The following is an 81692-nucleotide window of genomic DNA, read 5'->3' as shown; positions in this document are numbered from 1 at the left end:
ATCTACACAACAAGCTCGAGGCTTAAGGGCGGGTGCGGCTTGCGGTCCTCCCCCGATGATCAGTCGGGGACTATCGCCTCTTTGGAGACGGGAGTCGACATACAAGGGCGGGTGCAACCCGCGGCTCTCGTACAACGCTATGCGGGGTTCACCCGCCTTACCAGAGCCCTCTGTAGGGGCGACTTCAGTCGCCCGTTTTCGAGGCACTCACTCGATAAAACTGACCTGCCCATCGTGCAGCCGCTGAACGCGTGCCAGCGATTCGACGCGGTGACCCAGCCTCTCCAGATCGCGGCGACCGTTCTGAAAGGATTTCTCGATCACGATTCCCACGCCGGCGATGCTTGCGCCTGCCTGATTGATGATCGAGATCAGGCCTTTTGCCGCTTCGCCGTTGGCTAGGAAATCGTCGATGATCAATACGCGGTCACTGGAAGACAGGTGTTTGGTCGACACGACAATCGTGTTCTCCACCTGTTTGGTGAACGAATACACCGACGCCGTCAGCAGGTCTTCGGTTAGGGTTAGCGACTGGTGCTTGCGTGCGAAGATCACCGGCACGTCCAGCTCTAAACCTGCCATCACCGCCGGCGCGATGCCCGAGGCCTCGAGGGTGACGATCTTGGTGATGCCCTCTGTGCGGAAGCGTTCGGCGAATTCGTGGCCAAGCTCGCGCATCAAGGCGGGATCGATCTGGTGATTGAGAAAGGCGTCGACCTTCAACACCTTGTCCGATAGCACAACGCCTTGCTCACGAATGCGTTGCTTCAATAATTCCACTTCGAAAAACCCTCTACGTCAGCGAGGGCGCATTCTGCGTCATTCAGGCTTCGGGAAAAAGTCCAGCGAGACGAAGGCCGACGATCGTCTCGCACAGAGGGGCGCGTGGGCGACGGTATCCTTCGGCGAGAAGGTGGGCGCTGGCAAATACGACGGAAACAAAAAAGGCCCTGTGATCACAGGGCCTTTTTCGATACAGATCAGTGCTTAGATGACCTGAACCTGATCAGCTTGCAGACCTTTCTGGCCTTTGACGACCAGGAAAGAAACCTGCTGACCTTCGGCCAGGCTCTTGAAGCCGGTGCTTTCGATCGAACGGTAGTGAACGAATACATCAGGACCTTCGGTCGGCGTGATGAAGCCGAAGCCTTTCTCATCGTTGAACCACTTAACGGTACCGGTTTGACGTGTAGACATGGTGTATCTCCCTGGAGATTTGATGCGCACTCTAGACCATCCAGAGTGCAAGTAACTGAGTGCAGAAGTGGTACGAACCGGGGGAGATGAACGACGAATCAAGCATCACGTCTGGCATCGCGAAACAAAAGCAAGCAGTGCACGCACCATACGCGCTTTTGCCGCGTCCTGCTGTTTTAATTTGGCTTCTCCTGCCTGGGCTGCTCGACGGTAGACGATCAATGCCTGCCTCGCCGGCCATTCGTTTGGCGAACGAAACCTCCGCTTGCCGCTGTCAGTCCAGAAGATAAGCGTTCAGCGCACCCCTTCTGCAATCTGTAAGCGAGGTTTCCATGTCCATGACCGTCGGTGATTTTCTGGTTGAACGTCTTTATGCATGGGGCGTACGCCGCATCTACGGCTATCCGGGGGATGGCATCAACGGTGTATTCGGGGCGCTGAATCGAGCGGATGGCAAGATTCGTTTCATCCAGGCGCGGCACGAGGAAATGGCGGCGTTCATGGCCGCGGCCGATGCGAAATTCACGGGCGGGCTCGGGGTCTGCATCGCAACGTCCGGCCCCGGCGCCTCTCATCTGCTAACCGGTTTGTACGACGCCCGCATGGACCACATGCCGGTGCTTGCCATCGCCGGCCAGCAAGCGCGCACGGCATTGGGTGGGCACTATCAACAGGAGCTCGACCTGGTGTCCATGTTCAAGGACGTGGCAGGCGCGTTCGTGCAGCAGGCTGCTGCACCGTCCCAGGTCCGCCATCTTGTGGACCGCGCGATCCGCACCGCGTTGGGCGAGCGCCGCGTCACCGCGTTGATCCTGCCCAACGACATCCAGGAACTGGAGTACCAGGACCCACCCAGCAAGCACGGCACCGTGCACTCGGGCGTTGGCTACCAGCGGCCCAAAGTCGTGCCATACGAAGACGATTTGCACCGCGCCGCGGAGGTGCTCAATGCCGGTAAGAAGGTGGCAATTCTGGTGGGCGCCGGTGCGCTGGGTGCATCCGATCAGGTTCTGCAGATCGCCGAAACGTTAGGTGCTGGCGTGGCGAAGGCGTTGCTGGGCAAAGCCGTATTACCCGACGCGTTGCCATGGGTGACTGGATCGATCGGCCTGTTGGGTACGGAGCCCAGTTCCAAGATGATGCAAGAGTGCGACACGCTGCTGATGATCGGCTCCGGCTTCCCCTATGCGGAGTTTTTGCCGGCTGCCGGGCAAGCGCGTGGCGTGCAGATCGACATTCAGCCCGACATGCTCAGCCTGCGTTACCCCATGGAAGTGAATCTTCAGGGCGATGCCGCCGATACACTCAAGGCGCTGATCCCGCTGCTGGAAGACAAAACGGACACGGCATGGCGCGACCGCATCGAGGGGTGGCGGGTCGCGTGGGATGACGTCATCGAAAAACGTGCGATGGTCGAAGCCAATCCGATCAATCCACAGCGTGTCGCCTACGAGCTTTCGCCCCGCCTGCCGGATCGCGCAATTGTGACCAGCGACTCTGGCTCCTGTGCCAATTGGTATGCGCGCGACGTGAAACTGCGTAGCGGCATGATGGGGTCGTTGTCGGGCGGGCTGGCATCGATGGGGGCGGCAGTGCCCTATGCAATCGCGGCCAAGTTCGCGCACCCCGACCGGCCGGTGATTGCAATGGTGGGCGACGGCGCGATGCAGATGAGCAACATGGCCGAACTCATCACCGTCGCTAAGTATTGGCAAACGTGGGACAACCCGAAGTGGATCTGTGCGGTGTTCAATAACCAGGATCTCAACCAGGTGACTTGGGAACAGCGTGTGATGGAGGGCGACCCCAAGTTCGAGGCATCGCAGGATATCCCGGACGTGCCCTACGCGCGTTTTGCCGAGTCCATAGGCCTGCGCGGCATATTGGTAGAGCGTGATGCGTCCGTTGCGGCGGCCTGGGATGAAGCGATGAGCTCCGATCGCCCAGTGGTGATCGAATTCAAGACCGATCCGAACGTGCCGCCGCTGCCGCCACACCTTACGCTGGACCAGGTCAAGCAATTCGCATCGACGTTGTTGCAGGGTGATCCCAACCAGGGCGGCATCCTGAAAGAAACCGCGAAACAGGTGCTGAGCTCGGTGTTGCCGAAGTCGAAGAAATAGGAAGGACCGTAGGAGCCAGCTTGCTGGCGATCGCTGTTAGATCGCTTGATCGCCAGCAAGCTGGCTCCTACAGGCCGTACCGTTGGCATGGCCCGGAGGCGGTGCATATCCGCAACGAGGTGAACGGTGGATTACGCGACCGCGTCGCTAATCCACCCTACGGCTGTAATCATTACCTGTAGGAGCCCATTCATGGGCGATCCGATCTAACCAACGACGCTGCTCTGTCCGAGCAAATGCGATCGCCCATAAATGGGCTCCTACAGGTATTCACGTCCTATCCGACGATCACTCCGCCTTGATGATCTTTTGGATCGTACCGGTATCGTTGTTCAGCAATACGTAGTCGGTACCGATCTTCACCCAATGCTGCTTTTCGTTTTCCGGCTTGGACAGGTTGTGCTTCTGCAGATCCTTGATCGCGTAATCGTCGCGCCAGTATTTGTGTGGCGCAGGCGCACCGACTTTCAGGTCGCCGATGTGCATTGGGTCCCGGGCAACCGCGTCATCGCTTTGGTTCGGCGCCTGCTTGAGTACCTGTTCCTGATACTCCTCGCGCGAGGGCTCCTGCTGCTTGTCTTTCGCATCTTGTGCGTGAACGGTTCCGGCGATGACGAGTGCGCCCAGTAGAGCGGTAAGCGGTTTGATGGTCTTCATGTTGCCTCCTTGGAGAGTGATGTACATGAGACCGGTGCGCGGGCATGGAATATCCGTTGGTGATGTGGTGGGCACGCATTCGCGACTCTTGGCCGCACCTACAGCGCGTGCCTTTTAGAGAGACGCGCCCTTTAGGCGGCGCAGGATGTCTTTCGGAATATCGTGCCTGTCCGGCGTTTGCGCCGGGTGCCCCGCACCAGGTTCTACGCCTTGTTCGGCCAGCCACGCCAGCACGTCTTCCCTTAAGCGAGTCGTTTGGAAACGCGACCAAGCGGTTTGCGCCGCTGGAAATTGTTCCAGCTCGTAATCGAAGGTACGCAATGGCTTGCGGCCGCTGAGCGCCAGCGTCAGTAGCGGGTGTGCATGGGGCTCACGCAATTCCTGAAGAAAGGCTTCGCGCAGCGCAATGCGATCTTCGAGGTTGAGGCGGGGAATAGCGACGTAGCGATCCGGTCGACTTTCCAAGGCCTCCTGTTCTTCGAACGGGAGACTTTCCGCACGAAACGCCCGGATCTCGCCTGTTTCCAGATCCAGAATGCGGTCTAGCCGATCCTGGGCATCAAACGCTTCGGCAAGGCGGTCGAGATCAATGGTTAATAGCGTCATGACGATCGTCCCCCGTAGCTGTACCGGTAAGGTGATAACGCATCGATCGAGATCGAGCAATCGGCACGTACCTGTTTCAGACCGTGTCAGGCTCTGGAAATGCGGTTTAGCGCTAGGCGGTACGATTTTTCATATGGCAAAAGAAAGCCCCGCGATGGACGGGGCTTCGCTCAGCGATAAGATCTAGCGATCCATGACGCTTTGACGCAGGAACCATGCACGACGCTCAGCCTGGTCGATCCACTCTTCCAGCATGCTGGTGGTGGCGAGGTCGTTGTTATCGCTGGTCAGCGTATGGGTGGTACGCATGAACGCGGCGAATGCCTCGTTATCGGCCTGTAGCTCCTTCAGCATTTGATGCGCTGAAAGATCCTCGACCTCGCTGCTGGCGATGCGCTTTTGCGCGACCATCTGCTCCAGCGAGCGGATGGTAGGCTCGCCGATCTTACGGGCGCGTTCGGCGATGTCGTCGGTAATCTCGAAGATTTGATCCGCTTGCTGTTCGAGCAGCAGGTGGTAATCCCGAAAATGCGGACCGGCGACGTGCCAGTGGTAATTTTTGGTCTTCACGTACAGCGCAAAAGCATCCGAGAGCAGCACGGACAACGCTTTGCCGATTTCCGCGTGATTGCTAATGCCCGCGTCTTTCCCAGCCCTTGCCTGATTTGCAACGTTCTGTACGCTCTTGAGTTCTTGCTTGGCATTTGCGATTGCCATTTCAGCCTCCTTCACGTGATAGAAAAAAACAGCGTGTTTTCATGACGCCTATGATTGGGACAAGGGCCCAGCGCCGATAGCTCATAGTTTTTGTACATCGCGGCGATGGACGGCTACCGCCGTTGGCGGTAATAAGCTCGCTGTTCATCTCTTTCCCCGCCCCACGTTTTCACCTGGAACTTCTTGTGCGCTATGTCCGCTCTATCCTGATCCGTATCGGTCGCGCCTTGCTTCCTTTGCTGGGTTTGCCCGCGTGGATGCGATACACCATGGCGATTGCTGTCGTGTTGGCCGGGGCGTTCGCGCGCCAGGCCTTGCCGCTACTCGGCCTGCCGTACCTGCTATTTATCCCGGCGCTTATGGCCATCGGCTTTTTCCTTGGGTTGGGCCCCGGGCTATGGTCGACCGTATTGGCGGCGGGAGCCGCCGTGTTTCTCTTCATTCGCCCGGAAAACGGCGGTGTCGTAACGACGGACCAGTGGTTGGCGGCGTTGCTGTTCGTGCTCGTCAATGCCGCGATCGTGGGGACTTGCTTCGCCTTGCGGGTGATCTATACCCGGCTCCAAGAGGTGGCGCACGAGCGCGAGCAGCAAGCCGAAGTCCGAACGCGCGAACGCGACCTCATCTGGGAAGCGGCGCCGGACTTGTTGTGTACCGCCTCGCACGACGGCTACTTGATAAGCATCAACGACGCCTGGATGAACACGCTGGGCTGGAGCGAGCGCGAGTTGAAGGAAACGCCGTATCTCGGGTTCGTCCATCCCGATGATGCCCAGCGCACCGGCGATGCGCTACGCACGCTAATCGACGGACATACGTTGATGGGATTCGAAAACCGCTACCGATGCCGCAATGGCGAGTACTGCTGGCTGTCCTGGAACGCGGTACTGCGCGGTGAGTTGATCTACTGCAACGTGCGTGACGTCAGCGAAACCAAGCGCCAGGCCGAGGCGCTGGCGTTGGCGGAGGGTCAGCTCCGGCAAAGTCAGAAGATGGAGGCCGTCGGGCAACTTACCGGCGGCCTTGCCCATGATTTCAATAACCTGCTGACCAGCATCACGGGCAGCCTGGATCTGATGAAAATCCGCATGGAGCAGGGGCGCTACGCGGACCTGCCGCGGTATTTCGATACCGCCCAAGGCGCAACCCGCCGCGCCGCTGCGTTGACACACCGCTTGCTGGCGTTTTCGCGCCGGCAGACGCTCGATCCGTCGATGACCGACGCCAACCATCTCATTACGGGGATGCTCGAGCTCATCGAGCGTAGCGTCGGGCCTGCGGTGGAGACGGAAACGCATCTGGACCTGATGCTATGGACCACGCTTTGTGATCCCAACCAGCTCGAGAATGCCTTGCTCAACCTGTGCCTGAACGCCCGCGACGCGATGCCTCATGGCGGCCAGCTCACGATCGAGACGCAAAACCTACGGTTGGAGGGGGACGTGGCGGCTTCGGCGAACCTTTCCGCCAATGACTACGTGTGCATCTCCGTGCGGGATAACGGCGTTGGTATGACGCCTGACGTCGTCAGTCGCGCGTTCGATCCGTTCTACACGACCAAACCCATCGGCCTTGGCACGGGGTTAGGGCTTTCCATGATCTACGGGTTCGCGCGGCAATCGGGTGGCCACGCCCGTATCGAATCGACGCCGGGAAGCGGGACCTGCGTGCGGCTCTATCTGCCGCGTTACCTGGGACCGCCCGCATCGGCCAGGCCGGCGTTGGCCGCGGCGCCGTCGGTCTCCGCGAAGCATGCACGTACCGTTCTGATCGTGGATGACGAAAGCAGCATTCGCGACCTGGTGAGCGAGGTGCTTGAAGAGCAGGGCTACACCGTTCTCGAGGCGCATGACGGGGAAAGCGGGCTGCGCCTACTGCGGTCGGACATGCATATCGATTTGCTCATCTCGGATGTCGGTTTGACCGGCGGCATGAACGGTCGCCAGATGGCAGACGCAGGGCGTCAATTCCGACCTGATTTGAAGGTGCTCTTCATCACGGGATACGCCGAGGCATCCGCAATCGGCGGCAACAGCCTTGCCCCTGGGATGCAGGTGCTGACGAAGCCTTTCGCCATGGAAACGCTGTGCACGAGGATCGATGTGATTTTGGGGTAGGGCTGCAAGGGCGGTATTGATTTTGGTGTCGCTGGTGCGCCGTGCCGGCGCATTGGCGGTTAAAACCGCCCCTACAGAAGCAGTGGTGAGTTCGCTAGAGGCTGCCGGTACGTGGTTCCTGTAGGAGCGGCCGGGCGGCGATCCGCGGGGCGGCCATCCGCCTTGGCCGCGAAAGCGGTATCAGCCTCGGTATTGTTGGTGCGCCGGGCCGGCGCATTCGCGGCTAAAGCCGCCCCTACAAAAGCAGTGCTGAGTCAGTTAGAGGTTGCCGGTATGCGGCTCCTGTATGGGCGGCCTTGGCCGCGAAAGCGGTAGCAGGGCGGCACCGTTGGTGCGCCTGCCGACGATCACCTCAACCCTTCTTCAACATTGCCCGCATTGCCGCCAGGGCGTCGTTGCCGCGGGCGGCTTTTTGTTCGACGGGGGCGTCTTCGACGTTTTCCCACTCGAGGTCTTCCTGTGGGAGCTCGTCGAGGAAGCGGCTAGGCATGCATTCGATGATCTCACCGTACTGCTTGCGCTTACTGGCGTAGGTCATTGCCAGGTTCTGGCGGGCGCGGGTGATGCCGACATACGCGAGGCGACGTTCTTCCTCGATGGTGTCTGCTTCGATGCTGGAACGGTGAGGCAGGATCTCTTCCTCGACGCCCATGATGAATACGTACGGGAACTCCAGCCCCTTCGAGGCATGCAGCGTCATCATCTGCACGCCTTCGGCGCCTTCTTCTTCCTCCTGCTGGCGTTCGAGCATGTCGCGCAGGACGAGTTTGGCGATGGCCTGTTCGATGGTCATGTCGCCGTCTTCGTCGCGCTCCAGCGTGTTTTTCAGCGCGTCGATGAGGAACCAGACGTTGCTCATGCGGAAGTCACCCGCCTTTTCGCTGGCGACGTTACTGCGCACCCAGGTCTCGTAGTCGATATCCATGACCATGCTGCGTAGTGCCGAGATCGGGTCATCGCCCGCACATTGCATACGCAGCTTGTCCATATAGCTTTTGAAGCGTGATAACCGCTCGGTGTAGCGGGCGTCCATGTGTTCGCCCAGGCCGATTTCATCGCTCGCCGCGTACATGCTGAGCTTGCGCTCGGTGGCGTAGTTGCCGAGCTTTTCCAGTGTGGTCGAGCCGATCTCACGCCGGGGGACGTTGATGACGCGCAAAAAGGCGTTGTCATCGTCCGGGTTAACCAGGAGGCGGAAGTAGGACATGATGTCCTTCACTTCCTGACGCCCGAAAAAGCTCGTGCCGCCGGACAGACGATAGGGCACCTGGTGGTGCTGGAGCTTGAGCTCCATCAGCTTCGCCTGGTGATTCCCTCGGTAGAGAATCGCGAATTCGCTATAGGGCCGACCGGTGCGCAAGTGCAGGGTCAGGATTTCCGTCGCGATACGCTCGCATTCGGCGTCTTCGTTCTTGCAGCGGATGACACGAATCGGATCGCCGACACCCATTTCGCTCCACAGCTGTTTTTCGAACACGTGTGGATTGTTGGCGATGAGGATGTTGGCGCATTTGAGGATACGGCTGGTGGAGCGGTAATTCTGCTCCAGCATCACCAGCTTCAGGGAGGGGAAGTCCTCCTTGAGCTGCATCAGGTTTTCCGGTCGCGCGCCGCGCCAGGCATAGATCGACTGGTCGTCATCGCCCACCACGGTGAATTGCGCGCGTTCCTTCACGAGGAGCTTCACGAGCAAATACTGACTGGCGTTGGTGTCCTGATACTCGTCCACCAGCATGTAGCGGATCCGGTTACGCCACTTCTCAAGCACTTCGGGATGGTTCTGAAACAGCTTCACCGGTTGCAGGATTAGGTCGTCGAAGTCCACCGCGTTGTAGGCTTTGAGCGTGCGCTGATAGTGCATGTAGACGATCGCCGCCATCTGCTCCTTGGGCCCACGGGCATTGGCCAGGGCCTCTTCGGGCAGGATCAGATCGTTCTTCCAGTTGCCGATGTAGCCCTTGATCTCATCGGCGCCATCGTCCCCCGCGTATTCCTTCTGCATGATGTCGGTGAGCAGCGCCTTGATGTCGCCCTCGTCAAAAATGGAGAAGCCGGGTTTGTAGCCCAGGTGCGCGTATTCGCGGCGGATGATGTTCAGGCCCAGGTTGTGGAATGTCGAGACGGTCAGCCCCTTACCCTCGCCGGGGCGCAGAAGGGTGCTGACGCGCTCTTTCATCTCGCGGGCAGCCTTGTTGGTGAAGGTCACGGCGCAGATGTATTGCGCGCGGATGCCGCATTGCTGGATGAGGTAGGCGATTTTGCGGGTGATCACGCTGGTCTTGCCGGAACCGGCGCCAGCGAGAACGAGCAGGGGGCCGCTTACGTAATTGACGGCTTCCTGCTGGCGGGGATTGAGTCGCGACATGCTTGGCGTGCTGAAGAGGGCTGGCGGGCGCGACAGTCTACCAGTCCAACGCGCGCCCGACTCGCGGGAGCGATCGACTGCGGCGATGCATTCGAGAATGGCGAGATGACGGCGATGTGCCAGTCTTGGTTATTTGATGGAATACGGTACGCTTCGCTCGTCAGCTAAGAGAAGCAGATCTCGAAAACTATCTAAAAAAGCTCGAGTTGGTTGCGCTACGTCGTATTGGATGTGGCATCTCAACTCAAGGGCTGGAGGTCGAGATCATTTGTAGGCGCTGTATAGCCGATTTGAATGGGGAGTCGCGTGCCAGGAAAGTCAACGCGTCTGATTCTGCAATGTGAGGCCAATGGGTGGGCTGCGCTGCTGCGCGAGCATTTGCCCGGTGATGGTCGTTTCGAACTCGTGGAATCCAGTGACTGGGAGAGCAGTCAGGAGCAGTGCGCCCGGCGCGGCGCCCATTGCTTGTTGATTCAGCCTCATCTATTGCCATCCGAGCCTGGACTATCCGTCCCGGTGGTGTATCTGCTCGAGGCTTCGCCCGAACAGCCGGTGTCAGATGGAAACGACTGGTTGGCGCGTGACCAGCTGTCCCCTGATGGCCTGCAACGCTGCTTGCGCTATGTGGACGAGCGCCGTCATCAACGGCTTTTGCTGGAAGGGCTGGCGGTACAGGATCCGCTCACGGGCATTGCCAATCGCTACGGTTTTCTTGGCGTGCTCAAGGCGCGCCTCGAAGAAGAGGCCGAAGGCTTGGTGCTTGGGCATCTGGATCTTGATAATTTCCGCCACGTAAATGATTCGCTTGGTTATCAGCATGGCGACCAACTGATCAACCAGGTTGCCGTGCGGGTGAAGGAGCTGCTCGATCCGGGCGATACGCTCGCGCGGCTAGGCAGCGACGAGTTCGCCCTGTTGCTGGACACCCAGGAAGACCCGGCGCGCGCAGGCCGTATGGCCACCCGCATCGTCGACGCCCTAGCGGAGCCATTTCGCGTTGACGGCGAAAGCCTGCTGCTCGGTTGCAGCCTGGGCTTGGCGCGCGCGGAACACGATATCGAAGCTGACCCGCTCATGTGGCATGCGCACATCGCCATGCGCCGGGCCAAAACCCAGTCGGGCTGCACCTTTCATATCTACGATGAATGGCTGAACCGCAGCGAGCGCAATCTGGCGGATCTCGAAACCGAACTGCGGCGCGCGCTACGTCGTGACGAACTCGAACTGCATTACCAGCCGCGGCTGTGCATGCAGACGGGCCAGGTGGTTGGTCTTGAAGCGCTGGTGCGCTGGCGGCATGCCGAGCGTGGGTTGCTCGGGCCGAATGAGTTCATCCCGCTAGCTGAAGACACCGGTTTGATCATCCCGCTGGGGTATTGGGTCATCGATCGAGCATTGCGCGACTTGCGTTGGCTTCTGGATCGAGACGTCGCGCCGTTGCATATGGCGATCAATCTGTCGTTCCGGCAATTCCAGGACAGCAAGCTGCTGCCTACGCTTGGCCGCTTAATCGATGAGCGTGGCATCGACCCCCGCTGGATCGAGTTCGAACTCACCGAAACCGCCGTCATGCGCCGCACCGAACAGGTGATCAAGACCATGAAGGCATTGCGCGGCTTGGGCGTTCGGTTCTCGCTGGACGATTTCGGTACGGGCTACTCGTCATTTGTTCACCTAAGTGCGCTACCGATTGCGTTGCTGAAGGTTGACCGCAGCTTCGTGGGAGGAATGGCGTCCCATCCCGAAAACCGCCGCTTGGTTCGAGCGATGATCAATCTGGCTCACAATCTTGATCTGACCGTCGTTGCCGAAGGCGTGGAAACCCGCGATGAGTTAGCGCTGCTGCGTCAATTTGGTTGCGATCAGGCGCAGGGCTACCTCATCAGCAAGCCATTGCCGCTGGCTGAGCTGGCGCGCTTTTTGGTATTTGGCGCACGCCGCGGCAATCTCCTTGCGGATGAATCAGCGGGCGGCTAGGCGCGCAGATATCCTAGCTCACTGCTGCGGGCTCGGTATCGAGTCCGCAACGGTAACCTGCTCATTTCAAAGTGTTTCTATCGCACAGTCTTCTTACGACAAAGTAGGCTTTCCTAGCCGTTCGTTCGCGCTAAACGACCGCCTGGCGGTTGGAGATCGGCTCCTTTATCCCGTGGCCGATATCAGGCACCAGAGGCTGACGAGAGAGCAGCCGCCTTCGTGCCGGTAGCGAAAGCTGCCCCTGGAAAAACGTTAAAGGATTGCCATGACGCGTTCACGTATATCCCTGCAGCTTGCCGCAGTGCTCGCGCTCGTACTGTTGCTCCTCATCAGTGCCAGTACCCTGTTTGCCTTGCATTCCCTCGGGAAAGCCTCGATCAGCACGCGCGAGGAGCACCTCCACAGTGAAGCTCGGCTCATCGTCGAGCAACTTTCGATCTTCCACGGTGAACTGCGGGCTAACACCCAGAAGCTCGCTTCGCTGTTCGAGAACCGGTTTACCGAAGGGCTGCGCGTCAGCGCTAATGAGACGGTAAATGTCGCTGGAACCGATACGCCGACGCTGTATCTGGGCAGCTACACGGTTCTTAACAACGATTTCGCGTTGGTCGACGAATTCCGTGAGTTGACCGGCGGCACCGCGACCGTCTTCGTGCGCAGTGGTGACGATTTCACCCGCATTACGACGTCGCTGACGAAACAGGACGGTTCCCGCGCCATCGGTACTCAGCTCGATCGTGCTCATCCGGCCTATGCGCTGCTTCTCAAGGGCGAGGCGTATGTCGGACGCGCAGTGCTGTTCGGTCGTAACTATATGACCCAGTACACGCCGGTACGCGACGCGGCAGGCAAAGTGATCGCTGTGCTCTACGTCGGATTCGACTATACCGATGCACAAAATCAGCAGTTCGCAAAGCTTGGCAGCTTCCGTATTGGCAGTGGCGGCACTATTGCGATCCTCGACGAAAAAAACCAGTGGTTGATCCCTCAAGCGGGTGTGAGCCTGGACGCACAGTCGACCAATACGTTGGTCGAGGGCGCCCGCGCTAATCCCTCCGATATACAGTACTCCGTCGGCGGCAAGGATTTCGTCGGTGCTGCGGCAACCTTCAGCGAAGGCCCCTGGACTGTGTTTGCGAGCCTGCCGATGGACGAAGTCAACGAGCTGACCCGCTCCGTTGGTTGGCAGCTGGTGGGCGGCAATCTGCTCGCTATGCTGATTGCGGTCGGTGCCGTTGGTTGGTACCTGCGCCGTCGCCTGCGTCCGCTGGGGTTGCTGGTCGCGCAAGCACAAGCCCTCGGCGCGGGTAACTTGCATGCCCGCTCTGCAATCACCAGTCGCGACGAGGTAGGTGATCTGGCAACGAGCTTCAACCAGATGGGCGAAGCGCTGATGACGATGGTGGAGCGTATCCGCGATGCCTCGAGTCAGGTCAGCGAGCGGTCCCGTGAATTGGCCGCCCTTTCGGGTGATGCGCTGGCCGGTATCGAGCAGCAGGCAGGTGAGCTGACGAGCATGGCGGGTGCAGTGGAGCAGTTCAGCGCGACGTCGCAGAACATCGCTGAGAACATGCGCACTACGCAGAGCCTGGCGAGCCAGAACGCCGAGAAGGCACAGGACGGTCAGGAATCCATGAGTGAGGCCTCGTCGGCACTGCAACAGATCGCCGAATCGCTGGCAGCGACCAATGACATGCTGGGCACACTCGGTCAGCGCTCTCAGCAGATCGGGGGCATCGTCGGGGTGATTACCTCGATTGCCGAACAGACTAACTTGCTGGCGCTGAACGCTGCGATCGAAGCTGCGCGAGCAGGCGAACAGGGACGTGGGTTTGCAGTGGTCGCAGACGAAGTGCGTAGCCTGGCTGCGCGCACACGTGAAGCAACAACAGAAATTTCCGAAATGATCGGTACCATTCAGAGCGAGACGGGCACCGCCATCGACACCATGCGCCGTGGCAACCAGATGATGGAAGAGGGGCTTCAGCTCAACGCGCAAGTCGCTGAAGCACTTTCGCAGATCACGCGCCAGACGATGGAAGCTGGCGAGCAGTTCACCGCCATCACGCAGGCTGCACATGAGCAGAGCACGACGTCGACGGTATTGAGCGGCAACTTGCAGGGCGTGGATTCCAGCAACCGCCAGCAGCGCGGGCGTTTCGTGGATCTGGACCGCACGGCCAACGAGCTGGAGAAACTGGCGAGCAATTTGATTGATGAGGTGAAACGCTTCCGATAAGAGGGCTGCGGCGTCGCCTGTCCTCGGCACCTCTCGTCTTAGAAAAGGGTACTGCGCGTCAGTACCCTTTTTTTGTACTAAGTTTTTACGGTGTGCCTGCTTTGTGCCGCTCCGTCCCTCAGTGGTTGACGCTGGCAGGTGTCACGTATAAAAGACCCTCGCCGCGTTCTAGAAGCGCTGCTTCCCCCCCACGACAATGAATAAGGAATACCAGGATGAAATGCCTATCTCTCGCGTGGACGCTTTCTGCGGGTCTCGCGCTCAGCACGATTGGCGGCGTTGCCCAGGCCCAAGAGAAGTACGTGACAATCGGAACAGGTGGCCAGACCGGGGTCTACTACGTGGCGGGGCAGTCGATTTGCCGTTTCGTCAATCGCGACAGCGCAAAATCCGGTATCCGTTGCAACGCGCCTGCTAGCGGTGGTGGTGTAGCGAACGTGAATGGTCTGCGTTCGGGCGAATTCAACTTCGGCATCATGCAGTCCGATCACCAGTTCAAAGCGATGAAGGGTTTGCCTCCTTTTGAGCAACAGGGTGCGATGGATGATTTGAGAGCCGTAATGTCGCTGCAAAGCGAAGTGTTCACGGTGCTTGCCCGTCGTGATGCAGGCATCAACGGCTTGGACGACCTCAAAGGCAAGCGTGTGAACATCGGCAACCCGGGCTCGGGTCAGCGCGATACGTTCGACGAGGTCATGCGTCTGCAGGGCTGGGATAAGTCGGTCTTCAAACTGGCCTCGGAACTCAAGCCCGCCGAGCAGGCCAGTGCCTTGAGCGACAACAATATCGACGCCATGAGCTACTTCGTCGGTCATCCCAATGGCGCCATCCAGGAAGCCACGACCACGGTCGATGCGGTTCTGGTGCCTATTACGGGGCCTCAAATCGACAAGCTTCTGAGCGAGAAGAGCTACTACACCAAGGCGGAAATTCCTGGCGGGCTCTACAAGGGCAACGACAAGCCCACGCAATCCATCGGCGGCAAGGCCGTTCTTTCGGTAAGCGCCAAGACCGATCCGGACGTCGTGTATCAGGTCGTTAAGTCCGTGTTCGAAAATCTGGATCGCTTCCGCAAACTTCATCCTTCTTTTGCGGACCTGAAAGAAGAAGACATGATCAAGGTTGGTCTTACCGCGCCGTTGCATGAAGGCGCTGCGCGCTACTACAAAGAGCGTGGCTGGCTGAAGTAGTCGTAATCAGGTATCGCTCTCCAAACCCGTGCACCGAAAGGGCACGGGTTTTGTCGTCATTCGACGGTTGAACATCAGGCACTCTCATGACCGATAAAACCTTGTCTTCCGAAGAGCTGGTGGCTCAGGAAGTCGGCGCGCGGAACCCGCTTGGGTTCATGGCGAGCTTGATCGCAGGCCTTGCATTGGCCTGGTCGTTATTTCAGGTGTGGATAGCCTCGCCTCTGCCCTTCATGATCGGTGTCGGTGTGTTCAACGACACCGAAGCCCGGTCTATTCACCTGGCCTTCGCATTGCTGCTGGCCTTTCTTGCCTATCCGGCTTTTAAGCGATCGCCCCGTGATCGGGTGCCGGCCGTAGACATCGTCCTGGCCTTGGTCGCGGCTGCCACCGCTGCGTATCTCTTCATTTTTTACGAGCAGTTGGCGCAACGTCCTGGCAATTTGACAACGATGGACCTGGTGACGGCCTGTATCGGGTTGCCGCTGTTGCTTGAGGCCACACGGAGGGCGCTTGGCCCGGCCCTCGCTGTGATTGCGCTCATCTTTCTGATCTACAGCCTGGCGGGGCCGTGGATGCCGGCAATGCTGGCCCACCGTGGCGTGAGCCTGCATGCCTTGGCCAATCACCAATGGATCACGACCGAAGGCGTATTCGGCATCGCGCTGGGCGTTTCCACGAGCTTCGTGTTCCTGTTCGTGTTGTTCGGTGCGCTGTTGGAGCGCGCGGGTGCGGGGCATTACTTCATCCAGTTGGCCTTCAGCCTGCTTGGCCATCTGCGTGGCGGCCCCGCGAAGGCGGCTGTGGTGGCTTCGGGGCTGACCGGCTTGATCTCGGGATCGTCGATCGCCAACGTCGTGACCACCGGCACCTTCACGATTCCGATGATGAAGCGTACCGGCTTCAGTTCGGAGAAGGCAGGCGCCGTGGAAGTCGCGTCTTCGGTGAACGGCCAAATCATGCCGCCCGTCATGGGTGCGGCGGCGTTCCTGATGGTCGAGTACATCGGGATGCCTTATACCGAAGTGGTCAAGCATGCCTTTCTACCGGCGCTGATCTCCTACATCGCGCTGTTCTACATCGTCCACCTCGAGTCGCTGAAGCTCGGCTTGAAGGCATTGCCCCGAAATGGCGTCGCTCACCCCTGGCTGCGTCGACTACTGGGTCTTGCCTTCGGTGCAACGTTGATCAGCGGACTGTCCCTAGCGGTCTACTACGGGTTGGGATGGCTCAAGCCAGCCCTGGGCGATAGCGCTTCGTGGGTGATCGGCGGGTTGCTGCTGGTCGCGTACGTATTGCTGTTGAAAATCGCAGCGTCCAATCCACCGCTGGCGCCGGAAGATCCCGATACGCCCCTCGAACGCTTGCCGGATACGCGGAGGGTGCTGCTTTCTGGCCTGCACTTTCTGTTGCCCGTGGTCGTGCTGGTCTGGTGCCTGATGGTCGAGCGGCTTTCCCCTGGGCTCTCAGCCTTTTGGGGCTCGATGATCCTAGTCTTCATTCTGCTCACGCAACGTCCTCTGCTGAACATGCTGCGCGGGAGCGAAAACCACACCCACGGTACGTTTCGCGACGGTTTGATCGACTTGCGCGAGGGCCTCATCGCGGGCGCACGCAACATGATCGGTATCGGGATCGCTACAGCGGCGGCAGGCATCATCGTGGGTGCGGTGTCGCAAACCGGTGTCGGGCTGGTATTGGCGGATGTCGTGGAATTGCTGTCGATGGGCAATCTGCTGCTGATGTTGTTGCTGACTGCCGTGCTGAGCCTGATCCTGGGAATGGGCCTGCCGACGACAGCGAACTACATCGTTGTGTCCAGCCTGCTTGCGCCGGTCATCGTTTCGCTCGGTCAACAGAACGGACTAATCGTGCCGCTCATTGCCGTGCACCTGTTTGTCTTCTACTTCGGCATCATGGCTGACGTCACGCCACCCGTTGGGCTGGCCTCGTTCGCCGCGGCGGCTGTATCGAAAGGCGATCCGATCCGTACCGGCATCACGGCGTTCTACTACAGCCTGCGCACGGCGGCGCTACCGTTCCTGTTCATCTTCAACACGGACTTGCTGCTGATCGATGTCGACTTCTGGCATGGCGTGCTGATTTTCATTATTTCCACGATCGCGATGCTGTTGTTCGCGGCAGGAACGCAGGGCTATTTCCTGACCAGAAGCCGCTGGTACGAAAGCGTGCTTCTGCTGCTGATCGCCTTCACGTTGTTCCGCCCCGGTTTCTGGATGGACATGGCGGTCGATCCGTACCGTGATATTCCACCGGCGCAGATGGCCCAGGCACTGGAGAATCTCGACGAGAACAGCGAGTTACGGCTGCGGGTCAGCGGCGAGGATGCGGTCGGCGATATGAAGACGTTCAGCGTCCTGCTACCTGTTCCAGAAAAAGGAACGGGACAAGAGCGTCTGGAAGCATTGGGACTGACCCTCTACGAGCAAGAGGGGAAAACATTGATCGACGTTGTAGGCTTCGGTAGCCCGGCGGAAGCCGCAGGCTTGGCTTTCGACCAGGAGATCGTCGCCGCGCGAGCGCCTACGGAACGGGCGCCGAAGGAGATCATGTGGTTCCCAGGACTCATCCTGTTGGCGCTGGTGGTTTGGATGCAGCGGCGTCGGTCCGTCTCCAAGGCTTAACAGCCTGCATGGATGCCGTTCGGTTTACGCGGCGGTGATGCCGTCGCGTAAACCTTCTCGTGCGCAGCGCTGAATAAGCGCCCGTCCACGACCCCGCCTAACCTTGTACGCCTCGATATTGCAGCGCTTCTGCCAGGTGAGGACGCTCGATCGAGGGGGCCCCTTCCAGGTCCGCCAACGTCCGGGCGACTTTCATGATCCGGTGCGCCGAGCGGAGCGAGAGGCCGAGCCGCTCGCAGGCGGTTTCGAGCCAGCGTCGGTCTGCGTCCTGGAGTGCGCAATGTTGGTGCAGCTTCGCAGGGTCGAGAAACGCATTTGCACAGCCTTGGCGGCTTTCCTGTCGCTCCTGCGCAGCGGCTACGACTGCGGCGGCTTCTGCGGTCGTCATGCCTTCATTGGAGGGGCGCTGCAGGATAGTGCCTTCACGGGCCACGGTGAGGTGCAGATCGATTCGATCCAGCAACGGGCCGGACAGCTTGCTGCGGTAGCGTTGAATTTGATCGGGCGTGCATCGACAGCGGTTCGCGCTGTCACCCAAATAGCCACAGGGGCAGGGGTTCATCGCCGCGACCAACTGGAAGCGCGCCGGAAACCTGACTTTGTCCCGCGCCCGGGCGATTACGATCTCACCACTTTCTAACGGCTCACGAAGCACCTCGAGCACGCGCCGGTCAAATTCGGGAAGCTCATCCAGAAACAAAATGCCCTGGTGGGCCAGGGTGATTTCACCAGGACGCGGCCGGCTTCCGCCACCTACCAGCGCTGGGCCGGAAGCGCTGTGGTGTGGATGGCGAAAAGGGCGTTGCGGCCACGCTTGCAGCGGCGCGTGACTGGCTACGGAAGAAATGGCTGCGACTTCCATCGCTTCCGTTTCATTCAGCGGAGGCAGCAGGCCAGGCAGGCGACTGGCTAACAATGTCTTGCCCGTTCCTGGCGGACCGCTCAACAGTACGTTATGCCGACCCGCAGCGGCCACCAACAGTGCACGTTTGGCGGCTAGCTGTCCGTGCACATCAATGAGGTCGGGATACGGGCGGCATTGCCGCAAGAGGCCTTTGGCTTCGTAAGGCGCCAGCGGAGTATGGCCATTGAAATGTGCGGCCAGTTCCAGCAGGTGACTGGCGGCGAATACCTTCAAACCGCTGGCAAGGCTCGCTTCTTCGGCATTCTCCAAGGGAACGATCAGCGCGCGCCCGGCGTCGCGTGCCGCCAGCGCTGCCGGCAGTACGCCTTGCACGGAGCGTATTGCTCCAGAAAGTGCCAACTCGCCCAGACACTCGACATCTTTGAGCGCATCGATCGGCACCTGCCCGCTGGCCGCTAATAGGCCCAGCGCAATCGCTATATCGAAGCGGCCGCCGTCTTTCGGTAGATCTGCGGGTGCAAGATTGAGGGTGATACGTCGAGTTGGAAATTCGAAGCCCGAGCTGAGAATGGCACTGCGAACGCGGTCCTTGCTTTCCTTGACGGCGGTCTCTGGCAATCCGACAAGGGTTAGGGAAGGTAGGCCGTTTGCGAGGTGCGCCTCGACCATGACCGCAGGGGCGTCGACGCCGATCTGGGCGCGACTATAGATGATGGCTAACGACATGGGATCACTCCTTGATCACGCACGTCCCGCGAGTCATTCGCGGGTTGGGGTTGGCTCCAAGGGGGTTTGGGCTTCGAGTTCGGCGAGTTTGCGCTCAAGCATCTCGAGCCTCATTCGGGTGCGTTCAAGCACCAGCATCTGACTGTCGAATTCCTCACGGCTGACCAGGTCCAGCCGGTTGAATGCGCTCTGCAACAGCGCTTTCACTTGTGACTCCACCTCAGCGCGTGGCAGGCCGGGTGCGTCGCTTAACAAGCGCGATACCTGCGCATTGACCGTTTCGAACAGGGATTTGGGAGCTAGCATGAAGGCGTCCGTAAGAAGGGAATGCGCCGCATCTTAGCATGGCCAGGATATACGACCCTTCTAGGCCAGGGTTAGCGCTCCACTGCTGCGCCGTATCGTGAACATGCGCACTCCTGATGCGGTGATGCTCGGTTTTAGTGCTTAGGTGTCGAGCGTAATGCTCTCTATTGGTGCAAATGCTGCTGGCAATTGCCCTTGCCATTGCGCAAAAGCAGGGCGCTGCCTTGATAAACCGGCGCTTTGTGACATATGGCAAGGTTTCTGCTTTAGCCCTGTAGGGAATGGCGCTGGCATGAGCAGCGTCGAGCAAATCAAAGGCGCGTTTCTGCGGTCGTCCGCACCGCCGTTGTGCGGCTCGAACGTTACAAAGCCAGACACTGCGCTTAGACTGGTCCCGGGTTCGTATCCTGGGCGAGTCCACCTTCACGGGAGATCGTTATGAAACTAGTCACTGCCATCATCAAGCCGTTCAAGCTCGACGATGTTCGCGAGTCACTGTCTGAAATTGGGGTTCAAGGCATCACTGTCACTGAAGTCAAAGGCTTTGGGCGGCAGAAGGGTCACACCGAGCTTTATCGCGGTGCGGAATATGTCGTGGATTTCCTGCCCAAGGTGAAAATCGACGTAGCCATCGCCGATGACCAACTGGATCGCGTTATCGAGGCGATCACCAAAGCGGCCAACACCGGCAAGATCGGTGACGGCAAAATCTTCGTAGTCAGCTTGGAACAGGCGATCCGTATTCGTACCGGCGAAACCGGTACAGACGCGATCTAACCCTTTTCTACTCTCGCCCAGGAGCAACATTCATGACTCTGCGAAAAATCGCGGGGCTAGGAGCCCTTTTGTCTCTGTTTGTCCCAAGCCTTGCGCTGGCACAGGAAGAGGCGACCCTCAATAGCGGTGACACCGCGTGGATGATGATATCCACTGCACTGGTGTTGTTCATGACCATTCCCGGTCTTGCGCTGTTTTACGGCGGCATGGTGCGTTCGAAGAACATCCTGTCCGTGCTCATGCAGTGCTTCGCGATTACCGGCCTGATCAGCATCCTGTGGATGGTATACGGCTATAGCCTCACCTTCGATACGACAGGTATGGAAGCAGGCGTCATCAACTTCAATTCCTTCGTTGGTGGACTGTCCAACGCCTTCCTGGCGAACGTCGGTAAGGACAGCCTGATTGGCGCGTTCCCCGAGAGCGTGTTCGTCACCTTCCAGATGACCTTCGCGATCATCACGCCGGCCCTCATCGTCGGTGCGTTCGCCGAGCGCATGAAGTTCTCTGCGATGCTGATCTTCAGCGGTATCTGGTTCACCATCGTCTATGCACCGATCGCACACATGGTATGGAGCGGCGACGGCGCGCTGATGTGGGATTGGGGCGTGTTGGACTTCGCCGGTGGCACCGTGGTGCACATCAACGCAGGTATCGCAGGCCTGGTCGCGTGCATCGTGTTGGGCAAGCGTAAAGGCTACCCGACTACGCCCATGGCGCCACACAACTTGGGTTACACCCTGGTGGGCGCGGCGATGCTCTGGGTCGGCTGGTTCGGTTTCAACGCCGGTTCTGCAGCAGCAGCCGACGACACCGCTGGTATGGCCATGCTGGTCACGCAGATTGCGACCGCCGCTGCCGCTTTGGCGTGGATGTTTGCCGAGTGGGTTGCCCACGGTAAGCCAAGCGCCCTGGGTATCGCATCCGGTGTGGTTGCAGGCCTCGTAGCGATCACGCCAGCCGCTGGAACCGTCGGCCCTGTCGGCGCTCTGGTGATCGGTCTTGCTTCTGGCGTCATCTGCTTCTTCTGCGCGACCTCGCTCAAGCGCAAGCTGGGATACGACGATTCGCTGGACGTCTTCGGCGTGCACGCAGTCGGCGGTATCGTTGGCGCCATCCTGACCGGTGCTTTTGCTGCACCCGCGCTGGGCGGTTTCGGTGAAGTCGAGAACATCGCGCTGCAACTGTGGATCCAGACCGAAAGCGTGCTGTTCACCATCGTCTACACCGCAGTTGTGACGTACATCATTCTCAAGGTGATCGATGTCGTCATGGGCCTGCGTGTCACCGAAGAAGAAGAGTCGGTAGGCCTCGATCTGGCGCTGCACAACGAGCGCGGTTACAACCTCTAAACATGAGTGCGGGCACGGTGTGTTTGGCTAAGCCAGGCATGCCTGCCTGGGTAACGCCCGCAAGGGGCGTGTAAGACCGACATCTTGTTTCAACGTGCGACCCTTATCCGGCTCGCATCTCCAGCGCCTCGATCCCGTCGAGGCGCTTTTGTTTATGCCCATTGCCCACCCGCTCGAATCCCCTGCTCGGACGAAGCGCAATTCGTCGACTTTTCTCGCCCAGGTCCGACCCCGAACGGAACGCTCGATGCGCACCGGTGGTCGTTTTTGACACGGCTTGAATTCGCGGCAAAGCCCACTAGAATGCGCTCGCCGAGGCAACAATTAGTCCACCCGAATCGCTGACGGGATAGAAGAACGCCATGTGGCAGCAGACCCGAATCCAATTGGCCGCACGTGCCCGAGGTTTCCATCTCATCACGGATGAGCTGCTCGGCTACCTGCCGGAACTGTCCCGATACCAGGTCGGTCTGTTGCATCTCTGGCTGCAGCACACGTCGGCATCACTGACCATCAACGAAAACGCCGACCCTTCCGTGCGGCGGGATTTCGCCCGCTTCTTCGACCGGCTTGTGCCGCAAGGGGAGCCGGGCTACGAACATGACTACGAAGGGCCGGACGATTTGCCCGCGCATTTCAAATCCAGCCTATTGGGTTGCAGCCTGGTATTGCCGATCGCTGAGGGGCGTCTGGCGCTAGGAACCTGGCAAGGGATCTATCTCGGGGAACACCGGGATCACGGGGGCAGCCGGACGGTATTGGCTACCTTGCAAGGTGAAGTCGATTGAGTACGCCAACGATCACACGTTGGTTTTGAACTACAACACCAGCTGCATGGCAAGAGATGTAAGGGGAAGAGCATGAGCGAAGAAGAACTCGAACAGGACGATCTGGAGTCTGAAGAAGAGGACGATGAGGGGCTGGCTGCCGATGCTGCGGACGATAGCGATGACGACAGCGAGCAAACGCCGGCCAAGAACGGCAAGAAAGCCAAGGCCGCTGCAGAACCTGAAGAGCTACCTTCGGTAGAAGCCAAGCAGCGTGAGCGCGACGCGTTGTCCAAGGCGATGGAAGAGTTTCTCTCGCGTGGTGGTCGTGTTCAGGAGATCGAAGACAACGTCGTCGCCGATCCGCCGAAGAAGCCTGAAGGCAAGTACGGCAGCCGCCCCATCTGACGTCGCGGTCAGGCCCAACGCTTCAGGGCGTTGGGCAGGTCGGCAAGGCTACCGATGACCGCGTCGGGCGGTGGGCCACTACCCCAAGCATTGCCAGCTGGGTTGAACCAGACCGTTCCCATGCCGGCAGCCTGGGCCCCGGCAACGTCGTCTACCGGATTGTCGCCGACGTGGACTGCGTTTTCCGGGCGAACGTTGGCGCGGCGCAGTAGCTCCTGGAACGGGTGCGGGTCCGGTTTGCCGATGCCGACATCCTCCGCACAGAGCGCAAATTCGAAATAATCTGCCAGACCCAAGCGGCGCACATCGGCGTTGCCGTTGGTAAGCACTGCAAGACGAAAGCGATTCGCCAATTGCTCCAGCGCTGGCTGGGCTTCGGGATACAGTTCGATGTTGTGTCGCGCGGCTAGAAACACCTCGAACGCTGCTTCGGCAAGGGTGCTCGCATCGTGGGCCGAATAGCCCGCCTCAATCAGCGCGGTATACAACACGCGACGTCTGAGTTCGCTGATGCGGTGTTTCAAGGCGGGATCGGCTGCCACCAAGCGGCTGCGAATTTCTGCAAGATGCTCTACCGGAAGTGTGGCCAGCCGTGGTGTTTCCCGCGCCAGCCAAGCCCGCAGCGCCGCTTCGGCGTTGAGAATGACCGGCGCGATGTCCCACAGCGTGTCGTCCAGATCGAACGTAATCAATTCCAGCGTCATTCTTCAGCGGTATCCGATGAGGTGGCGCGCCGGCGCGCGCGAGGGTGGGCGGCGTCGTACACCTTGGCCAGATGCTGGAAATCCAGATGGGTATAGATTTGCGTGGTCGAGATATCAGCATGGCCTAACAGTTCTTGCACACCGCGCAGGTCCTGGGAGGACTCCAGCATATGGCTGGCGAAGCTGTGACGAAGCATGTGGGGATGCAGGTGCCGACCCATTTCCCGAACGCCGGCCTGCCGAAGCCGGAGCTGCACCGCGCGAGCGCCGAGTCGCGTGCCGCGTTCGCTGACGAAGAGCGCCGAATCCTTCGCAACGGGCTGCCGCAACGGGAGCCACTGCACGATGGCTTCGCGGGCCTTTGTTCCGACAGGGACGACCCGGACGCGCATGCCCTTGCCGGTTACCCGCAGCAACCCTTCGCCTAGATCCAGGTCGTCCGTATTCGTGCTCACCAGCTCCGACAGCCGCAGCCCTGACGAGTAGAACAATTCCATGATGGCGTGATCACGCCGGGCCAGAAAATCGTCTTCTACGCCACCATCAAGCAACTGCGTCGCCAGGTCGACATCGAGCGTCTTGGGCAAACGCTTTTCGCCACGAGGGGGACGCAGACCGGTCGTGGGGTCCTGGTCGCAGTGCCGATGGCGAACGAGGTGACGGTAGAGGCCGCGCGCCGCGGAGAGGAGCCGGCCGATGCTTTTTCCTGACAACCCCTGGTGATGAAGCCTGGCCAGCAACTGCCGCAAATCTGCGCTGCGAAGGTCTTGCCAGCGGCTTATGGCCTGGGTTTCACACAGTGCACGGAGCTTTTCCAGGTCCCGCGCATACGCATTCAGCGTATGCGGCGAGCACTGCTGTTCGTGGCGCAGATGATCGAGGTAGCTATCGATATCCGCTTGCACGAGGCGTCTCCTGTTGATTGCGCTCAGCGTACCGAGCGAAGGGGCGTCGAAAAACCGGGTAGGACCCGCAGTAGCACTTCGGCAATGTAATTCAGGAACAGCGTCCCAACGGTGCTTTTGTAATGCTGCGGATCGCTGCTGCCCACCGCGATAAGCCCATGCTGTTTGAGCGTGACGAGCGCCGTCGATCCCACTTGCTTGCCCTGCTCGCCGAACAGGAATTCCAGCTCATGCGGGCGCAGCGCGCCGCAGATCGGCTTGCTGCTGGCGAGCAAGTTGCCAATGGCTTGCTGGGCTTCGGTCTGGGCAACCGAGCGGCCCACCGACGTTGGCGATTCGCTGTAGAGGATGAAGCTGACGAAGGGCACCTTGAACTCGTGGCGAAGGTTGTCCTCGACGGCGCTGACGACTTCCTCGATCGAGCCGGCATCGAGCAGATCGAGCACCAGTCGACGGGTTTTCTCGAACAGACGGTCGTTGTCACGTGCCACGTCCATCAGTTCCGTGAGCCGATGGCGCATTTCGATATTACGCTCGCGCAGCAGCTTGACCTGGCGTTCGACCAACGAAACCGAGGTACCGCGTTGGTGCGGGATGCGCAGTTCCGGGATCAACTCGTCCTGATCGACGAAGAATTCCGGATGCTGGCGCAGGTACTCGGCCACAGTGGCGGCATCCAGCGCAGTTGGGATCGATGTATCGGTCATAAGCGGATTTGCCCTTCGAACACGCGGGCGGCAGGGCCCGTCATCATGACGGGAGTGCCAGGGCCGGCCCATTCAATGGTGAGGCGCCCGCCGTTGAGTTCCAGCTGGACGGGAGAATCCATCCAGCCGTGCGAAATTGCCGTCACGGCCGCGGCGCACGCACCGGTACCACAGGCTTGTGTTTCCCCAGCGCCGCGTTCCCAAACGCGCAGCCGACCCTGGCGACGATCGAGCACTTGCAGAAAGCCGACGTTCACGCGCTGTGGGAAGCGTGGGTGGTGCTCGACTTTTGGCCCGAGCGTCCGAACGGGGGCATGTTCGGCATCGTCGACACGAATGACCGCATGGGGATTGCCCATCGACAACGCCGATAATTTCACCGCCTGGCCTTCGACATCGATTTCGTAAAGTGGCGCTTGTTCAGCCGCGTTGAACGGAATCTCTTCGGGTGTGAAGCGTGGCGGCCCCATATCGACCGTTATCTGCCCGTCATTGCGTACATTGAGCTCGATGATGCCGCCTTTGGTTTCCACGCGAATGACGCGCTTGGCGGTAAGACGCTTATCCAGCACGAAGCGTGCGAAGCAGCGCGCACCATTGCCGCACTGCTCCACTTCCGAGCCGTCGGCATTGAAGATGCGGTAGCGGAAATCCACGTCGGGATTGCTGGGCGCTTCGACGATCAGGAGCTGGTCGAAGCCGATGCCTGTGTTGCGATCGCCCCACTGCCGTGCATGTTTAGCCTGGATGTGCGCGTGCTGGCTAACAAGGTCGATGACCATGAAGTCGTTGCCCAGCCCGTGCATTTTGGTAAAGCGCAATAGCATGGTTTGACCTCAGGCCGGCAACAGGCTCTCGCCTGCGTACAATTCCTCGGCCGTTTCACGGCGGCGAATTTCGAAAGCTTGCTCGCCGTCCACCATGACTTCTGCAGCCCGTCCCCGGGTGTTGTAGTTCGAACTCATGACGAAACCGTAAGCGCCAGCCGAACGGATGGCAAGCACGTCGCCTTCTTCCAGGGTCAGCTCGCGATCCTTGGCCAGGAAGTCACCGGTTTCGCAAATCGGGCCGACGAGGTCGTAGCGCTGGCCTTCGCCCAAGCGTGGCGAAACGGGCACGACATCCATCCAAGCCTGGTAAAGGGCCGGGCGGATAAGGTCGTTCATGGCAGCATCGACGATGGCGAAATGCTTGTGCTCGGTGTGCTTGATGTATTCGACCCCGGTCAGCAGAACGCCGGCGTTCGCGACGAGATAGCGGCCCGGCTCGAACATCACGGTCAAGCCGCGTCCTTCGATGCGCGCCCGGACGGCTTGGATGTATTCGGCCGCGGAAGGGGGCGTTTCGTCGCGATAACGAACGCCTAGACCGCCGCCCAGATCCAAATGGCGAATCACGATGCCGCGCGCAGCAAGGCGATCGATGAGATTCAGCAGGCGATCGAGCGCGTCAAGGAACGGTGGCAGCGAGGTCAACTGCGAGCCGATGTGGCAGTCGACGCCAAGCACCTCGATGTTCGCCAGGCTCGACGCGTGCGCGTAGACGCTTTCGGCGTTGGCGATATCGATGCCGAACTTGTTCTCTTTCAGTCCGGTGGAAATGTACGGGTGGGTGCCTGCGTCTACGTCCGGGTTCACGCGCAGCGAGATGGGCGCCTTGACGCCCATTTCCTCGGCCACCAGTTGCAGCCGTTCGAGCTCGGCTGTGGACTCGACATTGAAGCAGTGCACACCGGCTTCGAGCGCGCGGCGCATCTCGTCGCGCGATTTGCCAACGCCGGAGAACACCACTTTCGCGGGATCGCCGCCTGCCGCGATGACACGCTCTAGCTCCCCGGCCGACACGATGTCGAAGCCGGCACCCAGCCTTGCGAGCACATTGAGCACGCCGATGTTCGAGTTGGCTTTGACTGCATAGCAGATCAGGTGGGGCACGCCCTGCAAGGCATCGGCATAGCTCGCATACTGTGCTTCGATGTGCTGGCGTGAGTAGACGTAGGTCGGGGTCCCGAAACGATCGGCGATTGCAGACAAGGCCACGCCTTCCGCGAACAGCGTACCGTCGCGGTAGTTGAAAGCTTCCATGACGCGCTCCTTGTTACAGTTCGAACCGGTCTTTGCTGTTACCGGCCTTTTCATCGTCTGGCAGGTACAATGGGCCCTTCTGGCCGCAGCCGGCGAGGGCGCCACAAAGGACGACGAGGGCAAGGAAAGGAAGCAGCACGCGCTTCATGGGGGAATCCTTTGTCGAAAGCAATAATGCCCGGAGTATACCGAGCGCCTAACGCCTTGCCTATTGACGGGCGGCCCATGCGCCGTATGCCGGCCCATCGAGTGTGCACGCGTAGACAGCCGGCACTGGTCCGTTTAGCAGCATGCCAAGGGCCGATGCCCGAGCGTTCGCCAGCAATCCTGGCGGCCTAATTTCATACGTTATGGAGAATGCCATGAGCCTTACCGAAGCACGCTTTCATGCTCTGATCGACGAGACCCAGAGCGCCGTAGAGGATGCCTTCGATGACAGTGATCTCGATGTGGACCTGGAAAATTCCGATGGCGTGCTGACGATCCGCTTTGAAAACCGTAGCCAACTCATCCTTAGTCGGCAGCCCGCGTTGCGGCAGCTTTGGGTGGCGGCACGCTCCGGTGGTTTTCATTTCGACTATGACGAGGCCGCCGGACTGTGGATATGCCAGGGCGCGGACGAGCCGCTTGGCGCGTTGCTCAATCGGGCGACACTCGAGCAGGGCGGTGCGGACCTGGAATTCCCTGGCGTTTAATCAGGGCGCAGGGTCGATTGGCCGCAGATCGTTTCTAATTGTGGGCGCGGGCCATGCCCGCGAGAGTGCCGGGCATTGGACGGGCAAACGTCATCGCGGGCATGGCCCGCTCCCACATAGGTTCACTTGGGAAGAGGTGTTTTGCGGTGAACGGTGGAAGCCCTGCGGGGCATTGCCCTGTTCCTGCCAGCGGTCATCCGGCCTTGCGAATTCAATGTGCTGTGTTACGGTCCAGGTATCGGCCTCGAGCCAATCACCACTCTGTAAAACGCATTGACCTCGCTTCCTGCGGACGTCCTTTGACCCGGCACCCCTGTTTGCCAGGGTGTGGGCTCCGTCGGGCGAGGTCTCGCTTTTTCTTCGCCAAGGAGCGTGTTCTCGCCATGACTACCGCACCCGCCATCACCGTGACCCATCAGGATCTAGAACGTCTGGAGCATCTGCTCGATAGCCTGGATGACTTTGGCCCTGCCGCCGAGGCGCTCGACGACGAGTTGGCGCGTGCACGAATCGTCCCGCGTGAAGAGATCTCGTCCCAGGTCGTGACGATGAATTCCCGTGTGCATTGCCGTGAGGAGGGCACCGGCAAGGACTATCACCTCACCCTGGTTTATCCGCAGGATGCTCGGCAGGAAGGCAACGTGTCGGTCCTGGCCCCGATGGGGAGTGCGCTCCTCGGTCTATCGGTCGGTCAACACATCGATTGGCCGACGCCCAATGGCAAGCAACTCAAGCTCACCCTGTTGGATATCGAATATCAGCCGGAAGCCGATGCGGCGCGCGCCGGCTGAGTCGATTCGTGGGCGCAGGGATGCGCTCAATCCTCTTCGGGTAATTCGGGCAGCGCCCGCAGCGCCGCTTCGTAACGTTCGACATCGAAACCACGATCTCCCGCCAGCATGTCGCGTATCTCCCAAGCCAAGACGAGTGCCATCAGGCGAATGATCTCCTCGCGCTCGTACCCCACCAGCGTCAGCTTGTTATAGACGGCTTGCGTCGCTGCCGGCTCGCCACTTTCGAGCTGGTTTTCGATCGCCCGTACCAACTGTTCTTCCGCAAAGGCTTCATCATCGTTTTCATGCATGCTTGTCTCTCCTATGAGCAAACAGTCTGCCACGCCGGTCTGAAACTTGTTGAGACATTACGGCGATAGCGCCGCGAACGGACTGGAAGACGCGAACGCATGATCACTTATTACGCCTTGCATGACGGCCTATTGGAATCCCACGAAGCCGAGAGCCTTTCTGTCATACCCGATGGGGTGCTATGGATCGACCTGTTGCGCCCGAGCGTCGAGGAAGAGCGCTTCGTCGAGTCCGCGCTTGGGGTGAATATTCCTACCCGGGAAGAGATGGGCGAGATCGAGGATTCCTCCCGTTTCTACGAAGACAACGGCACGCTGTACCTAACCCCTACGGTCATCAGCGGTATCAGCAGTGGCAAGCCGGCGAGCGAGGAGGTGTTCTTCGTCATCGGGCAGGATCGCCTGGTGACGGTGCGTTACGCAGAAATGACCGCCATGCGGGGGCTTCTGGCGAAGGCTGCCCGGCAGCCAGAGCGGCATCGCACGGCCGATGCGATCTTCGCGTCGCTCGTCGATGCGTTCGTCGACCGCATCGCCGATACGCTCGAGGACATGCAAAACCAGCTGACTCGGCTCTCTGCGCGAATTTTCAACGAGCCAGGCGGTGAGGAGGAAAAGGCAGACTTGCAACGGGTGATCAAGCACCTGGGGCGACACAATGCGCTCTTGTCGATGTTCAGTGAGAGCATGCTGACCTTTGGGCGGCTGATCAGCTTTACCCGACTAGGCAAGAAAAGCTGGCTGGCGGAGCCAGCGCGCGCGGGCATCAAGGCGGTGGAGCGCGACCTGCGCGTGTTGACCGGGTATCAGGCGCGTATGTCGAACGAGATATCGTTTTTGCTCGACGTCACGCTTGGGCTCATCAACATCGAGCAGAACAGCATCATCAAGGTGTTTTCGATTGCGGCCGTCATCTTCCTGCCACCAACACTGGTCGGCACCGTGTACGGCATGAACTTCAAGGACATGCCCGAGCTGGATTGGGTGTACGGATACCCACTGGCGCTTGGGCTGATGGTGCTGTCTGCGGCGCTATCCATGGCGCTGTTCAGATTTAAAGGTTGGCTCTGAAAAAGAAGCCGTTACCTGGGCGTGCTTCTCATCGTAGTCACCAGCCCTGCGCGCGGTGCGGTGCTGATTTACTCCGCCGCCGCTATCAATGCATCTCCCGTGAGTCGGAACGTGGTCCATTCATCCTGCGGTTTCGCGCCCACTGCACGGTAAAAGTCGATCGCCGGGGTATTCCAGTCGAGCACCGACCACTCCATCCGTCCGCAGCCTTTGCTTACCGCGATACGCGCAAGGTATTTGAGTAGCGCCTTGCCAAAGCCCTTCCCTCGCGTAGCCGGACTGACGTAAAGGTCCTCCAAATACAGGCCGTTGCAGCCGAGCCAGGTGGAATAGTTGAAGAAATACACCGCAAACCCGACCGGCTGGCCGTCGTCTTCGGCAATCAGCGCATAGGCGGTGCTTTCCGGCGCGAACAGACTGCGGCGTATGCCTTCGGCATCCGTCTTTACTTCATGCTCGGCCTTTTCATAGATAGCAAGTTCCGTGATGAAGCGCAGGATGAGGGTGGCATCCTCATGGGTCGCAGGTCTGATTTTGAATGACATCGAATAGCTTCTTGAAGCGGGTTGGAAAGGCGGGATCGAGGCGTAAATGCGAGCCGGCCCCATTATCGGAAGGCCGGCTTTCTCGCGAGAGATCAGCGGTTGGCGATCAACGCACGGCCGCGCGCGACGGCTGCACGAACCTGATTCGGTGCGGTACCGCCAATATGGTCGCGAGCATTGACCGAGCCTTCGAGGGTCAGCACGGCGAAGACATCCTGCTCGATCTGGTCGCTGAACTGGCGCAGTTCGTCCAGGCTCATTTCGGCAAGGTCCTTGCCTGAGTCCACGCCGTATTTCACCGCGTGCCCGACGATTTCGTGGCAATCGCGGAAGGGCAAACCCTTGCGTACGAGGTAGTCGGCGAGGTCCGTGGCCGTCGAAAAGCCGCGCAACGCTGCTTCCCGCATGATGGCCTGCTTGGGCTTGATCGCCGGCACCATGTCGGCGAAGGCGCGTAGGGAATCGCGCAAGGTATCGGCTGCATCGAACAGCGGTTCCTTGTCTTCCTGGTTGTCCTTGTTGTACGCCAGCGGCTGGCCCTTCATCAGCGTCAAAAGCCCAGTGAGCGCGCCGAATACACGACCGGATTTGCCACGAACCAACTCGGGAACGTCCGGGTTTTTCTTTTGCGGCATGATCGAACTCCCCGTGCAGAAACGGTCGGGCAGGTCGATGAATTGAAATTGCGCGCTGGTCCAGAGCACCAACTCCTCGGAAAACCGCGACAGGTGCATCATGGCGACCGACGCAGCGGCGCAGAATTCGATCGCGAAGTCGCGGTCGGACACGCTATCCAATGAATTGCCGCCGATGGCCTCGAAACCCAGTAGGCGGCAGGTGATTTCTCGGTCGATCGGGTAGGTAGTGCCTGCCAGCGCTGCGGAGCCGAGCGGCATGCGATTGGTGCGCTTACGGCAATCCACCAGGCGCTCATGGTCGCGTGAAAGCATCTCGAACCAAGCCAGCAAGTGGTGGCCAAATGTCACGGGTTGTGCGGTCTGCAGGTGCGTAAATCCGGGCATGATCGTGTCGGCGTGTGCGTCGGCAAGACCGAGCAAGCCCTCTTGCAGGCGAGTGATCTCTGCCAGGATGACGTCGATTTCGTCGCGCAGCCACAGTCGAATGTCCGTCGCGACCTGGTCATTACGGCTGCGTCCTGTGTGCAACTTCTTGCCCGTAACGCCGATGCGATCGGTGAGGCGCGCCTCGATGTTCATGTGCACGTCTTCTAGATCGACCCGCCAATCGAATTGGCCTGCTTCGATCTCGGACTGAATGTCACGCAGGCCTTCATGGATGGCGTCGCGCTCCTGCGCGGTCAGAACACCGACGTCGGCCAGCATGCTGGCGTGCGCCATCGAGCCCATGATGTCGTGGCGATACAGGCGCTTGTCGAAATCGACCGAGGCGGTGAAACGGGCGACGAAGGCGTCGACGGGCTCGCTGAAGCGGCCTCCCCAGGACTGATTGGTCTTGTCGGTGCTCATGAAAGACGGCTCTTGCTGTGTCAGACGAAAAGAGCGAAATGATAGCAGACCCCGGATAGGCAAGCCGTGGTACCGAAGGCTGGATAAGGATGGCAGCTGTCATGCAGCTCGTCGGAAACTGAAACGAGCGCCAAGTCGGCTATCGGCATGGAGGTCGGCGCGCTACCAATGCAACGGATACGGTGAGGCGGCGCATTGCGGTGGGTCGACGAGGTTGCCGGGACGTCGCGAAAGCAGATGCGTATGTGCGGATACAACGCCCGAAACAATCTCATCGGTAACCCGGGATGGTTTTCCGCGAGGCGTTGGTGATAATGCCGGACAGCCTGTTTTCAGGCCATGTTCCAACCACCGAGGGTCATCCCGCACATGTGGTACAACGGTTTTCTCGATCTGTCCGTATGGCAGTTGATTGGCGTCACGTTAGTGATGACGCATATCACCATCGTCAGCGTGACGGTCTATCTGCATCGGTATTCGGCGCATCGTTCGCTCGATCTACACCCTGCGCTCAAGCATTTCTTTCGCTTCTGGTTATGGCTGACGACCGCGATGAACACGCGGGAGTGGACGGCCATTCACCGTAAGCACCATGCCAAATGCGAAACCGAAGACGATCCCCACAGCCCTGTCATCAAAGGGCTCACAACGGTTGTGCGCAAAGGCGCCGAACTGTACAAGGCCGAGGCCAAGAACGAGGACACACTGCGTATCTACGGCAAGAACTGCCCGGATGACTGGATCGAGCGGAAGGTCTATAGCCGCTGGCCAAATGTAGGCATCGTGCTCATGCTGGCCATCGACGTGGCATTGTTCGGTGCGCTTGGCCTGACGGTGTGGGCAGTGCAGATGGTCTGGATTCCCTTCTGGGCTGCCGGCGTGGTGAACGGTCTTGGCCATGCCATTGGCTACCGTAACTTTGAGTGCCGGGATGCGGCGACCAATTTGGTTCCCTGGGGCATCATCATCGGTGGCGAAGAGCTGCACAACAATCACCACACCTATCCGAATTCGGCGAAGCTCTCCGTGCGTAAGTGGGAGTTCGACATCGGCTGGGCGTGGATACGCCTGTTCTGCTTGCTTCGTCTGGCCAAGGTTCAACGCGTAGCGCCCATCGCACACCGCATCCAGGGCAAGGCGCAGCTTGATATGGATACGGCCATGGCCATCCTGAACAATCGGTTCCAAATCATGGCGCAGTACCGGAAATTGGTCATCGCCCCACAGGTGAAGCAGGAGCTCTCCCTGGCGGATAAGTCGGCGCAGCATCTGTTCCGTCGGGCGAAGCTCCTGCTGTCGCGGGAAACGAGCTTGCTACAGGATAAGCACCATACCCATTTGCAGGCGATGCTCGACCACAGTCAGGCCCTGAAAACCGTCTACGAAAAGCGTCTCGCGTTGCAGGCCATCTGGGCGAAGACCAGCAGCAATGGGCATGAGATGCTGGCCGCAATCAAAGAATGGATACAGGAAGCCGAGGCGAGCGGTATCAAAGCGCTTACGGAGTTCGCGGATCAATTGAAGACGTATTCGCTGCGTCCGGCCCAGCCCGTGCCTGCCGTATGAAATGAGGCGCAGGTCACACTTATAAAGTGATGTTGACCGCTTATTAAAAAAAAACCGCGATTGCGGTTTTTTTTTATGTATTCGCTGTCAGAGCACCATTCGATCAGTCGTAGAGAGTCGCACCATGGAAGATGCACCCGGTCATTCTACTGAGCTTGAGCAGTTGACCCTCGCGCTGTTGCACAGCCGAGGAGAAGTCGAGCGACTGCGTGAGCGCGAACAGATGTTCAGTAGCCTCCTCGGTAGCGTCAATGCTGTGCTTTGGGCGTTCGACTGGAGCGCGCAGAACTACCTCTATGTCAGCCCTGCGTACGAGCGCGTTTTCGGACGCTCGGCGGCGCTATTGCTCGCCGACTTCGGCGAATGGCGTAACAGCATCTACCCGGATGACCTGGAGTACGCGGAGCAAAGCCTTGCAGAGGTGCTGGTAAAGGACGCCATGGAAGGGCGTGAATACCGCATCATTCGTGGCGATGGGCAGGTTCGTTGGCTGAGTGACAAATGTTTCGTCAGTCGCCGCGAACAAGACGATCATGTCGTTATCGTCGGGATCGCCGAAGACATTACCGAGAAGAAACAGCTCGAAGGCGAACTGCATCGCCTAGCGACGACCGATGTGCTGACTCAAAGCAGCAACCGCCGTCACTTCTTCGATTGCGCCCTGCGTGAATTCGAGTTAGCTAAAGAGTTCGGTAGCCCGCTGGCATTCCTGTTACTAGATATCGATGACTTCAAGAAGATTAACGACCGCCATGGCCACCAGATGGGTGATCAGGTACTGCAGCGTATCGCTCAGGCAGGCGCGAACGTACTCCGCCGAGGTGATCTCTTCGGGCGTATCGGCGGCGAGGAATTCGCAGCACTGCTGCCAGGGTGCACTCCTGATCTGGCGCTGCAGATCGCGGAGCGACTTCAACGAGAAGTGCAGCGCTTGCACTTCTCGTCCGAAGCGGGAAGCTTCGGCGTCACGCTCAGCCAGGGTCTTACCAGTCTGAGGGCGGTGGATACGTCGCTAGATGCGATGTTTGGTCGCGCCGATGCCGCGATGTATCGCGCCAAGCGAATGGGCAAGAACCAGATCATGCTCGCGGAGGACGACAGCTTAGGCGAAGGATGACGCCAGCTGTCCCCATAAGTTCATCAAGGCTTCTTTTTTTCTCCAGAAATGGCATTCTTGGGCCGCTGCAGGTCCGACACGGTTGTCGAGACCTGCGAAAGTTGATAATAAGCGCAGCGTCGACGGTTGAGATGCGGTCGAGCGTGACAGGATTGAAGTGGGTGCTGCCTTACTGCTGCCTACCGAATTGAATGGTCTACGCTGTCTCACGAAGTCGTTATGTTGCGCAACAGCCCAATGTTTACCTGGCAATAGCCGGTGCCATTAACGCTGCAAAAACACACCACTGGAGACAACAAGAAATGCTCAAGACAAAACTGGGATTTGCCATCTCGGCTGCGACGCTGGGGATGGCCTTGAGCCAGACCGCTTCTGCCGATTTCATCGGGGACAGCAAGGCCACCGTTGGACTGCGTAATTTCTACTTCAACAACGACAACCGTAGCGGTGATGCCGATCCGTCTTACTCGGAAGAGTGGGCGCAGGGCTTCATGTTCGACTACAAATCCGGCTTCACCGAAGGCACCGTCGGTTTCGGTATTGATGCGTTGGCTCTAGTAGGCCTGCGTTTGGATAGCGGTGCAGGTCGCCACAATGGCACCACCGTCAGCCCGGATGAAGATGGTTCTGCCCGTCATGAGTGGAGCCGCCTGGGTGCGAACGCTAAGGTTCGTTTCTCCAAGACCACTGCAACCTACGGTAGTGCGCTGATGCCGAAGCTGCCGATCCTCGTAGCTAACGATGGTCGTCTGTTGCCGCAAACATTCGAAGGCGGAATGATCACGTCGAACGAGATCGACGGTCTTACCCTGACTGGTGGTCGCCTTGAGCATGCGGTAGGCCGTGCCTCTACCAACCGCAGCGGTCTCTCCGTGAATGGTGGTGCTGAGGATAGCAACGAATTCTGGTTCGCCGGCGGTGATTGGAAAGCGACCAAGGATCTGACTGCGCAGTACTACTTCGCCAAGCTGGACGAGTACTACAAGCAGCACTTCGTGGGGCTGACCCATGTGCTGCCGCTCGGTGATAAGCAATCGTTCAAGACCGACCTTCGCTATTTCAAAACCGACTCGACCGGTGCCAATAGCAACGGTACTGCGGGCCACCGTTTCGCCGGCTATACGAAAAACAATAGCGGTGAAATCGACAACAACACCTGGAGTGCTGCATTCACGTACAGCTTGGCTGGGCATGCCTTCACTCTGGGTCACCAGCGTGTTTCGGACGACAGCGGCTTCGCACAGCTGAACCAAGGCAGCACCGGAGAAGGCAACGGCGGGGCGAGCGTCTACCTGCTGACTGACCGTCAGATCACCGCGTTCACCCGTGCCGGTGAAAACACTACGTTCGGTCAATACGTCTATGACTTCTCGTCGCTGGGCGTGCCTGGTCTGAAAACCACACTCGCATACCTCAAAGGTGTTGATGGCCGCGCAACTAACGGCAACCGTGGCGATGAGTGGGAGCGTGACTTCGCTGTCGAGTACGTTATCCAGAACGGTGCTGCGAAGGGTCTCGGCTTCGCCTGGCGTAACGCTTCGCTGCGTTCCGATGTCGAAGGTCAGCGCGACATCGACCAGAACCGTGTGATCGTCAGCTACACGCTGTCCCTGCTGTAATCGTTACACCGTAATAAAAAACCCGCCCAGCGAATGCTGCGGCGGGTTTTTCGTTTAGAGCAACTCGCTACGGGCACGGTTGCTGCTGCGTGATGCAATGAATGTTTCCGCCGCCCAACAGGATTTCCCGTCCCGGCACCAGCACGATTTCGTGTTCGGGAAATATCCGTCGCAATATCGCCTCCGCTTCATAGTCCTTCGGATCGCCAAATGAAGGAGCGATTACGCCACCGTTGACGATCAAAAAATTCACATAAGAGCCGGCCAGTCGAACGGACGGGTCGCGTGGCTGTGATCCGACGGCTTTGTCGACGCCCGCGCATTCATTCTCACTGGCGTACAGCGGCCCGGGTATCGGAACCGTGTGAACCGTCAATGATCGACCCTTGGCGTCTTTGACGGCGGACAACGCCTTCTTCGCCGCTTGGCAGCGCGAATAGTTGGGATCCTGTGGATCATCCGTCCAGGCCAGCAGAACTTCGCCTGGGCGTACGAAACAGCAGAAGTTGTCCACATGCCCGTCGGTTTCGTCGTTATAAAGACCAAACGGTAGCCAGATCACCCGATCGATCGCCAGGTGATCGGCCAATACCTGTTCGATTTCCTCGCGGGACAGGTGTGGGTTCCTGTTGCGATTCAGTAGGCATTCTTCCGTCGTGATCAGCGTACCTTCGCCGTCTACATGGATTGAACCGCCTTCAAGAACAAATCCCTCCGTGCGATAGCCTTTGCACCCTTCGATCTCGAGAATCTTGCGGGCGACTTGGTCGTCCCGCTGCCAAGGAAAGTAGAGGCCGCCGTCAAGACCACCCCAGGCATTGAAGGCCCAATCCACGCCGCGCACTTCTCCGTTCGCATGGGTCACGAAGGTGGGGCCGGTGTCCCGTACCCAGGCGTCGTCAGTGCTCATTTCGATAACACGAATGGCGTCATGGTCGAGCTGTGCACGGGCATTCTCGAACTGCGCAGCGCTTGCACAGACGGTCACGGGTTCGAAGCGTGCGATCGCTTTCGCCACCACCGTAAATGCCGCTTGCGCCGGTTTGCCGCCCAAACGCCAATTGTCGGGCCGCTCCGGCCAGACCATCCACGTCTGCCTGTGCGGTTCCCATTCCGCCGGCATGCGGAATCCGTCACCGCGTGGGGTGCTCATTAAAGTCATGTCGGTCTCGCTCATTTCGGCGCGCTGGCTCATGACTCGAGTGAGCCATCCAGGGTCTTGATCGGTGCATAGAGGTTCGGGCGGCGATCGCGAAACACGCCCCAGGCCGAACGGATGTGCTCCAGTTGGTCTAGGTCGAACTGATGCACGAGCACGGTTTCTTCAGTTTCGTTGGCTTCCTCGACCTTGGCACCAAATTGATCGGCAATGAACGACGAGCCATAGAACGTGATGTCGTACCCATCCTGCTCTTCGGTACCGACGCGATTGCTGGCAATCAATGGCATCAGGTTCGCGCCCGCATGGCCTTGTTGCACGCGCTGCCAGTGATCGCGCGAGGTGATGTTGGGATCATGAGGTTCGCTGCCGATCGCGGTCGGGTAGAACAGCAATTCCGCCCCCATCAACGCCATGCTGCGTGCTGTCTCAGGGAACCACTGGTCCCAGCAAATCGCGACTCCGATTTTGGCGTAGCGCGTTTGCCAGACCTTGAAGCCCGTATCACCCGGGTTGAAGTAGTACTTCTCGTGATAGCCGGGGCCATCCGGAATGTGGCTCTTGCGGTAGATCCCGAGATTGCGCCCATCGGCATCGATGATGGCGATGCTGTTGAAACGCGCCCGTCCACGCAGCTCGAAGAAACTGATGGGAAGCACGACTTGCAACTCAGCCGCGATTTTCTGGAAGTGCTGAATTGCTGGGTTTTCCTCGATCGAGGTCGCTAGTTGCAGGTATTCGGGATTGGGCTTCTGGCAGAAATAGGGCGTTTCAAACAGTTCCTGGATCAAGATGACTTGCGCGCCCTTTGCCGCTGCCTCGCGAACGAGCTTTTCAGCATTGGCGATATTCGCCGATCGGTCCCAGGAACAGGCCATCTGAGTGGCGGCGACGGTGACGATGCGAGTCATGGCATGAACCTCTTGAACGTTGGAAATAAGCTAGGACGTATCGATTGGACCACCCCGTTCTAGGGAGTCTCGACAAGCGCGACGGATGTCATCTTATAGGCGATTATTATCTGTATTTAAAGGTTAAAAACCTCAGGCATGAAGTATATGAAGCTTATTGAATCGATAAAAATCGATATCCCATTCGGGTCACCGAGCGAATAGCGTTGGTCATGTGATGCATAACTTGCCGTTGATTACTTTCGTCATACGGACGAAGGAGCAACAAATCTGTAGTGCGTAATGGCGTGAGATGCGCTGTCAGCAGCGCAGCCCTATCATCGGAATACTATTAAACCTTCCAGACCAAGCCGACGGGCTTATAACTGTCTTCATACCGAAGGTGACTCATGCCACGATTCGCTGCCAACCTCAGCCTGATGTTTGCCGATGCGCCTTTCCTTGATCGATTCGATCGCGCTGCCCGAGCGGGCTTCAAGGGCGTCGAGTACCTGTTTCCCTACGGGGAGTCGGCAGCTGATCTGGCGCAACGTTTAGAGCAGCACGATTTGATACAGGTGCTATTCAACCTCCCGCCCGGTAATTTTGGTGCAGGAGAGCGCGGTTTGGCGGCGCTCCCTGGGCGCGAATCCGAATTCCGGGAAGGGCTCGAGCGGGCGTTGGAATATGCGCAGGTGCTCCGCTGCGCAAACCTGCACGCGATGGCGGGCATCGTTGCCGATGAGGGTAGCAAGCCGGCTATGCGCGACTGCTACCTGAGGAATCTGCAGTACGCGGCGCGTCGGATGGCGCCGCTTGGTATGACGCTGCTGATCGAACCGATCAACACCCGCAGCATGCCGGGCTATTTCCTTAATCATCAGGCCCAGGCACATGACATCGTGGCTGAGCTGGCCGAGCCGAACCTACGGGTTCAGCTCGATTTCTTTCATGCTCAGATCATGGACGGTAACCTCGCCGCGGGGTTTCGCCGTTACCAGTCGAGTGTGGGGCATGTGCAGATCGCCGGGGTGCCGGATCGCCATGAGCCTGATGAGGGCGAGGTGGACTACGCCTATCTGTTTCGCATGCTCGACGAAAGCGGTTACGACGGCTGGGTCGGCTGTGAATATGTACCGCGGGGGCGGACCGAAGACGGACTCGGGTGGTATGAACCCTGGAAGTAAAGTATGCGCGTGCGCGGACCTTGGGTCTCAGTCGGTGCCTTCGCGACGACGCAGATAAGGCGGCAGATAAAGGCCGAGGTAGGCATCGAACACACGCATGCCCTCTTGGGCCAGGCGAGGTGTGATCACACCATGTTGCTGGACCGAGCGGGCATAGACGCGATCGCCTAGCTCCATCGCTAGGGCGAACACATCGATGTCGTCCGGTAACACTGGCAGATAGAAATAGCGTTCGAACAACGCCTGCATTGATCGGCCAAGCTCGAGATCATGCAGGCTGTCAGCCTGATTGAGCTCTGTCAGCCCGTGCTGCGTCAGGATCAATTGGCGTGCGGCCGCGTCGCTCGCGTAAACGGCCAGCATCCGCAGCTCCAGGGTCCGTGATAGATCCCGCCACGTCGTAATGCTTGCCTCATCGATCGGCGCATGAAGCGCGTCGCGGAACGCGGCGTGGATGTCTGCTGCCAACGCCTCTAAGAGTGCCGGCACGCTTGCGTAGAAGTGGTAGACCGAGGACGGTGGGATGTCCGCCCGCTCCGCTACCGAATAGATGGACAACCCGTCTATGCCTTGTTCGCCTAGCAGCGAACGTGCTGCCCCAAGAATCGTGGCGATGCGGGTCAGGCTGCTGGCGCGGGGTTTGCGGTTGCTCGGTGGTCGTGGCATGCAAGGGTTATTGGGGAGTAGGCGGGCGGTGAGCATAACGAAAACGCACTGCGGGGTGGCAGGGGCAGGAGCGTTGTTGCTCGCGAACAGTGTTTGTCGGGTAAGCTCATCGCGGGCATGGCCCGCTCCCACAAGGGCGCGGTGGATCATCCGGTGTGGGAGCGGGCCGTGCCCGCGATGCAGTCCCTGCCGATCCTCGAATAGCTTGCAGCGAGCTTGGAATTGAGGCGTATGCAGGGATGTAAGGTGAATTAGCGGCGCCACCGCGTAATCCACCGTGGCCTGCTGCGGCATTCGATCAAACCGTATGCAGGTACCAGTTGTATTCCAGGTCCGAAATGGAGTGCTCGAACTCAGCCAGTTCGCTTTCCTTACACGCGACGAAAATGTCGATGTATTCGGGACTGATGTAGCGGTTGATGACTTCGCTATCGTCGAGCTGGCGTAATGCGTCGCGCAAGTTGTTCGGCAGGCTGGGTTCCATCTGCTCGTACGCGTTACCAACCACGGGCGCGCCCGGTTCGACTTCATTGGTCAGGCCATGGTGAATACCAGCCAGGATGGCCGCCATCATCAGATACGGGTTCGCATCAGCGCCCGCTACGCGTTGTTCCAAGCGAACGGCTTCAGCAGCGCCGGTCGGTACGCGCAAAGCGACTGTGCGGTTGTCGAGTCCCCAACTTGGTGCATTCGGGACGTAGAACTGTGCGCCGAACCGCCGATAGGAGTTCACGTTCGGGCAGAGAAAGGCCATCGAAGCCGGCATGGTCTCGAGCACACCGCCGACCGCGTGGCGCAACGCGGCGTTCTGCTCGGGATCATCACTGGCGAAAATGTTCTTGCCGGTCGTTTTGTCCAGCAACGAAATATGCACATGCAAGCCGTTGCCCGCCTGCCCAGGGTAGGGCTTGGCCATGAAGGTGGTGTCCATCTCATGGTCATACGCGATGTTCTTGATCAGGCGCTTGAGCAACACGGCATGGTCGCAGGCTTTGATCGCGTCTTCGGTGTAGTGGAGGTTCACCTCGAACTGTGCGGGCGCGCTTTCCTTGACGATGGCGTCTGCGGGTAGACCCTGCACTTTCGCGCCTTCGAGCATGTCTTGCAGGCAGTCGGCATATTCGTCGAGGTCATCGATCAGATAGACCTGGGTGGAGTGCGGACGTTTGCCCGAAATCGGTGAACGTGGCGGCTGCGGGCGGCCGTTCACGTTTTCCTGATCGATCAGGTAGAACTCGAGTTCGAACGCGGCGCAGATCGTCAGGCCCAGCTCATCGAACTTCTCGACGACACCCCGCAGCACTTCCCGAGGGTCGGCGAAGAACGGCTGGCCATCAAGTTCGTGCATGGTCATCAGCAACTGCGCAGTTGGGCGCTTTTGCCAGGGTTCGGCGCTCAGCGTGCCGGGGATGGGGTAGCAAATTCGGTCGGCGTCACCGATATCCAGGCCGAGGCCTGTGCTTTCGACGGTGGAGCCATTGATGTCGAGGGCAAAGAGTGAAGCGGGGAGGTTGATGCCTTTTTCGTAGACCTTGGTGAGACTGGCACGCTCGATACGCTTGCCACGAACCACCCCATTCATATCTGCAATGAGGAGGTCTACGAACTGCACCTCGGGATGTTCCTCAAGGAACGCGTTCGCTTCTTCCAGCTGAACGGCACGCGGGGGTACCGACATGATGCAACACCTGTGTTGTTAAAAATTTCAATCATTCGAGTCACTGGTTATGGAGTCAATCCGAAACCCCAATGGCTGTCAATAGCAGGTCCGACTGCCCCAAAAAGGACCCTCGATGGCCGTTTTTGGAGCGACGGATACCGAGCATTCTCCGGAGTCAGGCCGCCAATTACGCGGCGCTGACGGTCGAGCTCACGACCGATTCATGCGCGTGTTGTAGAAAAAAATGAACGAGGCTAAGCTCGATTCAGTTCCACAACAGCACAGATCGGTGCCTCATGTCTCGCCCGCCCATCGTTGGCGTGACCGCTTGCAGCAAGCAACTCGGTCCGCACCCGTTTCACATTGCCGGCGACAAATATGTCCGGGCAGTCTCCCTCGGTGCCGGCGGAATGCCGCTGATCATACCCGCTTTAGGTGAGCTGCTGGACATTCCGGCTTTGCTCGAGAGCCTGGACGGCCTGCTGTTCACCGGCTCGCCTTCCAACGTGCAGCCCTACCTCTATCAAGGCCCAGAAAGCGCGCCCGGCACGTTGCACGATCCCCAGCGAGACGACACGACATTGCCGCTATTGCAGCAGGCGGTCGCTGCCGGCATACCCGTACTCGGCGTTTGCCGCGGCTTTCAGGAAATGAATGTGGCGTTCGGGGGCTCTTTGTATCAAAAGGTTCATGAAGTCGGGTGTTTCATGGATCACCGCGAGCCGGAAGACGAGCCGCTTGCTGTGCAGTACGCGCCGCGCCATGCGCTGCATGTGGAGCCTGGTGGCGTGTTCGAGTCCCTTGGACTTCCTGCGACGTTCCAGGTGAACTCGATCCATTCCCAGGGCATTCAGACCTTGGCCCAGGGGCTGCGGATCGAAGGCGTCGCGCCCGATGGGTTGATCGAGGCGGTATCTATCGAAGGGGCTTCGTCTTTCGCACTTGGCGTGCAGTGGCACCCTGAATGGGAAGTACGTTCAAATCCGCAGTACCTTGCGATCTTCCAAGCCTTCGGTGAGGCGTGCAGAGAGCGGGCAAGGTCGCGCTGAGCCGGCGCCGAGCGCCGGTACCCGGAGTCCTTCGTATATCTGCCGCCCGGCACGGGCCGGTATGTCTCGCGAGCTCCAGAAACTAGAGGTCTTTATGACTACCACGCTGGACCAGCTCACGAGTTGGCTGAAAGAACACAAGATCACTGAAGTGGAATGCCTGATCAGCGACTTGACCGGCATCGCCCGCGGCAAGATTTCCCCGACCAACAAATTCCTCGATGAAAAAGGCATGCGTCTGCCTGAGAGCGTGCTCTTGCAGACCGTCACCGGGGATTACGTCGAGGACGACATCTACTACGACCTGCTGGACCCGGCCGATATCGACATGTTTTGCCGGCCAGACGCGAGCGCAATTTTCCTTGTGCCCTGGGCGATCGAGCCGACCGCCATGGTCATCCACGACACCTTCGACAAGATGGGCAACCCCATCGAGTTGTCGCCGCGCAACATCCTCAAGAAAGTCTTGAAGATGTACGCCGACCACGGCTGGCGGCCTATCGTCGCGCCGGAAATGGAGTTCTATCTCACCAAGCGCTGTGAGGATCCGGATCTACCGCTGCAGGTGCCGCTGGGCCGCTCGGGTCGCCCGGAAACGGGGCGCCAGTCGTTTTCCATCGACGCAGCGAACGAGTTCGATCCGCTGTTCGAGGACATGTACGACTGGTGCGAAATGCAGGAGCTGGACCTCGATACCCTCATTCATGAGGAAGGCCCGGCGCAGATGGAGATTAACTTCCGGCATGGCGACGCGCTGCATCTGGCGGATCAGATCACCGTGTTCAAACGCACCATGCGCGAGGCCGCGCTCAAGCACAACGTCGCGGCGACCTTCATGGCAAAGCCGATCACCGACGAGCCGGGCAGTGCGATGCACCTGCACCAGAGCGTCGTCGACATCGACACCGGCAAGAACATCTTCTCCAACGAAGACGGCTCCATGAGCGAGCTGTTCTTGCACCATGTCGGCGGCTTGCAGAAATTCATTCCGGAAGTCCTGCCGCTGTTCGCGCCCAACGTGAATTCATTCCGCCGGTTCCTGCCCGACACCTCGGCGCCGGTGAACGTGGAGTGGGGTGAAGAAAACCGCACCGTTGGGCTACGTGTACCGGATGCCGCGCCGCAAAATCGCCGCGTCGAGAATCGCCTGGCGGGTGCGGATGCGAATCCCTACCTGGCCATCGCCGCCAGCCTGCTCTGTGGCTACATCGGCATGGTCGAGGGCATTCGCCCAAGCGCGCAGGTAAGAGGGCGCGGTTACGAGCGCCGCAACCTGCGCTTGCCGTTGACGATTCAGGCCGCGTTGGAGCGTCTCGAAAACTGCAAGGCGATCGAGAAGTACCTCGGCGAGAAATTCATTCGCGGATACGTTGCGGTGAAGCGTGCGGAGCACGAGAACTACAACCGGGTGATCAGTTCCTGGGAGCGCGAGTTCCTGCTGTTCTCCGTGTAAAACCATGGGCGGTGCATGGCCGCCCATGCCTTTTCAGGCGCCCCTCGAGGGGGCGATTTTCGCCTGACGAAACAGGAAGCCAGACATGAACAACCAGACTCTCGAGTGGCAAGCGCTCAACCGCGAACATCACCTGCCACCCTTCACCGACTACAAGCAGCTCAATGCCAAAGGCGCCCGCATCATCACGCGCGCTGAGGGCGTGTATCTGTGGGACAGCGAAGGCAACAAGATCCTCGACGGGATGGCTGGGCTGTGGTGCGTGAATGTCGGCTACGGTCGCAAGGAGCTCGCCGATGCGGCCTATCGGCAAATGCAGGAATTGCCGTACTACAACCTGTTCTTCCAGACGGCGCATCCGCCCGCGATCGAACTGGCGAAGGCGATCGCCGAGGTCGCGCCGGAGGGCATGAATCATGTCTTCTTCACGGGCTCGGGTTCGGAGGCGAATGACACCGTACTGCGCATGGTGCGCCATTATTGGGCAGTCAAAGGCAAGCCGCAGAAGAAAACCGTGATTGGGCGCTGGAATGGCTATCACGGTTCCACCGTAGCGGGCGTGAGTCTGGGTGGCATGAAGGCGCTCCATGAGCAGGGCGATTTGCCGATTCCGGGCATCGAACACATCCCGCAGCCCTATTGGTATGGCGAGGGCGGCGACATGGCGCCTGATGAATTCGGCGTCTGGGCCGCGGAGCAGCTGGAAAAGAAAATCCTCGAGGTCGGCGAAGACAAGGTCGCGGCCTTCATTGCCGAACCCATTCAGGGGGCGGGCGGTGTGATCGTCCCGCCGGAGACCTATTGGCCCAAGATTCGCGAGGTCCTGGCGCGCTACGACATTCTGTTCATCGCCGACGAGGTCATCTGCGGCTTCGGCCGTACGGGTGAATGGTTCGGCAGCCAGCATTACGGTAACGCGCCGGACCTCATGCCCATCGCCAAGGGCCTGACCTCTGGCTACATCCCCATGGGCGGCGTCATCGTACGGGACGAAATCGTTGCTACGCTGAACGAAGGCGGCGAGTTCTACCACGGCTTCACGTATTCCGGGCATCCGGTGGCGGCAGCGGTGGCGCTCGAGAACATTCGCATCCTGAAGCAGGAAGGCATCGTCCAGCGGGTGAAAAACGAAGCGGCACCGTATTTGCAAAAACGTTGGCAAGAGCTTGCCGATCACCCGCTGGTGGGCGAAGCGCGCGGTGTCGGCATGGTCGGTGCACTCGAACTGGTCAAGGATAAGCGGACGCGGGCGCGTTTCGAGGGCGGAATCGGCATGCTCTGCCGTGAACACTGCTTCCAGAATGGCCTGATTATGCGCGCCGTCGGCGACACCATGATCATCTCGCCACCGCTGGTAATCAGCACCACGGAGATCGACGAATTGATCGACAAGGCGCGGCGTTGCCTCGATCTCACCGCGAAAGCTGTGCGCTCCTGACAACGACGCTCATTGCGGTCGTGATAAATGGCGAACGCCGATGTTGAAAATGGGCGTTCGACCTTCCAGACTTTGCGCTGTCCCGATAAGAAGGGAAACGGAACGCGTGGCGGTCACCGCCGGACCAATGAGAATCACAGGAGCTGTACGCATGAAGATTTTCGGTAAGACTTTGCTTGCCATGGCCCTGACAAGTGCCATCGGTGGCGTCGCACAAGCACAGGAAAAAGTGCTGCACGTCTACAACTGGTCGGATTACATCGCCGAGGACACCCTGGCGAATTTCCAGAAAGAGAGCGGCATCAAAGTGGTCTATGACGTCTTCGACAGTAACGAGACGCTGGAGGCCAAGCTCCTGTCCGGTAATTCCGGCTACGACATCGTCGTACCGTCCAACCCCTTCCTGGCGAAGCAGATCAAGGCTGGCGTGTTCCAGAAGCTGGACAAGTCCAAGCTGCCGAACTGGAAGAATCTCGATCCCGCACTGCTCAAAGCGCTGGATTCCAGCGACCCGGGTAACCAGTATTCCATCCCGTACATGTGGGGCACGATCGGCATCGGCTACAACGTCGAGAAGGTCAAGGCTGCGCTGGGTACCGATGCCCCCGTCGACAGCTGGGATCTGGTCTTCAAGCCGGAGAACATGGAAAAGCTGAAGTCGTGCGGCGTCTCGTTCCTCGACTCGCCAACTGAAATCCTGCCCGCCGCGCTGCATTACTTAGGCTTGCCGCCCGACAGCGGCAACGCGGATGACATCAAGAAGGCCGAAGAGCTGTTCATGTCGATTCGTCCGGATGTCGCCTACTTCCATTCCTCGAAGTACATCTCGGACCTGGCCAACGGGAATACTTGCGTAGCCATTGGCTATTCCGGCGACATCTACCAGGCCAAGTCGCGCGCTGAAGAAGCGAAGAATGGCGTCGAAGTCGCGTACAACATTCCGAAGGAGGGCGCCGGTGCGTTCTTCGACATGTTGGCGGTGCCTGCCGATGCCAAGAACGTCGAGGCTGCCCATGCGTTCCTCAATTATTTGATGGAGCCGCAGGTCATGGCGGAGATCACCAACTACGTGCAATTCCCGAACGGGAACAAGGCCGCGACGCCGTTGGTGGACGACGCGATCCGTAACGATCCGGGTGTCTACCCATCGGACGAGGTCATGGAGAAGATCTACACCTTCCCGGACCTGGATCCGAAGACCCAGCGTACGATGACCCGCAGCTGGACCCGCATCAAGTCTGGCAAGTAAGCGACCTCCCCGGGCAAGGAGCCCGGGATTTCGACATGAGGGGCGGTGTGCACTCATGTCGAAAGCTCACGTTCAACAAGAAGGAGATTAACGAGTGCGATCGTCTACCCGTCACACCCTGATGGCCGCCGCAATCGGTCTGGCGTTCACTGGTGCGGTTCACGCTGAAGGCGTGGTGCATATCTACAACTGGACGGACTACATCGGCGAGAACACCCTGGAGGATTTCCAGAACGCCACCGACATCAAACCTATCTACGACGTCTTCGATTCCAACGAGACGCTCGAAGGAAAGCTGCTGGCGGGTCGTTCGGGCTATGACGTCGTAGTACCGTCCAATAATTTCCTGTCTAAGCAGATCAAAGCAGGCGCGTTCCAGAAACTCGACCGCTCGCAATTGCCCAATTGGAAGAACCTGGACCCGGCATTGCTCAAGCAATTGGAGCGAAACGATCCGGGTAACCAGTACGCCGTGCCGTACCTGTGGGGAACCAACGGTATCGGTTACAACGTCGAGAAGGTGAAGGAAGTGTTGGGCGTCGACACCATCGACTCGTGGGCGGTGTTGTTCGAGCCGGAAAACATGAAGAAGCTGACCAAGTGCGGCGTCTCGTTCATGGATTCGCCAGACGAAGTCATTCCCGCCGCGCTCCGTTATCTGGGGCTCGACCCGAACAGCACCAACCCCGACGACTTCAAGAAAGCTGAAGAAAAGCTGATGGCGGTGCGGCCTTACGTGACCTATTTTCACTCGTCCAAGTACGTCTCGGATTTGGCCAACGGCAACATTTGCGTGGCCTTCGGTTACTCCGGCGATGTATTTCAAGCGGCCGACCGTGCCGAAGAGGCCGGAAAGGGCGTCGAAATCGCTTATGCCATCCCGAAGGAGGGCGCGAACCTCTGGTTTGACATGCTCGCGATCCCGGCCGATGCCAAGAACTCGAAAGAGGCGCATGCCTTTATCGATTACTTGTTGCAGCCCGAGGTCATTGCCGAGGTCAGCGACTATGTCGGCTACGCCAATCCGAACCCGGCATCCGACGAGTATTTGGATCCGGAGGTGCGTGAGGACACGTCCATCTACCCGCCGCAAGCCGTACTCGACAATTTGTATGTACAGGCGGAGTTGCCGCCCAACATCCAGCGGATCGCCACTCGTAGCTGGACCAAGATCAAGTCCGGCAAGTAAACACTTTAAAAGGGCCTGCCATGCAGGCCCTATTCAGGAGAGTCCCCGCCTATGGCAGTCGCTACCAGCGCCTTCAAGAAGGCCGTCGAAGGCAGCCAGCAACCCAAGGAAACATTGGTCAGGATCGACCGGGTAACCAAGAAGTTCGATGAAACGGTGGCGGTGGACGATGTCTCGCTGAGCATCAACAAAGGCGAAATCTTCGCGCTGCTTGGCGGCTCGGGTTCCGGTAAGTCCACCCTGCTGCGCATGCTGGCCGGGTTCGAGCGGCCCACCGAAGGCCGTATCTTCCTCGACGGGCAGGACATCACCCACATGCCGCCCTACGAGCGGCCGATCAACATGATGTTCCAGTCCTACGCGCTGTTCCCGCACATGACGGTGGAGCAGAACATCGCGTTCGGTCTCAAGCAGGACAAGATGGCGAAGGCCGAGCTCGACGAGCGCGTGAACGAGATGCTCAAGCTCGTGCACATGGCGCAATATGCCAAGCGCAAGCCGCATCAGCTTTCCGGCGGTCAGCGTCAGCGGGTGGCGCTGGCACGGTCGCTGGCCAAACGGCCGAAGCTGCTGCTGCTCGACGAACCCATGGGTGCACTGGACAAGAAACTGCGCTCGCAGATGCAGCTCGAGCTGGTTGAGATCATCGAACGGGTCGGTGTGACCTGCGTCATGGTCACCCACGACCAGGAAGAGGCCATGACGATGGCCCAGCGCATCGCCATCATGCACCTTGGCTGGATCGCTCAGGTCGGCAGCCCGATGGATATCTACGAAACGCCCGCTAGCCGCCTGGTCTGCGAATTCATCGGTAATACCAATCTGTTCGATGGCGAGCTGACCAAGGACGATTCGGATCACGCGATCATCACCTGCCCGAAGCTGGAGCGTCCCATTTACATCGGGCATGGCATCAGTACCCGCGCTGAAGACAAGCGCGTCACGTACGCACTGCGTCCGGAAAAAGTGCAGGTAAGCCTCAGCCAGCCGGAAGATCACGAGCATCCGGCCTATAACTGGGAGCAAGGCATTGTTTATGACATCGCCTACCTAGGCGGTCACTCGGTCTATTACATCAAGCTGGCGTCCGGCTTCGTGGTACAGGCGTTCATGGCCAATGCCGAGCGCCACGTAAAACGCCCAACCTGGGATCAGACGGTGTTCGTCAGCTGGTACGACGACAGTGGCGTGGTGCTCCAGTCATGAGTGCGCAACCGGGCCTCATCAAGCGCATGCTCGATGGCCGTCGGCTGGTCATCGGCATTCCCTTCGTCTGGCTGTTCCTGTTCTTCCTGCTGCCGTTCTTCATCGTTCTGAAGATCAGCTTTTCGGAAGCCGCTGTCGCCATTCCGCCGTACACGGACATTTTCACCTGGGCGAACGACCAGCTCACGGTCGTGCTGAACCTTGGTAATTACCTGTTCCTGACGGAAGACGAGCTGTACCTCTACGCCTATCTGGGCTCGTTGAAGATCGCCTTCATCAGCACGCTGCTCTGCCTCGTCATCGGTTACCCGATGGCCTACGCCATCGCGCGCTCGGGCCGACAGGCGCAAACGGTGCTGTTGCTGTTGATCATGATGCCGACGTGGACAGCGATCCTGATCCGCGTTTATGCCTGGATGGGCCTATTGAGCAGCAGTGGCCTGATCAACCAGTTCCTGATGGGCATTGGTGTGATCAGCTCGCCATTGCGCATGCTGAACACTGATTTTGCGGTGTACGTCGGCATCGTTTATTCGTATCTGCCGTTCATGATCCTGCCGCTGTTCGCCAATCTGGTGAAGCACGACAACAGCCTGCTAGAGGCGGCGTCGGATCTGGGCGCGAGCCGTTTCACAAGTTTCTGGCGCATCACAGTGCCGCTGTCGAAGAACGGTATCATCGCCGGCTGCATGCTCGTGTTCATTCCGGCCGTTGGTGAGTTCGTCATCCCCGAACTGCTGGGTGGCCCTGAGACATTGATGATTGGCCGCGTGCTCTGGCAGGAGTTCTTCAGCAACCGTGACTGGCCGATAGCCTCGGCGCTGGCGGTGATCATGCTGCTGATCCTTATCGTCCCGATCATCCTGTTCAACAAGAACCAGGCGAAAGAGTTGGAGGGCAAAGCATGAAGCGCATCGGTTTTGCCGAGGTCATGCTCTGCCTGGGCTTGATCTTCATCTACCTGCCGATGGTCATTCTGGTCATCTATTCGTTCAACGCGTCGCGTCTGGTGACGGTCTGGGGTGGCTGGTCCACGCACTGGTATGCCGGTCTGTGGGACAACACGCAGCTCATGAGCGCGGTCTTTCGCTCGCTGACGATCGCGTTCTACACCGCCATCAGCTCGGTGTTTCTAGGCACGCTGGCCGCGTTCGTGCTGACCCGCATCCCCCGTTTCCGTGGGCGGACGATGTTCGGTGGATTGGTGACGGCGCCGCTGGTCATGCCGGAAGTCATCACCGGTCTGTCGTTGTTGCTGCTCTTCGTAGCCATGGCGCAGATGATCGGCTGGCCGGCCGAGCGCGGTATGACCACCATCTGGATCGCGCACACGAGCTTCTGTGCGTCCTATGTGGCGGTGGTGGTGTCCTCGCGCTTGCGTGAGTTGGATCTTTCCATCGAGGAAGCCGCCATGGATCTGGGTGCACGACCGTGGAAGGTATTCGTCCTGATCACCATTCCGATGATTGCGCCTTCTTTGATGGCGGGGGCGATGATGTCGTTTGCGTTGTCGCTGGACGATCTGGTGCTCGCAAGCTTCGTCTCCGGCCCTGGTTCGACGACCTTGCCGATGGAGATCTTCTCGGCGGTTCGCTTGGGTGTGAAACCCGAGATCAACGCCGTGGCCAGCCTTATCCTGCTGGCGGTTTCATTGTTCACCTTCTTCGCATGGTTCTTCACCGCCCGCGCGGAAAAGCGCCGCGTACACGCGATGCGCCAAGCCATGGAAGAAACGACGGGTAAGGCGCAAGCGCAGGTAGCCTAACGTCGAGTGGGAGCGAGCCTTCTTAGAGACTGCTCACGATCTTCACGGACGTCTGGGCGGCAACATAGGCAGCATCAGACCTACGGCAACCCATTGTGGGAGCGGGCCACGCCCGCGAAAAAATCGCGGGCATGGCCCGCTCCCACAGGATTGAGAGATCGCGTCTTTCGCCAAATTAGCAGCCATCACATTCGAGCTATCGCCTGAAGATCATGAACATGTTCTTAGGGCGTGGAAACTCGCGTGGCTTCCTAAGCGTCGCGGGTTGGCACCCGCCCTGCGACGGTGTGGCAATCATCGCCTCAGGGCTTCGCGTTTGGCGGCGTGCCGGATTCGTTGGACGGTACGATTTCCTTCGGCAAGCGTTCGCTACGTGGCCGTGGGTCATCACGCTGTTGGGTGTGGCGATCGACCGGCGGTGAGTTTGCCTCGCTGGAGTGCTCGCGATCGGGCGTGCGCTGCTCGCTATCGAGGGGTGTCGGCGGCGTATCGGGCACCGTAGGGCCAGTGCCCTGTGCGTGCACCGAGGAGAGCAGGGTCAGGCTCAACAGGATGGCAGTCAACCAACGTGCATGGTTCATGGTGGTCCCCTCGAGCAGTGGATATACCTTTGGGTCTCGGCTACGCGTGTTGGTTCTGCCCGTATGCGCTATCGCCGCAGCGAAGGGGTTCGTATCATGCGTAAATACTCGCGTGAGCGCGTCCGCTTACGGTCAATGGCGCCCCTCATACACGCTGATCGATAGTCCGCCTCCGTTCAAATCATTTCCCGCAGAGCCCATTCATGCTTTCGTCGTTCGACCCTGTTCCCCTGCGCCAACTGCTGCACGCGGGCAAGACTCCAGAGGGGCCAATGCTGGCGGCCTATCGCGGGTACTACGGTCTGGACGGCTTGCAATCGGACAGTACGTTTTTCTGCTTCGAGGCGGCGGGTTATCGGATCGCGGCTCAAGCCTGGATTCCCCCTTCACCAAAGGGAAGCCTGCTTTTGCTGCATGGCTACTACGACCACATGGGGCTCTATCGGCATCTGATCGAATGGAGCCTGCAGCTCGGGCTAGCCGTGATCGTATGCGATCTGCCTGGGCATGGCCTGTCTAGTGGTTCACCTGCCAGCATCGCGAGCTTTTCCGAGTATCAGGCGGTGTTATCTGGCCTGCAGGTTGAGGGGGCTCGTCTCTCGCTGCCGGCGCCGTGGCACCTGTGCGGACAAAGCACAGGTGCGGCGATCCTGATCGATCATCTATTGAATGCGCCAGTGCGTCGCGAAGTCGGCCGCGCGATATTGCTGGCCCCGTTGGTGCGTCCGCGCGCCTGGCTGCGTTCGCGCTTCAGCTATCAGGCGGTCCGCCCGTTCCTGCGACAACTGCCCCGACGGTTTACCGTGAATTCCACAGACTCGGCATTCATCGATTTCGTCCATCGGCGAGACCCCTTGCAGGCGCAGATATTGCCGACCGATTGGGTGGGCGCCTTGGCACGCTGGATTCCCATGATCGAATCCGCAATGCCGTCGGCGCAGCGTCCGCTGATCGTGCAGGGGGATGCTGACCTTACGGTCGACTGGCGTTATAACCTGAAAATCCTGGGGCAGAAATTCGATCGTCCGGACGTACTGCTACTGCCTGGCGCGCGCCACCACCTGGCTAATGAGCAGGTGCGTTATCGCACACATTATCTCGGCTTTCTGAAACAGCAATTGGGGCTGTAACGTCAGGTCGCGGTACCCGAGGCACGGGACGACGGGTTGAGCGCGGCGCGCAGGGCCGCTAGCGCTGCCTTGTAATAGGCCGCGCCGGATTCAGACTGCACGAACTCGACGAATTCTTCCAGCTCGGCGTCCGAGAGTTGGCGATACACGTGCAGCAGGGTGTTATCCAGGTCGCCGTTGATTTGCTCGACGATGCGTTGCCGCTGACCATCGATCAGGCCCAGCGCAGGGTTCGCTTCGCCGAACAGGCCGGGCAGCATCGAGCTCAAGCTGTCAGCGGCGACGCCGGCCAGTGCGAGGCTGATTTCAGCGCCTGCCTGCCCGGCGGGTACGGCCCCGGCAAGACGCCTTATGAGCAATCGCCGCGTGGCTTCGGCCTCCGTACGAGGCAGACCGTTTTCGTATTTCTGCAGTTCGGCGGGAGAGGTGGCGACCGTCTCGGCGCTGATGACCTTGCGACCCACGTCGGTCTGGAAGAATGCCAACGGCGCCCGGGCGTCTACCAATTGCGTGCGCAGCACGGCTTGCGCCCGCTGGTCCATGGCCTCCGGTGCAAAGCGCCGATTGCTGTTCTGCACCAGCGATTGATAAACGGCCGGGGGGAGAGTGCTCTGATAGCGCTTTTGAGCGGCAACGAGCGCTGCGCTGAAGTGTTCCCGTTGCACCGGCCAGCCCGCCGCCTGGTAAAGCGCCGTGTAATCATCGGCCAAGGTGGGCAGGGGCAGCAGCAAGAGCAGGACCAACAACAGGCGCATCGGTTACTCCGTTTGGGGGCGGGGGCGGCACGGAGGGCGGTGCCGGCAAAGGCGCTATTGTCGATGGCAAGGGTTGGACTGTCGAGGCTTTAACCGTCGGAAATTACCCGGTTCACTCTACCGCCGCATTGGGTATGCTGCGGGTCTTTGACGGTCTACCGGCAGCCATACTGGCTGCCTTCGAACGTACGGGCTCTCGCATATGTCGCTTGTCTCTGAAGTCTCTCCGCTGCAACGGATTGCGGATGACCTTGCCGAGCACGGCTGGTCCCAGCAACCGCTGTTTCTGCCGTACATCCCGACGCTCGAGCTTGCGACCGAGTGCCGCCAGCGCGCCTCTCTAGGCGAGCTGGCGCCGGCTGCCATCGGCCGCGGCACTGGGCAGCAGGTGCGTGAAGGCGTGCGGGGTGACCGCATTCAATGGATAGAGCCTGGACAGAGCGTAGCGTGCGACCGCTATCTGGCCACGCTGGAAGAGTTGCGGCTGGTGCTCAATCAGACACTTTTTCTAGGTCTGGAGGACTTCGAAGGGCATTTCGCAATGTACCCACCGGGTGCGTTCTATGCGCGGCATCTGGATCGGTTTCACGATGATGATCGCCGGACGGTATCCACGGTGTTCTATCTGAACCAGGATTGGCAGACTGCGGATGGCGGTGAGCTGCGCTTGCATCTCGATGCCGGCTGGCACGACGTGCCGCCCATAGGGGGGACGCTCATGGTGTTTTTGTCGGCGGGCATGCTGCATGAAGTGCTGCCAGCGACGCGCGAGCGTATGTCCCTGACCGGATGGTTTCGCCGGCGTGCGGTATTGCCGCTGTGACCGAATATCGACGCGCGAAAGTGCTGGTCAGCCGTTGCTTGTTGGGGCAGCGCGTACGTTATGACGGCGGCGCGCACGGCCCTTTCGATCGACTGGCGCTCTGGCAGGCGCAAGGCCGCATCGTGCCGTTGTGTCCGGAGGTCTTCGGCGGTCTGCCGACGCCACGCCCGCCTGCGGAGATTCCCGGCGGGCAGGGGTCTGGTGTTCTCGAGGGCGCTGTTCAGGTGGTGACCGACACTGGGGCAGATGTCACGGTCGCGTTCGTTGCCGGCGCACAAGAAGCGCTGCGTTTAGCCCAGCTGCATGGCATTCGGATCGCCGTGCTGAAGGCGCGCAGCCCATCCTGCGGGAATGAAGAGAACTATGACGGTACCTTCACGGGGACGCGTGTCCCCGGTGAAGGTGTGACGGCCGCTGCGCTTCGGCATGCCGGAGTAAAGGTGTTCAACGAAGACCAGCTGGAGGCGGCTACGCAGATGCTGGAACGTCTGGACGCGGCGCTTCGGCAGGATTGAGCGGCAATCTGCGGGCGGGCGGGAGTCAACGCTGCTTCAATTCGTACCCAACGCGCTTGAGCCATTCGGCTTCCTGCTCGAAATCGGCTTTGGTCAGCGGGTTCGCCTCCAGCCAGCCTTCGGGGAATATCAGCTCGAGACTGCGCTTGCCTGCCTTGAGCTGCACGCTGGGCATGTCCTGCGCACCACGGATGTGATGGAACAGGATCGCGAAGCGCAGGAGGATGCATAGTCGGACCAGCCGCTCGCTCTCTTCTTCACTGAACTCCGTGAACTTGTCGAGCGGAATGTTGCGGCGATGGCCGCGCACGAGCAGGGCGAGCATTTGCTGGTCTTGCCGGGAAAAGCCGGGCAGGTCCGAATGCTCTATCAGGTACGCGCCATGCTTGTGGTAGTGGTAGTGCGCGATGTCGAGACCGATTTCATGTACACGGGCCGCCCAAATGAGCAGTTCGCGGTACCAGTCGTCTTGGAGGCCCCAGTCGGCGGCAACTTTAGAGAGCGCTGAAACCGCTTTAGCTTCGACCCGCGCCGCCTGTTCGGCATCCGCGTGATAACGCTCCATCAATGCGCTGAGGGTGCGTTCGCGCACATCCTCGTGCTGATGGCGGCCAAGCAGGTCGTAAAGAACGCCTTCGCGCAACGCGCCATCACAGTGGTGCATCTGCTTGACTTCGAATGCGTCGAAGATCGCTTCCAGAATCGCCACGCCGGCGGGGAAGATGCTTCTGCGATCAGGTTTGACGCCTTCGAAGTCGATGTTCCCAATGTCGCTCAGTTTGAACAGTTTGCGCTTGAGCCAGACCAGCCCCTCGGCATTTACCTCGCCACTGCCGCGCTTGGCACCCTTGAGCGCAAGGCCGATCGCGCGAATGGTGCCGGACGAGCCGATCGCTTCATCCCAGCCCAGGCGACGAATGCCATTTTCGATGCCCATGAGTTCGAGTCGGGCAGCGGTATAGGCCTGTGCGTAGCGTGACTGCGTGATCTTGCCATCCTGAAAGAAACGCTGCGTATAGCTGACGCAGCCCATCTGCAGGCTTTCGCGCAGAAGCGGTTCGAACAGCTGACCCACGATGAATTCGGTGCTGCCGCCGCCGATGTCCGCAACGAGGCGACGCCCTTGCGTCGTCGGCAGCGTATGAGAAACGCCAAGGTAGATTAGGCGGGCTTCTTCACGTCCAGAAATGACGTCGATCGGATGGCCGAGCAGCGTCTCAGCGCGGCGGATGAATTCCGCGCGGTTGCGCGCCTCACGCAAGGCGTTGGTCGCCACGATACGCACTGCGCCTTGCGGCAGCCCTGCCACCAGTGGTGCAAAGCGGCTCAGGCAATCGAGCCCACGCTGCATCGCTTCTTCACTAAGCCTGCGCTCGTCGTTCAACCCGGCGGCTAACTGAACCTTCTCACCTAGCCGTTCGAGAATGCGCACCTCGCCATGATCCGCTTTGGCGAGCACCATGTGGAAGCTGTTCGAGCCCAGATCGATGGCGGCGATCAGCGGGAAGGTCTCGGTCAGAGGGAGGGACATGAATGGCATTCTCGACGGAAAAACGTCGCCATCGTGCCACGTTAGGTAAGTGACGGAAAGCTGCCTGAGTGGAGCGGCGGGTTAGCCGAGGTCATCGCGGCTCTTTATATAGGGCCTTACCGTTCCTTCGCGTTGGGGCGAGCTCACCGTACGGGCTTCTGCCTCCATAGGCAGAAAGGTGCGTGCGCAACGCTGTCCATTGACCGCGTCAATGAGGGCAATCGCCGACGGTAGCTTTCGGTATGCCCAGGTCCGGGCTATGATGGCGCCACTTTTGTTTCCGCTTCCGGAGAAACTCAATGAGCGAATTCATTACCCAAGTCAGCGATGCGAGCTTCGATAAGGACGTTCTTCAGGCGGACGGTCCCGTGTTGGTCGACTACTGGGCCGAATGGTGCGGTCCGTGCAAGATGATCGCGCCGGTGCTGGACGAGATCGCGAAGGATTACCAGGGCAAGCTGAAAATCTGCAAACTGAACATCGACGAAAACGCCGAGACCCCGCCGAAGTACGGCGTGCGTGGTATCCCGACCTTGATGCTGTTCAAGGGCGGTAACGTCGAAGCCACGAAAGTGGGCGCACTGTCCAAGTCCCAGTTGATGGCGTTCCTCGATAGCAACATCTGATCGAACTGCTGTCGCTAGACCCCGCACATTGCGGGGTTTTTTATGCCTGAATGCTAGACGTTCCCAAATCCCGGTGTTACATTCGGGCTCCTGCTGCTCTCGCGGCAGCCTTTCCGTACCGACGCCGCCCTCTCTATTCAAAGAATCAGCGCATCTGTCGCATCTCTGCGGCGCGGCCATCCAAGCGTAAACACGCTTCCATACCTTCTCTAATTACGTCCATTCCTATGAATTTGACTGAACTCAAGCAAAAGCCGATCGCCGAACTGCTGGACATGGCGGAGCAAATGGGCCTCGAGAACATGGCCCGCTCACGCAAGCAGGACGTGATTTTCTCCCTTCTGAAAAAACATGCGAAAAGTGGTGAGGAAATTTCGGGTGACGGCGTGCTGGAGATTCTCCAGGACGGCTTTGGCTTCCTCCGTTCCGCCGACTCTTCCTATTTGGCCGGTCCTGATGACATCTACGTTTCGCCGAGTCAGATCCGCCGCTTCAACCTGCGGACCGGCGACACCATCGTCGGCAAGATCCGGCCGCCGAAAGAGGGCGAACGCTACTTCGCGTTGCTCAAGGTCGACACGATCAACTTCGATCGTCCCGAGAACGCCAAGAGCAAGATTCTGTTCGAAAACCTGACGCCGCTGTTCCCCAACAAACGCCTGACCATGGAAGCCGGTAATGGCTCCACGGAAGACCTGACCGGGCGCGTGATCGACCTTTGCGCCCCGATCGGCAAAGGCCAGCGTGCACTGATCGTCGCTCCGCCGAAAGCGGGCAAGACGATCATGTTGCAGAACATCGCCAGCAACATTACCCGCAACAACCCTGAGTGCTACCTGATCGTTCTGCTCATCGATGAACGTCCTGAGGAAGTGACCGAGATGCAGCGCACCGTGCGCGGCGAGGTTGTGGCGTCGACCTTCGACGAGCCGCCCGTACGTCACGTACAGGTCGCTGAGATGGTTATCGAGAAGGCCAAGCGCCTGGTCGAGCACAAGAAGGACGTGGTCATTCTGCTCGACTCGATCACCCGTCTGGCCCGTGCCTACAACACCGTGATCCCGAGCTCCGGCAAGGTGCTCACCGGTGGTGTCGACGCCCATGCCCTGGAGAAGCCCAAGCGTTTCTTCGGTGCGGCGCGCAACATCGAAGAGGGCGGCAGCCTCACCATCATCGCCACCGCGCTGGTTGAAACCGGCTCGAAGATGGACGAAGTGATCTACGAGGAATTCAAGGGTACTGGTAACCTCGAGCTCCAGCTCGATCGCCGTGTCGCTGAAAAGCGCGTCTTCCCCGCTATCAACATCAACCGCTCCGGCACTCGCCGTGAAGAGTTGCTGACCGGTGAAGAAGAGCTGCAGCGCATCTGGATTCTGCGCAAGATTCTCCATCCGATGGAAGAAATTGCCGCGATCGAGTTCCTGCTAGACAAGCTCAAGGACACCAAGACCAACGACGAATTCTTCCAGTCGATGCGTCGAAGCAAGTAATTGCGGGTGGTTTGAGTCAACGCGAGGCCGGGGAAACCCGGCTTTGTCGTTTCTGGCGACTATGATTCATAGGGCCGATTAGCCACTTGCGGCGTAATCCGCCGTTCGCCTCGCATCTATGACATAGGCTCGCGAACTGAAAATTGGGCGCGGTTCTGGTGGAAGCCCCGCTGGAGATTCCACCCTACGAGCTGACCGTTTGCATGCGTTGCCCCAGCTGTAAGAGCCCACTGGGCTGCGATCAGCTGTGGGCGATCGAGTAGCGTCATGCAGCGTCTACATCGAAGTGAGCTTCATAACCATGATCGCCCACAAGTGAGCTCCTACAATGGGTCTCTAGTTGAACGCGCTAGATAGGCATAGGGACACTGCCGCCAATGCGGGCTAAACTCGCCGGCTCATTGGCAGGACATGAACGAGGACCTCGAATGCAATATCGCGATCTACGCGAATTCATCACGGCACTAGAGCAGCGTGGCGAACTCAAGCGTATCCAGGTCCCCGTTTCGCCCATTCTAGAAATGACCGAAGTGTGCGATCGGACCTTGCGCAAGAAAGGGCCCGCACTGTTGTTCGAGCGCCCCACCGGGTTCGACATGCCGGTCCTTGGCAACCTCTTTGGCACCCCTGAGCGGGTTGCCTTGGGCATGGGCGCGGAAGACGTTTCCGAACTACGTGAAATCGGCAAACTGCTCGCGTTTCTCAAAGAACCCGAGCCGCCCAAGGGCCTGAAAGACGCCTGGTCGAAGCTGCCGATCTATAAGAAAGTCATCAGCATGGCGCCCAAGGTATTGAAGGATGCACCGTGCCATGAAGTGGTCGAGGAGGGCGACGACGTCGACCTCAGCAAACTGCCCATCCAACACTGCTGGCCGGGCGACGTGGCGCCGCTGATCACTTGGGGCCTGACCGTTACGCGTGGACCGAACAAAGAGCGCCAGAACCTCGGCATCTACCGGCAGCAAGTGATTGGTCGCAACAAGGTCATCATGCGCTGGCTCAGCCATCGCGGCGGCGCCCTGGATTTTCGCGAGTGGTGCCAGAAGCACCCAAACACGCCCTATCCGGTTGCCGTAGCGCTAGGTGCGGACCCGGCGACCATTCTAGGCGCGGTCACGCCGGTGCCCGACACATTGTCAGAATATGCCTTCGCAGGGCTGCTCCGTGGCCATCGCACCGAGCTGGTGAAGTGCCGGGGCAACGACCTTCAGGTCCCGGCCAGTGCCGAGATCGTCTTGGAAGGCGTGATCCACCCTGGCGAAGTTGCACCCGAAGGCCCTTACGGCGATCACACCGGTTACTACAACGAGGTCGACACCTTCCCGGTGTTCACCGTCGAGCGCATCACTCGCAGGCAAAAACCGATCTACCACAGCACTTACACCGGGCGCCCGCCGGACGAGCCGGCGATTCTTGGCGTCGCCTTGAATGAAGTCTTCGTGCCGATCCTGCAAAAGCAGTTCCCCGAGATCACTGACTTCTACCTGCCACCCGAAGGCTGCTCCTATCGTATGGCGGTGGTGACCATGAAGAAACAGTACCCAGGGCATGCCAAGCGCGTGATGCTGGGTGTGTGGTCATTCCTGCGGCAATTCATGTACACCAAATTCGTTATCGTCACCGACGATGACATCAATGCACGCGATTGGAACGATGTCATCTGGGCCATCACGACCCGGATGGACCCCAAGCGCGACACGGTGATGATCGACAACACGCCGATCGATTACCTCGATTTCGCCTCGCCGATTTCTGGGCTCGGTTCCAAGATGGGCCTGGACGCCACCCATAAATGGCCGGGCGAAACCACTCGCGAATGGGGCCGGGCGATCGTCAAGGACGAAGCCGTGGTCAAACGCGTAGACGAACTCTGGAACCAGCTGGGTATCGATTAAGACCCGCACCTATCGCGAACAATGTAGAGAACACCCGTTGAAAGTGACCTTGCAGCCCTCGGGCGCGGTGCTCGATACCGCTCCCGGTGAAACGATTCTCGACGCCGCCAAGCGGCTCGGTTACGAGTGCCCACACAGTTGCCGCAATGGCAATTGCCACCTGTGCGTGGCGTTGCTGGTGGAAGGCCGCGTCCTTCAGCAAGGCGAGGAACACGATCACGGCGAGATCTACGTTTGTGTGGCAGAGCCGTTGAGCGACTGCCTCGTGCAGTGGGATGGCGTATTCGCGCCGGGTGAGCTCCCGGTGCGTGAACTGGCCTGCCAGGTAGTGGCCATCGACGACGTTGGCGGCGACGTGCGCCGTGTGAGCCTTCGTGCCCCAGCAGGCAAGGCACCACGTTATCACGCCGGGCAGTACCTCATGGTGTCCCGGGCGGGCGGGCGGCAATCCGCCTTCTCGCTCGCCTCGTCCCCGCAATCGGGGCGCAACCTGGAACTGCATGTACTGGCGCGCGAAGACAGCAGTCTCGAACTGCTGGCGCAACTACGTGAAACCCGTGTCGCCCACGTACAGCTTCCCTTTGGCGATGCGCACCTTGCCGAATTGCCCGCAGGCCCGCTGGTGCTCATCGCCGCCGGTACCGGTATGGCCCAGATGCACAGCCTGATCGAAGAATGCCGCTCACGCGGTTTCGCGTATCCGGTACACCTCTATTGGGGCGTCCGCACCCCCGACGACTTCTACACCATCGAGCGTTGGGCCGAGTGGGAAAGCCTCGCCAACCTGCATCTGCACAAGGTCGTCAGCGACCTTTGCGGCTGGGAAGGGCGTTGCGGCCTCCTGCACGAAGCCGTCTGCGAAGACTTCACTGACCTGTCGTCGATCTACGTCTACGCCAGCGGCTCCCCCGCAATGGTCTACGGCACCCTCGATGCGTTGGTAGAAGCAGGAATGGACGCCCATCAAATGCGCGCCGACGTCTTCGCTTACGCGCCGCGCAGCTAGTTTCTGTAGGAAACACGACCTACGTTCAAGGATGTTTCGTACACGCCTTTTGGCGGGATCGGTGAAGAACGCAGGCGCGCGTCCTTCACCTTTACCCGGGGATGACTGGTCAAGACGTCTTGGGTTGCTCGCGCTCAATCACGGCACCTACTTGGCGTAGCGCGTCCACGAATCGGTCGGGTTGGTAAAGCAGCTCGGGGAAGTACAAGCCAGGTGCTGCCGGCGCGGCGTCATCCAGCCCAAGGACTGCGCCCAGAGATAGCGCTACGCTGAGCCCTGTCAGTGAAGCCTGACCGTATTTGAGTTCCAACGTGGCGCGCACTTGCGTCGGCTGGCCGTCACGTGTTCCCTCGGCGTCGGCAACGATCTCAGCGGCGGCTTCTTCGCCTCGACGTCGGCTGGATGAGGTATCGGTCACCAGGTCAAAGCGGATATTCGGCGCCTGGGTCGCGGCATGGAGGTTGATGATGTCGAACGGTGCGTAGGCGTCAGCATCGAGGCGTCGCCCGTCGATTGCGTGGACGATACCTTTCGCCGCGTCTCCGCTGATCCAGGTACGCCGGCCGTTCTCGAAGACCAGGGTGGACGCTGCCATTTCATGCGTACGTTCCATGTCCTCATAGGACAAGGGACCTGCGGGGTCCTCCTCATCGAGCAGCACGCCGATGTTGATCGCTTGCACTTGATCGAGCTCACCGGCAGCGTGCAGCGCCAGGAACATCGCCGCGCCCGCGGACCATTGGCTGGCGAGCACGATCGGAGCGGCCGTGGCCTTGTGCGCAAAATGCGCCACCTCCGGGCCGACCTCGACGAGTCCGTTACCGATGTTGATATAGGCTGCCCCTTGGTCCTGCGCGTAGCCCAAGCCCCAAAGTCCGTCATCGGGGGCGAACATCGCTACGGCACTGACGGCGACGTCGTCCGCCAATCCCAATTTTGGCTTGTCCAAATCGACGGCTATTGCTTCGGCTAAGCCTGTCTGTTTCGCGAGCTCATTCGCTTTTTCGAGATTGCGTCCACCAATGAGAATGGGAACATCCGGATAACGCCTGCGGAACCAGCCAACGGCTTCCCGCCCTACGACACCGGATCCGCCAACGAACAGTACCTGTCTTGCCGTCATGTGTTTCTCCTCGACTTATTGGGTCTAATGGAAGAAACCTACCTTTGGTAGGAATGGCCTGATTATCTATAAACTACCTTTGGTAGGTTTTCAAAGGAGCCCGACGAAGTGACCGGCAGCAAAAAAGAAATCCCCGAAGAAACTGCTCGCCAACGGCTTTCCAAGGCTGAACGTAGGCAGCAATTATTGGAAACCGCGCGGATCATCGCGCGTGATGAAGGGGCAGATCGGCTGACCCTCAGTTATCTTGCTGCGTGTGCAGGCGTCTCCAAGCCGGTGGTTTACGACCACTTTGGGACGCGCTCCGGCGTGTTGATCGAGCTGTACCGATGGCTCGATATGGAGCAGGTCAGCGCGTTTCAGCAAGCAATGGCTGCCAGCGAGCATGGGCTAGAAGAAACCGTTTCCCTTTTGGCTGCCGCCTATATCCGGTGCGCTGCCGATATGGAGGGGGAGGTGCATGCCATCGGCGCGGCATTAGCCGGCAGCGACGAAAAAGCCAAGGTCTTCCAAGCGCTGCTCGACAACTGCGTGCAGATGTTCCTCGCCGTGTTGCAGCCCCATAGCTCACTCACCGTGGCAGACCTCACGCTGCGCTGCGTGGGCCTGGTGGGCGCCGGTGAAGCGTTGGCCGCAACCATAGTCAAGGAAACGAGCAGGGAAGCAGACGCTATCAGCGCGTTCGAGTGCCTCATCTACGGCGCGTTGGATCAGGCGCGACCCCGTCGATAGCATCGCGTTGACCCGCTTGGCGTGACCGTGGCGCGTTGCACTATCATCCACCGCGCGGGTAAAGAACATCGAGCGATTCCGGGCCTCTCATCGCTCGAGAAATCCGCATCCCGATCGGACGCTCTGCGTTGCGCCTATCAAAACAAGAATGCACGTGCGCCATGGTGACCGTGACCGTGCCCGGAACGAGGCGATCCATGTCTTTCGATGACGAACTGACACTCAAGAAACTGCTGATTTTTCTCGCCTTCATGCGAAGCGGGAACCTTGGCCGCGCGGCGGCCGAGCTCGACACGAGTCATGTCAGCGTGCACCGCGCGATCCATTCGCTGGAAAATGGCCTGCGTTGTCCGCTGTTCAAGCATGAAGGGCGCAACCTGATCCCGCTGGAAAGCGCTTTCGTGTTGGAGGAGCGTGCCCGCAAGCTGGTGCAGGACCTCGAAGAAACGGTACGCCTCACGCGCGAAGCCGCCGGGTTTTCGGCGGAGCGTTTCAAGCTAGGCTCACTGTATTCGCTGACGGTGAAGACGGTGCCGCAGTTGATCATGGGGCTGAAGCTGCGCCGCAGCGAACTCAACATCGACCTGACGCTGGGGTCCAACGCCGACCTGTTCTTCAGGCTCAAGAACATGGAGCTCGATGCCATCCTGGTCTCGCTGGACGAGAGCGTAGCGGGCGCTGACTGCACGCAACTCCCTTTGTACTCGGACGACATCTTTCTCGCGGTGCCGGCGGATTCGTCGTTCGCCGACCGCCGGGAAGTGGACCTTGCCGAACTGCGTGAATCGACCTTCATCACGCTGACTCAGGGCTTTGCAACCCACCGCGACGGTGCACGTGTCTTCCAGCAGGCAGGCTTCGAGCCGAAGGTCGCCATGCAGGTGAACGACATCTTCACGCTGCTCAGCATGGTGAGTTCGGGGGTGGGCTATGCGCTGCTGCCGGGGCGGGTGGCCGCTGTCTACGAGAACCGTGTGCGGTTGGTGAGGTTGAGCGAACGTTACCGACACGTACAACAGATCGGCGTGGTCTTCCTCAAGGCCAAGGAGCGCGATCCCAATTTGCTGGCGTTGTTGGCGGAGTGCCGTATGTACGGGCTACGCGGTGCTGGCGCGGCAGCCAGCGTTTAGCCGGGCTCGCGTCTGTCACCGCGTGGACGAAAGGATGCGCGGCCTGGAGATGCCGCGCATTGTTCGAAGCGAGCCTTAGCCTGTGATACCCCGTACGCTCAGAAACAACAGCGATGGCCCCAGCAGGCAACCGAGGGCCGTGTAGAAGGCCGCTGTCAGGCAGCCGTAGGGGACGAGTTTCGGATCGGTCGCTGCAAGTCCGCCGGCTACGCCGCTGGAGGTTCCCATCATCCCGCCGAAGATGACGGCGGTTCGCGGGTTGTTGAGCCCGATCAGCGGTGCCACGAACGGCGTCAGGATCATCACCGCGATCGACTTGACCAAGCCTGCCGCGATCGACAACGCCATGACCTCCGAACTCGCACCGATGGCTGCGCCCGTCACTGGGCCGACGATATAGGTCACCGCCCCGGCGCCGATGGTCGTCAAGCTCACGGCATCCGTGTAGCCGAACGCCAGCGCCAAGGCCACGCCTGCTACAAAGGACGACACGATACCGACGAACAGTGAAATGACGCCGGACAATCCCGCCCGCTTCAGCTCTTCGACGTTCACCCCGAACGCGGTGGCGACAATGGCGAAATCGCGCAGCATCGCACCACCCAGCAGACCGATCCCGGAGAGCAGCGAAATGTCGACCAACCCTTTTTGGCCACCGGTCGTCACGCCACCAACGTAAGCCAATACCAGGCCGAGAAAGATGGCGATGGCAGAGCCATGCAGCCGGCCCTTCGTCAATTTGGCGGAGAGCCAATAGGACACCCACATCGTGACGCCAATAACGGCAAAGCCGCTGACCAGCCCATAACCGTTGATGACCTTGAGCATCGATTCGTACATGGCGGTCACCGTTGAGTGCTAGGAATGGGTTTCGAAGGTGCGGCAGTTTTAGTCTTGGGCTGCCCCAGCCGATCGAGCATCGGCACCAGCGCGAAACCCAATCCGACGGCGGCCAGGCCCGCAAGGATCGCCATGGGTCCGCCGCTGAGGGCACCGGCAACGTTTTGTTGAGCCGCCATCGCCACGACGATCGGGATGTAGACGGCGCTCCAGAATTCGACGCCTTGCTCGCTCTTCTTATCGAACAGCCCGCGTTTATTGAGATAGCTACCGATGAAGATCAATAGCAGCATCGCGATGCCCACACCGCCGACGTTGGCGGGCACGCCGATCAGCTTGCCCAGCACTTCACCGATGAAAAGTCCTGCAAGCGTACACAAGGCCAGGAAGGCCACACCGTAGATAATCATTGTTGTTGTCCTCGGTTACTGGATCGAAGTTGTTTGTTGTTGTCCTTCGTGCAGGTCCAGTGGCGCGGTTTCAGGGCGCCACCCTGTTTACTTATGCGCGCCGGTTCACCTCCTCACGCAACAGGGCGTGGAGTGTATCCAGGCGGCTGCCCTGGAAGGCGATGACAAAGGACGGCTCGAACACCCGCCGGGCCAGGCCCGTCAGCACATTGCCCGGCGGCAGTTCGATATGCAGGCGAACGCCACGTTCGCGCGCTGCCAGGATCATTGCGTGCCAACGTACCGGCCTGGCCATGTTGAAGGCTAAGTCGTCGCGCAATGCGTCCGGTGTCTGGATCGGACGGGCGAACGTCCCGCTCAAGTAGCGACGACGCGGCGTGTTCAGCGGGACGCGTTGGAAGGCATCGGCGAGTGCGCGAGCAGGTTCATCGAGCAACGGGCAATGCGAGGGCACCGTGATTGCGACGCGGCGGCTGACACCGTTGCCGTGTTGCCGAACGGCACCCTCGAGGGCATCCAGCGCGGTGTTGGCGCCCGCCACGACGATTTGGTTGTCGGCATTGAGATTGGCGATGTAGAGCGGGGCGTCGCGATCGACTCGGCCAATGAGCTGTTCGACTTGCGGCTGCTCCAGGCCGATGACCGCCGTCATGCCATAGCCTTCCGGATAGGCGTTCTGCATGAGTTCGCCGCGTAGCGATACCAGGCGCAGCGCATCTGCGAACGTCAGCGCCTCGGCGGTGACTGCGGCAGCATAGGCGCCGATGGACAGCCCCGCGACATAATCACTGGCCGGCGCCCGGGTTTCCAGCAGACGCGTACAGGCCACCCCGGCAATCAACAGGCTCAGTTGCACGTTGCGGGTCGAGCGCAAAGCGGCGTCGCTATCGAGGCGGGAGACGGGCATCTGCAGTACATCGCTCGCTTCCTGCAGGGTGTCGCGTATCTCCGGCGCCTGTGGAAGGTTCGCGAGCATGCCAGCGTACTGCGAGCCCTGGCCCGGATAGGCGAGCAGGCTGCTCATGCCGCTTGCGCCGAGGAGTGCCACGGGTCGCGGCTCAAGCGCGGGCCCTGGTCGGTCTTGAGCATGACTCCTGTTGTGGCGCCCGCCCATTCACGCAGCGCCAATCCACCATGGGGTGTTTCAAGCTGGATATCGAGGCGACACCGTGCGTGGGCTTCCAACTCACCCAATAGCGCCCTTGCCGCCTCACGCGAAAAGGGCGACGGCAGGCGTATCAGCAGGTCCAGATCGCTCGCGTCGTTCAACGTCGCCAGCCCTGTCGCCAACGCATAGCCGACACTTCCCGTCGCGCCCCAGCTTAGGCCGCTCTTGTCGAGCAGTGGTTGGATGGCCAGAAGTGTTTGCAGCGTAGGGTGAGTGGTGTGTAAGCGCGTGACGATAAGCTGCTCCGGGCGCACGCAGCGTTGGATGTCGTCCAATGGCATCCAGCTGGCGAAGCGTTCCTCCCGTGCGCGCCCACGGATGCCGACGGCGACGCGGCCTTCGGTATCCAGTGTCCGACGCACGACCACGGGGCGTCCCGCCTGCAGGGCATTTATCGCCCAGGCCGGTGCCCCTTGAGGAAGCCTCTCGGGCGGCATGCCCCAAAGCAGATCGTGGGGCTTAGGTGACTCGATCATGTGGCCTCCCGTGCTACTCAAGCCCATTGCGCGCGCAGGCGCTGTCGGACAGTGGACGAGGCCTGGCGGTTGGCGGCGCCTAATCGATTGCCGAGCGACGTATCGTTGTCGATATCGGCAACGGCACCCGCCAGGCAATCCCGGACGCGGGCAATATCGTCGGCGGTCGGTGACTCGATCTGCTGGACACTGAGTTTTTCCCACAGCAGGCCCAGTGAGGCGTAATTGTCGAGGTCATACGCCATTGGTGGCACGCTGGCGGCCAAGGATTCGAGTTCCTCGACGCTACGCAGGGTAATGCGAGCAGCGGCCGCTTTGCCCATGGCATGAACCATTACGCCGGCATCCTCAAGCGCGACCAGACGCTGCGCCTGGTAACCATGGGCAAGAAAGGCGCCTGACATTGCCTTGCCTACCAGCAAGCCGATTACAGGATGGCCTGCAAGACGGGCCCGGGCATAGCTATCCACCGCCCCAGCAAGCGCCTGATGAATGCCAAGGGCTTCCTCCCGACGGCCATAGGCTTGGCTGGGCACGTCGACCACTGCGATCAATGCGCGCTTTTCTCTGGTCGTGTCGGCCTCGATCGCCTCGTCTACCGCACGAGCCAGCGTCCAACCCTCCAGCACCCCGACCTCGCCGTTGCGTGCCCGAGGGAATGGATTGCTCGCATCGGGCACCACGGCAATGAAGCGCGCCCGGCGCCCGGCGAGATCGCCGTCGACAACCCTTACCGAGGCGGGAAAGCCCGGTTGTTCGCTTGCATTGGCCAAGGCGTGCAGCCAGGTATGTCCGCGGCTCATTGGTCATTCTCCTTGTACAGGTCTCGGACGTCGGCGGCGGTCAGCAACGGGCAAGGGGTACCCAAGGTGGCCAACCGCGCGAGGTATTGAGCGTGTCGGCGGCTGCGTGTCTGCTCGACCGGGCCGCCAGCCATACAGCGCAACACTTCGTTTCGCACGGCCTCGAGGTCATCGGCCACATAGGCATCGGCGAGCCCGGTGGCATGGCGCTGTTCGCCACCCGTCAGGCTCCAGATGAAGGGCCGGTCCCGTGAATCGAATTCCTCGATTCCCGCCTCTTGTTCGATGACTTGAGGCCCGTTGAGGCCCAGTCGTGCTTCGCGTGTCACGATGAGGTGGCTGCAGAGGCCGGCCGCGATGGACATGCCGCCGAAGCAGCCGACAGGGCCTGCGATGACTCCCACGACGGCTTGGTAGCGCCGCAGGTCCACAATGGCGGCCTGGATCTCGGCAATCGCGGCGAGGCCCAGATTGGCTTCCTGTAAGCGCACACCGCCCGTTTCCAAGAGCAGGCAGGCGCGGGTCGGTATGCCTTTGCGGTTGTCTTCGGCGGCGAGTTCCAAGGCAGCGGCGATCTTCGCGCCGCCGACTTCGCCCATGCTGCCGCCCTGGAATGCGCCTTCGATGGCGGCGATGACCGCCGGCTCACCTTCGAGTGTGCCTTTGGCGATGACCACGCCATCGTCGGCTTGGGTGACGATGCCTTGGCCGGGTAGCCACGGTGAAATCAGGCGTTCGAAGGGATCGACCAATTCGCGAAAACTGCCCCTGTCGAGCAAGGCGCGAGCCCGTTCGCGTGCGCCGAGTTCGGTGAAGGTGCGGTGGTTGAGCAGCCGTGCGTGATCAGTCATGACCAACCTCCTCGAAGCCTTGTTCCAGGCGCAGCCGCACGACGCCGGGCGTCGCGCCGAAGTCGTGGATATCGATGTGCAGGGCCGGCGGCGTCTGGCTGTTGAACATGCGCTCGAACAGCTGTTGCCAGCGATGGCTGGCGCCGTTCACGGACGTGATGACCTGGATAGTGAGCTGGCCTTCGTCGGCTGGCTCGAGCAGGACTTCGAGGTCTCCGGAGCCGACGCAGCCGACCAGCGCGCGGGTGCGGCCAGGGCGGCCGGCAGGGTATTGGAACGTGAGTGTTTCCATGTTCATTCGCTCCGAATGTCCGCGGGCATGAACTGCAGCCCATCGAGTAAGAGAGTGGCGGCCAGCAGATCCGCAGCGCCGCCGGGCGACGCATTGAGCGCGAGCAAGGTGTCATCCAGACGCTGCAAGGCCCGGCGCCCGGCAAAGGAGGCGCTGCCGCCGGCGTCGAGCACGGCGCGTGCACCGGCTTGTGTCTGCCTAAGTGCGTGCAAGCCGCCCCGGTGCAAGACACAGGTATCGCTCAGCTGCGTCATGATCGCCAGCAAGGCGTCGAGGCGTGCATGGTGTTCGGCGTGGCCCCCGGCGCGACTGGCGTTCAGCACCGGTAGTCCGTGCTCGATGACGGCTGGAAATCCCTGCTGCGCCTGTTCCCGCGCGCCGTCCACGCCAAAGCGTGCGCATACTGATTGACCGTGGCTCGCGGCCGCGGGAGGTACGCCCCGGTCCGGGATGCGCGCGATATGTGCGGCGCGCTCGGCAATACGTGTGGGATCGAGCCGTGGCGAGCAGGCTGCGGCTGCAACCAGTAATCCCAGCGCCCAGATCGCACCGCGATGGGTGTTCACGCCAGCCGTGGTCGCCAGCATCGTGCGCTCACCCTGACGGCCAAGGGCGCCAAGGGTTTCGCGAAGCGTCGAGTCGAGATCGACGTGCTCATGTGCCGCTTCGGCCATGCTGCGAAAGGTCTCCCACAGCGACAGCGCCGATGCCTGCATCAGGGGGAGATCGAGGTCGCGATGGGCGCCGCTGCCCCGACGGTCCACCAGCCCTGGTTTGGGTGAAAGATTCGCTTCTTCGATCAGGGCATCCACGGCCAGATCGGCAAGCCATTCGCAGCGTTTGGGTAAAGGTAGGCAGGCAACGTGGCTCATCATCACCAGCTCCTGAATTTGGCGGGCGGGTTATAGAGGCCACCTGACCATTCCACGAGTTCGGCGATGCTTTTGGCCGCCAGCAATTCGCGTGAGGCATCGGTACGGCGTATCCCAAGGTCTTCTGGCAGGGCGATAAGGCCTTCGCGGCGCATGCGCTCGGTGTCCCGTGGGTCGTGGCGCAAACCGATGGCGGTGACGCCGGCGACGGCAGCGATCATCGCTTGGCGTTCTTCCAGCGATTTCGCCTTATAGAGGTAGGCGATGCCTTCTTCCGTCAGCAGGTGGGTCACGTCATCGCCATAGATCATGACCGGCGCCAGGGGCATCCCTGTTTTTTTCGCCACGTCGACCGCGTCCAGTTGCTCGACGAAGGTGGGTTTGCCGCCTTCCTGGAAGGTCTCGACCATCTGCACGACGAGCTTCTTGCCGCGCTCCAGCAGCGTCACCGGTTCGGTCATGTCGAGCCAGGCAGGCGTGGCATGGCGGCGACCGCGTGGGTCGTGGCCCATGTTCGGCGCGCCACCGAAGCCGGCGAGACGCCCGCGCGTTACGGTGGAGGAGTGGCCATCGCCGTCCACCTGCAAGGTCGCACCGATGAACAGGTCGACAGCGTATTGCCCGGCAAGCTGGCACATGAGTCGGTTGGAGCGCATCGAACCGTCGCGCCCGGTGAAGAACACATCTGGCCGTTGGGCTATATAGCCTTCCATGCCGAGCTCGGTGCCGAAGCAATGCACGCTTTCTACCCAACCCGTCTCGATGGCGGGAATGAGCGTGGGGTGTGGGTTGAGCGTCCAGTTGCGGCAGATCTTGCCCTTCAATCCGAGTGATTCGCCGTAGGTAGGCAGGATCAGTTCGATGGCGGCCGTATTGAAGCCAATGCCATGGTTGAGGGACTGCACGTTATGCTTCTGATAGATGCCGCGGATCGCCATCATCGCCATCAGCACGTGGACTGGCTTGATGTGGCGGGGATCGCGGGTGAACAGCGGTTCGATGTAGAACGGCTTGTCCGCCACCACGACGAAATCGACCCAGGACGCGGGAATGTCGACCCGCGGCAGTTCGTCCACCAACTCGTTGACCTGAACGATGACGATGCCATCCGAAAACGCGGTCGGCTCGACCAATGCCGGTGTGTCCTCGGTGCTTGGCCCGGTGTAGATGTTGCCGTGTCGATCGGCCTGAAAGCCGGCCACCAGCGCGACGTTGGGAATCAGGTCCACCAGCAGGCGGGAGTACAGCTCGATGTAGGTATGGATTGCGCCGACGTCCATCTGGCCGTCTTCGAGCAGTTGCCCGATGCGCAGGCTCTGTGGGCCGGCAAACGAGAAGTCCAGGCGTCGGGCGATACCGAGTTCGAACAGGTCGAGGTGCTCGCTGCGACTCACGCTGGGCATGATCATATGGAGGTCGTGGACGCGACCGGCATCGACCTTGGCGAGGGACCGCGAGAGAAAATCCGCCTGCTTCTGGTTATTGCCTTCCAGGACGACGCGATCGCCGGGGGATACCAGCAGTTCGAACGCCTCGACGATTCGCTCGGTAGGGATGAGCGGTCCGTCAGTGAGGGTTTGGACTCGATCGAGCCTTCGTGCCTTTTCAGCGCGACGACGCGACCACGCGGGCGGTGGAGAACTTATTGTTGTCATCGTGACTCCTCGAGTTCCGCAGGTGTGGGGACACCTTAGGAGTCGAGGAGGCATGCATCAATAACAGGGGATGGGAAATCGTTAACGTGAGGTTAAGGAACGTTCAGTGTGGCCCCGCTCAAAGCATGACTAACATAAGCACCACCAGCAGAGGCAGCAGGAGCCCGCACGACCATAGCATGTAGCCAAAGAAGCTCGGCATCTTCACGCCGCGCTGCTCGGCGATTGCCTTCACCATGAAGTTCGGCGCGTTGCCGATGTAAGTGATGGCGCCCATGAACACGGAGCCCATGGAGATCGCGAGCAGCGTTGACGTCAGCGACTTCATCATCACCTCGGCATCGCCGGACGCCATGTTGAAGAACAACAGGTAAGTGGGTGCGTTATCGAGGAAGGCCGACAGTGTCCCGCTCATCCAAAAGTACATGACGTCGATGGGGTTGCCCTGTGCGTTCGTGACGGCATTGACGACGCCGGCCAGGTGTCCGTGAGTGCCGGCTTTGAGGATGGCGATCACCGGGGCGATGGTCAGGAAAATTCCAGAGAAGAGCTTGGCGACTTCCTGGATCGGGCCCCATTCGAATTCATTGTCCTGGCGGACCTTGCGCGAGGTGATGGCCAGGGAGATAACGGCCAATACCAGCAGGATCACGTCACGCAGGATGCTTTGCAGCGCGACTTCGGTGCCAAGTACATCGAAGTGGATGCCGGGCTTCCAAGTGCCGGACATCAGCACCGCTGCGACCACACCGCCCAACAGCAGGAAGTTGACCTTGCCCAGCAATTTGAGGGGTTCATCCGGCGTGGGATCGTCGCCGTTCACTTCATCTTCGCGGGATAGCAGGTAACGGTCCAACCCGTAAAAGATCACTAGCAGCGGCACGGCCAATATCAGCACCGGCAGCGCCATGTGCTCCAGCGTCCAGAAGAAATCGACGCCCTTGAGGAAACCCAGGAACAACGGCGGATCGCCCAGTGGTGTCAGCCCGCCGCCGATATTAGCCACGAGAAAGATGAAGAACACGACGACGTGGACGTTGTGCTTGCGGTTGTCGTTGGCGCGCAACAGGGGGCGGATCAGCAACATGGCGGCGCCCGTCGTTCCCATGATCGACGCCAGTACGGTGCCGAGGGCGAGCAATCCGGTATTCAGCTTCGCGGAGCCGTGCAGGTTGCCTTGCACCAGAATGCCGCCGGAGATGGTGAACAGCGTGAAGAGCAGGATGATGAAGGGGATGTACTCGGCCAGAAATACATGTACGCCCAACTCGAGTGTGGGTGCGAAACCAAAGTTGAACGCGAACGGAACGAGGAACAGCAACGTCCAGCCAAGGGTGATCTTGCCGAAATGGTGGTGCCATACGTTCGCGGCAAACAATGGCATCAAGGCGATGCTGAGCAGGACGCCAGCAAAGGGAACGACCCAGAGCAAACTCATTTGCGCCCCGTCCACATCGGCGGCGAAAGCGGTAGTCGGGAGAAAAAATGTCGTCAGTAGAAGCGCAAGCGAAAGGCCCGCAGGAGAGCGTCTAAAAAGGAAGAAAGGCATCGGCACGGCTCGGTTTTGATTGTCATTAAAAGATGCGGCTACGCGCAGCGCTGCGCATTCTTACATGGTTTACCAACCATGTAACAAGCTGGTTACCTGAGCGGGTTCGCCTGTTGATTGTCTGTGGTCGTCCAGTCGGTAAGGCGTGAGGCGACGTCGCTGCCGCTCAAGTCTCAGTGGTCGCTGCCGATCTAATCCGTCATCGATCCCGAGCATTCCTCCTGGATGAATCTCGGCCCGCCGATTCCTTCGCTGCGAAAGCGCTGCGGTTTTCTCTGGAGAGTGGAAATTGAAATTTACGGTCGCGCTCTTGTTGAGCCTGTTGGTGTTGCCTGCATGGGCAAGTGAAGAAGCTGCCCCTGCCGAGGGCGCTGCGCCCAAGGTCAGCTACGTCAACCTGTTCCCGCCCCTGGTGGGCAATTACGGCGAAGGGCCGAAGCTGCAATATTTCAAGGCGGATGTCGCCCTTCAGGTGAAGGATCCAGAAGCGGTGAAGAAGGTGGAATACCACCAGCCTCTTATTCGTAATCAACTGGTCATGCTCTTTTCGCAGCAAACCGCCGCGACGCTGGGCTCGGTGGAATCCAAAGAGCAACTGCGGCAGGAGGCACTCAAGCAGGTGCAGGGCATTCTTCAGCAGGAAGAAGGGGCGCCGCTGGTTGATGATCTGCTGTTCAACAACCTGATCGTTCAGTGAGACGCCGGGCGGACCATTTTTAGAATCGCCTGCCATTCCTTGTCGGATACCGGCATGACCGACAGGCGACTGCCTTTTTTCACGAGCGAAAGCTCGGCCAGTGATGGATTTGCCTTGAGTGCCGCCAGCGGGATGACATCGGTAAACGCGTCGATGAACGCCACGTCGAGCGCACTCCAAGGGTTGCGTTCCGCGCTGGCTTTTGGATCATGGTACGGGCTTTGCGGATCCACGGCGGCGGGGTCCGGATAAGCTTCGCGCACGATTTCGCCGATGCCTGCAATGCCGGGTTGCGGGCAACTGGAGTGATAGAAGAAGAACCGGTCTCCGCGGGCCATAGAACGCATGAAGTTGCGCGCCTGATAGTTGCGAACGCCGTCCCAGCGGGCTTGACCGAGGCGCTCGAGGTCGCGAATCGAAAATTCATCGGGCTCGGATTTCATAAGCCAATTGGGCATGACAATTGCTCCGTTTTTTGCTGGATGATCCGGTCTCGCTCTACGGCGACGACCGGTCGCCAATCAAATTGCAAGACAGGGGTTCTTCACTGAAAATGCCGCCGCTTCGAGTAGCAGCAAGCCTCTCGATGAGGATGCAACCGAGCGGCTCACGCTATTGCCTTTGAGGGGGAGGCAATCGATGAAAAAACGTAAACCAGATCTGCTGTGGGTGTTGGTCATCATCTTTGGCCTTGGCGTCGTAACGACCGGTTATACACAGAGTTTCTGGGAGCGGGGCAGCGATGGCGTGCGTGACGCCGCGCAGTACTATCAACAGTTGAAGAATCAGCGCTGAGCGAATGTTCTCGAGGCGCGGGTATAGCAGCCCGCGTCCGTTATCGTCCCATCCAGCGGTACATCCCACGCCGCGATCGGCAGCTTTCCGACCTTTTGACATTCATGCGCGACGCCAAATAGCGCCGGTTTCCGACAGTTCTTGCGCTTCATCTTGAACGCCAGGCTGCGATCGTAGAATCCGCCTCCCATCCCCAGGCGTCCGCCGTCGACATCGAACCCCACCAAGGGCAGCAATACGAGACCGAGCGCCCATGTCTTGCGCTGGCGCGCAGGTTGCGGCAATGGCTCGCGAATTCGAAAACGATTGCGAACGAGACGTTCGCCCGGCCGCACGCGCTGGAAGACCATGTGCGTGCGTGGCCACGCGTTCAAGACGGGAAGATAAGTCGCCTTGCCGCGTCGCTGCGCTGCGGCGAGCACAAGCCCAAGATCGATCTCGCCATCGTTGGCGAGATACAGCGCGACATGCTTCGTCCTGCGGAACGCCGGATGCTGGGCCAGCAGCCGATAGAGCTGCCGCGATGCGCGCTTCTGCGCACTGCTGGAAAGACTGCGCCGGGCACTGCGAAGCCTCCGGCGAAGTTGCGCGCGGCTGAGCGGTTGGGTGTCGGCGGGAGCAATCACAGGGCCTCGCAGCGCGGTATGCGAACAAGACCATCTGGAAAAGAAAGGACTCCCCGAAGTGCCGCTGTCGGCTTGACCCTTGAACCCGAAAGTTCAAGGTGGGGACTGCGGATAACCATCAGGCTTTCCGTCAGGCGGACATGCACACAGGTCACACGCGCAGTCTCCGGGGTTTTGCGTATCGGGAGAGGGACGTGACCAACTGGCGCACACACCAGGGAGCTGCGCGGAGTATACCCGAATCGACTCATCAAGGGTCAGCGCTGAGGCTCGTCCTGATCAGTGGCGAGCGCGTGATCGACACGATCCAGCAGGTTTCGGACCTGGTCGCGCGTGCTGTTGGCTTCGCGGTCCATGCGATCTTGCTTATGCAGTAGTTCGTGGGTGATGTTCAGTGCGGCCATTACGGCGACGCGGTCCGCCCCGATCACTTTGCCGCTGGTGCGGATCTCCCGCATCTTGCCGTCGAGGTAGCGGGCAGCGCTTTCCAGGTTCGCGCGCTCATCTGCCGGGCAGCTGATGCAGTAGTCCTTGTCGAGGATGTGTACGGTAACGGTATTTGACTGGCTCATGAGTCCTGCTCCAAGGCTTTGAGGCGCAAAATCATCGCTTCGACTTTGCTTCGGGCCAATTCGTTCTTCTCGATCAGATGAGCGCGCTCTTCGCGCCAGCTGCGCTCATTGGCGAGGAGGGCGCGGTTGTGCAACTTGAGCTGTTCGACACGCTGGATCAACTGTTCCAGTTTCGTGGTGAGCGCTTGTAGATCGGCGTCTTCCATGGGCTCCCGCTCGGCGAGGACAGAGAATGAAACGTAACCAGGGGGGGCTCGGGCGAGCTCGATGGTCTTGCCGTTGCCGCCGGTGCTAGGATACGAGGCCTATTCTAGCCATCCCCCATCCGTGCCGACTAGTCGATATGCCCACTCCTGATTCTGCCTACACCGCGTTTGCCGCTCTTATTACCAGCCACGGGCACAAGGTGTCCCCTGCAGAATTGCACGGAATGTTGCTCGGCCGCAGTTGTGCTGGCGCCGGTTTCGACGCCGAGCCCTGGCTCGAAGATGTCGCCGAACTCTTGGGTGCGCCAGTCGAGGATGCCTTGCGCCAAGCGCTCATCGGTTTACAGGAAATGGTCAAGGCCGAGTTGACCGGTGACGACATGGCTATCGCGCTGTTGCTGCCGGACGACGAGGGTTCACTCAAGGATCGCGCCCTTGCGCTGGGCCAATGGTGCCAGGGCTTTCTGGGCGGCTTCGGTGTCGCCGCGGGCGACAAGGCGCTGTCTGCCGAATCGATGGAAGTACTCGAAGATCTCGCAGCCATCGCCCAGGTGCAGGGCGCTTTGGAAGAGTCCGAAGATGGCGAGAACGACTACATGGAAGTGCAGGAGTACCTGCGGGTCGCGCCCTTGCTGCTCTACGCTGAGTGCAACCGGGCGCCCGTCGAAACGGCTGAAAAACCGTCGCTGCACTGATCACCAAGCCCCAACCGCAATCGATCGTCCCTAAGGAGCGCGCATGATCCGCATCCCCAAGTCGGAATACGCCCGCCGGCGCAAGGCGCTGATGGAGCAGCTCGAGCCCAACAGCATTGCCATCCTGCCCGCCGCACCCACTTACATCCGCAACCGCGATGTCGAACATGTCTACCGACAAGATAGCGATTTCCAGTACCTGAGCGGTTTCCCCGAACCCGAAGCGGTGCTGGTCCTCATCCCTGGGCGCGAGCACGGTGAGTACATTCTGTTCTGCCGCGAACGTGACCCGGAGCGGGAATTATGGGATGGACTGCGCGCAGGCCAGGACGGCGCCATTCGTGACTTCGGCGCGGACGATGCGTTTCCCATCGGGGATATCGATGAGATCCTGCCGGGGCTTATCGAAGGGCGTGAACGGGTCTATTACGCGATTGGCACCAATCCCGAGTTCGATCATCACCTGATGGAGTGGATCAACACGATTCGCTCCAAGGCTCGACAAGGCGCCCAGCCGCCTAATGAATACGTCGCCCTCGACCACCTATTGCATGACATGCGGTTGTACAAGTCCGCGGCCGAGATCAAAGTCATGCGCTACGCGGCTGAAGTGTCGGCGGCAGCCCACGTCCGGGCGATGCAGGCCAGCCGCGCTGGCTTGTTCGAATACCACCTTGAAGCCGAATTGGAGTACGAGTTTCGCAAGGGTGGCGCGAAGATGCCCGCGTACGGGTCAATCGTCGCGGCAGGCCGCAACGCATGCATCCTGCACTACCGGGAAAACGATGCGGCGCTCAGGGAGGGTGATCTGGTCTTGATCGACGCGGGCTGTGAGATCGACTGCTACGCCGGCGACATCACACGTACCTTTCCCGTGAGCGGCCGGTTTTCGCCCGAGCAGCGCGCCATCTACGAGATCGTGCTCGAAGCCAATATGGAAGCGTTCAAGCACATCGGCCCTGGTAAACACTGGAATGAGGCCCACGAGGCGACCGTTCGCGTGATCACGTCAGGCTTGGTGAAGCTGGGTCTGCTGAAGGGTGACGTCGAGGCGCTGATCGAAGCCGGTGCCTACAAAGCGTTCTACATGCACCGCGCCGGGCATTGGCTGGGCATGGACGTGCACGATGTTGGCGACTACAAGGTCGGCGGCGAGTGGCGCGTGCTGGAAGTCGGCATGGCGATGACGGTGGAGCCGGGTATCTATATCGCCCCTGACAATACTGACGTACCGAAGAAGTGGCGGGGTATCGGTATTCGGGTGGAGGACGATGTCGTCGTCACTCGCAAAGGCTGCGAAATCCTGACCGGCGGTGTGCCGAAGACCGTCGAGGAGATCGAAGCTTTGATGGCGGCCGCGCGAACCGATGCCGCCTGAGTCCTCGCATGTCGATATCGCCATTGTCGGCGGTGGGCTGGTCGGTGCCAGTCTGGCACTAGCGCTTCAGGACGGAGCACGTGCCAGGGGTTGGCGTATTGCGCTGATCGAACCGTACCCGCCAGGCGAGGGTTACCAGCCTAGCTACGACGCGCGCTCATCCGCACTGTCGTTCGGCGCCCGGCAGATCTACCAGCGATCGGGCGTCTGGCACGCTATCGAACGCCATGCGCAACCCATCACGCATATCCATGTCTCCGACCGAGGCCGTGCCGGCGCCACGCGCCTGAACGCTGCGGACGAAGGCGTACCCGCCTTGGGTTACGTGGTCGAAAATGCCTGGATCGGCCAGTGTCTCTGGGACGCCCTGGACGACGACGTCATCCACTGGCGCCGTGCAAGCGAAGTTGCCAGCGCGACAGCAATCGAGGGCGGTTACTCGCTGGCCCTGCGCGATGGCAGCAAATTGAATGCGTCGCTCGTCGTCCTTGCGGACGGCGGTCGGTCCTCATTGCGGGAGCAATTGGGTATCCATGCGCGCCGCACGCCCTACGATCAACATGCATTAATCGCGAATGTATCGACCCGCGAACCGCACCGTGGGCAGGCCTTCGAGCGTTTCAGCGATGAAGGTCCGATGGCGCTGCTGCCGCTTACGGACAATCGCAGCGCATTGGTCTGGACGCGCCTGCCTGCCGAAGCGCAGCGATTGCTGGTCTGCGATGAAAAAACCTTCCTTGATGAATTGCAGCAGGCCTTTGGCTATCGGCTGGGTGCGTTCACTCAAGTAGGTAGCCGCTATCATTATCCGCTCGAGCTGATCGAGTCGACCGAGCAGGTCCGCCCCCATCTGGTTGTGCTCGGTAACGCTGCCCACAGCTTGCATCCAGTGGCCGGGCAAGGCTTCAACCTGTCCTTGCGCGACGTTCAGGCGCTGGCGGATACGTTGCTAGGCGGCGCTACGGCGCCCGGCGATTTCGCGACATTGCAGCGTTATCACCAGGGGCAGTTGGCCGACCAATACCTGACCGTCGGGTTCTCCCACCAGCTAACACGAATGTTCGCCCATCGTGAGGCTGCGGTCGTGGCTGGGCGTAACTTTGGGTTGCTGGGGCTCGACCTCCTGCCCCCGGCGAAGAGCTGGTTCGCGCGTCAGGCTATGGGGCTCGGGTCGCGAATAGGTCGTGGTCGTTCATGAGGGAGTGCACATGAGCATGCAAACGGCAGATCTGGTCATTGTCGGCGCCGGTATGGTGGGCAGCGCGCTGGCGCTGGCGCTCGAAGGGCATGGATTGGACGTCCTGCTGATCGATGGTGAGCCGTTGACCGTGCCGCCTTTCGATGCGACGCAGCCATTCGATCCTCGCGTCAGTGCATTATCTGCCGCCAGCCAGCGGATTCTCGAACGCTTGCAGGCCTGGCCCGGCATCGCCGCTCGCCGCGCCTGTCCTTATCGGGAAATGCACGTCTGGGATGGCAGCGGAACCGGGCAGATTCATTTCTCGGCGGACAGCGTCCACGCCGAGTGGTTAGGGCACATCGTCGAGAATGGCGTGGTAAGAGACGCCCTTGTCGAACAGCTGGGGAAAGGCGAGACGCGTCTCGAAGGCAATGCGCGCCTGTCCCAGTTGCGCCGCTCCGGTGACGGTTGGTTGCTGACTTTCGAGGACGACCGGCAAATTCGCACACCGTTGTTGGTCGCCGCCGATGGCGCACGATCAGCCGTCCGGCGTTTGGTCGGTGTGGAAACCCGAGAGTGGGATTATCTGCACGAAGCCATCGTGACCAACGTGCGCTGTGCCGAGCCTCATCGATTCACCGCGTGGCAGCGCTTCACCGAAGAAGGCCCGCTGGCATTCCTGCCTTTAAGCCAAGGCGAAGAACACTGGTGTTCAATCGTCTGGTCCGTGACGCCAAAGGAAGCCACACGGTTGATGGCGCTGGCGGATGCCGACTTTCAGCACGCGCTGGGCCGTGCGTTCGAGCATACCCTGGGAGAAGTGCTTGAGATCGGTAAACGCGTGTCCATCCCGCTTCGGCAGCGGCATGCCAAGCGCTACACCGAGCCAGGGCTGGTGCTTATCGGCGATGCGGCCCACACCATTCACCCGTTAGCGGGGCAAGGCGTGAACCTTGGGCTTCTCGATGCCGCGGTGCTGGCCGAAGTACTATTGCAGGCCCAAGCGCGCAGGGAGCCCTTGGCCGACATTCGTACGCTCGGACGTTACGAACGGCGGCGGATGCCGCACAACCTTGCCATGATGGCGGCGATGGAAGGTTTCGAGCGGCTTTTCCAGGCCGACGCGTTGCCCCTGCGGTGGATGCGTAACCAAGGGCTGAAATTCGTCGATGGGCTGCCAGGTGCCAAAGGCGCGTTCGTACGCCAAGCACTCGGTTTGACGGGAGACCTGCCCGCGTTAGCGCGGCCATTCTAGGCAACGTTTTTCATAAGCGGCGGCTGGCGGGCTTTGGCGCCGCTGCCCAAGATCATGCGCCAAGCAAAGGTGCTGACCGTTCCGTTCATGCCGTGAAACACATTCGCTGACAGAGCGGTATCGAGGCTGGCAGGCACTCCCAAGCACCGGAACCTTCGCTGGCGCAAGCCTCTTCGGGTCCTATCGCAAGAGTAGCGTGCGCCATTCGGGGAGCAGCTCACAGTCTCTTCGCTGGCGTCGCGTTTAGACAATGACTGAGCAGGGTCATCCGGCTACAATGCGCGCCCATTCGAGGCAAGCTCCGGTCCATTTTCAACGCACAGCAGGCAACAGGTCGTGCGCATATCGATGGAACCGTAGAGCGCGCCGTGCCGATCGCATCGCTTTGCCCGGAAGGAGACACCCATGGGTCAGCGTACTGCTCTTTATAATCAACACCTCGCTCTCGGAGCGCGGATGGTCGATTTCAACGGCTGGGATATGCCGCTTCATTACGGCTCGCAAGT

At 60.0% G+C, this 81692-nt stretch carries 80 protein-coding genes and 1 other RNA gene (1 of these 81 only partly in view); 41 read left to right on the top strand and 40 right to left on the bottom strand.

Annotated features, from left to right (window positions below; genetic code table 11):
* Positions 1 to 207: 207 nt before the first annotated feature.
* Positions 208 to 780 (bottom strand): xanthine phosphoribosyltransferase, encoded by a 573-nt coding sequence (locus IEY47_RS16020; protein ID WP_188984456.1) that lies wholly within the window; start codon positions 778 to 780, stop codon positions 208 to 210.
* Between the two features lie 207 nt (positions 781 to 987).
* Positions 988 to 1197 (bottom strand): cold-shock protein, encoded by a 210-nt coding sequence (locus tag IEY47_RS16015; protein WP_188984455.1) that lies wholly within the window; start codon positions 1195 to 1197, stop codon positions 988 to 990.
* Positions 1198 to 1529: 332 nt separating this feature from the next.
* Between IEY47_RS16015 and IEY47_RS16010 the strand changes: the two genes are divergently transcribed.
* Positions 1530 to 3320: a thiamine pyrophosphate-requiring protein gene (locus IEY47_RS16010; protein ID WP_188984453.1), complete on the top strand. Its 1791-nt coding sequence runs from the start codon at positions 1530 to 1532 to the stop codon at positions 3318 to 3320.
* A 288-nt stretch (positions 3321 to 3608) separates the two neighbouring features.
* Here the strand turns inward: IEY47_RS16010 and IEY47_RS16005 are convergent, their stop codons facing one another.
* From IEY47_RS16005 to IEY47_RS15995, 3 genes are all read right to left on the bottom strand, one after another.
* Positions 3609 to 3977 (bottom strand): RcnB family protein, encoded by a 369-nt coding sequence (locus tag IEY47_RS16005; RefSeq protein WP_188984451.1) that lies wholly within the window; start codon positions 3975 to 3977, stop codon positions 3609 to 3611.
* A 114-nt stretch (positions 3978 to 4091) separates the two neighbouring features.
* On the bottom strand, positions 4092 to 4583 hold the full coding sequence (locus tag IEY47_RS16000) for a UPF0158 family protein (protein WP_188984449.1): 492 nt from the start codon (positions 4581 to 4583) through the stop codon (positions 4092 to 4094).
* A gap of 183 nt (positions 4584 to 4766) precedes the next feature.
* Entirely contained in the window at positions 4767 to 5300 is a 534-nt protein-coding gene (locus IEY47_RS15995) for a Dps family protein (RefSeq protein WP_188984447.1), read from the bottom strand.
* 185 nt (positions 5301 to 5485) lie between these two features.
* Between IEY47_RS15995 and IEY47_RS15990 the strand changes: the two genes are divergently transcribed.
* The gene (locus tag IEY47_RS15990; RefSeq protein WP_229779476.1) at positions 5486 to 7417 is read left to right on the top strand and encodes an ATP-binding protein; all 1932 of its coding nucleotides are present in this window, start codon (positions 5486 to 5488) and stop codon (positions 7415 to 7417) included.
* Between the two features lie 352 nt (positions 7418 to 7769).
* Here the strand turns inward: IEY47_RS15990 and rep are convergent, their stop codons facing one another.
* Positions 7770 to 9782: a DNA helicase Rep gene (gene rep, locus IEY47_RS15985; RefSeq protein ID WP_188984445.1), complete on the bottom strand. Its 2013-nt coding sequence runs from the start codon at positions 9780 to 9782 to the stop codon at positions 7770 to 7772.
* A 294-nt stretch (positions 9783 to 10076) separates the two neighbouring features.
* Between rep and IEY47_RS15980 the strand changes: the two genes are divergently transcribed.
* The 4 genes from IEY47_RS15980 to IEY47_RS15965 all read left to right on the top strand — a co-directional run bounded on the left by IEY47_RS15980 (position 10077) and on the right by IEY47_RS15965 (position 17833).
* Positions 10077 to 11759, top strand: coding sequence for a putative bifunctional diguanylate cyclase/phosphodiesterase (locus tag IEY47_RS15980; protein WP_188984443.1), 1683 nt, complete (start codon positions 10077 to 10079; stop codon positions 11757 to 11759).
* Positions 11760 to 12018: 259 nt separating this feature from the next.
* Positions 12019 to 13998 (top strand): methyl-accepting chemotaxis protein, encoded by a 1980-nt coding sequence (locus IEY47_RS15975; protein ID WP_188984478.1) that lies wholly within the window; start codon positions 12019 to 12021, stop codon positions 13996 to 13998.
* 215 nt (positions 13999 to 14213) lie between these two features.
* Entirely contained in the window at positions 14214 to 15188 is a 975-nt protein-coding gene (locus IEY47_RS15970; RefSeq protein ID WP_188984441.1) for a TAXI family TRAP transporter solute-binding subunit, read from the top strand.
* 86 nt (positions 15189 to 15274) lie between these two features.
* Positions 15275 to 17833 carry a TRAP transporter permease gene (locus tag IEY47_RS15965; RefSeq protein WP_188984439.1) on the top strand — a complete coding sequence of 853 codons (2559 nt, stop codon included), beginning with the start codon at positions 15275 to 15277 and terminating at the stop codon, positions 17831 to 17833.
* Between the two features lie 97 nt (positions 17834 to 17930).
* On the opposite strand, the gene IEY47_RS15960 is transcribed toward IEY47_RS15965, so the two are convergent.
* Positions 17931 to 19424: a YifB family Mg chelatase-like AAA ATPase gene (locus tag IEY47_RS15960; protein ID WP_188984437.1), complete on the bottom strand. Its 1494-nt coding sequence runs from the start codon at positions 19422 to 19424 to the stop codon at positions 17931 to 17933.
* A gap of 33 nt (positions 19425 to 19457) precedes the next feature.
* Positions 19458 to 19730 carry an accessory factor UbiK family protein gene (locus IEY47_RS15955; protein ID WP_188984435.1) on the bottom strand — a complete coding sequence of 91 codons (273 nt, stop codon included), beginning with the start codon at positions 19728 to 19730 and terminating at the stop codon, positions 19458 to 19460.
* Between the two features lie 438 nt (positions 19731 to 20168).
* Between IEY47_RS15955 and glnK the strand changes: the two genes are divergently transcribed.
* The 4 genes from glnK (at position 20169) to sutA (ending at position 23034) form a co-directional block, all read left to right on the top strand.
* Complete coding sequence (gene glnK, locus IEY47_RS15950; RefSeq protein ID WP_165664257.1) at positions 20169 to 20507, top strand: P-II family nitrogen regulator; 339 nt, start codon at positions 20169 to 20171, stop codon at positions 20505 to 20507.
* A gap of 32 nt (positions 20508 to 20539) precedes the next feature.
* Positions 20540 to 21859 (top strand): ammonium transporter, encoded by a 1320-nt coding sequence (locus IEY47_RS15945; RefSeq protein ID WP_188984433.1) that lies wholly within the window; start codon positions 20540 to 20542, stop codon positions 21857 to 21859.
* A gap of 362 nt (positions 21860 to 22221) precedes the next feature.
* Positions 22222 to 22647: a secondary thiamine-phosphate synthase enzyme YjbQ gene (locus tag IEY47_RS15940; protein WP_188984431.1), complete on the top strand. Its 426-nt coding sequence runs from the start codon at positions 22222 to 22224 to the stop codon at positions 22645 to 22647.
* 72 nt (positions 22648 to 22719) lie between these two features.
* Entirely contained in the window at positions 22720 to 23034 is a 315-nt protein-coding gene (sutA, locus tag IEY47_RS15935; RefSeq protein ID WP_188984429.1) for a dormancy-specific transcriptional regulator SutA, read from the top strand.
* An 8-nt stretch (positions 23035 to 23042) separates the two neighbouring features.
* Here the strand turns inward: sutA and IEY47_RS15930 are convergent, their stop codons facing one another.
* The 6 genes from IEY47_RS15930 to lptM are packed head-to-tail and all read right to left on the bottom strand — an operon-like array spanning position 23043 to position 27582.
* Entirely contained in the window at positions 23043 to 23738 is a 696-nt protein-coding gene (locus IEY47_RS15930) for an HAD family hydrolase (protein ID WP_188984427.1), read from the bottom strand.
* A complete protein-coding gene (xerC, locus tag IEY47_RS15925; protein ID WP_188984425.1) occupies positions 23735 to 24643 on the bottom strand; it encodes a tyrosine recombinase XerC in 909 nt (302 codons plus the stop codon). Before xerC ends, IEY47_RS15930 begins: the two co-directional genes overlap by 4 nt.
* A 23-nt stretch (positions 24644 to 24666) precedes the next feature.
* Positions 24667 to 25350, bottom strand: coding sequence for a DUF484 family protein (locus IEY47_RS15920; RefSeq protein ID WP_188984423.1), 684 nt, complete (start codon positions 25348 to 25350; stop codon positions 24667 to 24669).
* Positions 25347 to 26177, bottom strand: a complete 831-nt coding sequence (gene dapF, locus IEY47_RS15915; protein ID WP_188984421.1) for a diaminopimelate epimerase — start codon at positions 26175 to 26177, stop codon at positions 25347 to 25349. The genes IEY47_RS15920 and dapF overlap by 4 nt, the downstream gene beginning before the upstream one ends.
* 9 nt (positions 26178 to 26186) lie before the next feature.
* The gene (gene lysA / locus IEY47_RS15910) at positions 26187 to 27434 is read right to left on the bottom strand and encodes a diaminopimelate decarboxylase (protein WP_188984419.1); all 1248 of its coding nucleotides are present in this window, start codon (positions 27432 to 27434) and stop codon (positions 26187 to 26189) included.
* A gap of 13 nt (positions 27435 to 27447) precedes the next feature.
* On the bottom strand, positions 27448 to 27582 hold the full coding sequence (gene lptM, locus IEY47_RS15905; RefSeq protein ID WP_188984417.1) for an LPS translocon maturation chaperone LptM: 135 nt from the start codon (positions 27580 to 27582) through the stop codon (positions 27448 to 27450).
* Between the two features lie 214 nt (positions 27583 to 27796).
* On the opposite strand from lptM, the gene cyaY reads away from it, so the two are divergent.
* The gene (gene cyaY / locus IEY47_RS15900) at positions 27797 to 28129 is read left to right on the top strand and encodes an iron donor protein CyaY (RefSeq protein ID WP_188984415.1); all 333 of its coding nucleotides are present in this window, start codon (positions 27797 to 27799) and stop codon (positions 28127 to 28129) included.
* A gap of 383 nt (positions 28130 to 28512) precedes the next feature.
* Positions 28513 to 28920 carry a nucleoside diphosphate kinase regulator gene (gene rnk / locus IEY47_RS15895; protein WP_188984413.1) on the top strand — a complete coding sequence of 136 codons (408 nt, stop codon included), beginning with the start codon at positions 28513 to 28515 and terminating at the stop codon, positions 28918 to 28920.
* 26 nt (positions 28921 to 28946) lie between these two features.
* On the opposite strand, the gene IEY47_RS15890 is transcribed toward rnk, so the two are convergent.
* Positions 28947 to 29213, bottom strand: coding sequence for a hypothetical protein (locus IEY47_RS15890; RefSeq protein WP_188984411.1), 267 nt, complete (start codon positions 29211 to 29213; stop codon positions 28947 to 28949).
* A 99-nt stretch (positions 29214 to 29312) separates the two neighbouring features.
* Here IEY47_RS15890 and IEY47_RS15885 point away from each other — a divergent pair, with 99 nt between their 5' ends.
* Positions 29313 to 30284 carry a magnesium transporter CorA family protein gene (locus IEY47_RS15885; protein ID WP_188984409.1) on the top strand — a complete coding sequence of 324 codons (972 nt, stop codon included), beginning with the start codon at positions 29313 to 29315 and terminating at the stop codon, positions 30282 to 30284.
* 68 nt (positions 30285 to 30352) lie between these two features.
* On the opposite strand, the gene IEY47_RS15880 is transcribed toward IEY47_RS15885, so the two are convergent.
* The gene (locus tag IEY47_RS15880; RefSeq protein ID WP_188984408.1) at positions 30353 to 30829 is read right to left on the bottom strand and encodes a GNAT family N-acetyltransferase; all 477 of its coding nucleotides are present in this window, start codon (positions 30827 to 30829) and stop codon (positions 30353 to 30355) included.
* Positions 30830 to 30921: 92 nt separating this feature from the next.
* The gene (gene argH, locus IEY47_RS15875; protein ID WP_188984406.1) at positions 30922 to 32316 is read right to left on the bottom strand and encodes an argininosuccinate lyase; all 1395 of its coding nucleotides are present in this window, start codon (positions 32314 to 32316) and stop codon (positions 30922 to 30924) included.
* Positions 32317 to 32685: 369 nt separating this feature from the next.
* On the opposite strand from argH, the gene desA reads away from it, so the two are divergent.
* From desA to IEY47_RS15860, 3 genes are all read left to right on the top strand, one after another.
* Positions 32686 to 33882, top strand: a complete 1197-nt coding sequence (desA, locus tag IEY47_RS15870) for a delta-9 fatty acid desaturase DesA (protein ID WP_188984404.1) — start codon at positions 32686 to 32688, stop codon at positions 33880 to 33882.
* Between the two features lie 124 nt (positions 33883 to 34006).
* Positions 34007 to 34999: a GGDEF domain-containing protein gene (locus IEY47_RS15865; RefSeq protein WP_188984402.1), complete on the top strand. Its 993-nt coding sequence runs from the start codon at positions 34007 to 34009 to the stop codon at positions 34997 to 34999.
* Between the two features lie 302 nt (positions 35000 to 35301).
* Complete coding sequence (locus IEY47_RS15860; protein ID WP_188984400.1) at positions 35302 to 36618, top strand: OprD family porin; 1317 nt, start codon at positions 35302 to 35304, stop codon at positions 36616 to 36618.
* A gap of 67 nt (positions 36619 to 36685) precedes the next feature.
* Here IEY47_RS15860 and aguA read toward each other — a convergent pair whose 3' ends face one another.
* Positions 36686 to 37780: an agmatine deiminase gene (aguA, locus tag IEY47_RS15855; RefSeq protein ID WP_188984398.1), complete on the bottom strand. Its 1095-nt coding sequence runs from the start codon at positions 37778 to 37780 to the stop codon at positions 36686 to 36688.
* A gap of 29 nt (positions 37781 to 37809) precedes the next feature.
* Positions 37810 to 38688, bottom strand: coding sequence for an N-carbamoylputrescine amidase (gene aguB / locus IEY47_RS15850; protein ID WP_188984396.1), 879 nt, complete (start codon positions 38686 to 38688; stop codon positions 37810 to 37812).
* Positions 38689 to 39077: 389 nt separating this feature from the next.
* Here aguB and otnI point away from each other — a divergent pair, with 389 nt between their 5' ends.
* Positions 39078 to 39854, top strand: a complete 777-nt coding sequence (otnI, locus tag IEY47_RS15845) for a 2-oxo-tetronate isomerase (protein ID WP_188984394.1) — start codon at positions 39078 to 39080, stop codon at positions 39852 to 39854.
* Positions 39855 to 39881: 27 nt separating this feature from the next.
* Here otnI and IEY47_RS15840 read toward each other — a convergent pair whose 3' ends face one another.
* Both IEY47_RS15840 and IEY47_RS15835 read right to left on the bottom strand, forming a co-directional pair.
* Positions 39882 to 40520, bottom strand: coding sequence for a TetR/AcrR family transcriptional regulator (locus tag IEY47_RS15840; protein WP_188984392.1), 639 nt, complete (start codon positions 40518 to 40520; stop codon positions 39882 to 39884).
* Between the two features lie 298 nt (positions 40521 to 40818).
* Positions 40819 to 42198, bottom strand: a complete 1380-nt coding sequence (locus IEY47_RS15835; protein ID WP_188984390.1) for a glutamine synthetase family protein — start codon at positions 42196 to 42198, stop codon at positions 40819 to 40821.
* Between the two features lie 278 nt (positions 42199 to 42476).
* Here IEY47_RS15835 and IEY47_RS15830 point away from each other — a divergent pair, with 278 nt between their 5' ends.
* The 8 genes from IEY47_RS15830 to IEY47_RS15795 all read left to right on the top strand — a co-directional run bounded on the left by IEY47_RS15830 (position 42477) and on the right by IEY47_RS15795 (position 51529).
* Entirely contained in the window at positions 42477 to 43229 is a 753-nt protein-coding gene (locus tag IEY47_RS15830; RefSeq protein ID WP_188984388.1) for a gamma-glutamyl-gamma-aminobutyrate hydrolase family protein, read from the top strand.
* Positions 43230 to 43323: 94 nt separating this feature from the next.
* Positions 43324 to 44682, top strand: coding sequence for a glutamine synthetase family protein (locus IEY47_RS15825; protein ID WP_188984386.1), 1359 nt, complete (start codon positions 43324 to 43326; stop codon positions 44680 to 44682).
* Between the two features lie 85 nt (positions 44683 to 44767).
* A complete protein-coding gene (locus IEY47_RS15820) occupies positions 44768 to 46120 on the top strand; it encodes an aspartate aminotransferase family protein (protein WP_188984384.1) in 1353 nt (450 codons plus the stop codon).
* 151 nt (positions 46121 to 46271) lie between these two features.
* Positions 46272 to 47369 (top strand): extracellular solute-binding protein, encoded by a 1098-nt coding sequence (locus IEY47_RS15815; RefSeq protein ID WP_188984382.1) that lies wholly within the window; start codon positions 46272 to 46274, stop codon positions 47367 to 47369.
* Positions 47370 to 47490: 121 nt separating this feature from the next.
* Positions 47491 to 48558 carry a polyamine ABC transporter substrate-binding protein gene (locus IEY47_RS15810; protein ID WP_188984476.1) on the top strand — a complete coding sequence of 356 codons (1068 nt, stop codon included), beginning with the start codon at positions 47491 to 47493 and terminating at the stop codon, positions 48556 to 48558.
* A 51-nt stretch (positions 48559 to 48609) separates the two neighbouring features.
* A complete protein-coding gene (locus tag IEY47_RS15805; protein ID WP_188984380.1) occupies positions 48610 to 49764 on the top strand; it encodes an ABC transporter ATP-binding protein in 1155 nt (384 codons plus the stop codon).
* Between the two features lie 26 nt (positions 49765 to 49790).
* Positions 49791 to 50672 carry an ABC transporter permease subunit gene (locus IEY47_RS15800; protein WP_188984474.1) on the top strand — a complete coding sequence of 294 codons (882 nt, stop codon included), beginning with the start codon at positions 49791 to 49793 and terminating at the stop codon, positions 50670 to 50672.
* Entirely contained in the window at positions 50669 to 51529 is an 861-nt protein-coding gene (locus IEY47_RS15795) for an ABC transporter permease subunit (RefSeq protein ID WP_188984378.1), read from the top strand. Before IEY47_RS15800 ends, IEY47_RS15795 begins: the two co-directional genes overlap by 4 nt.
* Positions 51530 to 51831: 302 nt before the next feature.
* Here the strand turns inward: IEY47_RS15795 and IEY47_RS15790 are convergent, their stop codons facing one another.
* Entirely contained in the window at positions 51832 to 52110 is a 279-nt protein-coding gene (locus IEY47_RS15790) for a hypothetical protein (protein WP_188984376.1), read from the bottom strand.
* Between the two features lie 203 nt (positions 52111 to 52313).
* Here IEY47_RS15790 and bipL point away from each other — a divergent pair, with 203 nt between their 5' ends.
* On the top strand, positions 52314 to 53240 hold the full coding sequence (gene bipL / locus IEY47_RS15785; protein ID WP_188984374.1) for a phospholipase BipL: 927 nt from the start codon (positions 52314 to 52316) through the stop codon (positions 53238 to 53240).
* 2 nt (positions 53241 to 53242) lie between these two features.
* Here bipL and IEY47_RS15780 read toward each other — a convergent pair whose 3' ends face one another.
* Positions 53243 to 53995: a hypothetical protein gene (locus tag IEY47_RS15780; protein ID WP_188984372.1), complete on the bottom strand. Its 753-nt coding sequence runs from the start codon at positions 53993 to 53995 to the stop codon at positions 53243 to 53245.
* A 202-nt stretch (positions 53996 to 54197) separates the two neighbouring features.
* On the opposite strand from IEY47_RS15780, the gene IEY47_RS15775 reads away from it, so the two are divergent.
* Positions 54198 to 54818, top strand: a complete 621-nt coding sequence (locus IEY47_RS15775; protein WP_188984370.1) for a 2OG-Fe(II) oxygenase — start codon at positions 54198 to 54200, stop codon at positions 54816 to 54818.
* Positions 54815 to 55333: a 2-thiouracil desulfurase family protein gene (locus IEY47_RS15770; protein ID WP_229779474.1), complete on the top strand. Its 519-nt coding sequence runs from the start codon at positions 54815 to 54817 to the stop codon at positions 55331 to 55333. Before IEY47_RS15775 ends, IEY47_RS15770 begins: the two co-directional genes overlap by 4 nt.
* Positions 55334 to 55358: 25 nt before the next feature.
* Here IEY47_RS15770 and ppx read toward each other — a convergent pair whose 3' ends face one another.
* Positions 55359 to 56864, bottom strand: a complete 1506-nt coding sequence (gene ppx / locus IEY47_RS15765) for an exopolyphosphatase (RefSeq protein ID WP_188984366.1) — start codon at positions 56862 to 56864, stop codon at positions 55359 to 55361.
* A 299-nt stretch (positions 56865 to 57163) separates the two neighbouring features.
* On the opposite strand from ppx, the gene trxA reads away from it, so the two are divergent.
* The 4 genes from trxA (at position 57164) to IEY47_RS15745 (ending at position 61881) form a co-directional block, all read left to right on the top strand.
* A complete protein-coding gene (gene trxA, locus IEY47_RS15760) occupies positions 57164 to 57490 on the top strand; it encodes a thioredoxin TrxA (RefSeq protein ID WP_188984364.1) in 327 nt (108 codons plus the stop codon).
* Positions 57491 to 57717: 227 nt separating this feature from the next.
* Positions 57718 to 58980, top strand: a complete 1263-nt coding sequence (gene rho / locus IEY47_RS15755) for a transcription termination factor Rho (protein WP_188984362.1) — start codon at positions 57718 to 57720, stop codon at positions 58978 to 58980.
* Between the two features lie 428 nt (positions 58981 to 59408).
* The gene (gene ubiD / locus IEY47_RS15750) at positions 59409 to 60875 is read left to right on the top strand and encodes a 4-hydroxy-3-polyprenylbenzoate decarboxylase (RefSeq protein WP_188984360.1); all 1467 of its coding nucleotides are present in this window, start codon (positions 59409 to 59411) and stop codon (positions 60873 to 60875) included.
* Positions 60876 to 60912: 37 nt separating this feature from the next.
* Positions 60913 to 61881: a CDP-6-deoxy-delta-3,4-glucoseen reductase gene (locus IEY47_RS15745; RefSeq protein ID WP_188984358.1), complete on the top strand. Its 969-nt coding sequence runs from the start codon at positions 60913 to 60915 to the stop codon at positions 61879 to 61881.
* Between the two features lie 109 nt (positions 61882 to 61990).
* Here the strand turns inward: IEY47_RS15745 and IEY47_RS15740 are convergent, their stop codons facing one another.
* Complete coding sequence (locus IEY47_RS15740; RefSeq protein ID WP_188984357.1) at positions 61991 to 63004, bottom strand: saccharopine dehydrogenase family protein; 1014 nt, start codon at positions 63002 to 63004, stop codon at positions 61991 to 61993.
* Between the two features lie 108 nt (positions 63005 to 63112).
* Here IEY47_RS15740 and IEY47_RS15735 point away from each other — a divergent pair, with 108 nt between their 5' ends.
* Both IEY47_RS15735 and IEY47_RS15730 read left to right on the top strand, forming a co-directional pair.
* Entirely contained in the window at positions 63113 to 63736 is a 624-nt protein-coding gene (locus IEY47_RS15735; RefSeq protein WP_229779473.1) for a TetR/AcrR family transcriptional regulator, read from the top strand.
* Positions 63737 to 63933: 197 nt separating this feature from the next.
* Positions 63934 to 64866 carry a LysR family transcriptional regulator gene (locus tag IEY47_RS15730; protein WP_188984355.1) on the top strand — a complete coding sequence of 311 codons (933 nt, stop codon included), beginning with the start codon at positions 63934 to 63936 and terminating at the stop codon, positions 64864 to 64866.
* Positions 64867 to 64941: 75 nt separating this feature from the next.
* Here IEY47_RS15730 and madM read toward each other — a convergent pair whose 3' ends face one another.
* The 10 genes from madM to IEY47_RS15680 all read right to left on the bottom strand — a co-directional run bounded on the left by madM (position 64942) and on the right by IEY47_RS15680 (position 73671).
* Positions 64942 to 65706 carry a malonate transporter subunit MadM gene (gene madM / locus IEY47_RS15725; protein ID WP_188984353.1) on the bottom strand — a complete coding sequence of 255 codons (765 nt, stop codon included), beginning with the start codon at positions 65704 to 65706 and terminating at the stop codon, positions 64942 to 64944.
* Positions 65707 to 65711: 5 nt separating this feature from the next.
* Positions 65712 to 66116, bottom strand: a complete 405-nt coding sequence (gene madL, locus IEY47_RS15720) for a malonate transporter subunit MadL (RefSeq protein ID WP_188984351.1) — start codon at positions 66114 to 66116, stop codon at positions 65712 to 65714.
* A gap of 91 nt (positions 66117 to 66207) precedes the next feature.
* Positions 66208 to 67140: a malonate decarboxylase subunit epsilon gene (mdcH, locus tag IEY47_RS15715; protein WP_188984349.1), complete on the bottom strand. Its 933-nt coding sequence runs from the start codon at positions 67138 to 67140 to the stop codon at positions 66208 to 66210.
* A complete protein-coding gene (locus IEY47_RS15710) occupies positions 67137 to 67760 on the bottom strand; it encodes a malonate decarboxylase holo-ACP synthase (RefSeq protein WP_188984347.1) in 624 nt (207 codons plus the stop codon). Before IEY47_RS15710 ends, mdcH begins: the two co-directional genes overlap by 4 nt.
* 17 nt (positions 67761 to 67777) lie before the next feature.
* Positions 67778 to 68563, bottom strand: coding sequence for a biotin-independent malonate decarboxylase subunit gamma (gene mdcE, locus IEY47_RS15705; protein WP_188984345.1), 786 nt, complete (start codon positions 68561 to 68563; stop codon positions 67778 to 67780).
* Positions 68560 to 69414 carry a biotin-independent malonate decarboxylase subunit beta gene (locus IEY47_RS15700; protein ID WP_188984343.1) on the bottom strand — a complete coding sequence of 285 codons (855 nt, stop codon included), beginning with the start codon at positions 69412 to 69414 and terminating at the stop codon, positions 68560 to 68562. Before IEY47_RS15700 ends, mdcE begins: the two co-directional genes overlap by 4 nt.
* A complete protein-coding gene (locus IEY47_RS15695; protein ID WP_188984341.1) occupies positions 69407 to 69706 on the bottom strand; it encodes a malonate decarboxylase subunit delta in 300 nt (99 codons plus the stop codon). The genes IEY47_RS15700 and IEY47_RS15695 overlap by 8 nt, the downstream gene beginning before the upstream one ends.
* 2 nt (positions 69707 to 69708) lie before the next feature.
* A complete protein-coding gene (locus tag IEY47_RS15690; protein WP_188984339.1) occupies positions 69709 to 70581 on the bottom strand; it encodes a triphosphoribosyl-dephospho-CoA synthase in 873 nt (290 codons plus the stop codon).
* On the bottom strand, positions 70581 to 72233 hold the full coding sequence (mdcA, locus tag IEY47_RS15685; protein ID WP_188984336.1) for a malonate decarboxylase subunit alpha: 1653 nt from the start codon (positions 72231 to 72233) through the stop codon (positions 70581 to 70583). The genes IEY47_RS15690 and mdcA overlap by 1 nt, the downstream gene beginning before the upstream one ends.
* A 118-nt stretch (positions 72234 to 72351) precedes the next feature.
* On the bottom strand, positions 72352 to 73671 hold the full coding sequence (locus tag IEY47_RS15680) for a sodium:proton antiporter (protein ID WP_229779471.1): 1320 nt from the start codon (positions 73669 to 73671) through the stop codon (positions 72352 to 72354).
* Between the two features lie 400 nt (positions 73672 to 74071).
* On the opposite strand from IEY47_RS15680, the gene IEY47_RS15675 reads away from it, so the two are divergent.
* Entirely contained in the window at positions 74072 to 74479 is a 408-nt protein-coding gene (locus tag IEY47_RS15675) for a flagellar basal body-associated FliL family protein (protein WP_188984332.1), read from the top strand.
* Here IEY47_RS15675 and IEY47_RS15670 read toward each other — a convergent pair.
* Positions 74473 to 74937: an EVE domain-containing protein gene (locus IEY47_RS15670; RefSeq protein WP_188984330.1), complete on the bottom strand. Its 465-nt coding sequence runs from the start codon at positions 74935 to 74937 to the stop codon at positions 74473 to 74475. The two genes, IEY47_RS15675 and IEY47_RS15670, sit on opposite strands and share 7 nt — an antisense overlap.
* 181 nt (positions 74938 to 75118) lie before the next feature.
* Between IEY47_RS15670 and IEY47_RS15665 the strand changes: the two genes are divergently transcribed.
* Positions 75119 to 75274: a hypothetical protein gene (locus tag IEY47_RS15665; protein WP_188984329.1), complete on the top strand. Its 156-nt coding sequence runs from the start codon at positions 75119 to 75121 to the stop codon at positions 75272 to 75274.
* Here IEY47_RS15665 and IEY47_RS15660 read toward each other — a convergent pair.
* From IEY47_RS15660 to IEY47_RS15645, 4 genes are all read right to left on the bottom strand, one after another.
* Complete coding sequence (locus IEY47_RS15660; protein ID WP_229779469.1) at positions 75265 to 75900, bottom strand: 5-formyltetrahydrofolate cyclo-ligase; 636 nt, start codon at positions 75898 to 75900, stop codon at positions 75265 to 75267. The genes IEY47_RS15665 and IEY47_RS15660 overlap by 10 nt on opposite strands.
* A gap of 46 nt (positions 75901 to 75946) precedes the next feature.
* Positions 75947 to 76124: non-coding RNA, 6S RNA (gene ssrS / locus IEY47_RS15655), on the bottom strand.
* Between the two features lie 33 nt (positions 76125 to 76157).
* Positions 76158 to 76472, bottom strand: a complete 315-nt coding sequence (locus tag IEY47_RS15650; RefSeq protein ID WP_188984327.1) for a cell division protein ZapA — start codon at positions 76470 to 76472, stop codon at positions 76158 to 76160.
* On the bottom strand, positions 76469 to 76678 hold the full coding sequence (locus IEY47_RS15645) for a TIGR02449 family protein (RefSeq protein ID WP_188984325.1): 210 nt from the start codon (positions 76676 to 76678) through the stop codon (positions 76469 to 76471). The genes IEY47_RS15650 and IEY47_RS15645 overlap by 4 nt, the downstream gene beginning before the upstream one ends.
* A gap of 137 nt (positions 76679 to 76815) precedes the next feature.
* Between IEY47_RS15645 and IEY47_RS15640 the strand changes: the two genes are divergently transcribed.
* The 5 genes from IEY47_RS15640 to gcvT all read left to right on the top strand — a co-directional run.
* On the top strand, positions 76816 to 77373 hold the full coding sequence (locus IEY47_RS15640) for a YecA/YgfB family protein (protein ID WP_188984323.1): 558 nt from the start codon (positions 76816 to 76818) through the stop codon (positions 77371 to 77373).
* Positions 77374 to 77416: 43 nt separating this feature from the next.
* Complete coding sequence (pepP, locus tag IEY47_RS15635) at positions 77417 to 78751, top strand: Xaa-Pro aminopeptidase (RefSeq protein ID WP_188984321.1); 1335 nt, start codon at positions 77417 to 77419, stop codon at positions 78749 to 78751.
* The gene (gene ubiH, locus IEY47_RS15630) at positions 78741 to 79949 is read left to right on the top strand and encodes a 2-octaprenyl-6-methoxyphenyl hydroxylase (RefSeq protein ID WP_188984319.1); all 1209 of its coding nucleotides are present in this window, start codon (positions 78741 to 78743) and stop codon (positions 79947 to 79949) included. Before pepP ends, ubiH begins: the two co-directional genes overlap by 11 nt.
* A gap of 16 nt (positions 79950 to 79965) precedes the next feature.
* On the top strand, positions 79966 to 81186 hold the full coding sequence (locus IEY47_RS15625) for a 2-octaprenyl-3-methyl-6-methoxy-1,4-benzoquinol hydroxylase (RefSeq protein ID WP_373293617.1): 1221 nt from the start codon (positions 79966 to 79968) through the stop codon (positions 81184 to 81186).
* A 405-nt stretch (positions 81187 to 81591) separates the two neighbouring features.
* A protein-coding gene (gcvT, locus tag IEY47_RS15620) for a glycine cleavage system aminomethyltransferase GcvT (protein ID WP_188984315.1) crosses the window boundary here: on the top strand, positions 81592 to 81692 show its 5' end (the start). Its footprint extends 982 nt past the window's final position; the window shows 101 of its 1083 coding nt (coding positions 1-101); its start codon is at positions 81592 to 81594; the stop codon falls past the right edge of the window.

Source organism: Pseudomonas matsuisoli, from assembly GCF_014647635.1.
Taxonomy (GTDB): Bacteria; Pseudomonadota; Gammaproteobacteria; order Pseudomonadales; family Pseudomonadaceae; genus Pseudomonas_P; species Pseudomonas_P matsuisoli.
The sequence above is the reverse complement of the archived record's forward strand: the minus strand, read 5'-3'. Positions and strand labels throughout refer to the sequence as shown.

What these genes read in the sequence shown, in the direction of transcription:
- IEY47_RS16015 (WP_188984455.1), bottom strand. Translation starts at nt 1,197, where the DNA reads ATGTCTACACGTCAAACCGGTACCGTTAAGTGGTTCAACGATGAGAAA.
- IEY47_RS16010 (WP_188984453.1), top strand. Translation starts at nt 1,530, where the DNA reads ATGTCCATGACCGTCGGTGATTTTCTGGTTGAACGTCTTTATGCATGG.
- IEY47_RS16005 (WP_188984451.1), bottom strand. Translation starts at nt 3,977, where the DNA reads ATGAAGACCATCAAACCGCTTACCGCTCTACTGGGCGCACTCGTCATC.
- IEY47_RS16000 (WP_188984449.1), bottom strand. Translation starts at nt 4,583, where the DNA reads ATGACGCTATTAACCATTGATCTCGACCGCCTTGCCGAAGCGTTTGAT.
- IEY47_RS15995 (WP_188984447.1), bottom strand. Translation starts at nt 5,300, where the DNA reads ATGGCAATCGCAAATGCCAAGCAAGAACTCAAGAGCGTACAGAACGTT.
- rep (WP_188984445.1), bottom strand. Translation starts at nt 9,782, where the DNA reads ATGTCGCGACTCAATCCCCGCCAGCAGGAAGCCGTCAATTACGTAAGC.
- IEY47_RS15980 (WP_188984443.1), top strand. Translation starts at nt 10,077, where the DNA reads ATGGGGAGTCGCGTGCCAGGAAAGTCAACGCGTCTGATTCTGCAATGT.
- IEY47_RS15970 (WP_188984441.1), top strand. Translation starts at nt 14,214, where the DNA reads ATGAAATGCCTATCTCTCGCGTGGACGCTTTCTGCGGGTCTCGCGCTC.
- IEY47_RS15965 (WP_188984439.1), top strand. Translation starts at nt 15,275, where the DNA reads ATGACCGATAAAACCTTGTCTTCCGAAGAGCTGGTGGCTCAGGAAGTC.
- IEY47_RS15960 (WP_188984437.1), bottom strand. Translation starts at nt 19,424, where the DNA reads ATGTCGTTAGCCATCATCTATAGTCGCGCCCAGATCGGCGTCGACGCC.
- IEY47_RS15955 (WP_188984435.1), bottom strand. Translation starts at nt 19,730, where the DNA reads ATGCTAGCTCCCAAATCCCTGTTCGAAACGGTCAATGCGCAGGTATCG.
- glnK (WP_165664257.1), top strand. Translation starts at nt 20,169, where the DNA reads ATGAAACTAGTCACTGCCATCATCAAGCCGTTCAAGCTCGACGATGTT.
- IEY47_RS15945 (WP_188984433.1), top strand. Translation starts at nt 20,540, where the DNA reads ATGACTCTGCGAAAAATCGCGGGGCTAGGAGCCCTTTTGTCTCTGTTT.
- IEY47_RS15940 (WP_188984431.1), top strand. Translation starts at nt 22,222, where the DNA reads ATGTGGCAGCAGACCCGAATCCAATTGGCCGCACGTGCCCGAGGTTTC.
- sutA (WP_188984429.1), top strand. Translation starts at nt 22,720, where the DNA reads ATGAGCGAAGAAGAACTCGAACAGGACGATCTGGAGTCTGAAGAAGAG.
- IEY47_RS15930 (WP_188984427.1), bottom strand. Translation starts at nt 23,738, where the DNA reads ATGACGCTGGAATTGATTACGTTCGATCTGGACGACACGCTGTGGGAC.
- IEY47_RS15920 (WP_188984423.1), bottom strand. Translation starts at nt 25,350, where the DNA reads ATGACCGATACATCGATCCCAACTGCGCTGGATGCCGCCACTGTGGCC.
- dapF (WP_188984421.1), bottom strand. Translation starts at nt 26,177, where the DNA reads ATGCTATTGCGCTTTACCAAAATGCACGGGCTGGGCAACGACTTCATG.
- lysA (WP_188984419.1), bottom strand. Translation starts at nt 27,434, where the DNA reads ATGGAAGCTTTCAACTACCGCGACGGTACGCTGTTCGCGGAAGGCGTG.
- lptM (WP_188984417.1), bottom strand. Translation starts at nt 27,582, where the DNA reads ATGAAGCGCGTGCTGCTTCCTTTCCTTGCCCTCGTCGTCCTTTGTGGC.
- cyaY (WP_188984415.1), top strand. Translation starts at nt 27,797, where the DNA reads ATGAGCCTTACCGAAGCACGCTTTCATGCTCTGATCGACGAGACCCAG.
- rnk (WP_188984413.1), top strand. Translation starts at nt 28,513, where the DNA reads ATGACTACCGCACCCGCCATCACCGTGACCCATCAGGATCTAGAACGT.
- IEY47_RS15890 (WP_188984411.1), bottom strand. Translation starts at nt 29,213, where the DNA reads ATGCATGAAAACGATGATGAAGCCTTTGCGGAAGAACAGTTGGTACGG.
- IEY47_RS15885 (WP_188984409.1), top strand. Translation starts at nt 29,313, where the DNA reads ATGATCACTTATTACGCCTTGCATGACGGCCTATTGGAATCCCACGAA.
- IEY47_RS15880 (WP_188984408.1), bottom strand. Translation starts at nt 30,829, where the DNA reads ATGTCATTCAAAATCAGACCTGCGACCCATGAGGATGCCACCCTCATC.
- argH (WP_188984406.1), bottom strand. Translation starts at nt 32,316, where the DNA reads ATGAGCACCGACAAGACCAATCAGTCCTGGGGAGGCCGCTTCAGCGAG.
- desA (WP_188984404.1), top strand. Translation starts at nt 32,686, where the DNA reads ATGTGGTACAACGGTTTTCTCGATCTGTCCGTATGGCAGTTGATTGGC.
- IEY47_RS15865 (WP_188984402.1), top strand. Translation starts at nt 34,007, where the DNA reads ATGGAAGATGCACCCGGTCATTCTACTGAGCTTGAGCAGTTGACCCTC.
- IEY47_RS15860 (WP_188984400.1), top strand. Translation starts at nt 35,302, where the DNA reads ATGCTCAAGACAAAACTGGGATTTGCCATCTCGGCTGCGACGCTGGGG.
- aguA (WP_188984398.1), bottom strand. Translation starts at nt 37,780, where the DNA reads ATGACTTTAATGAGCACCCCACGCGGTGACGGATTCCGCATGCCGGCG.
- aguB (WP_188984396.1), bottom strand. Translation starts at nt 38,688, where the DNA reads ATGACTCGCATCGTCACCGTCGCCGCCACTCAGATGGCCTGTTCCTGG.
- otnI (WP_188984394.1), top strand. Translation starts at nt 39,078, where the DNA reads ATGCCACGATTCGCTGCCAACCTCAGCCTGATGTTTGCCGATGCGCCT.
- IEY47_RS15840 (WP_188984392.1), bottom strand. Translation starts at nt 40,520, where the DNA reads ATGCCACGACCACCGAGCAACCGCAAACCCCGCGCCAGCAGCCTGACC.
- IEY47_RS15835 (WP_188984390.1), bottom strand. Translation starts at nt 42,198, where the DNA reads ATGTCGGTACCCCCGCGTGCCGTTCAGCTGGAAGAAGCGAACGCGTTC.
- IEY47_RS15830 (WP_188984388.1), top strand. Translation starts at nt 42,477, where the DNA reads ATGTCTCGCCCGCCCATCGTTGGCGTGACCGCTTGCAGCAAGCAACTC.
- IEY47_RS15825 (WP_188984386.1), top strand. Translation starts at nt 43,324, where the DNA reads ATGACTACCACGCTGGACCAGCTCACGAGTTGGCTGAAAGAACACAAG.
- IEY47_RS15820 (WP_188984384.1), top strand. Translation starts at nt 44,768, where the DNA reads ATGAACAACCAGACTCTCGAGTGGCAAGCGCTCAACCGCGAACATCAC.
- IEY47_RS15815 (WP_188984382.1), top strand. Translation starts at nt 46,272, where the DNA reads ATGAAGATTTTCGGTAAGACTTTGCTTGCCATGGCCCTGACAAGTGCC.
- IEY47_RS15810 (WP_188984476.1), top strand. Translation starts at nt 47,491, where the DNA reads ATGGCCGCCGCAATCGGTCTGGCGTTCACTGGTGCGGTTCACGCTGAA.
- IEY47_RS15805 (WP_188984380.1), top strand. Translation starts at nt 48,610, where the DNA reads ATGGCAGTCGCTACCAGCGCCTTCAAGAAGGCCGTCGAAGGCAGCCAG.
- IEY47_RS15800 (WP_188984474.1), top strand. Translation starts at nt 49,791, where the DNA reads ATGCTCGATGGCCGTCGGCTGGTCATCGGCATTCCCTTCGTCTGGCTG.
- IEY47_RS15795 (WP_188984378.1), top strand. Translation starts at nt 50,669, where the DNA reads ATGAAGCGCATCGGTTTTGCCGAGGTCATGCTCTGCCTGGGCTTGATC.
- IEY47_RS15790 (WP_188984376.1), bottom strand. Translation starts at nt 52,110, where the DNA reads ATGAACCATGCACGTTGGTTGACTGCCATCCTGTTGAGCCTGACCCTG.
- bipL (WP_188984374.1), top strand. Translation starts at nt 52,314, where the DNA reads ATGCTTTCGTCGTTCGACCCTGTTCCCCTGCGCCAACTGCTGCACGCG.
- IEY47_RS15780 (WP_188984372.1), bottom strand. Translation starts at nt 53,995, where the DNA reads ATGCGCCTGTTGTTGGTCCTGCTCTTGCTGCTGCCCCTGCCCACCTTG.
- IEY47_RS15775 (WP_188984370.1), top strand. Translation starts at nt 54,198, where the DNA reads ATGTCGCTTGTCTCTGAAGTCTCTCCGCTGCAACGGATTGCGGATGAC.
- ppx (WP_188984366.1), bottom strand. Translation starts at nt 56,864, where the DNA reads ATGTCCCTCCCTCTGACCGAGACCTTCCCGCTGATCGCCGCCATCGAT.
- trxA (WP_188984364.1), top strand. Translation starts at nt 57,164, where the DNA reads ATGAGCGAATTCATTACCCAAGTCAGCGATGCGAGCTTCGATAAGGAC.
- rho (WP_188984362.1), top strand. Translation starts at nt 57,718, where the DNA reads ATGAATTTGACTGAACTCAAGCAAAAGCCGATCGCCGAACTGCTGGAC.
- ubiD (WP_188984360.1), top strand. Translation starts at nt 59,409, where the DNA reads ATGCAATATCGCGATCTACGCGAATTCATCACGGCACTAGAGCAGCGT.
- IEY47_RS15740 (WP_188984357.1), bottom strand. Translation starts at nt 63,004, where the DNA reads ATGACGGCAAGACAGGTACTGTTCGTTGGCGGATCCGGTGTCGTAGGG.
- IEY47_RS15730 (WP_188984355.1), top strand. Translation starts at nt 63,934, where the DNA reads ATGTCTTTCGATGACGAACTGACACTCAAGAAACTGCTGATTTTTCTC.
- madM (WP_188984353.1), bottom strand. Translation starts at nt 65,706, where the DNA reads ATGTACGAATCGATGCTCAAGGTCATCAACGGTTATGGGCTGGTCAGC.
- madL (WP_188984351.1), bottom strand. Translation starts at nt 66,116, where the DNA reads ATGATTATCTACGGTGTGGCCTTCCTGGCCTTGTGTACGCTTGCAGGA.
- mdcH (WP_188984349.1), bottom strand. Translation starts at nt 67,140, where the DNA reads ATGAGCAGCCTGCTCGCCTATCCGGGCCAGGGCTCGCAGTACGCTGGC.
- IEY47_RS15710 (WP_188984347.1), bottom strand. Translation starts at nt 67,760, where the DNA reads ATGATCGAGTCACCTAAGCCCCACGATCTGCTTTGGGGCATGCCGCCC.
- mdcE (WP_188984345.1), bottom strand. Translation starts at nt 68,563, where the DNA reads ATGAGCCGCGGACATACCTGGCTGCACGCCTTGGCCAATGCAAGCGAA.
- IEY47_RS15700 (WP_188984343.1), bottom strand. Translation starts at nt 69,414, where the DNA reads ATGACTGATCACGCACGGCTGCTCAACCACCGCACCTTCACCGAACTC.
- IEY47_RS15695 (WP_188984341.1), bottom strand. Translation starts at nt 69,706, where the DNA reads ATGGAAACACTCACGTTCCAATACCCTGCCGGCCGCCCTGGCCGCACC.
- IEY47_RS15690 (WP_188984339.1), bottom strand. Translation starts at nt 70,581, where the DNA reads ATGATGAGCCACGTTGCCTGCCTACCTTTACCCAAACGCTGCGAATGG.
- mdcA (WP_188984336.1), bottom strand. Translation starts at nt 72,233, where the DNA reads ATGACAACAATAAGTTCTCCACCGCCCGCGTGGTCGCGTCGTCGCGCT.
- IEY47_RS15680 (WP_229779471.1), bottom strand. Translation starts at nt 73,671, where the DNA reads ATGAGTTTGCTCTGGGTCGTTCCCTTTGCTGGCGTCCTGCTCAGCATC.
- IEY47_RS15670 (WP_188984330.1), bottom strand. Translation starts at nt 74,937, where the DNA reads ATGCCCAATTGGCTTATGAAATCCGAGCCCGATGAATTTTCGATTCGC.
- IEY47_RS15665 (WP_188984329.1), top strand. Translation starts at nt 75,119, where the DNA reads ATGAAAAAACGTAAACCAGATCTGCTGTGGGTGTTGGTCATCATCTTT.
- IEY47_RS15650 (WP_188984327.1), bottom strand. Translation starts at nt 76,472, where the DNA reads ATGAGCCAGTCAAATACCGTTACCGTACACATCCTCGACAAGGACTAC.
- IEY47_RS15645 (WP_188984325.1), bottom strand. Translation starts at nt 76,678, where the DNA reads ATGGAAGACGCCGATCTACAAGCGCTCACCACGAAACTGGAACAGTTG.
- IEY47_RS15640 (WP_188984323.1), top strand. Translation starts at nt 76,816, where the DNA reads ATGCCCACTCCTGATTCTGCCTACACCGCGTTTGCCGCTCTTATTACC.
- pepP (WP_188984321.1), top strand. Translation starts at nt 77,417, where the DNA reads ATGATCCGCATCCCCAAGTCGGAATACGCCCGCCGGCGCAAGGCGCTG.
- ubiH (WP_188984319.1), top strand. Translation starts at nt 78,741, where the DNA reads ATGCCGCCTGAGTCCTCGCATGTCGATATCGCCATTGTCGGCGGTGGG.
- IEY47_RS15625 (WP_373293617.1), top strand. Translation starts at nt 79,966, where the DNA reads ATGCAAACGGCAGATCTGGTCATTGTCGGCGCCGGTATGGTGGGCAGC.